We start from the raw sequence: 89,892 nt of genomic DNA, 5'->3' as shown, positions 1-89,892 counted from the left end.
ATCCACTCCGGCCGCGACGCTGTGATCACCTGCACCACACCAACATGATCAACTACCGGCCCGGCCGCTCCGACACCGGGTTACGAGACATCCCTTAGGATGGCTACGCTGACCTAGCCGGACCGTAACGTTGGGATGCCTGGCTCGACTGCATGGTCATGGCACCTGCTACAGACTCACCCGGTCCGCTGACAGGCTTGGAACGCAAACTTGTCGAGCTTGTTGAGCGTGGTGAGGTCCTTGATTTAGCCGACGTTGCGTCGGCAGACGCGGCCGCCGCGCGCAGAGAGGACCGCACGATCCGGGCGTGGGTAGTACGTGACATCCTGCGCGGCCGTCTGGCCTCTGATCCGGACCCGCGCGGGCTGCGCCTCCAAGGAGCTCACATCGCTGGCCGCGTGGATCTAGACGGCATTACCAGCACCGTCGCGCTTCGCTTGACCAAGTGCTCCCTAGACCGTGGCCTAAGTGCGAATGGCAGCCATCTCTCAACAGTAGCCTTCATAGGATGTCAACTTGAGCATCCCACAGAAGTCGGTCTCGCTGGCGATGAGCTTGTCGCCAGATCCCTCACGATCCGGGGAACCATTGTGCACAGCGAGAGCCTACTTGGAGCAGTAAGGCTACGAAACTCGCACATCGAAGGCCAGTTGGACTGCGTCGGAGCTACCCTGCTCAACGACGCCGGCCCCGCCCTCGACGCCCTGCAGTTGATCACTGGCCGCGACGTTCTATTGAGCTTCGGATTCTCCGCAACGGGCGCCGGCAAGCTTGGGGCAATCCAGCTTATGGGCGCCCACATCGGCGGCCAGCTAACCTGCGAGCAAGCCACGCTGCTCAACGACTCCGGCCCCGCCCTCAATGCCGAACGACTGAAGGTCGTCCACGACGTTCTTCTTAACGGCGGGATCTCCGCAACAGGCTCGGGCAGTCTAGGGGCAATCCGCTTGGCGAGTGCACACATCCACGGTCAACTGAATTTCGACGGAGCCACTCTCATCAACGACTCCGGCCCAGCACTCAACGCGTCGCAGGCCACGATCAATCAAGACGTCTTTCTAAGCGACGGGTTCTCCGCAACAGGCGTCGGCGAAAACGGAGCAATAAACTTGGTGGGCGCGCAGATTGGTAGCCAGTTGACCTGCGACGGAGCCACCCTCATCAACGACTCCGGCCCCGCCATGTACGCCGCAATGGCCACGATCGGCCAGGACGCCCTCCTAAATGACGGGTTTTCCGCGACGGGCGCCGGCGACGACGGGGCAGTATGTCTCATGAGCGCACGCATCGGCGGTCAACTGAACCTTGATAAAGCGACGCTAACCAATGCCTCAGGTCCTGCTCTTAACGCCGTATTGCTGAAGACTGAGCAAGATGTCTTTCTAAGCGAGGGGTTTTCCGCAACAGGCGCTGGCGACGACGGAGCAGTAATGCTGTCGGATGGTCACATAGGCGGCGAGTTGGACTTGAACGATGCGATCCTCGTCAACGACTCCGGCCCCGCCCTCGACGCCGAACGCCTACGGGTTGGCCAAGACATGCGCCTAAGTAAGGGATTCTCGGCGAACGGCGCCGGAACGGGTGTCGTACTCAAGCTCAACAATGCACAAGCTGGAGGCGAACTGATATACGATCCCTTGAACCTTGAACACGCCGACGACCCCAAATGTCGCTTAGACGTTGACGGTTTGCTATTTTCCGGACTTCCGCGGCCTGCACCCAATGAAACCTGGTCAACCGAGTACTGGCTCCGACTCCTACGCGATTCCACACCCGACTATGCCGCGCAGCCATACCAGCATCTTGCCGCATCACACCGGGCCAATGGGCACGACCGCGAGGCACGAAAGGTGCTAATCCAGCAACGACGTGACCAACTGCAGCGCCGCGCTATAACCGGAATAGCTGAACGCACATGGGTCCGCTTTACCGGCGGGATCCTCGGCTACGGACACCAACCATGGCGAGCATTACTTGGCCTACTCGCCACTCTCGTAGTAGCTGCCGTGACCACGGTAGCTTTGGGTGCACGCGGCGGCCTAGCCCAAATCCATACGCCACGTGATCCGATACCGGCCAGCTGCACGTTCATTGAACAACTAGGCGTTGGCCTCGATCTCGGCGCTCCGTTGATCTCAACGGGAGCTCGTGCCCGTTGCGACTACACAAGCACTTCAGTTGGTGACGTCTTAACAGTCAGCGGTTGGGTACTACGATTGCTGACGTGGGCCTTCGCGACCCTTTTCATCGCGGGCTTCACTGGTGCCGTCCGGAAGACATGAGCGTCCTTTACGTCATACGGCCATTCCTCACTCTCTGGCAGGCCGAGAAACCAGGCGATCTCTCTCCAGCGCGACGTCTTCCAGCCCTGCAAGCACCTTGCCGTACACCTCGTGCAGCACCGCCACCAAGTGACCAGCCCAAGCCGCGACCTGGGGTGACTGCACGCCAGCCGCGAGCCAGGTCGAGACACAGGCGTGCCGGAGGTCGTACGGTCGGCGGCCGAGCGGCGACCGGTACTCGTCCGCGGTGAACGCCGCCCTCCGAGCTTTATCCCACACTCGCGCCAGCGTCGATTCGGCGACGTCGCCTCCATCTAGGCTCCGAAACAGCCGCCCATCATCGGCGACGCCGTACTGCTCGATGTGGTGCCGCAGCATCGTCGTCAATGGCGGCGGGCACGGCACCGGCCGTATCTCGCCCTTGGCGCGCTGCTTGAGGTGCCGACGGTCCCGACGCTGACCGGAGTCGGTCCAGGCCGCGCCGGCGATCGGAGCTGTCTCCGACACCAGTAACTCGCCCCAGCCTTTCCGCGGCAGCTTGAGGTCGATGTCGCGGAGCATCGCCGCCTCCTCCGGCCGGAGAGCCGAGTAGTACATCGTGCCGAAGCACGCAACCAGCCGCGGGCCGGACGAGCGGCGCTCCACGATCACTGGCTCGGCGCAGCCAGGCGGTAGCCGCATGACCTTGTGGGCCGCCACCCCCGCGAGCAGCTGCGGCCCCTGCTTCGTGTTGACGACCACCCGCGTGTCGATCTCCCGAACCCTCTTGGGCGCCATCCACTTCACCTCGGGCAGCCGGTTCTTCAGCACGAGCTTGTCCTCCACCGCGTGTTCGAGCGCGTTGAACACGACCGCACGCTTGCTGTAGACGGTCTTCGCCGCGGCGGCCGTGCCATCCATCTTCAGCGCGAGTCGATCCAGCACGCCCCTAACCGCTGCCGATGACCGTCAGGTCGGTCACGTACTTGACCGCCCCGATGCGCGCCATCTTCAATTGCATCTCCAGCAACTGGAGGCGGAGCGTGTTCTGGTTGACGACGCCGTTTGCGATGTCCTCCGACACCTTCTCGTAGAGCTTGCGGCTGAGATTAGGCTGCACGACCACGACCTCGGTCGTGCCTTTGGAACGGCTCGCCTTCAGCTTCGCCAGGAAGCCTTCTCGATGGTCCGTGACGCGCTCTCCGTCGAACCAGCAGGCGGGCTCCTCGAGGGTGGTGCTCGCGAGCCGGTCGGCTAGCAGGTCTTTGTCCAGGTACAACATGTTCTTTTGGGCCTGGGCGAGGACGACGTCGTAGTCGCCGACCTTCACGCCGCGGTTGTCCGACTTGTTGCTCGACGCCTTCACGTGGAACACGCGCAACAGGTTTTCGTCGTCAATGTGGAAGAAGTCGGCCGCCTCGCCCGAACTGTCGTCGCAGATCAGCCAGCCTTCGCTGCAGTAATCGACCATCCACGCGAACAGCGAGTCGTCGCCCGTCTCGCCGATCGCCGCGTGGATCAGCGGCGGCGACGGCAGCTTTCCCGGTTTCTCCTTCGTGATATCGAACCCGGTGAAGTCCTCCCACGCCCAGCCGGTGAACGGCGTCGGCGTGAAGTCCTGCTTCCAGAGTCGCCCCGCCGAGTACTTGTGGCCGGATGCGAAGTAGACCTCGAGCAACTGCCCCGCGTTCACAGCCCGGAAGACTTCACGAGCCGACGGCAGCGGCTCGCGAGCACTTCGATCGAACCCGACGTCGAGTTCGAATCGATCATCGAGCTTCTTGAGGTTCGCGGCCAGCTGACCACCGATCGCGCCGCCGGTTCCGACATCGAGCTTGAACTTGGTCCCTCTCGCACCTTCTTGGACATTGAGGACAGCGTCCTGGAGCACCAACGCAGCCTCTTCCACATCCTCGCCGCCACGCAACGACTCCGGCAACGAGTCCACGTCGACCGGAAGCACCTCGTAGGCCTCTGACACCTCGGCGAGGTCGAACACCTCTCGTGCGGTGACTGGAAAAGCCGAGAAACCCGTCGGTGTCTCAATCACTTCGGCGGTGATGCCGAGGATCTCGCCCATCGTGAGCACGTACGTGTGGAAATCGGGCGAGTCCTTGAACCAGATCTGCGAGTTGCTGACCGTGACACCGACCTTGCCCTTGAGGAAGACAACCTCCGGATTGTCCGGCATCTCACACCGCGCCGCATCCCAGGCGAAGAAGCCGTCCTCCACCGGATCGAGCGCAACACCCAGGTCGTCGCCACCGATCGCCTTGCTGGTCGGCCTGAGGACGCTTCGCCGCTGGATCGACCTCATCCAGATGTTCTTCGCCGCACCCTGCATGAAGGCTTCCTCGAGGACACCCGACCCGAGCCGCCGGAGCGGGGGGAGCGGCGCGGTGTTCAGTTGCTTCTGCAGCCGATCCAGCACATTGCGCTCGGCGCGCACCGCGATCAGCTGTCCCCGGCGCAGCACGACGATCAGCTCGTGGGACACATTCATGTAGTCGGAGGACGCTAGCACCCACCCCGGCCGGCTCTGCTGCCGCCGGACGCAGCCAAACAGTTGATCGACCTGCAGCGACTCCAGCGAACCCACACCGGGGACGACTGCCCCCACCTCGGCGCTCAGTTCGGTTTCGGCAATGGTGCGCACGCTCGTCCCCTGACGGGCCCGTCCCGGCTTCTTGAGCAATCGCACCAGGGCACCGAACGCAAGCTCCGGGCGGCCGACGCACCGCAGCACGATCACCGACATGAACGGCTTGAGGTCGCCCCAAGGCACCTCCTCGAGCGCGACGTCAGATTGGCTCGTCATGTTCAGTCACCACCACAGCACGAAGATCAGCTACTCACTGCAACAAGCGTGACATGACAGATAGATCAACTTAATCCCGTCACGCTGAGCGGTCCCGATCACGCGCCGAGCGGCATACAGGCCTCAGAGCTGCGAAAATACGTCCAAGAATTGACCATCTTTTGTCAAGTGAACAATCAACTGCCACATCGTTCGAAGGTGCACCTCAGCCGTGGCTACTACTTTCCGTGACTGACGTGTCGTTACCGCGCCTATTCAATGAAGAGTCATCCGGCCACTCGGATGCAGCAACCCTGCACACCCACCGTGACATCCGATCGCGGAAGCTTCACCTTTACTGTCTACCTGACAGTAATTAGTCTGGGTCCATGCCCGCGGATCACTGGACACCCCCGCCCGTGCTGCTCGCCGTTGACCTGGTGATCTTCACCCTGCGCGAGTCGGTCTTGCACGTTCTTCTCGTAGAACGCGGCGTCGCCCCTTTCGAAGGCACGTCGGCGCTACCTGGCGGGTTCCTTGCCACCAGCACCGAGGACATCCTCGCGGCCGCCCACCGGGAGCTGCTCGAGGAAGCCGGCCTCGGCGCCGATCGGCTGCACCTCGAGCAGCTCGGCGCTTACGGCACTCCCGATCGCGACCCGAGGGGCCGAGTCGTTTCGGTCGCCTACCTCGCCATCGCGCCGGAACTCCCCCAGCCCCGCGCCGGCACCGACGCGGCCGACGCCACGTGGACCCCCGTTCCCGATGTGCTGAGCCACCGCGTGCGCCTGGCCTTCGACCACGAACGGATCCTCCAGGACGGCTTGGAGAGAGCCCGGGCGAAGCTCGAACACACCGCGCTCGCCACCGCCTTCTGCACCCCGCCCTTCACGATCACCGAGCTGCAGCAGGTCTATGAAGCGGTCTGGGGTGTCGAACTCGACCCGCGGAACTTCTACCGCAAAGTCCAAGCAGTCGAGGACTTCATCGTCCCGCTCGGCACCGAACGCCGCGTCGGCCGCGGCCGTCCAGCCCGCCTGTTCGCCCCCGGCACCCGGTCCGCACTCTTCCCACCCCTGGTACGTCCCACTCCGACCACGACCACCGAGGCGAGACGATGACCGACGACCTGGTAGTAATGCTCACGGCGTTCAACACCGAGTACAAAGCCGTGCACGAGCGGCTGATCGACGTCACCCTGCACCGGCACGACCGTGGCACCCGCTTCGAGATCGGCACCATCCGCGGCACCTCATGCCGCGTTGCACTCAGCCTCACCGGTAAAGGTCCCCAATCCGCCGCAGTGCTCGCCGAGCGCGCCATCCAAGAGTTTTCCCCCGCCGCACTCGTGTTCGTCGGCGTTGCCGGCGCTCTGTGGGACACCCCGCTCGGCGACGTCGTGGTCGCCACCCACGTATACGCCTACCACGGCGGCACCAGCGAGGACGACGGTCTCAAAGCCCGCCCGCGGGTCTGGGAAACCGACCACGGGGTCAGCCAGATCGCCCAGCACATCGCCCGAACCGGAATGTGGGAGTCCGACGTCGCGCCGGGGACCGCGGTGCACTTCGGCGCCATCGCGGCCGGCGAAGTCGTCCACAACTCCCGCTTGTCAGCAGAAGCGCGCTGGATCCGTCAGCACTACAACGACGCCATGGCGATCGAGATGGAAGCCGCCGGCGTCGCCCAGGCCGGACACCTCAACGGTTCTCCTGTCGCCGTCGTCCGCGGCATCAGCGATAAGGCGGACGGCACCAAAACGACCGCAGCGGACCGCAACTGGCAACCACAGGCCGCCGCCAACGCCGCAGCCTTCGCGATCCGCCTCGCCACCGAACTCGTCCGCGACCGAAAGCAGGCCACCATGAAGGACAACGCCACCCCCGGCACCGTCTACTCCACCTCCCACGGGCAAGTCGGCATCCAGGCCGTCAACGTCACCGGCAGCGCGGTCTACCAGAACAGCACACCTCCCTCGCCGAGCACAGCCGACCTCGCCGCCGAGCTCGCCTCGATCCGGGAACAGCTCTCACACGAACACGCTCGAGGCCGGCTCGACGGCGAGACCTACGACGCCGCGCGGGCCGAGCTCGACATCGCCGGCGGCGCCCTCGAGTCACCGAACCCAGAAGGCCGGAAGACCTTCGTCCTCGCACTCAAGCGCCTCGGCGGCCTCATCGCCGACCTCGCCGGACTGGCCGCCAAGATCACCGCACTCGTCAGCGTGGCCAAGGGCCTCGCATGAGCAACCCACATCCGACGACCCACGCCACCGTCGGCGCCGGTTCGCACGTCGGCATCGTCGCCACGGAGGTCCACGACTCGACCGTCTACCAGGTCCTCCCCGGAGCCTCACCAGCCGAGAAATACAGCGTCGGCCTGCGGTATCTGCACGACGGCATCCCCAACCGCGCCCGCGAACTCATCGAAGAAGCCCGCGGCGAAGGCTTCGCCAGCGGCGAAGTCCACTTCCACTGGGCTCTCGCGATGCTCTCCAAACGGTCCTACCGCGACCTCTCCACCGACGAACGCCACCAGCTGTCCGGCCTGCCCGCGATCTGCGAGACACTCCCGAACGACGCATGGACCCAAGCCCTCCGCGCCCTGTGCACCCTGCTGGACTGCCTCGCAACACACGACAGCAACCCGCAACCAGGGATTGACGCCCTCGCCGAGCTGGACCCACCGCAACGTGAACAGATCCTGCGTCACCTCGATCTCGTCCTGATCGGTGGGCTCCGCGACAGCTACTGGGCCGACATCCGCAAGAACGCGGACGCCATCCAGCTGAGCAACGACCGCACAGAACGCGTCTGGGCCTACTTCCATCCTGTCCCGGCCCGGCCCCGCGCCCGGTTACCCGAGCCGTCCACCACGACTCCACGCGACCGCGCCAAAGCCACGCTCGGCACGCTTGCCGTTCTCATTGCGGCCATCTACTTGGGACGCATAGTCGTGCTGGACGCGAACGTCCTACCGATACTCGCCTACCTCGCCGCCACAGTCACAGCCGTCTTCGCCGTCCGCGACGGATACGAATGGCGCTACCGCGCCGCTCGACTCGCCGCCAAAGACCGCCTCTACCGCCGCCGATCCGGCAGCGGCGCCCGCCTCGACGAGGGATTCGCCCGCAGTGTGGATCACGCGTTCACCCACTACGCCGACCGGTACGCGCCACGAGACGACACCCGACACGAATGCCTGCGGGCGACATCAGGCTTCCGGGCAGCCCTGCGCAACGAAATCACCGAGATCTACCGTGAGAGCCGCATCCCCGTCGGACGCATCAAGTGGCTGATCCGCTACGAAACCAGCAGTGTGCTACGCCGCTGGAAGGCAGGCGAACTGTTCCAGTATCGGACGCGATACCGCGTCGCGCCCACGACCAAGCTGCGCTTCGTCATCGCAACCATCCTCCTGTTCACAGCCACCGGCTACGTCATCGCGACCACAACCGCCATCAGCCCCATCCTCAGCTCGGCCGCGACCGTGGTCGCGGCGGCAGGGGCCCTCGCCGCCGGCGCGGGGTGGTCGCAAATCCTCGGCGAACGCCGCCGGCTCGTCGAGGACAGGGAGGACTACGAAGACGTGCTGGCTGCACGAGAGGCCGCTTACACCCGCTGGAAGCACCGGCTCGATTCGACGCGTCCCACCGAGACCGAAATGGAGGAATGGCTGAACGCCGACAAGGTCAAGTTCCTCGACAAGGCCCTGAAGCACTACAGAATCGCGTGGCGGGACATCCTCACCCACGCATTCCTACAGACACCCGCAACGTCCTGCAAGCGAGCACGGGTCAACGGTGCGCCGTGGCGCTACTCCAAGTACGACGTCCGGCTCTTCCTCATCACACGTGATGGCGTGCGCGAACTCAGCACCGAGCTCGACTTCGAAAACGCCCACTTCCGCGGAGAAGCGCGCAACAACTTCCGCTTCGACGCAGTCTCGTCGGTCCACGTCGCCACCACCTCGGAGCTCAGCTACAGCATGGAACTCGTGCTGATGAACGGCGAACCACAGAATATCGACATCACCGACCACCAATCCAGCGAAGCCACGTCCGGTGAAAGCCCGCTCGCGCTGGCGAAGATGTCGCTGGAAGCCGCCGGATTCACCAACACACTGCACATCCTCGAAGGCATCGCCGCCGAGGGAAAGAACTGGATCAGACGGGACCCCTACATCAACGCCACCGCTGTCGGCAGTCTCTCCGGAGAGATCTTCGCCAAACCCCCGTCGCCACCGGACGCTGCCCAGGAGAACATCAACATCACGACGACGGACCCGAGTGTATGACCGCCCTCGCGGACGTCGTTGCTGCACAATCGCCGCAGAACGTCCGGGACCATCGACCTGCCGATCTTGCTCGGTCCTCCACTCTCGGAGAATCCGCCGACTGTAGTTGTGCGTGCCAGCCACGCGATCCAACACGGCACCCGTCGGCGTGCGGCCGCGCGCCCGCTCGCCGACGTAGTGCTCCCACATCCGCTGCTCGGCTGTCCGCTCAGAGTCCTACAGGCTCGACGGCGGGCCCATGACCGGCTGAACCGGCGTCAAGGTCTCGTTGTCCGTCCCTGTCTCGAGAGCCTGACCGGACGTCTCGCTACCGGGGGCGGTGGTCTCGGAGCAAGTCTCGCGAGACCGCTGCTTCAACGCGCCGTTCAACAGCTCGACCGCCAGTAGCAACACCAGCGGCGGACACGCCGCCACCGTCACCTGCAACACGCTCAAGGCCGGCGCCGAACCGATGTTCGCCACCAGCGACAGGCAGATGCCGAACACGAACGCCAGCCCCGCTACCCATCGATCCGAGCGGCGACCGTTGCCGTGGGTCTTCCACAGCTCGGCCGTTGCGATCGTCAGCAACCCGTCGACCAGCAGCGGCCAGATCGATGCCGTCACTGTGCCCGCGCCGAGGCGAAGGGCGAACTCACGCCCGTGCCGGTACGAGGCGTACGCCGCGCCGAGTGCGACCAGACCGGTACAAGCACACTGGATAGACAGAGCGAGGTTTTGAGCAAGCTACACCTTGGGCCGCGTCACGATCGCACCGCCCTTCCAGCGGGCTCAGCGGCCTTCGCTACGCGTCCGGTCGACTGATCACGTGGCGTTGATGAGAGGTTCGGACCAGGCGACACGACCCGGCAGTCGCGAGCCCGAAAGGAGCCAGAAAGCGCACGCACGCGACGACAAACCGCGACGCAGGCCGACACCTCCACCACCCGGCGACCGAGGAAAACGACCTTGCGCAGCATCACTCGACACCATCCGAAACCTCAAGATCACCACTCCTAACCAGCGGGTCGTAGCACCTCTGCTCGTTCCTTCTCCACGGTCTCCTCTGTCAGAACAGATCGGCGCTGTCCAGCCGTGGGCCACGAGACTGCGTGTCCGTCGGGCCCGTGGCCACTGGCACGCCACCGCCGCAGGACCCGCCACCCGTAGTTGTTCGTGCCGGCGACTCGATCAAGATCCGCGCCGATCGGGGTTCGACCCGCCGCTTGCTCCTCGACGTAGTACGCCCACATCAGCTCCTCAGCAGACTTCTCGCACGGCCCGGTCAGCTCCGGACGCGGGTCGACGGAGCAAACTGCCAGCCGTGGGCGGTCGGCGAGCTCACGCTCGCCACGCTCCTGCAGGCCTTCACCTGGATGCTGGCTGCTACCGCGCTGCCGCTTCAGCAACTCCACCGCCAACAGCAGAGCAAGCGGCGGACACGCCGCCACCACAATCGAGAACACCGTTAGCCGCGGAGCAGAACCGATGTTCGCGCACAACGAGAGTGAAATGCCGAAGGCGAACGCCGTCCACGCAGCCCACCGCCGCCCATCACTCGACTTCCACAGCTCCACCGTCGCCGTCGTCAGCAAACCGTCCACGATCAACGGCCAAATCGCCGCTGTCACCGCATCAGCACCGAAGCGCAGAGCGAAGTCGCGACCGTGCCGATACGACGCGTACGCCGCGCCCACCGCCACCAGGGTCGTACACGCGCACTGAACCCAGAGTGACAGCCTCTCACTCTCTGCCTTCAGCCACGTCACGAGGAACCACCTCGCCGACGCCGCTCAACATCGACTACACCGGAAAACTGCAGCTCACAGACCTTTTCGAGCCGTTGGGTTCTGGACGGAACCGCGCCGGGGACACTGGCGATCACCCGCAGAAAACGGCCCCTGACCAGGCATTACCTGGACCGGGGCCACTGTCGGCTAGGCCGGTTCCAAGCGGATCCGGACGTCGAGGTTACGTTCGACCTCGCTACGGCTGTAAAGCAACGGGAACGACCCACCCGAAGCCCAAAGCGCGTTCAAATCGCTGTAGTGCGGACTACGCGGATCACCCGACTGCCCAGGCGCGTTGATCGCCGCCGAGCCGTTCCAGTTGCCCACGTCCAACGCCATCTTGAACGTTGCCCCGATGATCTGCTGGTACGTCAGCGGGTGGAAGAACGACGGGTGGATCGTGTGGTACGAGCCGCCGACCGGGGTGGGGCCTACGTCCGGGCCGCCCAGGGGGTGGACGAACTCCTGGTAGTGCAGCGAACCCCAGTGCCACGTCGAGGTGTCCGTTCCCAGCTTGGCCGCCACGTCGCGGAACGCCAGGGGCAGCGTGTCCAGGATCAGCTTGTCGCGCACCGTTGCGCCGTCCGGGCCCAGCCAGGCTGCCGGGTCCTTGAACGAGGCGATGACCAGGCTGAAGTCGGGGTTGATGGTCTGCACCAGCGCGTCCGCCGCGGCCTTCGGGAGCACCGCGTGCGCCCATGCCCAGTGCAGGTACTTCATGATCCACGTCTCGAACAGCGCCGCTCCCGGGGAATCCACCGATGCCACGCCGTCGTAGCCCCGGAGCAGCGCGAGCGCCTGCGCGGTGTCCGGGTCCGATGAGGACAGACCCCGTACGAAGTCGAGGATCTGCGTGGCCACCAGCGACTTCTCGTCCTTCTGCAGCGCGAGCGAATCGGCGACCGTCGCGCCCGGGCGGGTCTGGATCAGCTCGTCGATGCGTTGCTTGCGGTACGGCAGCTGCCACTCGTAGTTGGACACCACCGGCCAGCCCGGTGGGATGTTGTAGTCGTTGGCCGAGGCGAAGAAGCCGGACGGCGGGTTGTACTGCCCCGGCAGCTCGCTGTTGGCGTAGAAGCCGTTCCAGTCGTAGCGGCCGTCGCCGGGGACGGGCAGCAGGCCGTCGTAGCCGGCGCCGGTGCGGCGGGGCGTCAGGCCCGCCGGGACGTAACCGATGTTGCCGCGCACGTCGGCGTAAGCCAGGTTCGAGCCCGGCGTGCCCCAGTTCCGCATGCCCGCGGTGAACTCGCCGAAGTTCGTCGCGCGCTGGTAGTTCAGGCTGCCCAGGTAGGCCGAGCTGCCCGGCTGCGTCCACGCCGTGCGGACCGCGAACGCCCGGTGCGCCGCCGCGTCGACCTTGACGACCGGTCCGTGCCGGGTGAAGGACAGCTCCCCCGTGACCGGCGCGCCGCCGCGCACCGGGATGGGCTCGGTCACCGTGGTCATCTTTTCCCAGCCGTTGCCGTAGCGGTAACGAGTGGGGTCGTTCGGGTCGAGCTCGTAGACGTAGAGGTCGGTCTGGTCGATCGGCAGGTTGGTCAGGCCGAACGCGATGTTCTCGTTGTGCCCGATGGCGATCCCCGGGTTCCACGGCTCGCCCGCGCCGGCCAGGTTCAGCCCCGGCGCCGACAGCTGCGCGACGTACCGCCCCGAGGGCAGGGCGTCCGCGCCGCGGTGCGGGTCGTTGGCCAGGATCGGCCGACCCGACGCCGTCCGGCCCGGCCCGATGGTCCAGGCGTTGCTGCCGGACGTCGCGTCGGCGATGTCCTTGGTCTGGAAACCGCTGCCGGTGAAGTTCACCGCGGCGGTCGCGAGGTTGTACACCTTGAGCACGTCGTCCGGCACCGAACACGGGTCGAGCCCGGCGGGCACCGCCGCCTCGTGCGCCGGGTAAAGAGCACGGAAGTAGCGGCTCGCGCCGGGGCCGGCCAGGCAGACCAGCTTCGCGCGGGCGACCTCCCACATCAGGTTCTCACCGATGGCGTGCGTGCGGATCCGCACGACGTCCTGCGGGCGCCAGCGGGCGGGCTGATAGCCGAGCTTGCCGAACTCCGGCGGGACTGCGGAAGGGTTGCGTCCCAGCCAATCGAGGTAGGAGTTGATGCCTTCGGCGAACCGCGTGGCGGCCAGCCGGCCTTCCGGACCGTAGGACGCCCACTCGGCGTCCATGTCGCCGCGGTAGAGGAACAGCCGGGCGGCCCGGTCCTGCTCCACATAGGACGGACCGAGCACCTCGCTGAGCGTGCCGAGCCCGCGGCGGCGCCAGGTGTCGATCTGGAACAGCCGGTCCTTGGCGATGTTGAAGCCCTGGGCGAAGAAGAGGTCACTGGTGTCGGCCGCATAGATGTGCGGTACGCCCCACTTGTCGACAAGCAGGTCGACCGGCCGGTGCAGGCCGGCGGCCGCGTACTTCGGGCCGGTCACCGCCACCGCAACCGGGACCGGTGCCAGGCAGAGCACGACCAACGCGAGGATCAGGCCGCGGACAACCGGCCGGCGTGGGGCCATCGTGGTCTCCTCGTTCGGGAGTCGGGACCGGATCGGTCCGGTATGTCTACCGGCCGCCGGCGCCGTGCCACGAGCCCCTTAAGGGTCTGCGCCCTGATCGCGAGCGCTACTGAGGGCCGTTTGTCAGGGCCAAGTTGAACGAGTACCGCGACGCGCGGTAGACGTGCCAGCCGTACTCGACCACGCGGCCCGAATCGTCGTACGTCGTGCGCTGCATCGTCAGCAGCGCCGCTCCCGGCTCCTCGCCCAGCAGCTCCGCGTCCTCCTCGGTCGCCAGCCGGGCGCCGATGTTCTGCTCCGCCGCGTGCAGGCGGACCCCCGCCGAACGCAGTAGCTGGTACAGGCCTTTTTCGCGCAGCTCGGCATCGGTCAGGTCGATGACGCCGTCGGGCAGGTAGTTGTTCATCAGCGCCAGCGGCTCGCCGTCCGAGGAGCGGATGCGGGTCAGCCGCCGCACGTGGGTCAGGCCCGGGGCCTCCAGCAGCTCGGCCACGTCGGGGCCGGCCTCCTCCACGCTGTTGGCCAGCACCACCGACTCCGGCTTGCCGCCGAGCCCGGCGAGGTCGTCGAACAGGCTGCTCAGCCGCAGCGGCCGCGCCACCTTGGTCCGGACGACCTGGGTGCCGACGCCGCGGCGGCGCACGAGCAGGCCCTGGTTGACCAGCGTCTGGATCGCCTGCCGGAGGGTCGGCCGCGACAGCCGCAGGTTCGCCGCCAGGTCGACCTCGTTGCCCAGCCGGGCGCCCGCCGGGAGCCTGCCGTCCTCGATCGCGCGCTGCAGCTGCTGGGAGACCTGGTGGTACAGCGGCTCGGGGCTGCTCGGGTCCACCACGATCTCCCGGCCGGGGTCCCAGGCGGCCGGGAAGTACCTCGCGTCGATGCGGGGCTCCGAGGGCGGCGGAGTGCTCATCGCCGGAATCCTAGCGCCAAACGAGCCGCGGTAGGGATGACCTGATGTCCATATGTCTTGACAAAGTCTCCGGCCGCTGGCACTGTTGATCTCGGACCAGCCGACGCTCTCCCGGGAGGACACCGATGACCACGCGGTTCGCGACCGACGTGCTGCGGCGCCTCGTCGCCAAACGGGTGCACGACCCGGAAGCGATCGCCGAGGCGGCCGCGAACCGGCCCCGGGCCAAGTCGCCCTTCAACGACAAGGGCCGGACGATGATCATCGCCGCGGACCACCCTGCCCGCGGCGCCAACGCGGTAGGCGGCAACCCCTCGGCGATGGCCGACCGGGGTGAGCTGCTGGAGCGGCTGTGCCTCGCGCTGGACCGCCCGGGTGTCACCGGCGTGCTGGCGACCGCGGACATCATCGACGACCTGCTGCTGCTCGGCGTGCTCGACGGCAAGACCGTGATCGGGTCGATGAACCGGACCGGCCTGGCCGGGTCGAGCTTCGAGATCGACGACCGGTTCGCCTGCTACGACGCCGAGGCGATCGAGCGGATGCGGTTCGACGGCGGCAAGACCCTCACCCGGATCTGCCTCGACGACCCGGCGACGCCGAGCGTCCTGGAGAACACCGCCAAGGCGATCAACGACCTCGCCGACCGCAAGCTGATCGCGCTGGTCGAGCCGTTCCTGTCGGTCCGGACCGACGGGCGGATCAAGAACGACCTCTCCCCCGACGCCGTCATCAAGTCGATCACGATCGCCGCCGGGCTCGGCCGGTCGTCGGCCTACACCTGGCTCAAGCTGCCCGTGGTGGACGACATGGAGCGCGTGCTCGCGTCCTCGACGCTGCCGGCGGTACTGCTCGGCGGCGAGGTCACGGACCCGGACGCGGCGTTCGCCGCCTGGCAGCGCACCCTGACCCAGCCGACCGTGCAGGGCCTGGTCGTCGGGCGGTCGCTGCTCTACCCGCACGACGGGGACGTCGCCAAGGCCGTCGACACCGCGGTGGGGCTGCTGTGAAATCGGCCGAGCAGGCTCAGCGCCACTACCTGTAGGAGCATCGTGAACACCATCGAACACTGGATCAACGGCACCGCCACGGCCGCGGGCTCCACCCGCACGGCGCCGGTCTTCGACCCGGCCACCGGGAAGCAGCAGGCGGAAGTCCTGCTGGCGGAGACGTCCGATGTGGACACCGCGGTCGCGGCCGCGAGCAAGGCTTTCGAGTCGTGGGGCGACTCCTCGCTGTCCCAGCGCACCAAGGTGATGTTCGCCTTCCGCGAGCTGCTGGTGCGACACGAGGACGAGCTCGCGCGGATCATCTCGAGCGAGCACGGCAAGGTCGTCGACGACGCCCGGGGCGAGATCGTGCGCGGCCGCGAGGTCGTCGAGTACGCCTGCGGTATCGCCGACGCGCTCAAGGGCAGCTTCTCCGACCAGGTCTCGCGTGACGTGGACGTGCACAACTTCCGGCAGCCCCTCGGCGTGGTCGCCGGGATCACGCCGTTCAACTTCCCGATCATGGTGCCGTTGTGGATGCACCCGATCGCCATCGCGACCGGCAACACGTTCGTCCTCAAGCCGAGCGAGCGCGACCCGTCCGCGTCGAACTTCGTCGCGCGGCTCTACGCCGAGGCCGGCCTACCGGAGGGTGTGTTCAACGTCGTGCACGGCGACAAGACCGCGGTCGACGCCCTCCTGGACCACCCGGACATCGCGGCGGTGTCGTTCGTGGGCTCGACCCCGATCGCCCGGTACGTGCACGAACGCGGGACGGCGGCCGGCAAGCGCGTCCAGGCCCTCGGCGGGGCGAAGAACCACGCGGTGGTCCTGCCCGACGCCGACCTGGAGTACGCGGCGAACCACCTCACGGCGGCCGCGTTCGGCTCGGCCGGCCAGCGGTGCATGGCGATCTCGGTCGGCGTGGCCGTCGGCGCGGCGGGCGACCGGCTCGTCGAGATCCTCGAGCGCAAGGCCCGCGAGGTGAAGGTCGGCCCCGGCTCGGACCCGGCCAGCGACATGGGCCCGGTCGTCACCGAGGCCGCCCGCGAGCGCGTGGTGAACGCCGTCGCCGACGGTGCCGAACAGGGCGCTTCGGTGGTGGTCGACGGCCGCGATCTGAAGGTCGACGGGCACGAGGAGGGCTTCTTCGTCGGGCCGTCCCTGCTGGACAACGTGACGACCGAGATGGCCGCGTACCGGGAGGAGATCTTCGGCCCGGTGCTGGCGGTCGTCCGCGCGCAGACGGTGGACGAGGCGATCGCGATCATCAACGCCAACCCGTACGGCAACGGAACGGCGATCTTCACCGGCTGCGGCGAGGCGGCGCGCAAGTTCCAGCGCGAGGTCAAGGTCGGCATGATCGGCGTCAACGTGCCGATCCCGGTCCCGATGTCGTACTACTCCTTCGGCGGCTGGAAGGACTCCCTCATCGGCGACAGCCCGATCCACGGTCCGGACGGGGTGCGGTTCTACACCCGCGCGAAGGTGGTCACGACGCGCTGGCCGCACACGAGCACCTCGGCGTTCACTTTCCCCACGTCGAACTGACCCCCGCCCGGAACCGGAACACCTCTCTCCGTTTTCCGGTACGGTGGCGGCAGCACCGGCGAAGGAGACCGCCATGGGGTATCGAGGCCCGCTCCCGAAGAACACCGTCGACCGCGTCAACGGCTGCGTCGGCTCGCTCCGGACGTCGCCGCGGTGGGGACGCCTGGTCCGCCGGCACCTCACCCAGGTCACCTACACCGGCCGGCGGTCAGGTCGCACCTTCAGCACCCCCGTCGGCTACCGGCGGGCCGGGAACGTCGTCACCATCGGCGTGCGGCTGCCCGACGCCAAGTCGTGGTGGCGCAACTTCACCGGCGACGGCGGCCCGCTCACCCTCGAACTCGACGACGCCGCACGCACCGGCCACGCCGTCGCCCGGCGCGACGAAAAGGGCCGCGTCAGGGTGACCGTCCGGCTGGACGAAACCGCCTAGCGGGCCATCCCGTGCCAGAGCAGATCGGCCAGGCTGGCCGCTTCGCCGCGCCAGTCGCCGCCCGGGTCGAGCAGCAGCAGGCCCGCCAGGCCGCGCAGCACCACCACCGGGTCGAGGTCCGGGCGCACCGTGCCGGCCGCCGCGTTCGCCTTCAGCAGCGCCGCCATTGCGCCGATCATGGCCTCGTACGCGCTCGCCGGCAGCTCGCCGCGGGACGCCGTCGCGCGGCGCAGGGCGTCGGCCAGCCCCTTCTTCGTCATCATGTAGTGCGCCAGGTGGTCGGTCACCCACACCCGGAACGCCTCGTCCGGCCCGTGCTTCTCCAGCAGCACCGGCACGATGTCGACGATCTGCCGCACCTCGCGCTGGTAGACCGCCAGGATCAGCGCCTCGGGCGTCGGGAAGTGCCGGTACACCGTGCCGACACCGACTTCGGCCTGCTTCGCGATCGCGTTGAACGAGACCTCGCCCGTCCGGGTCAGCGACTCCCCGGCCGCGACGAGGATGCGCTCGTGGTTGCGCCGGGTGTCCGCGCGCCGGGGGCTGACCGAACCCGTCGTCATCGTCCCTCCCGTCCACCGAAGTTGTCGTCCGCCGAATCTAACCCAGACCTGGAGCAACTCCAGCGTGACCGCTTCGTTGCGAAGCGGATTGTAATCCGCTAGCCTCGCGAACGGGTGAAGCGGATGACTATCCGCTCCCCTTGTTCGCCGCCACCACCACCGTCAGGCACCGAACCGGACGAGCTGCGGAAAGAGACCAGTGGAAATCTCACTCGAAGTGAACGGCAGTACCGAGCACCTGGACGTCGATCCCGGCGTCACGCTCCTCGACGCGCTGCGCGAACGCCTGAACGTCACCGGCCCGAAGAAGGGCTGCGACCGCGGCCAGTGCGGCGCCTGCACCGTGCACGTCGGCGGCCGGCCCGTGCTCTCGTGCCTCACGCTCGCCGCCACCGTGCGGCAGCCGGTGACCACCGTCGAAGGACTGTCCACAGAGGACAAGCTGCACCCGGTGCAGCAGGCTTTCGTGGACCAGGACGCCCTGCAGTGCGGGTTCTGCACCGCCGGGCAGATCATGTCGGCGGTCGCCGCCGTCGAGCAGGACGTCGAGGACGTGCGGGAGTTCATGTCCGGCAACCTCTGCCGGTGCGCGGCCTACCCGAACATCGTCAAGGCCGTCGACCAGGCGAGGCGGGCCGATGCGTCCGTTTGAGCTGACCGCCCCCACCACCGTCGAAGCCGCCCTCGCGACGCCCGGCACCTTCCTGGCCGGCGGCACGACCCTCGTCGACCTGATGAAGCTCGACGTCCTCACGCCGCGGCACGTCCTGGACATCAACCAGGTCCCGCTGCGCGGCATCGACACGAGCGACGGCCTGCGCTTCGGCGCGCTGGAGCGGATGAGCGCCATCGCCGCGCACCCGCAGGTGTACCCGGCGATCTCGCGCGCACTGCTGCTGAGCGCGTCCCAGCAGATCCGGAACATGGCCAGCATCGGCGGGAACCTGCTGCAGCGCACCCGCTGCTCGTACTTCCGCGACGTCGCGACGCCGTGCAACAAACGCGAGCCCGGCAGCGGCTGCTCCGCGATCGAGGGCGCCAACCGGATGCACGCCATCCTCGGCACCAGCGACTCCTGCGTGGCGACGCACGCCAGTGACGTCGCCGTCGCCCTGGTCGCGCTCGACGCCCGCCTGAAGCTGGCCGACGCCGAAGGCACCCGCGAAATCGCCCTGCGCGACTTCTACCAGCTGCCCGGCGAAACCCCCGCGCTGGAGAACGACCTGCGCCCCGGCGAGCTGATCACCGAGGTGGTCGTCCCGCGGCTGGACTGGGCGACGAACTCGACCTACGTCAAGGTGCGCGACCGGCAGTCGTACGAGTTCGCGCTGTGCTCCGCGGCCGTCGCGCTGGATGTCCACGACGGCGTCATCGCCGACGCGCGGGTCGCGGCCGGCGGCGTCGGCACCGTGCCGTGGCACCTGCCCGCCGTCGAGGACGCCCTGCGCGGCGCGCCGGCGACGCAGGCGTCGTTCGAAGCCGCCGCGGCCGTCGCCGCCGACGGGGCCCGGCCGTTGCGGGACAACGGTTTCAAGGTGTCGCTGCTCAAGCGGACGATCGTCCGCGCGCTGCTCGAACTGACCGAGGGGAGCTCCCGATGATCACCCGGCTGGACGCGCCGCTGAAGGTCACCGGCGAGGCCAAGTACGGCGCCGACCACACCTTCCCCGGCCTGGTCTACGGCTACGTCGTGCTCAGCACGATCGCCCACGGCGAGATCGAGGCCGTGGACACCACCGCGGCGAAGAGCGCACCCGGCGTGCTCGAGGTCTACACGCCGTTCGACCCGCTGACGCTGCGGACCCCGAGCATGCCGCCGTTCGGCGAGACGTGGGTTCCGTTGCAGGACAAGGAAGTCACCTACTACGGCCAGCCGATCGGCTTCGTCGTCGCGGAGACGTTCGAGCAGGCCCGCGACGCCGCGAGCCTCGTCGCGGTCACCTACCGCGAGCGGCCCGCCCGGACCTCGCTCGCCGAACACCTCGACTCGGCCGAACCCGCGCCCCCGGCCATGGACGGCGCACCGCCGGAAATCGAGGTGCTCGAAGACGGCGTCGAATCCTTCGATGCCGCCCTGGCCGCGAGCCCGGTGGTCGTCGAGGCGACCTACACGACCGCGACGCAGAACCACGCCGCGATGGAGCCGCACTCCGCGGTCGCGGTGTGGGACGACGGCGAGCTGACCGTCTACAGCGGGAACCAGGCGTCGAACATGCAGGCGGCGGAAGTCTCCATGGCCCTCGAGCTGGCGCCGGAGGCCGTCCACGCGATCAACCCGTTCGTCGGCGGCGCCTTCGGCGGCAAGGGGCGGACGTCCACGCCGGCGTTCCTGGCCGCTGCGGCGGCCCGGGCCCTCGGCCGGCCGGTGAAGGCCGCGCTCACCCGCGAACAGGTCTTCACCGCCACCGCCGGCCGGGCCGCGACGGTGCAGAAGCTCACGCTCGGCGCCGAGCCGGACGGCACCCTGGTGGCCCTGCGCCACGACTCATGGTGCCACACCGACACCGCCCGGTCGTTCGTCGAACCGACGTCGCACGGCACCTCGCGCGAGTGGTACGCCACGAAGAACCTCTCGATCAGCCAGAAGATCGTGCCGCTGAACGTCCCGCCGACGACGTTCATGCGGGCTCCCGGCGAGGCACCCGGGTCGTTCGCGCTGGAGAGCGCGATCGACGAGCTCGCCGAGAAGCTGGGCATGGACCCGATCGAGCTGCGCGTCCGCAACAACTCGACCGCCCCGCCCGGCCACGACCTGCAGTGGTCGAGCAAGCACCTCGACGAGTGCTTCCGCGTCGGCGCGGACCGTTTCGGCTGGGCGCACCGCCCGGCGGGCTCGCGCACCGACGGCGACTGGCTCGTCGGCATGGGCGTGGCCACCGCGGTGTTCCCCGCCCTGCGGTTCCCGGCCACCGTCGGCATCACGCTGCGGGCGGACGACACCGCCGTCGTCGCGACGAGCGGCGCGGACCCCGGCACCGGCCTGCTGACCGTGCTTTCCCTGGTGGGCGCCGAATCGCTGGACATCTCCGCGGACCGGATCACCCCGCGCCTCGGCGACTCGGCCCTCCCGCCGGGCGGCATGTCCGGCGGCTCGACGGCGACGGCGAGCGCCGGCACGGCGATCATGCTCGCCGCCACCAAGGCGATCGACGAGCTGACCGCGCTCGCCTCCGACCCCGGCGCGCCGTTCGCCGGGCGGGAGGTCACCTACGCCGACGGCCGCGTCTTCGCCGACGGCGAGTCGATGACCTTCGGCGAGCTGCTGCGGACCGTGGGGCGCGAATCGCTCGAGGTGACCGGCACGTCGGCGCCCGGAGAGGAGCTGACCAAGCACTCCTTCGCGTCGTGGGGCGCCCAGTTCGTCGAGGTCCGGGTGCACAAGTGGACGCGCGAGGCCCGCGTGTCGCGGATGCTCGGCGTCTTCGACGCGGGCCGGATCATCAACGACAAGGCGGCCCGCAGCCAGATCATGGGCGGCATGATCTGGGGTGTCTCGGCCGCGCTGCACGAGGGCCTGGAGATCGAGGCGAACGGCCGGCTCGCCAACGGCGACTTCGCGAGCTACCTGCTCCCGGTCAACGCCGACATCCCGGAGGTCGGTGTCCACTTCGTCGAGTACCCGGACACGCTGCACAACGCGGTCGGCGCGCGCGGGCTCGGCGAGATCGGCACGGTCGGCATGGCCGCGGCGGTCGCCAACGCCGTGCACAACGCGACCGAAGTCTGGGTCCACCACATCCCGGCCACAATCAAAGATCGGCGGGAGGGGGGAGGCGGGGGGCGGGACACACCCATCTACCCCGCCCCCGGCGTTCGGCCACCTGGCGCAACGGACCCGGCGCCGTTACCCATCCGCGACAACTCCCGCGACGGTCGCCCATGACGGCGGCCCGTCCCCGGTCCTAGGCTGTCGGGCACTCTCCCCGATCTTCCTCGAAGGGACCACCCGGCATGACCGACCCCGTCGTCCCCACCACGTCCGGCGCGGTCCGCGGTCAGGTCACCGCCGCCGGCTTCGCGCTGTTCCGCGGCATCCCCTACGCCGCCGCGCCCGAGGGCGACCTGCGCTTCGCCGAACCCGTCCCGGCCCCGCCGTGGGAGGACGTGCGCGACGCGCTGAGACCGGGGCCGACCGCGCCGCAGCGCCGGCACGACGTCCCCGGGCTCGACCTGACGCCCCTCACCGGCGCCGGCTGGCGGCCGGGCCCCGAATACCTGACGGTCGACGTCTGGACGCCGCGGCTCGGCGCGGCCGGCCTGCCCGTGCTGGTGTTCGTGCACGGCGGCGCGTTCCTCGGCGGCACCGGGTCGGCGCCGGTCTACGACGGCACGTCGTTCAACCACGCCGGCGCGGTGCTCGTGACCGTCCAGTACCGGCTCGGCGTCGACGGCTTCCTGCCGCTGGAGGGCGGCACGACGAACCTCGGGCTGCGCGACCAGCTCGCGGCCCTGCGGTGGGTCCGGGAGAACATCACCGGGTTCGGCGGCGACCCCGGGAACGTCACCTTCTTCGGCGCGGCCTCCGGCGCGGTGAGCGTCGCCTGCCTGCTCGCTTCCCCGCTCTCGCAAGGACTCTTCCGCCGCGCCATCGTCCAGAGTGGACACCCGGACATGGTGCGCGACGGCGTCCAGGCGCGCCGGCTGGCCCGGGTGATCGCCGACGAGCTGAAGGTCGAACCGACGGCCGAGGCGTTCCGGAAGGTGTCGACCGAGCAGCTGCTCGACGCCCAGGACGCCGTGCTGCGCCCGGGTGGCGCGCCCGACCTGCGCGACGCGCTCGGCTACGACCGCGGGTACGGGCTCAGCCCGTTCCTGCCGGTGATCGGCGACGACGTCCTGCCGCAGCACCCGGCCAAGGCGATCAAGGCGGGCGCGGGCCGCGACGTCGACCTGGTCGTCGGCAGCTGCAGCGAAGAAATGCGGCTCTACCTGGTGCCGACCGGCGCGCTCGACGCGGTCACCGACGACCAGGCCGTCGCGTCGCTGGCGGTGTCGCACCCCGACCCGGCCGGCGTGCTCGAGCGGTACGGCCTCGGCTCGGACAGCCCCGCGGGTGAGGTCCTCGTGGCGGCCTTGACCGACCTGGTCTTCCGCGACGGCGTGCGCGACCTCGCGGAGAACCACGCCGGCCGGACCTTCCGGTACGAGTTCGAATGGGGCTCGCCGCTGCACGACGGCGCGCTGGGCGCGTGCCACGGGCTCGAACTGCCCTTCGTGTTCGACGCGCTCGGGCCGCTGTCCGGGCCGCGCGGTCTGCTCGGCGAGCACGCGCCGCGGGAACTGGCCCACGACCTCAACGGCGCGTGGTACCGCTTCGCCGCCACCGGTTCGCCCGGCTGGCCGGAGTACACGGGCGAAGACACGCTGTTCCACACCTACTGACCCCTACCCCGCAAGCGGTTGACGACGCCCCCGCCGCGCTGCCAGGCTCAGACCGCCCGGACGGCCGGACGAAATGGGGACCACCGATGCCCGAGGCGGGCTCCGCCGCACCGCCGCGCGCGCTCGTTCGCACGCTGTTGCGCAGCGGCACACCCCCCGAGCCCGCCGAGCCCCCGGACGAGAACAGCGACCTCGCCGCCGTCGGCGACGCGACGCTCGCCCGTGCCGCGCGTTACTGGGTCGTCGTGCCGCTGGCCTACCGGATCGCGGCGTTCGTCAAGGTGTTCATCGGGTTCGCCGCGGCCAACGGCAAGCTCGGGCTCGGGCCGGTGCTGGCCGCCACCGTCTTCGCCATCGCGGCCAACACCGCCGCGGTGTCCTGGGTGCTGCGCTCGGGCGGGTTGCGGGCCCGCGTCACCGGCCGCGCCTTGGGCTTGGATCTGGCCGTGGGAGTGGCGCTCAACTTCGCCGTCGCGGCGACGGCCCCGGCGTCGGTGCAGCCGTTCGCGGTCGACGTGTCGTGGACGTGGCTGGTCAGCGCGGTCGCGATGTGGGCGGGCACGTCCGGGCTGCCCTCGGCGTTGTGGCTGCTGGTGGCGGCCGCCCCGCTCCGGGCGCTCCTCACGCTGGCCGGCGGCCTGCCGCTGGGCAACCAGCTCGCGGTGACGCGCTCGATCGGCTGCATGGTCGCGCTGGCGGTGGCGATCGTCATCGCCGCGGGCATTCTCATCCTGCTCGGCGCCGGCACCCGGTTCGCGGTCGACATCGGGATCCGGCGCGGGCGCGAGGCCGAGCGCCGCCGGACCCGGCGGCTCATGCACGACAGCGTGCTGCAGACGCTGGAAGCGCTCGCCATCTCGGCGCCGGGCGACGACGCGCACGCCGTGAGCCGGCTGTCGGAGGTGCGGTCGGTGGCCAAGGCGGAGGCCGCCGAGATCCGCCGCCAGATCACCGAGCCGATCCCGACCGGGACCACGCGCGGGTTCGCCGTCGAGCTCGCCGACGTCGCGACCGAGATGGCGCGCGACGGCCTGCGCACCCAGCTCGTGGCCGCGGACTTCGCCGACGACCACAAGCTGTCCCAGGACCGCCGCACCGCGATGTGCGAAGCGGTCCGGGAAGCGTTGCGCAACACCGTCAAGCACTCCGGGTCGAAACAGGTCGTGCTGCGCGTGGAGGAACGCGACGGCGGGATCGCGGTGGTGGCCCGCGACCAGGGCCGCGGGTTCGACGTCCGCGAACGGCCGCCGGGCTTCGGCATCACCCAGTCGATCGTGGCGCGCCTGGCCGAGGTCGGCGGCCACGGCACGGTGGACTCCCAGCCGGGCCGCGGCACCCGCGTGACGATGTGGGTGCCGGGCTAGGCAACGGCCGTGCGCTCGAGTCCAAGACCGCGGCCTCCCCGGCGGCGCACCATGCCCGGACAACCACGCGGGAGGAGAACCCCATGTCCGACGCACTGCGCCGGGACGCGCTGGGCACGCCGGGTGTCGTCTTCCTCGTGCTGGCCGCCGTCGCGCCCCTGACCGGCATCGTCGTCATCGCCGCGCTGGGCATCGCGCTCGGCAACGGCGGGGGCATGCCCGGCGCGTTCCTGCTCGCCGCCGTGATCCTGGTGCTCTTCGGTGTCGGCTACGCGCAGATGAGCAAGGTCGTCACCGGCGCGGGCGGGTTCTACGTCTACGTCACCAAGGGCCTGGGCCGCCCGATGGGCCTGGTCGCCGCGCTGATCGCCCTGCTCGGCTACAACTGCTTCGTCGCGGGCGCGGTCGGGACGAGCGGGTTCTTCACCGCGAACGTCGTCGAGCAGGTCTTCGGGTGGCACACGCCGTGGCAGCTGTGGAGCCTGCTGTCCGCGGCGGCGGTGTTCGCGCTCGGGCGGCGCGGGGTCGACGTCAGCGCGAAGGTGCTCGGCGTTTCGTTGGTCCTGGAGGTGTCGATCCTGCTCGTGCTCGACGTCGCGGTCGCCGTCCGGACCGGGCTGGACGTCCACGCGTTCGCTCCCGGCGTCGTGTTCACCGGCTCGGTCGGGATCGCGTTCTTGTTCGCCTTCAACGCTTTCGTCGGCTTCGAGGCCACCGGGTTGTTCAGCGAGGAGGCGCGCGACCCGCACCGGACGATCTCCCGCGCGACCTACACCGCGATCGTCCTCATCGGCGCCTTCGCCGCGTTCACGACGTGGGCGGTCGTCAGCGCGACGAGCGTCGCCGAGGCCGGGAAGACCGCGCAGGACCACCTGGCCACCGGGGATCTCGTCTTCTCGATCAGCCGGACCTACCTCGGCTCGTTCCTCACCGACGTGATGATGCTGCTGCTGGTCGTCAGCCTCTTCGCGGCGCTGCTGGCGCTGCACAACTCCGCGACGCGCTACCTGTTCGCGCTCGGCCGGGCCCGGGTGCTGCCCGCGGCCCTCGGCCGGACGAACGCGGGCAACGGCGCGCCGTACGTCGCCAGCGGGACGCAGATCGGGGTGGCGACGCTGATCGCGGCGGGGTACGCGCTGGCCGGGCTGGACCCGCTCGCCGACCTGACCGCCAGCATGACCGGCATCGGGACGCTCGGCGTGATCGCCCTGCAGGCACTGGCCGGCGTCGCCGTGGTCGCGTTCTTCCGCAAGCGACGCGACCCCCGGCTCTGGCGCACCGCGGTCGCCCCCGGCCTCGGCGGGCTCGGCCTGATCGCCGTGACGACGCTGGCCTTCCTCAACTTCCCCACCCTCGCCGGGTCCGACGCGCCGGCGATCGCGCTGCTGCCGTGGCTGCTGGCCGTCGCGGTGGCGGGTGGGCTCGGGCTCGCGGGCTGGCTGCGAAGCCGCCGTCCGGACGTCTACGCGGGACTGGACGACCTCGGGCTCGAAACGGTGTCTTCCTAAGCCGCGCGGCGGGCGTCGCGCTCGGCGGCCAGGCTGGCGCGGCAGGCCGCGGTCAGCCGGGTGGTGGCGGCGCTGCCCCCGTGTCCGCACCTCGGGCAGGTCATCGCGACCCGCTGCGACAGCTCGTCGACGGCGACGCACAGTTCGGTGCGGCAGCCGCGGCACCAGCGGTGCCGGGTGACCGGGCTGACGTGCGTGGGCGAGGCGACGCACTGGTGGATCCACCGGCCGTGCACGTGGCAGGTCAGGCGGTCGTCCGGCGCCAGCAGGCCCATGTCCTCGGCGTCGTCTTCGGTGGCGAGCAGGACCGGCAGGCTGCGGACCCGGGTGGTGGTGCACGTCGTGGCGGTCATCGCGATCCCCTTTCTCCACCTGTTCGTCGAACCGGAGCGCGCGGATTCGACATCCGGACACGGTTGGCTGGATCCCGGCGGTTTGTGGCATTCCAGCCACTCCTCGGCTCGCCCGCGAACCCACTAGTTTCGGCGCGTGTCGAAAATCCTGCTCTCGGTCCACGTCCTGGCGGCGGTGCTCGCCGTCGGCCCGGTCGCCGTCGCGGCCAGCATGTTCCCCGCCGCCGTCCGGAAGGGCGACGTCAAGGTCGCGACGATGCTGCACCGGATCTGCCGCGTGTACGCCTACGCCGCCATCGCCGTGCCCGTCTTCGGGTTCGGCGTCGCGGGCACGATGCACGTCATGGGCGACCCGTGGCTGCTCACGTCGATCGGGCTGACAGCCGTCGCCGCCGCGGTGCTCGCGCTCCTGGTGCTGCCGCGGCAGAAGCGGTTCCTGGCGGCGGAGTCCAGTTCGGAGTCCACTTCGGACAAGCTCGGCCGGCTCGCGATGGTCACCGGCGTGTTCAACCTGCTGTGGGCGGCGGTGACGGTCCTGATGATCGTGCGGCCGGGCTCCTCGACCGGCGCCTAGCCCGGGACGCGCACCGCGACGAAGTCCGGCCGGTTCCGCAGGGCGAACCCGAGCGAGAGGTAGAGCCGGATCGCCGAGGTGTTGCTCGCGGCGGCGTGCATCATCGGCGTCTCGCCGCGCTCGCGGATGCCCGCCGCCACGGCGAGCACGAGCCGCGTCGCGAGGCCCTGGCCGCGGTAAGCCGGGTCGGTGCAGACCGCGCTGATCTCGGTGTAGCCGGGCGGGTGCAGCCGCTCCCCCGCCATCGCGACCAGCGCGCCCTCGCGCCGGATGCCCAGGTACGTGCCGAGCTCGACGGTCCGCTTGCGGAACGGCCCGGGCTTCGTCCGCTCGACGAGGTCGAGCATCTCCGGCACGTCCGCGAGCCCCAGGCGGACGGCTTTCGGCTCCGGCGCGGCCGCGACGCCCTCGTCGACCAGCTGGACCCCGGGCAGCGCGTCGAGCACCTCCCAGCCTTCCGGCGGCCGGGCGGCGGTGGCGGCGAGCACGACGACCGCGCCCGGCCCGCCGAGCTCGGCGACGTCCCGCCAGTCCTGCTCGGCCGGGTCGTCGGGCAGGCCGAGGAAGGGAGCGACGTCCTCGGGGTAGCGCAGCACGCGCCCGCGCCGTTCGGCGAAGCGGGCGTGCGGGCCGTTCAGCGACGTCCACGTCGGGTTGTCCAGCGGAGAAGCCATGCGTCCAGCATGCGCAAAACCACCGGTCGTCCGGCGGTGCTCCCACATCCTGAGCAAGCGCTCAGCCGACCGTCGTCAGCTCCTCGTCCGAGAGCACGCCGGACCCGGCCGACACGACCAGCCTGCCGCCGCCGACCTGGTAGGTGTAGTCGCCGTTCTTCGCGACGAAACCGTCGCCCGAAGCCTGCGCCGGCAACATGATGTGCGTGTCACCCGAAGCCGCCTGCCCGCGGGCCTGGCCGTCGTAGAAGATGCGGCCGTCGGGCACCTGGCAGATCGTGACCAGCGACTTCGGCGTCTGCGCGACCAGCAGCGCGGTGCCCTGGCCGCCCGGGAGGTAGCGGGCCGCGTCGCCCGGGCACGGCTTCCCGGCCGGGGTCGCGGAGGTCGTCGGCGGCGGCGGCGGTGGGGTCAGGGCGTTCGCGGTCGTGACCACGGTCTTGGTGGTGGGCAGGGCGGGGGTGGTGTACGAGGGGAACGGCCCGGCCGCGTCCGGCGCCGGCTTCGAGCGCCCGGTGAACAGCAGGACCCCGCCCACCGCGACGCCGGCGACGAGCATGAGGGTCAGCAGCACCCACAGCGCCCGCGCGCGAGCCCGGCCCGGTGCCAGGCTCGCGCAGGTGCCGCACCGGCCGGCGGCGGGGTCGTTGACCGCGCCGCACTGCGCGCACGTCCAGGGGGAACCCGCCATCGGGCCTCCTTCACCCCGGCGCGGGAGCACGCCGGCACCTCATCGTCACCGACGAGGGCGCGGGCTGCAACGCCCCGTCACGCCGGCTGGACGACGTTCACCATCCACGGGATGCCGAACTTGTCGACGCAGGCACCGAATTCGTCGCCCCACATCTGCTTTTCGAACGGAACCGTCACGGTGCCGCCCTCGCTCAGCTTGCCCCAGTAGCCGCGCAAGGTGTCGGCGTCGTCTCCGCTGAGGCTGACCGTGATGTTGGTGCCGGGGTTGTACTCCATCCCGGTGGGGGTGTCGGACGCCATGAGCGTGTAGCCGTTCTCGGTCTCCAGCTGGGCGTGCATGATCTTGTCCGCGTCCGCCCCTTCGGGTGACCCGAATTCCCCGAACGTGTTCACCTTCAGGGTGCCGCCGAAGACGCCTTTGTAGAACTCCATGGCCTGCCGCGCCTCGGCGCGGAAGCTCAGGTACGGGTTGAGCACGGAAGCCACTGCGATCTCCTTCTCCTAGAACGAGAGCAGCATCCTCGCAGAACCCCGTGACCTCGACAAACGCGAGAATTTCAGACGACGAACCGGCGGTCGGCGTGCGGTTCCAACGGCAGCGCGCCGTGCAGCGCGGCGCGTGCGCGCAGCTCCAGCGCGCGGTCGAGCGGCGCGGCGCCGCACGCCGCCGCGGTGTGGAACGTGCCGCGGTCGAACAGGTACACCAGCGCGAGCTTGCGGTCGCGGCGCCCGGTCGGCTCGGCGAACTCGACCGTCGCCGACCGCAGGCAGCCGCCGTAGCCCGCCCGGGCCAGCCGGTCGGCGACGTCGACCAGGTCGGCGGTCAGCACGCGCAGGTCGCGGTTGCGTCGCCAGCACCGGACCGTCGAGCGGCCGTGCAGGTCCTGCGTCACCAGCGGGTGCACCGGCAGGCGGGCCGACGTCGCGGCGATCAGCTCCGCCTCGGTGCGGGCCAGTGCGTCCCCGTCCACCTTGAAGCCGACCGTGCCGCCGCCGGTGGGCGCGAGGCCGAGCGCGGCGCGCATCCGCGGGGCGGCCGCGGCGAGGGTGTAGAGGGACTGCAGGTGCGGGCGGGACGTCCAGCACCGGACGAGCTTGCTGTCCAGCAGAGTCATGTGTCCTGTCTCCGGTAGCGAAAAAACCGCCGGACCGGGCGCGCTGGCAATGTCCACAGTGGACGTCAGGCGCGGGGACGCGGGGTCGGAAAGGACAGCATGCGCCCGTCGCCGGCGGTTCCGGACCGGAACCCCGCGGCTACGCGGCGAACGGCAGCACTTCGCCGCCGAACGGTCACTCCGGGTCAGGTTCAGCCGATCAGCGGTATCCCTTTCGCCTCACGCGGAGGTGATCACGACCTTCCCGAAGTTCTCGCGGCTCCGGAACCGCTCGACCGCCGCCGGGGCGTCGTCGAACGCGAAGACGCTGTCGACCACCGGTTCGACCGGCCGCACCGCGAGCTGCCGGACGAGGTCCTCGGTGTCCTCCCGGCTGCCGACCCAGATCTTCCGCACGGTCGCGCCGCTGCGGAACAGGTCCATGAACTCGACCGGCGGCCCTTCGGCGCCGACGAACCCGACGAGCGCGATGTCGGCGTGGTGCGTCCCGGCCGCGACGAGCGACTGCGCGAACGTGCCCGGGCCGCCGACCTCGACGATCCGGTCCGCGCCCCGGCCGCCGGTGGCGTCGAGGACCGCCTTGCCCCACTCGGGGGTCGCCCGGTAGTCGATCACGGTGTCCGCGCCGAGCGCCGTCAGCTTCGCCGCTTTCTCCGGGCTGGACGTCGTCGCGACCACCCGCGCGCCGAAGGACTTGGCCAGCTGCAGGGCGAACAGCGACACCCCGCCGGTGCCGAGGGTGAGCACGACGTCGCCCGGCCGCGCCCCGGCGAGCGACGTCCACGCGGTGACGGCGGCGCACGGCAGCGTCGCGCCTTGTTCGAAGGTGAGCGAATCCGGCAGCGCGACGAGCGCGTGCTCGGAGACGGCCCGGTACTCGGTGAGCCAGCCGTCCTGGCCGTTGCCGTAGCCGACCAGCGCGTCCGGCAGCCGGCCGGCGATCCAGTTCGAATGGAAGGCGTTGAGCACCCGGTCTCCGGTCGCGAACCGCGTGACACCCTCGCCGACCGCGGCGACTTCACCCGCGGCGTCGGAGAGCGGGATGAGGGCGTCAGGCGCGTTGGTGAAGTGGACGCCGTCGAGGATGAGCAGGTCCCGGTAGTTCAGCGACGTCGCCCGGACCCGGACGAGCACCTCCCCGCGTTGCGGCTCGGGCACGGGCTCTTCCCGCCGGACCAGGCGGCCGGACTCGGGACGGTGGACGCGCACCAGGACCTCCTCATGTTAACCAAATGGCTAACATCGACCATGGCACACCCGCCCGCCCTTCGGCAACCAGGGATACTCGGACCATGGCCAGCCGCACCGCGACCCCCCTGGAGCACCCGGCCCTCGAGGACGTCACGTTCGCCGAGGCCCTGGAAGCCCTGCGCGACCCGCACCGGCTGGCCATGGTCGCCGCTCTCGCGCGCGAACCCGGCCAGTCGTGCGGCGCGATCATGCCGCCGGTCAGCAAGCCGGCCGCGTCGCGGCACTTCAAGATCCTGCGCGGGGCCGGCCTGCTGAAGCAGTGGGACAGCGGCACGCAGCGGCTCAACGCGTTGCGCCGCGAGGAGTTCGACGCCCGCTTCCCCGGCCTACTCGACCTGGCCCTCGCCGAAGCCGGCCGCTGATCCGGGATCTTCCGCGCCAACCAGACATTTAGCGTTGCTAATAGTTCTGAGTCAGAGCTACTTTGGCGGCATGACCGAACTCGCCGACCGGCTCCTGGGTGCCGTCCAGGGGATCCGCCGCGTGGTGCGCCGCCGGGTGCGCGCCGACGTGCCCGGCTCGCCCCTGCCCGGCGCGCAGGTCGAAGTCCTGCGCGTGGTGGCCGACCAGCCCGGTATCGGCGTCGCCGCGGCCGCGCGCGAGCTGCACCTGGCGCCCAACTCCGTCAGCACGCTGGTCAACCAGCTCGTCGACGCCGGCCTGCTGCGCCGCGAACCCGACCCGGCCGACCGGCGCGCCACCCGGCTGGAGATCACCGGCGCGACGCGCGAGCGGATGGCCACCTGGCGGCGCGCCCGCTCCGGGCTGGTCGCCGAGGCCCTCGCCGGACTGTCCGAAGAGGACACCGCCGCGATCGAGCAGGCGTTGCCGGCCCTGGAAAAGCTCATGGGCATCCTGAAGGAGCAGCCATGACCGAACCCGCGGTGCGGTGCACCGGGCTCAGCCATTCGTTCGGGGCGACCCGCGCGGTGGACGGCGTCGACCTGGAGATCGCGCCCGGCGAGGTGTTCGGCCTGCTCGGCCCGAACGGCGCCGGCAAGACCACGACGCTGCGGATGATCACCACGCTCCTGCCCACCGCGCCGGAGCACATCACCGTCTTCGGCATCGACGTCGCGCGACGCCGGATGGCCGTGCGGCGGCTGATCGGCTACGTCCCGCAGCAGCTGTCCGCGGACGGCGCGTTGACCGGCCGCGAGAACGTCGCGTTGTTCGCGCGGCTCTTCGACGTGCCGCGGGCCCGGCGCGACGGCGAGGTGCGCCGCGCCTTGGACCTCGTCGGGTTGGCCGGTGACGCCGACCGCGTCGCGAAGGGCTATTCGGGCGGCATGATCCGCCGGCTGGAGCTCGCCCAGGCCCTGGTCAGCTCGCCGCGGCTGCTGATCCTCGACGAGCCGACGATCGGGCTCGACCCCGTCGCCCGGTCCGCCGTGTGGGAGCGGATCACGCAGATCCGCACCGACACCGGCATGACCGTGCTCGTCACGACGCATTACATGGACGAGGCCGAGCAGTACTGCGACCGCGTCGCGCTCATGCACACCGGCCGGATCCGGGCGCTGGGCACGCCCGCCGAGCTGGAGACCGACCTCGGCCCGGGGTCCACATTGGACGACGTGTTCCGCGCGGTCACCGGCGACCGCCTCGAAACCGACGAAGGAGGGATCCGCAGTGTCCGTGCCGCTCGCCGCACCGCCCGCCGTCTCGGCTGACCCCGGCCCGCTGCGCCAGGCGCGCATCCTCGCCGCGCGCGTCGGCGCGATGTGCCTGGTGGAGCTGCAGAAGCTGCGCCGGGACCAGACCGAGCTGCTGACGCGGGCGATCCAGCCCGCGCTGTGGCTGCTGATCTTCGGGGAGACGTTCACGCGGCTGAAGGCGATCCCGACCGGCTCGACACCGTACCTCGACTACCTCGCGCCCGGCATCCTCGCGCAGTCCGCGCTGTTCATCTCGATCTTCTACGGCATCCAGATCATCTGGGAACGCGACGCGGGCGTGCTCGCCAAGCTCCTGGTGACGCCGACCCCGCGCGCCGCGCTCGTCGCCGGGAAAGCGTTCGCCGCCGGCGTCCGCGCGCTCGTGCAGGCCCTGATGGTGCTGATCCTGGCCGCGATCCTGGGTGTCGGGCTGACCGTGAACCCGCTGAAACTGCTCGCGATGGCGATCGTGCTCGTGCTCGGGTCGGCGTTCTTCTGCTGCCTGTCCATCGTGATCGCCGGGATCGTGCTGTCGCGCGAACGGCTGATGGGCATCGGGCAGGCGATCACGATGCCGTTGTTCTTCGGGTCGAACGCGCTGTACCCGGTGGACCTGATGCCGTCGTGGCTGAAGGTGCTCAGCCACGTCAACCCGCTGAGCTACCAGGTCGACGCGCTGCGCGGGCTGCTGATCGGCACGCCCGCCCACCTCGGGCTCGACTTCGGCGTGCTGGCCGCGGCGACGGCCGCCGGAGTGGCGGTCGCTTCGGCCCTGCTCGGCCGGCTGGCCCGGTGAGGCACATGTCTCACCGAACGGAGGCTTCATTCCCGGATGGCTAATCTCGGTTCCGTGAATGGTCGTCCTGGCGTGTTCTCTTTGGTCGGATTGTGCGTTCTCGCCGGAATTCTCGTGGCGGGCACGATGGCGCCCATCGCGCTCGGCGCCGGCTTGCTGTCGAATCAGGTGAGCGATTCCGTGGACGCCATTTCCGCGCAGCTCGCCGCGGCCGACCCGCCGCTGACCACGACGGTGACCGACCGCGACGGCACCCCGATCGCGACGCTCTACGCGCAGTACCGGCTCCCGGTCACCGCGGCCGGGATCGCGACGACGATGAAGGCCGCGATCGTCGCGGTCGAGGACCGCCGGTTCTACACCGAAGGCGGCGTCGACCTGCAGGGGATGCTCCGCGCGGCGGTGAACGACAGCACCGGCGGCGCGCTGCAGGGCGCGTCGACGATCCCGCAGCAGTACGTCAAGAACTACCTCATCAACGTCGTCGACCGCACCGATCCCCTGGCCCAGCAGGTCGACCGCGAGGACTCGATCGCCCGCAAGCTGCGCGAAGCGAAAATGGCCGTTCAGCTCAACGACACGATGAGCAAGGACGATCTGCTCGCCGCTTACCTGAACGTCGTGGAATTCAGCGGCACGGTGTACGGCGTCGGCGCCGCGGCGAAAGCCTACTTCGGGACGACAGCGGACAAACTGACCGTTCCACAAGGCGCGCTGCTCGCCGGAATGGTGAACAACCCGAGCATTTACAACCCGTACACGCATCCGGACAAAGCGCTGCAGCGGCGCAACCTCGTCATCGACGACATGGTCACCAACGGCTCCATCCCCGCGTCCTACGCCGCGACCGCGAAGGCGGCGCCGCTCGGAGTGCTGCCGGCCGGGCCGGTGACCCCGTCCTCGACCTGCATGGGCGCGGCGCCGGACGCCGGGTTCTTCTGCGCCTACGCGGAAAGCTACCTCGTGCACGCCGGGTTCACCGCGGACCAGCTGGCGACCGGCGGCTACACGATCAAGACGACGCTCGACCCCCGCGTCTCGCAGGCGACGAAGGACGCCGTCGACGCGAACGTGCCGACCACCCAGGACGGCGTGGCGAACACCTTCGCCGTCGTGCAGCCGGGTTCGGCGGGCCACCAAGTGCTCGCCATGGTCGCCAACCGGAACTACGGCACCGATCCCGCGCAGGGCGAGACGTCCACGGACATCGTCGCCGACGCCAGCAACGAGTTCGGCGCCGGCTCGTCGTTCAAGATCTTCACCTCGGCCGCGGCGCTCGTCACCGGCAAGGCGGGCCTGGAGACGCCGCTGCCCAACCCGGACAGCCAGTGCTTCCCGGTGCCGGACTCGCGTTCGGCGTGCTACACCGTCCACAACGACGGTCACTACGCGGACCCGATCAGCCTCGCCGACGGCCTGGCGACGTCGCCGAACGTCGCGTTCGTCGGGCTGGAGAGCCAGGTCGGGATGCCCGCGGTGCTCGACATGGCCTACAAGCTGGGGCTGCGCAACACCCTCGCGACCAACGACGCCGGAGCCGCGCCGAACCCGGCGTCGAGCAACCCGCAGTACAGCGAGCCGCAGTCGAAGTACTTCCAGAACCTGCTGTCGTTCACCCTCGGCAACAGCCCGGTGAGCCCGCTGGAGATGGCGAACGTGTCGGCGACGCTGATGAGCGGCGGCGTCTGGTGCCCGCCGAACCCGATCCTGTCGGTGACCGACCGGAACGGCAACGCCGTCGCGGTCCAGCAGCAGGCGTGCGAGCAGGTCATCCCGGCCGGCGTGGCGAACACCTTGGAAGCGGGTCTGAGCAAGGACACGACGAGCGGCACGTCGGCGCAGGCCGCCCACGCGGCCGGCTGGACGCGTCCCGACATCGGCAAGACGGGCACGACGCAGCAGAGCGAGTCCGTGGCGTTCGTCGGCGGCGTCGACGGCTACGCCGTGTCGTCCATGGTCTTCGCGGACGGGCCGCACCCGCGTGAGATCTGCCCGGGTACACCGGTGCACCTGGGCAACTGCGGCCACGGCGCGTTCGGCGGCACGGTCGCCGCGCCGCCGTACTTCCACGCGATGAGCCAGTTGCTCGCGGGCGTGCCGGACCAGCCCATCCCCGGGCCGGACCCGGCGTACCTGACCGCGCGGAGCTAGCGCGGTTCGAGGAAGACGAGCGGGATCTCGCGCTCGGTCTTGGTCTGGTACTGCGCGTAGTTCTTGAACTGGCCGGAGATCTTCGGCCACAGCTGCGCGCGCTCGCCGGCGTCGGCGACCCGGGCGCGCATCGGCCGCTTCGGCGCGCCCTTGAGCGACACCTCGACGTCGGGGTTGTCGCGCAGGTTGAGGAACCACGCGGGGTGCGTGTCGTCCCCGCCGCGCGAAGCCACGACGACCAGCGTGTCGCCGTCCTGGTGCGGCGAGGTCAGCAGCACCGACCGCGGCTGGCCGCTCTTGCGGCCGGTGGTGGTGAGCTCGAGGACCGGCATGGCGGCGTGCCAGCCGACGCGCCCCCCGGTGAGCTTGATCAGGCCGCGGTGCACGGCGTTCATGGTCTTCAAGGCGAAGTCGCTCGGCATGATCACAATCTAGTCCCCGAGTTCCCCGAAACCGCCACGCGGCGGCGTACCGGTGTGCGACGCTGCCCGGCGAACCGAAGACTTTGGGAGAAAGAAGTACCGATGCTGATCTGGGGCTGGCGGACGCGGATCTACGTGCTGGCGATGACGACCTTCCTGTGCGGCCGGTGCGGCAACCCCGCTTCGCACGCGGTGCGCAAGGCGGTCACGAAGTTCACCCTGTTCTTCATCCCGCTGTTCCCGATGAGCGTGAAGTACTCGGCGCAGTGCACGTTCTGCGGGCTCGAGAACCGGATCCCCAAGGAGGACGCCGTCCGACTGCAGGCTCAGGAGGAGCAGGGGCAGCAGGGTGGTCAGCCGGGTTACCCGCAGCAGCCGCCGTCGCCGGGGGTTCCGCAGCAGGGGTTGCCGCAGGGTTTCCAGCAGTCGCCGCACCCTTCGCAGCCGCAGGGGTTCCCGCAGCCGCAGCACCCGTCGCAGCAGCAGTACCCGCAGCAGGGTCAGTTCCCCCAGCAGGGCCAGTGACCCTGGAGTCCTCGTAGCGGTTTCCCTTGGCGGGCAACTGGTCCCGTCGAGGGTCGGGCGCCTCGCCGACCGACGCCCCCAGCGCTGGGCGCTTCGCCGACCGGCGCCCATCCCACGTCCCTTCGTGCATTCAGGTAGCCACCGGCGCAAATCTCGCAACCCGGCGCGCGACCGAGCCCGCCGTCCCGGCGAACCGCCCGCAGGCCGCGGCGAACAACACCACATCAGCCGCGGCGCCCGCCCCATGCGGCCAGCCGATCCCGCCCACCCCTTCGCGCAGCTCCTGCGCCAAAGCATCGACGAGCGCGACCGCATCAGCCACCCCCGCGCCGTCCTCGCCGGCGAGTTGTCCCCGAAGCGCCCGCGCGGCGGCCACAGCGTGCCCGCCGAGCCGTCCGAGCGCCGGCCGCACCTCCACCGGCACCCGCCACCGCGGCTCCGCGACCTCCCGCGCAAGACCACCCATCCGAGTGAGATCCGCGGCGCTGTGGACGGCGGCGACGACCGCCTGCACGTCCTCCTCCCGCGGCGCGTGCAGGGCCAGCAGCGCACACGCCTGGTCCTCGCACGCGGCCCCCAGCGCAGCGACCGCGGCGGCGTCTTCCCGCACCCGTCCGCCCAGCGTGCGGTCACTTTCCAGGACCGAACGCGTGGCCTCTTCGAACGCGATCGCGACCAGCTCGCACAGGTCGGCCAGCCGCTGGGCGAGCGTGCCCAGCTCCTTCTGAAACGCCGTCGGCATGGCGGCAGGAAACCAGCCCGGACGAGTACCGGCATCTCGTCGCCCGGCCCGGAACTGTCGGACCCCCGTGCTCTCCTCATCGGCGAGAGCGGTGCACCCCGCACCCGGAGGAGAAGGAGAAGCCCGATGGCAGGCGAAACGCTGGTGACCGTGGTCGGCAACCTGACGACCGACCCCGAGCTGCGGTTCACCCCGTCCGGCGCCGCGGTCGCGAACTTCACGGTCGCGTCGACCCCGCGCACGTACGACCGCGAATCCGGCACCTGGCGCGACGGCGACGCGATGTTCCTGCGCTGCAACGTGTGGCGGCAGTACGCGGAGAACGTCGCGGAGTCGCTGGGGCGCGGCGCCCGGGTGATCGTCCACGGCCGGCTGAGACAGCGGTCCTTCGACACGAAGGAGGGCGAGAAGCGCACGGTGACGGAGCTGGACGTCGACGAGGTCGGCCCGGCCCTGCGCTACGCGACGGCGAAGGTGACGAGGATGAGCCGGGCCACGAGCGGCGAGGCGACGAGTTCGTGGACCCCGGAGCCGGTTCCGGCGGCCGTGGGGGTGGACCCTCCGTTCTGAGTCGACCCGGGCTCGACCGCCGGCGGTGACGATGGAGCGAAACTTCTGTCGAAATCCCGGCAGCTGGTTCGACGCATGAGCAGGACGAGGTCGAACCACGAGCGGGAGGGACCGAGATGAACGAGCAAACCGGAACACCGGCCGTGCACCCCCTGGTGAACCACCGGATGCTGGCGATGCTGCGAGCGGTGGCCGCAGGCCGCGGCCGGGTGTCGTGCAGCAGCGAGCCGGACTTGTTCATCGACGGCGTCTCGTGCGGCGACCAGTTCGCGGCCCATGCGCTGGCCCACCAGGGCCTGGTCCGCGCGGCCCGGCCGGGCCTGCCGGGCGAGCTGGTCCCGGCCATCTTGACCCCCGCGGGCCACGAGGTGGTGGCGGCCCGCCAGCAGCACCACGCCGCCTGAAGGGGCGACGCGAAGCTTGACAACTCCACAAAGCAACGGGCGAGCCGGTGTCGGCGGCCTGAGCCCCGGCGAGCGACGCGACTACCGTGACGGGCATGAGCAACACCGAGGCCGCCCCCGCCGAGCTCGCCTGTGGTGACCGGCCCACGGCCGCCGATCCCGAGCACCCCGCCGTCGAGATCCTCACCCCGCGCGAGGTGCCCCTGGGCGGCCCGCGCGCGATGCGGGTCCGGCGGACGCTCCCCCAGCGGTCCCGGTCGCTGATCGGCGCCTGGTGCTTCGCCGACCACTACGGCCCGACCGAGGTCACCGGCGCGATGGACGTCGCCCCGCACCCGCACACCGGCCTGCAGACGGTGAGCTGGCTGTTCGCCGGCGAGATCGAGCACCGCGACAGCCTGGGCACGCACGAACTGGTCCGCCCCGGCGAGCTGAACCTGATGACCGGCGGGCACGGCATCTGCCACTCGGAGGTCTCGACCCCGGCGGCGAAGACGCTGCACGGCGTCCAGCTCTGGGTGGCGCTGCCCGAGCGGCACCGGCACACGGCCCGCGCGTTCGACCACTACGTGCCCTCGGTGAACCGGATCGAGGGCGCGGAAATCCGGGTGTTCCTCGGGTCGCTGGCCGGGCGCACGTCGCCGATCCCGACGTACACCCCGCTGCTGGGCGCGGAGATCGTCCTGGGCCCGGACGCCCACATGTCGCTCGGCGTCGACCCCCGCTTCGAACACGGCGTCCTGGTCGACACCGGCGACGTCGTCGTCGCGGGCACCCGCGTCCGCGCGGCGGAGCTGGGGTACATCGGCATCGGCGTGCGCTCACTGACGTTGAGCAACCGCGGCCCGGCGCCGGCCCGGTTCCTCCTGCTCGGCGGCACCCCGTTCGACGAAGAGATCCTGATGTGGTGGAACTTCGTCGGCCGCACGCACGAGGAGATCGCGGCCTTCCGCGAGGCCTGGGAGGCGGAGTCCGACCAGTTCGGCAGCGTCACCGGCTACACGGGCACGCCCCAGCGGCTGCCGGCGCCCCAGCTGCCGGCGGTCCGCATTAAGCCGCGCCGGAACCCGGCGTCACCGCAGGAAACCCGCGACAGCTGAGCCGAACCCGGCGGCGTCGTCCAGCCAGGGGTAGTGCGCGGCCCCGGGCAGGACGACGACCCGGGCGTCCGGGAAGAGCCCGGCGAACTCACCGGCGACGGCCGGGCTCGCGATCCAGTCCAGCTCGCCGGCGAGCACCAGCACGGGAGCATCGACGGCCCCGAGCGCGGCCCGCGTGACTTCGGGTTCGAAGGCGCCCTCGGCGTTGTAGACGCGCGCGGCGGCGCCGTTGCGCTGCGCCGGCTCGGTCGCTTGGTGACGCCGGGCGGCGGCGTCCCACCGGCCGTAGTACATCGGCGCGACGGCGGCCCAGTCACCACTGGTCGCCCGCCGCGCGGCGATGGCGTCGTAGGCCGCGGCGGCGTCGTCGAACCACGGGGCCCCGGCCCGCCGGGCCATGATCCGCCGCCGGTCGTCGACGGAGAGCTGCAACCCGACGGCGCGCGGACTCGGCGCGACGAGCACGAGCCGCCGCAGCCGGCCGGGATACCGGGCGGCGTAGAGGACGGCGAGGCTGGCCCCGGCCGAGTGCCCGAGCAGGTCGAGCCGGTCGAGGCCGAGGCGCTTGCGCAGCGCCTCGACGTCTTCGACCTGCCGATCGCACCGGTAGGTGCCGGGATCGGCGGGCGTTCCGGAGTCCCCGGTCCCCCGCAAGTCGAGCACGGCGAGCCGGACGCCGAGCCCACCGAGGTCCCCGAGGTAGGCCCCGGCGCGCATCGGGCCGCCGGGCAGGCAGACCACGGGCTCGCCGCCGGACCCGACAAGACGGAAGGAGAGCGCGGTCCCGTCCGGCGCGGAGAAGATCGGCATCCCCGACCCTGACACTCCGAAGGCGGCTTGAGCAACCCTCCGGCGACGGTCACCGTTCCCGGGCGAGATAAGCCTCCAGCGTCGCCAGCCGATGCTCCCGCGCGCACTGCTCGACCTCCGCCGGCCCACCGCCGCTCTCGATCAGGGCCAGCAACCGCTCGTGCTCCTCGACCGACGCCGGCGCCCGGCCCGGGACCGACGCGAACGTGCTGTCCCGGACCGCCGCCAGCCGGGTCCAGCACCGCTGCACCAGATCCACCAGGTTCGGGTTGGGGCAAGCGCTGAACAGCACCTCGTGGAACTCGGCGTTCAGCGCGGTGAACGTCAGGGGATCGAACTCGGCCAGGCTCCGGCGCATCCGCTCGTTCAGCGCCCGGGCGCGCGCCAGGTCGTCCGGCGTGAGCAGCGGCGCGGCTAGGCCGGTCGCCGCGCCCTCGACGATCGCCACCGTCTGCATCGCGTGCCGGTACTCCGTCGGGTCGATGGCGACCACCCGGGCCCCGACGTTCCGCTCGAACTCGATCAGCTCCTCGGCCTCCAGCCGACGCAGGGCCTCGCGGACCGGCACCGCGCTGACCGCCAGCTCGCGGCCGATCTGGTCGAGCACCAGCCGGTACCCGGGCCCGTAGCGGCCGTCGAGGATCCTGGCCTTGATCGTCTCGTAGGCCAGTTGGGACTTCGTGACCGGTCTTCCCGAGGACGCGCTGATCATGTAGGAAACCATATATGGTCCCGTCGACGGATGACGCCCAGGAGGCCGCGCCGATGCCGAGTTCCCCGCCCGCCCCCACCGCGGCCGACCTGATCGTCGACGGCCTGCGCGCCCACGGCGTCGACACCGTCTTCGGGCTGCCCGGCGTGCAGACCTACGACCTGTTCGACAGCCTGGCCCGCGCCGGCGACGACATCCGGGTGATCGGCGCCCGGCACGAGCAGACCGTCGCCTACATGGCGTTCGGCTACGCGCAGGCGACCGGGCGCACCGGCGTCTACACCGTCGTGCCCGGCCCGGGGGTCTTGAACTCGTCGGCCGCGCTGCTCTCGGCGCACGGCGCCAGCGCCCCGGTCGTGTGCCTGACCAGCGAAATCCCCCGCGCGTACCTCGGCCGAGGGCTCGGGCACCTGCACGAAATGCCCGACCAGCTCGCCACCCTGCGAACGATGACCAAGTGGTCGGAACTGGTCGAGCACCCGGCCGGGATCCCGGACGCGCTGGCGACCGCGTTCCGCGAAGCCGCGGGCGGGCGGCCCAGACCGGTCTCGCTGGCGGTGCCCTGGGACGTGCTGGGCCTGCGCGCCCCGGCCGAACCAGTAGGCCCGCTGCCGCTACCGCGCCCGGCCGTCGACCCGGTAGCCGTGGAGCGAGCCGCGGAACTCCTCGCCGGGGCGAAGCACCCGATGATCATGGTGGGCGGCGGCGCCCGGCACGCGGCCGCCGAGGTCCGGGCGCTGGCCGAACGGCTGCAGGCGCCGGTGGTGCCGTTCCGCGGCGGGCGGGGCATCGTCGGCGACGACCACCCGCTCGGCTTCACCTGCGTCTCCGGCTTCGAGCGGTGGGCGGAGACCGACGTCGTGGTCGGCATCGGCTCGCGGATGGAGCTGTCGTGGTTCCGCTGGCCCGACAAGCCGGCCGGCCTGAAGACGATCCTGCTCGACATCGACCCGCGGCAGGCGACTCGGCTCGACGCGGACGTCGCGATCGTCGCCGACGCCGCCGACGCCACGGCCGCGCTCACCGCGGCCGCCGGTCTGCAAAGGACGGACCGGACCGCGGAGTTCACCGCGCTGAAGGCGGCGGTGGCCGAGCGGTTCGCCGACGTGGGGCCGGAACTGGAGTACCTGCGGGCGATCCGGGACGTGCTGCCGCGCGACGGCTTCTTCGTCGAGGAGATCTGCCAGGTCGGCTTCGCGTCCTACTTCGGGTTCGAGGTCTACTCGCCGCGCACCTTCGTCACCTGCGGCCACCAGGGCACGCTGGGCTTCGGCTACCCGACGGCGCTCGGCGTGCAGGCGGCCTTCCCGGACCGCCCGGTGGTGTCCGTGGCCGGGGATGGCGGGTTCATGTTCGCCGCGCAGGAGCTGGCCACCGCCGTCCAATATGGACTGAACGTGGTTGCGGTCGTGTTCGACAACGGCTACTACGGCAACGTCCACCTCGACCAGGAGCGGCTGTTCGAAGGCCGCGCCCTGGGCGGGCGGCTGCGGAACCCCGACTTCGCCCGGCTCGCCGAGACGTTCGGCGCGCTCGGCCTGACCGCGCGCACCCCGGACGACCTGCGCGGCGCGCTGGACAAGGCGTTCGCCGCGGGCCGGCCGGCGCTGGTGCACGTGCCGTGCGAGCTGGGCGCCGGCGCCTCGCCGTGGAAGTACCTGATGCCGAAGTCGGACCGGAGCTAACCGGCGGTCACGCGTTCGAGCGCGGCGAAGACGCGGTCGACGTCGGCCGCGGTCGTCCGCCAGTTGCTGAAGGCGGCGCGCAGGGCCGGCCGGCCGTCGAACACCGTCGGGGTCAGGAACGTGGTGCCGTCCTCGGCGATGGCGCGGACGAGGGCATCGATGTCACGCTCGGCGGCCGGGGCGAAGCAGACGACGTTGAGCCGCACGGGCGCGAGCAGCCGCCAGCGCGGCGAGCCGTCGAGGCGCGCGCCGAGGTCGCGGGCGAGCGTCACACAGCGCTCGACGATCTCGCGGTGCCCGTCCCGGCCGTAGGCCACGAGCGAGAACCAGGCCGGGAGGGCCCGCAGCCGGCGGGAGTTCTCCGGGGTGAGGTGCAGGAAGTCCGGGGTGTCGCCGATTTCGCCGAGGTAGGCCGCGTTGTTGCCGAACACGCGCAGCTGCAGGTCGCGGCGGCGGGTGAACTGGACGGCGGAGTCGTAGGGCACGTTGAGCCACTTGTGCAGGTCGACGACCACCGAGTCGGCCTGGTCGAGGCCCGCGGTCAGCGCCGCGTGCTCCGGGGCGAGGGCGGCGAACCCGCCGAACGCGGCGTCGACGTGCAGCCAGAAGTCGTACCGCCGCTTGAGGGCGGCGATCGCGCGCAGGTCGTCGAAGTCGACGGTGTTCACGGTGCCCGCGTTCGCGACGACGACGGCCGGCCCGTCGAGCGTTTCGAGCGCCTCGGCCAGCCGGTCGACGTCGACGGCTTCGCGGCCGGGCAGCAGCGGCACCTTCCGCAGTGCCGACCGGCCCATCCCGAGGAACGACAACGCCTTCAGGACGCTCGAGTGCGCCGAGCCGGACAGGACGGTGACCGGTCCGAGCGCGGCGGCGCCGTCGTCGGACACCGGAATCCCGGCGCGTTCCCCGAGCCATTCGCGGGCGATGGCGAGCCCGGTGACGGTGGACATGGTGGCGCCGGTGACGAACGCGCCGGAGAACTCCGCGCCGAGCCCGAACAGCTCGGCCAGCCAGCCGACCGTCTCGCGCTCCAGGTCCTGGGCCGAGGAGTCCAGGCCGCTGGCGGGGTTCTGGTCGTAGGTGGCGGTGAGCCAGTCCCCGGCGAGCGCCGCCAGGGTCGCCCCGCCGGTGACGAACCCGAGGTAGCGCGGTCCGGCGCTGCCCGCGAAGCCGGCTTCCCAGCGCCGCGAGAACTCCTCCAGCGCACCCCGGGCACCCGCGCCTTCGAGCGGCAACGGCGCCCGGGTGACGTCCCCGGGCGGGACGGCGGCGGGCCGCTCGGGCAGGCCGGCCAGCGCCTCGCCGGCGAGTTTCCGCGCGGCGTCGAGCAGGCCGGGCAGGGAGTTCAGGTCTTCGGCGAGCCTCGGATGCACGTCCCCGACGCTAAGCACCGCGAACGGCGTTGTCGCGGGCCAATCCGCCGAAACTGGCCCGCCGGGCTCAGCGGCGCCGGAGCCGCCGGACGCGGGCCTCGGCCGGGTCGAACGCCACCCGCCGCAGCGGGCCCACCAGCAGCACCACCACCGCCATCGCCGACAGCGCGGCGAGCACCATCGCGGCGACGAACTGGGCGGCCCCGGACGTCGCCGTCCCGAGCACCAGGTAGCCCGCCAGCACCACGGCCACCGGCGCGAGCAACCCGCACAGCACCGGCAGGGGCGGCACACGGTCACCGTCGGGGCGGCGGGCGGAGACCACCGCCGCCCCGGCGCAGGTGACCGCGGCGACCAGGAGGCAGCCGCCGACGGTGTCGCTCAACCGGTGCCAGCCCAGCGCCACCGCCGCGGCCGAGACCCAGGCGACGCCGACGCCGCCGATCACCAGGGCCTGCGGGCGGTAGCGGCGGGGCAGGACGATCGCGATGGCCACCAGCACGGCCATCGCCGCGCTGACGTGCCCGCTCGGGAAGCTGTTGTGGCTCGCGACGCCGAACCGGTCGCCCGTGCTCGGACGGTCCAGGACGTACAGCTTGAGCAGCTGCGCCACCACCAGTGGCGCGGTGAGCAGGAACAAGGCCGTCACGCCGAGCGCCAACCGGCGCCGCACCAGGGCGATCACCACCACCAGCACCGCCACCCCGCCGAGCAGGATCACCTGGTCGGCCTGCCGCAGCGGGCCCGCCCAGTCCACTGTGGTCCCCGCCGCCTGCGCGCTGCGGACGACGCCGTTCTCGACGCTGCGGCCGGCTTCGGTGCGGACGAACAGCACGTAGGCCGCGACGAAGGCGAAGGCGAACCCGGCCGCGCTCGCCGCGAGCACGGCGGTGCGGGACACGGCGCTGGTCACGAGCGCGGGGCGGGCGGGAGCGCGTCGCGTCTCGGAGATAGTCACTGCCATGTCCCCGAGTCTGGGGACCGCATTTCGGTATCCCGTCAGCGCGATGTCATGGTTTCGCTACAAGATCCGCCCGGGTCGCCACGACGTGCGCTTTTCCGAATAATGGCGCCGTGGCCGAGGTACTGGTGGTAGAAGACGACGCGGCGGTGCGGGAAGGACTGCAACTGGCCCTGCGCCGGCAGGGACACGTGGTGCACACCGCCGAATCGGGTGAGCTCGGCATCGAGGTGCTCGTGCGGCACCGGCCCGACATCGTCGTGCTCGACCTCATGCTGCCCGGCATGGACGGCTTCGAGACCTGCCGCCGGATGCGGGCGTCCGGGCCGATCCCGATCATCATGCTCACCGCGCGCAACGACGACTTCGACGTCGTGGCGGGTCTCGAAGCGGGCGCGGACGACTACGTCGCCAAACCGGTCGAGCCCCGGGTGCTGGACGCGCGGATCCGGGCGGTGCTGCGGCGGGCCGTCAGCGAGCGGCCGGGCGAGCCGCCGGAACCCGAGGAACGCCACGGCGACCTGGTGATCGACCGGGCCGGGCTCGAGGTGACCAAGCGCGGCGCCGCGGTGTCGCTGACCCCGACCGAGCTGAAGCTGCTGCTGGAGCTCTCGCGCACGCCCGGGCAGGTGTACAGCCGCCAGCAGATCCTCTCCGCGGTCTGGGACCACGACTACCTCGGCGACTCGCGGCTCGTCGACGCGTGCGTGCAGCGGCTGCGGGCGAAGATCGAGGACGTACCGGCAAAGCCGGAGTACGTGCAGACGGTCCGGGGGTTCGGCTACCGGTTCGGCCGGTCGTGATCCGGCGGATCCGCTCGTGGCTCGCCGGGCTGCGGCCCCGGCTGGTCGCCGCGTTCGCGGTCATCATGATCCTCGGCGCCACCGCCGCGGCCGGTGCGAGCTACGTCTCCGCGCGCAACACCATCCTCGAGGGCATCCAGGACCAGACGATGCTGAAGCTGCGCGACCAGATCGTCGCGTACCTGCCGACTGTGTCGCTGCCGCCGACCCAGGCCACGCTCGACGCCTTCGCGGCCGCGCTCAAGCCCAGCGGCGCGCTGGTCGTCTACCACGGCCTGTACTCGTCGTCGGGCATGGCGCCGCAGGACGTGCCGGGGGCGCTGCGGGAGGCCGTGGCGAACAGCACGAACATCCAGTTCCAGCGGGTCGACATCCAGGGGTTCCCGATGTTCTTCGTCGGGATCCCGGTGCAGACCGGGTCGGGCCGGGCGAGCGGCCTCGAGGTCTACGCGGGAACGCCGCTGGGCCAGCAGCAGACCGCGATCGAGGACCTGTCCCGGACGGCGTGGCAGACGGCCGCGCTGGCCCTCCCGCTCGCGGTGGCGGTGGCACTCTTGGCGGCGCGGCAGGTGCTGCGGCCGGTGCGCGCGCTGAACACCGCGGCGGACCAGCTCGGCCGCGGCCGGCTCGACGTGCGGCTGCGCGTCAAGGGCTCCGACGAGCTCGCGCAGCTGGTCACGACGTTCAACAACACCGCGGCGGAGCTGGAGCGCACGGTCGGCACGCTGCGCGCGATGGAGGCCGACGCGCGGCGGTTCGTCGCCGACGTCTCGCACGAGCTGCGGACGCCGCTGGCGGCGATGAACGCGGTCACCGACGTCCTCGACGAGGACGCCGGCCAGCTGCCGGCGGACACCGCGGTGGCCGCGCGGCTGGTCTCGGCGGAGACGAAACGGCTGACGCGGCTCGTGCAGGACCTGATCGAGATCTCCCGGTTCGACGCCGGCCGGGCCGAGCTGCGCCGGGAGGAGCTGGACGTCGCCGCCGCGGTCACCGACAGCCTCACCGCGCGCGGCTGGGAACCCGGGCCGGACGTCGTCGCCGACCTGCCGGCCGGGATCACGGCGGCGCTCGACCGGCGGCGGCTGGACATCGTCGTGGCGAACCTCGTCGGCAACGCGCTGCGGCACGGCGCCCCGCCGGTCGAGGTGGTGCTGCGGGCCGACCAGGGAACCGTCGTGCTGACCGTCACCGACCACGGGCCCGGCATCCCCGACGAGGTGCTCCCCCGGATCTTCGACCGCTTCGCCAAGGCGGACACGTCCCGGGCGCGGTCCGAAGGCAGCGGGCTCGGGCTGTCCATCGCCCGCGAGAACGCGCGGCTGCACGGCGGTGACATCGTCGCGGCCAACACCGGCAGCGGCGCCCGGTTCGAGCTGCGCCTGCCCGGCGAAGCCCGGTTCGAGGAGGCGCGGTGAAGAGGCTCCTCGTCCTCGTCGTGGTGCTGCTGGTCAGCGCGTGCGGCGTCAAGCCGACCGGCGTCGTCACCGCCGGGCCGGCGCCGACGCTGCGCAACCCGGGCAGCCCGGGGCGCGACGCCGAAGTGATCCTCTACTTCGTCACCGACGGGCGGGCGGTCCCGGTGACGCGCCCGATCGGCGGGGCGGTCGGTGTCGAAGCGGCGCTGTCGATGCTGCTGGACGGACCGACCGCAGCCGAGCGATCCGACGGGTACGTGACGGCCCTGCCGCGCCGGGCCGGATCGATCACGCTGGAGCCCGGGCCACCGGCGACGATCACCGTCTCGTTCCCGCTGAAGCCGATCGCCGGCGTCGGGGTCAACCAGCTGGTCTGCACGGCGTTCGCGGCGCTGGCGGCCGACGGCCGGGACTCGGTCGGCGGCACGATCGCCGTCTCCGGGCCCGACGTCCGGCTTCCGTACCAGGCGTGCCAGGCGTCCTGAGCACCGTCTACTGTGGACACCCGGTGGCGGAGGCGGCGATGGTGTCGGCGCGGACGTGGACGATCACGCGGGTCAGGGCCGGCCGGTCCGAGTCGAGGACGAGGGTGTCCCAGTCCTGCCCGCACAGCACGATCCGGCCCCCGTGAGCCAGCACCCGCCGGGCCTCGGCGACGGCCGCCGCCGGGTCGGCGAGTGCGTGCAGCACCTTGTCGGCGCGGTAGCCCGGAACTCGCCGTCGGCGAACGGCAACCCGAGCACGTCGGCCTCGACAAACTCCGCCTGCGGAGACGACCCGCGCGCCCGGGCCGCGGAAGCAGGCGCCGGGAAGCCCGGCGAAGCCGCACCTCGCGCCGGCATCCGCGGGTCGCGATCCGCGCCCAACGCGCGTACCCCGCGGGCGCACAGCTCCGCGACCGCCCGTCCCCCGCCGCAGCCGACGTCCAGCACCCGGTCGCCCGGGCCGCAGCGCAACAGCTCGTACGTCGCTTCGCGCAGCTCGGCCGCGCCTGGGAGGGCGTCCGCCAGGTCGAGGCGCGCCAGCAGCTCCGACGTCATGCCCGCCATCGTCGGCCTTCAAGTGCCCGTGAAGTCAAGCTCCGGGGTACGGCCGGACCGCGCGGGCCTCCGTCAGCGACCGGGCCCACCAGCCCAGCTGGTCGAGCATCGTCTTCGCCGCGACCGCCGCGCCGTCGTCGGTCGGGGTGCCGTCCGGTCCGAAGCGCGCGTGGGCGCCGTGGAAGCTGACCGTCTCGCGGATCGTGACCGCGTGCAGCTCGGCGAAGACCGGGCGCAGGTGCTCGACCGCGCGCAGGCCGCCCGACATGCCGCCGTACGAGACGAAGGCGACCGGCTTGGCCGCCCATTCCGTGCGGTGCCAGTCGATCGCGTTCTTCAGCGAAGCCGGGTAGCTGTGGTTGTACTCCGGGGTGACGACGACGAACGCGTCGGCCGCTTCGAGCCGTGGCGTCACCTTTGCCACCTCGGCGACGACCGCCGGTGGTGGCGTCGCCCCGAAGGCCGGCAGCACCATCGGCAGATCGGGCTCGGCCAGGTCGACCACGTCCACCGCGAACCCGCCGTGCTCGCCCGCCACGCCGGCCAGCCAGTCCGCGACCACCGGGCCGAACCGTCCTTCCCGGACACTTCCCACGATCACCGCGACCCGCACAGGAGCTTCGGACACATTTCCTCCTTGGCACAGCGGCGTTGTTGCCGTCCGGGCCAGGATCAGACTTCAAGCTCGCTTGAAGTCAAGCACGCGCGTGTGGTTGGCTGGGAAGCATGGTGAACGCCACAGCCCGGCCGTTGCCCGACCTGAGCGTGGGTGAACTCGCGCGGCGCAGCGGGGTGCCCGCGTCGGCCCTGCGGTTCTACGAAGACGAAGGCCTCATCCGCAGCCGCCGCACCGCCGGCAACCAGCGCCGCTACTGCCGCGACGCGCTGCGGCGGGTGACCTTCATCCGGATGTCCCAGCGGGTCGGCATGCCGCTGTCGGCGATCCGGGAGGTGCTCGCGCTCCTGCCCGACGACCGCACGCCGACCCGGGCCGACTGGGCGCGGATCTCGAAGTGCTGGCAGGAAGACCTGACCGCGCGGATCCGTCAGATGGAACAGCTGCGCGACCAGCTCACCGACTGCATCGGCTGCGGCTGCATGTCGCTGGCGAAGTGCCGGCTCGCCAACCCCGGCGACCGGCTCGGCGCCGACGGGCCCGGCCCGCAGCGCCTGGCCGACCACCGCGGCGACGGTTACGAGGGCTAGCGGCGGTCCAGCATGCCACGGACGAACATCGCCTGCCCGGCGTGCTGGATGTCGTCGTCGAGGACACTCACCAGCCGCACGCCGAGGGACACCGGCGGGTCCCAGGCCTCGTCGACGATCCGGTCGAGGGCCTTGTCGTCGAGGTTCTCCACGAACCGGAGGGTCTGCTCGTGCACGGCGTCGTAGTAGCCGGTGAGCAGGGCGGGATCGTCGACCCGGACCGCCTCGACGTCGGCCGGGCGGTGGCCGTAGCCGGTGTCGCCCGCTGGGAACGGGAGGCCGAAGCGCGAAAGCCAGCCCTCGCCGGTCCACACCTGCTCGGTCCCGGCCACGTCCGCGACGTGGTCGTCCTGGACCCGGGTCAGGTGCCACACCAACCAGGCGATCGAGTTGGCCTCGGGGGCCGGCCGGGTCCGGAGCTGCTCGGCGGTGAGCCCTTCCACCGCTGCGTGCACGTTCTCCCGGACCCGGCCGAACCCGTCGATGAGCAGATCGGCCACGTTCATCGGCTGCCTCCCGTTGCGGAACCCGTTCACCGGCGTGCTACCCGATCATGCCCGCCGGCAAACGGATCTCGCTACCGCGGGAGCAGCTGGTCGAAGAACGAGCGGTAGCGCCGCAGCGCGATCCGCAGCTCCTCGGTGGCCGGTTCCCCTTGCTGCCACTGGGCTTCCAGGTCACCCTTGTGCTCGGCGAACGTCGTGGCCAGCGCGCTGATCACGGCGGCGACGAGCTCGTCGGCCTGCTGCACGGCCTGCTTCGGGTCGTCGACGAAGCCGGTCTGCACGTTCTGCCAGCGGTCGCGGAACCCGGTGACCTTGTCCTCGTCGATCAGCGGCGGCGTCTCGACGTCGCCGCCCGACCGCGCGGGCGCGGCGGTGTCCGTGGCAGACCCGGTGGTGTCCGGGCCCGCCGACGCCGAAGCCAGGTCGGCGGTGCTCAGGTTCTGGTCCTGGCCGGTGCCGCGGTCCTCGTCGGTACCCGGCTCGCGGAAGTCGGTCCGCTCCTGGTCGGGGGCCTCGGCGGTGCCGTCGCGCACGTCGTCGTGGCGGGACACGTCGTCACGGGCGCCGTCCTCGTGGGACAGGTCATCGTGGGCGAAGTCGTCGTCGCGGTCGGTGCTGTGCCGCGTCAGGTGCTCGGTCATGGTCAGCGTCCTCCGTTCCACTCGGTCCGCGGCTGCGCGGACGCCTGGTGCTCTTGCTTGGCGGTGTCATCACCACGGTCGGCGCGGTCGTGGTCGTGGCCGTTCCGGCGGTCGTGGTGGTCGTGCTCGTGGTCCCGATCGTGGTGCTCGTCGTCGGCGCCGTCGGTCAGCAGGTCCTCGAAGACGGTCCGGTAGCGCACCATCGCGTCGCGCAGGTCCTCAGTGGACGCTCCGTCACGCTTCTGCTGCGTGGTGTGCGCGGCGCGGTAGTGCTCCAGCGTCTTGGCGTGGCGCACGGAAAGGTCCGTCACCTGCTGCTCGTAGCCTTCGGTCGGGTAACCGCGTTCGCCCATCAGCGCCACGAGGAGCTGGTCCGCCTCGCTGACCACTTCGGCCGGCTGGTCGACGAACTTTTCCTGCACCTGCGCCCATTCCCGGGCGTAGCGCTCACGCGCCGACGCCGACAGCGGGCGGATGTCGAGCTCCTTGTGCCGGCGCTCGCGCTCGGCGAGTTCCCGTTGCGCCGCACGGGGATTGTCGCTCTCCTTGACGACCCGCTCGTACTCCGGCCCGAACCGCTCTTGCAGCCGTTTTCGCTGCATCTCCTGTGTCACAAGCCAAATCACAGCGCCGAGCACCGCGACGGCCACGACGACGATCACGACGATCAGCCATGTGGGCATTGCGCAATCTCCTTCACGGATCTCGCCCCCGATGCGCTCGGTGTGCCCGCTACCCGGGAGCCGAAAACCGTGTTCATCCGCGATTCGGCCGACCGGCCGCGCGGATACCGCCGGATGCCGAGGTCCCCCAGCGGTGTAACGACGATAACAATCAAAGGCTAGCGTTGTTACCATTCGACTGCTATCGTCGATAACAGCAAGCCGGAAGCAGTGTTACCCGAGCAGGAAGAAGGCACCGATGAGCACCACCGAGACCCGCGTCGCGATCGTCACCGGCGGCTCCCGCGGCATCGGCCGCCAGGTCGCCGAGCGCCTGGCCGCCGACGGCATGGCCGTCGTCGTCAACTACGCCGGCAACGAGAAGGAAGCCCAGGCCGCGGTCGACGCCATCACCGAGCGCGGTGGCCGGGCGATCGCCGTCCGCGCCGACGTGGCCGACCCGGCCGCGGTCGCGGAGCTGTTCGACACCGCGGAAGCCACTTTCGGCGGCGTGGACGTCGTCGCCCACCTGGCCGGCGTGATGAACGCGCCGGCACCGATCGCCGACACCGACTTCGAGGTCCTCGACCGGGTGCACCGCACCAACATCCGCGGCACGTTCGCGGTGGCCCAGCAGGCCGCGCGGCGCGTGCGCGAGGGCGGCGCGGTCATCACGACGTCGACCTCGGTGCTCGGCCTGAACCTGCCCGGCTACGGCATCTACAACGCGACCAAGGGCGCGGTCGAGGCGATCACCATGATCCTGGCGCGCGAGCTGCGCGGCCGCGACATCACCGCGAACACGGTCGCGCCCGGCCCGACGGCCACCGCGCTGTTCCTCGACGGCAAGGACGAGGAAACCATCGACCGGATGGCCAAGCAGCCGCCGCTCGAGCGGCTCGGCCGGCCCGAGGACATCGCCGAGGTCGTCGCGTTCCTCGCCGGTCCGGCCCGCTGGGTCAACGGCCAGGTGCTGCGCGCCAACGGCGGCATCGTCTGAGCATCCCCCGAGCGCGAAGGAAGAGACCATGATCATCGTCGTCACCGGCGCCTCCAGCGGGATCGGCGCCCTCTCCGCCCGGGCGCTGGCCCGCGCCGGGCACACCGTCTACGCGGGCATGCGCGACCCCGGCGGCCGCAACGCGCCCCAGGTCGAAGCCGCCACCGCGTACGCCCGCGAACACGGCGCCGACCTGCGGACGGTCGACCTCGACGTCACCAGCCAGGACTCGGCCGACGCCGCCATCGCCCGGATCGTGGCCGAGCGGGGCCGGCTGGACGTCGTCGTGCACAACGCCGGGCACATGGTGCTCGGCCCGGCCGAAGCCTTCACGCCGGAGCAGCTCGCGCAGCTCTACGACACCAACGCGATCGGCACCCAACGCGTCAACCGCGCCGCCCTCCCCCACCTGCGCGCCCAGGGAGACGGGCTGCTGGTGTGGGTGTCGAGCAGCAGCGTCCGCGGCGGCACCCCGCCCTACCTGGCGCCGTACTTCGCGGCGAAGGCGGCGATGGACAGCCTCGCGGTCAGCTACGCCGCCGAGGTCGCGCGCTTCGGGATCGACACCACGATCGTCGTGCCGGGCGCGTTCACCGCGGGCACCAACCACTTCCCGAACTCCGGGCACCCGGCCGATGAGGCCGTCGCGAAGGCCTACGAAGAGCGGTACGCGGGCCTGACCGACCACGTCGCGGCGAAACTGGCCGAGATCACCCCAGCGGACGCGGACGTCGCCGTCGTCGCCGAGGAGCTGGCGCGCGTGGTCGACCTGCCGAAGGGGAAACGGCCGTTCCGGGTGCACATCGACCCGGCCGACGACGGCGGGTGGCTGGTGGCCGAGGTCGGCGACCGCGTCCGGAGCGAGTTCCTGCGCCGGATCGACCTGGCCGACCTGCTCAGCCCGGCGGCCGGCTGAACCGGGTGACGATCACGTGGTCCTTCGCCGGGCCGCGGACCGCCCACTCCTGCCGCCAGCGGCGCGCGTCGAGCACGCGGTAGCTCCCGCGGTAGAAGTCGTCGCGGCAGGGGTGGTCCGCTTCCCAGTGCCCGGCACGCAGGTCGACGGCGTGGAAGAACCCGCCGTGGTCGAAGTGCACGTCGGCGCGGCCGGGCGCGGTGGGCCGGTAGTGCAGCTCGCGCGTCACCGGCCCGGTGTACCCGCCGAGCCGCAGTTCGCCGGCTTCGCGGTAGACGAGGATGCCGTCTTCCTCGGTGAAGACGGCGGTGCCGGTGACGTCCCCGGCCGGATCGCCTTCGGCGGTGCGGATTTCCCGGTCGAACCGCCATTGGCCGGCGAAATGCGCGGCGAGATCGGGAACCGGGAAGTACGCGTCCATCCGGTCCAGTGTGTCATCCGCCCGTGACCGCCCGGGGCTAGGTTCTGATCATGCGCTTCGCGAAGGGGATGGCCGCCGTGGGCGTGCTCGCCTGCGTCACCGCCTGTTCCGGCCCACCGGCCCCGGCCCCGCCGCCGGCCACGACCACCCACGCACCGACGCCGCACCCCACCACCAGCCCGCCGGCGACGCCCGCGTTCGTCTCGCCGGCGAAGGTCACCGCGGCCTGCCCGTTCGTCACGGTCGACGACATCACGCAGGCGATCGGCGGCAGCTGGTCGGCGACCGCCGTCGAGCAGCCGGCGGAGAAGGACTCGTTCCGGTGCACCTACCAGAGCAAGTTCCACGACGCCGCCGCGTTCCAGCTGCGGATCCTCGTGCCCGCGGGCCGGTCACCGCGGACGCTCTCGGCCGACATCGCCAAGACGTGCGCGAAACCGTCGGTGGCCGTTCCGGGCGTCGGCGACGCCGCGTTCCACTGTCCGGGACCCGACCAGGAGATCGACGGGATCGCGGAACAGCAGACGCGGATCGTCGTCACCAAGACGAGCCACGGCCAGACCCGGGCCGGGGTGCTGGACCTGCACACGATCCGCGAAGAGGTCTACGTCGCCCTCGCCCGGCTGCTCGGCGATCGGCTCTGATCCCGCTGCGCCGGCGAGGGCGGCCGGAAGTTGTCGGACCGCGGCTCTAGACTCGGCCGCGTGGCAGCCCCCGAGACGGCAACCGTGTCCGACGCGCTGGAGACCCTCCGGCGCGTGTTCGGTTATGACAGCTTCCGCGGCGACCAGGCGGCGATCGTCGAGCACGTGGTCGCCGGCGGCGACGCGCTCGTGCTGATGCCCACCGGTGGCGGGAAGTCGTTGTGCTACCAGATCCCCGCGCTGGTGCGGCCGGGCGTGGGCGTGGTGGTCTCGCCACTGATCGCGCTGATGCAGGACCAGGTCGACGCGCTACGCAACGCCGGTGTCCGCGCGGGGTTCCTGAACTCCACGCAGGACTACGCGGCTCGCCAGGAGGTCGAGTCGGCGTTCCTGGCCGGCGAGCTCGACCTGCTCTACCTGGCGCCGGAACGGCTGTCGATGGAGTCCACCGCGCGGCTGTTCGACCGCGGCAAGATCGCGTTGTTCGCGATCGACGAGGCGCACTGCGTCTCCCAGTGGGGCCACGACTTCCGGCCGGAGTACCTGGCGCTGTCGTCGCTGCACGAACGCTGGCCGGACGTGCCGCGGATCGCGCTGACCGCGACGGCGACCGAGGCCACGCACCAGGAGATCTCGGCCCGGCTGAAGCTCGACGAAGCCCGCCACTTCGTCGCCAGCTTCGACCGGCCGAACATCCAGTACCGGATCGTCGGCAAGAACTCGCCGCAGCGGCAGCTGCTCGAGCTGCTGCAGACCGAGCACAAGGGGGACGCGGGGATCGTCTACTGCCTGTCCCGGAACTCGGTCGAGAAGACCGCGGAGTTCCTGATGCAGAACGGGATCCCGGCCGTGCCCTACCACGCGGGCCTCGACGCGCGCACCCGCGCGAAGCACCAGTCGAGGTTCCTGCGGGAGGACGGCCTGATCGTGGTCGCCACGATCGCGTTCGGGATGGGCATCGACAAACCGGACGTCCGGTTCGTCGCGCACCTCGACCTGCCGAAGTCCGTCGAGGGCTACTACCAGGAGACCGGACGCGCGGGACGGGACGGGCTGCCGTCCACCGCGTGGCTCGCGTACGGGCTGCAGGACGTCGTGCAGCAGCGCAAGATGATCGACACGTCCGAGGGCGACGAGGCACACCGGCGGCGCCAGGCCGCGCACCTGAACGCGATGCTCGCGCTGTGCGAGACGGTGGAATGCCGGCGCGTGCAGATCCTCAACTACTTCGGGCAAAAGGCCGAGCCCTGCGGCAACTGCGACACGTGCCTGAACCCGCCGGAGAAGTGGGACGGCACGATCCCGGCGCAGAAGCTGCTCTCGACGATCGTGCGGCTGCGCAACGAGCGGCGCCAGAAGTTCGGTGCGGGGCAGGTGATCGACATCCTGCTCGGCAAGTCGACGCCGAAGGTCACGCAGTTCCAGCACGACACGCTCAAGACGTTCGGCATCGGCACCGAGCTGCGCGAGCCGGAGTGGCGCGCGGTGGTCCGGCAGCTGCTGGCCCAGGGCCTGCTGGCCGTCGAAGGCGACTACGGCTCGCTGGTGCTCACCGAGGCCAGTGCCGAGGTGCTGGGCGGCGGACGCGAGGTGCTGCTGCGCCGCGAGCCCGAGCGCGCCGCGGCCGCCCGGGTCCGCAGCGCGCGGAAGGCCGCCCCCGCGGCGGACATGCCCGCGGAAGCGGCCCCGCTGTTCGAGCGCCTGCGGGCCTGGCGCGCCGGCGTCGCGAAGGAGCAGGGCGTCCCCGCCTACGTCATCTTCCACGACGCGACCCTGCGCCAGATCGCCACGCAGCGGCCGTCGTCCCTGCCCGAGCTGGGCACGGTCAGCGGCGTCGGCGAGAACAAGCTCGCCAAGTACGGCGAGGGCGTCCTCGAGGTCCTGACGGCGGAGTGACCTACCGGGCGGCCGGACCCGGGCGGCCGTCCGGGCCGGTCACCGAGTTGACCTTGCGGACCGCGCCGGCGATCTGCTCGTGGTACTTGCCCTTGGTCTTGTCGTCGACGAACTTGGCCGCCTTGCCGACGGCCCCGTTCACCTTTTCGGGGTTCTTCTTGGCGTACGCGCGGGCGGCGCCGGCCGCGCCGGCCAGCACGGTGAGCTTGCGCAGGAAAGCCATGGTCGTCTCCCTCGTCGGTGTGCGGTCATCCTGACAACGCGGACGAACCACCCCGAGGTTCCCCGTGTGACGGGGGCCAAACAAAAATGCCGCGCGAGCGGCGCCCGGCGGCCTCTAGGGTCGGGTTCATGCGCGACCTGGCGGCCCTGCCGAAGGCCCACCTGCACGTCCACCTGGAGAGCACGATCCGGCCGGGCACGCTCCGTGAACTCGGCGAGGCGAACGGCGTCGCCGTCCCCGCCGAACCGCCGGAGTTCGCCGGTTTTCGCGCGTTCGCCGACTACAACGCGCTCATCCGGGCCTGTCTCCAGCAGCCCGAGGACTTCGAGCGCATCGCCCGCGAATACTGCGAAGACGAGCTCGCCCAAGGTACGCGCTACGCCGAAGTCACGTTCACCGCCGCCTCGCACGGGGAGCGGTTGGGCGACCTCGAAATGCCGCTGGCATCCGTCCTCAAGGGACTGTCCGGGCTCGAAACCCGGCTCGTGCTGGACCATTCGCGACGCCGTCCCGTCGACCGCGCCGAGCGCACCCTCGACCTCGCGCTGAAGTACGACGAAGTCTTCGCGATCGGCATGGCGGGCGAGGAGAACCACTCCCTCCGTCCTTTCGCGACGGTCTTCGAGAAGGCGCGCGAAGCGGGCATCCACCTGCTGCACCACACCGGCGAGGACGCCGGCCCGGACAGCATCCGCGAGGCCCTCGACATCGGCCGCACCGAACGGCTCGGCCACGGCATCCGCGTCCTCGAGGACCCGTCGCTCGTCGCCGAGGTGCGCGAACGAGGGCTCGCGCTGGAGGTCTGCCCGTCGTCGAACGTGACGCTCGGGCTGGTCCCGTCGCTACCCGGGCACCCCCTCCCCCGGCTGGTCGAGGCCGGGCTGACGGTCACGCTCAACACCGACGTCCCGTCGGTCACCGGCGCGAACCTGGCCGCGGAGTACGCACGCGTCCGCGACGCCTTCGGTTACGACGACACCGCGATGGCCGGCTTCGCGCGGGCGAGCGTCACGGCGTCCTTCGCCCCCGAAGCGACGAAGCGGAAGGCCCTCGAAGACATCGACGCCTGGCTCACACCGGCAGCAGGCGGGTGACCAGCGTGCCGAGCTGGTGCACCGTGCGGCACTCGTGCATCTCGACGACCTCGGCGTACTCCAGCGCCGCCGAGTCGCCGGTCGACCACAGGGACCGCCGCTCGGGGTTCAGCCAGTAGACGTGCCGGGCGCGGGCCTTGATCTGGCGGACCGCGTCGAGGTTGGGGTCGCCGCCGTTGGTGCGGGCGTCGCCGAGGATCAGCACCGACGTCCGCGGGCCCACAGCGTCCAGCCAGTTCGTGGTGAACTGGCGCAGCGAGCCGCCGTAGTCGCTGTGGCCGTCCCAGCGCACCAGCGCCGCTTCGGACAGCATGCGCGCGCCCAGGTGCTCGGGGTCCGCGACGCCGGTGGTGACCAGGTGGGTGACCTCGTCGGCGCTGTCGACGAACGCGAACACGCGGATCTTGCTGAACTGGTCGCGCAGCGCCTGCACCAGCAGCATCGTGAAGTTCGCGAAGCCCGCCACCGACCCGGACAGGTCGCACAGCAGCACGATCTCCGGCCGGCCGGGCCGCCGGTGGCGGTAGGCCGGGCGCAGCGGGACCCCGCCGGTCGACAGCGACCGCCGCAGCGTGCGGCGCAGGTCGATCTGCCCGCGCGTGGTGCGCTTGCGGCGGGCGGCGAGGCGCGTCGCGAGCTTGCGGGACAGCGGCTGGATCGTGCGCCGCAGCTCGGCGAGCTGGTTGCGGCTGGCGATGAGGAAGTCGACGCGGTCGGGCGCGGGCGCGATCGCGTGCTTGGCGACGCGCTCGCGGCCGCGGACCTCGGCGGCACGCCGGCGCGCCTCGGTGCGGACCTGCCCGCGGAACCCCTCGACGCGGCGGCGGATCTCGTCGCGGTCGAGCCGGTCGGTGAACTCGCCGCGCGCGCCACCACCGCGCACCGCGGCCAGCACTCGCGCGATGAGCGTCTGCGGCTGGAGCCGCTCCAGCGTCTGGTGGGCCGAGAAGCCGCCACCGGGTCCGGACGCCGAGCCGTACTGGCCCAGCATGTCGACCGCGAGCCCGGCGAGCTGGGCCAGCGCCTGCTGGTCGCCGTCGGCCAGCGCGGTGGCGAGCTCTTCGCGCAGCTCCTCCAGCGTCGACGGCTGGTCCTCGCAGGCCCGCTCGGGCGTGCCGATCCCGGCCGGGAAGTACAGGTCGAAGGCGGCGTCGAACACCGCGCGCTGCCCGCCGCGGCGGACCAGCGCCGCGGCCAGGCCTTCCCGGACGAGCGAGCGGTCGTCCATGCCGAGGACTTCCAGCGCGGCGGCGGCGTCGACGGTCTCGGCGGGCCCGGCCGGGATGCCCTGGGCCCGCAGTGCCTTGACGAACGACGCGAGCCGCTCCGGCACGCCGCCGGTCACGACGCGTCCAGGACCTGTTCGAGCTTCAGGCCGGCGCCGGCCTTGGCGATGTCGTCCTGGTGCTTGAGGACGACGCCGAGGCTCTCGCGGACGACCTGCTCGTCCAGGGTCGAGGCGCCGAGCGCGAGCAGCGTGCGCGCCCAGTCGATCGTTTCGGCGACCGAGGGGAGCTTGCGCAGGTCCATCGCGCGCAGCGCGGCGATCACCCGGACGACGGAATCGGCGAGCGCCGCGTCGATGCCCGGGACCTTCAGCCGGACGATGTCGCGCTCGAGGTCCTCGTCCGGGAAGTCGATGTGCAGGAACAGGCACCGGCGGCGCAGCGCCTCGGACAGCTCGCGCGTCGCGTTGGACGTCAGCACGGCGAACGGCGCGCGCGTGGCGGTGATCGTGCCCAGCTCCGGCACGGTGACCTGGAAGTCGCCGAGCACCTCCAGCAGCAGGCCCTCGACCTCCATGTCCGCCTTGTCGGTCTCGTCGATCAGCAGCACGGTCGGCTCGTCGGACGAGATCGCCGTCAGCAGCGGGCGGCGCAGCAGGAACTCCTCGCCGAAGATGTCGGTGCGGGCCTGCTCCCAGGTCTCGTCGCGGCCGGCGGTGATCCGCAGCAGCTGCTTCGCGTGGTTCCACTCGTACAGCGCGCGGGCCTCGTCGATGCCCTCGTAGCACTGCAGGCGCACCAGCCGCGAGCCGCTGACCTGCGCGACGGCCTTGGCGAGCTCGGTCTTGCCGACGCCGGCGGGGCCCTCGACCAGCAGCGGCTTGCCGAGCCGGTCGGCGAGGAACACCGTGGTCGCCACGGCCGTCGACGCCAGGTAACCGGCCTCGGCCAGTTTGGCCGACACGTCGTCGACGGAGGTGAAGAATCCGGTGCCCACCACGTGCCTCCTAAGCGGTCGCTCACCAGGAGCGTACCCGACCTTCGGGCTAGCATCGGCCGCGTGACCTACGTTGCCGCTTCCGGCCGATACGAAACGATCCCCTACCGCCGCTGCGGGCGTTCCGGGCTCAAGCTGCCCGCGATCTCGCTCGGGCTGTGGCACAACTTCGGCCACGACAAGCCCCTGCAGACCCAGCGCGACATCACGCGCCGCGCGTTCGACCTCGGCATCACGCACTTCGACCTGGCCAACAACTACGGCCCGCCGTACGGCTCGGCCGAGGAGAACTTCGGGCGGCTGCTGGCCACCGACTTCAAGCCCTACCGCGACGAGCTGGTGATCTCCACCAAGGCGGGCTACGACATGTGGCCCGGCCCGTACGGCGAGTGGGGCTCCCGCAAGTACCTGCTGTCCTCACTGGACCAGTCGCTCGGCCGCATGGGCCTGGACTACGTCGACATCTTCTACTCGCACCGGTTCGACCCCGAGACGCCCCTGGAGGAGACGGTCGGGGCGCTCGACTCCGCCGTCCGCGGCGGGAAAGCGCTTTACGTCGGGATTTCGTCGTACAGCTCGGAGCGGACCGCCGAGGCCGCGCGGCTCCTGCGCGAGCTCGGCACGCCGCTGCTGATCCACCAGCCGTCGTACTCGATGCTGAACCGCTGGATCGAAGAGGACGGCCTCCTGGACACCCTCGAAGAGGTGGGCGCCGGCTGCATCGCGTTCTCGCCGCTCGCGCAGGGGCTGCTGACCGACAAGTACCTGAAGGGCGTCCCGACGGATTCGCGGGCGGCGCAGGGGAAGTCGCTCGACCCGGACACGCTGGACGAGAACCGGCTGAACCGCGTCCGCGCGCTCAACGACATCGCGGCCCGGCGCGGCCAGTCACTGGCGCAGCTGGCGCTCGCCTGGGTGCTGCGCGACAGCCGCGTGACGTCGGCGCTGATCGGCGCCAGCAGCGTCAAGCAGCTCGAAGACAACGTCGGCGCGCTCGACAACCTCGACTTCTCCTCCGAGGAGCTGACCGAGATCGACGGGCACGCGACCGACGCGGACATCAACCTCTGGAAGCGGTCCTCGGACGCCTGAGGCCCGGCGGCGGGGCGCTGCGCGCGTCCCGCCGTTTTCCGGGTTAACCTTTGACCAGATTTCGAATCTGGTCATATGATGGCCGAGTGCCTCCTGCCGAAGACCGCGCCGAGCGAGCCGAACGGATCCTCGACGCGGCCGCCGAACTGCTGCTGCGAGCCGGCTACCGGCGCACGACGATCGAGGACGTCGCCGAGCGCGCCGGCGTCGGCAAGGGGACCGTCTACCTGCACTGGAAGAACCGCGAGGAGCTGTTCCTCGCCGTGCTGCTCCGGGAGTCCGTGCGCAGCATCGAAGACCTCGTCCGGGCGGTGGACGCCGACCCGCTCGCCGCGCGGCTGTCGACGCTGACCGAGGTCCAGTACGCGAACGTGCTGGGGCGGCCGCTGCTGCACGCCGGGCACGCCGACGACGCCGGCACGCTCGGGAAGCTCCTGCCGAAGCTGCACGCCAAGCTCGACCCGCGCCACGACGAAGCCTTCGTCGAGTACCTCGAACTGCTGGCGGCGAACGACCTGCTGCGCACCGACCGGCCGCCCCGGGAGCTCGCCGTCGCCTACCGGGCCGTGCTGCACGGCTTCCTCGTCGAGACTCCCCCGCCGCCACCGGCGTTGCTCGCCGACACGGTCGCGCACGCCTTCGAGCCGGTCGCGGTTTCGACGATGCGGCTGCGGGCCGTCGCGCCGCGGGTGGTCGCGCTGTTCACCGAATCCGCCGCGCTCGACCGGAAGCAGCTCGAGCGCGCGTACTGAAACCTGGGAGGACACCATGCGCACCGGCATCCTGATCGACGAACTGGGAGTCGGCTTCGACGGCATGCGCGCGCAGGCACGCGAAGCCGCGAAGCTGGGCTACGGCACGCTATGGCTGGCGCAACGCGGCGGCTGGGACGCGCTCACGGCGTTGCCCGCACTCGGGGTGACCGGCGTCGAACTGGGGACGTGCGTCGTGCCGACGTACCCGCGCCACCCGATCACGATGGCCGCCCAGGCTTTGACCGTCCAGGCCGCGACCGGTGCGCCGGTCCACCTCGGCGTCGGGCTGAGCCACCGGCACATCGTCGAGCGGGAGTTCGGGTACTCCTACGATCGCCCGCTGCGGCACCTGCGCGAGTACCTCGAAGCGCTGAACCCGTTGCTGCGCGGGGAAAAAGCGGACGTCCACGGCGAATCGCTGACGGCGGCGGGCGGCCTGACCACGCCGGGCGCGTCCCGCCCGGCCGTCCTGGTCGGCTCGGTGAGCCCGGGTTCGACGCGGCTGGCGGGCGAGCTGGCCGACGGCGTGATCACGACGTGGGCCGGACCGCGGGCGACCGGCGAATTCGTGGCGCCGACGCTCGGCGCCGGCCGCCGGGTGGTCTCCGGTCAGCTGATCTGCGTGACGTCCGAAGTGGACGAACGCCGGTCGTGGGTGGAGGAGACCTATGGCGCGGCGGCTCAGGTTCCCGCCTATCGGTCCATTTTGGACCGCGATGGTTACGCGCGCGTGTCGGACAGCGTCATCGTCGGGGACGAGGAAACCGTGCGCCGCCAGGTGAAATCGCTCGAAGACGCCGGCGCGACCGAGCTGCTGGTGATGCCGTTCGGGTCGCCCGCGGAGCAGGCCCGCACCCGCGAACTGCTCGCGGCATGACCGGCCTCTGGGTGGACGACCTGCGCCCCGCCCCGCCGGGCTGGACGTGGGCGAAGTCGAGCGCCGCGGCGATCGAGCTGCTCGCCGCCGGCGAGTTCACGGCGATCTCCCTGGACCACGACCTCGGCGGCGACGACACGACCCGCCCGGTCGTGCTGTGGCTGTGCGAAAACGACCGGTGGCCGCCGGAAGTGCGCGTCCACACGGCCAACCCGGTGGGCCGGGAGTGGCTCGTCGGGATGGCGCGGCGGTACGGGCCGGGCGTCCGCTAGCCGGCGCCGCGGGCGCGGCGGGCCTGGACCAGGTCGTCGCGGGCGCGGGCGACGCGGGAGCGGACCGTGCCGACCGGGCAGCCGCAGACGTCGGCGGCCTCGGCGTAGGACAGGCCGAGGACCTGGGTCAGCACGAGGACTTCGCGCCGCTCCGGTTCGAGGCCGTCGAGCAGCAGGCCCAGCTCGACGAGCTCCTCGAAGCCGGCCGCGGGGTCGCGGGTGCGTTCGGCGGCGGTTTCCCAGTCGGTGTCGGCGATCTTGGGGCGGGCGCCGGCGGCCCGGATCTGGTCGACGACCACCCGGCGCGCGATGGACAGCAGCCACGTCCGCGACGACGAGCGTCCGGCGAAGCGGCGAAGGCTGCCGAAAGCGCGAAGGTAGGTCTCTTGGGTCAGGTCATCGGCCGCGGCCGCGTCGGTGAGGTGGGCGAGGAAGCGCCAGACGTCGGCCTGCGTCGCGCGGACCCACTCGTCGAGGGCACGCCGGTCGCCGCGGCCGGCGGCCATGGCCAGTCCCGTGACGCGTTCGTCGTCTTCACCGCGGGTCATGATCCGGAACGTAGCAGTAACCGGGAACCTCCGGGACCCGCCGTCCGACTACTGGGAGGTGAAGTGCGAGGAGTGCCGCGAAGGGCTTTCGGCCCGGCTGGACGGCGAAGACGAGCCGGTCGGCGTCGACCGGCACCTGGACGGCTGCGCGGCGTGCCGGGAGTGGTTCGCGGCCGCGTCCGACCTGCGCCGCGCGATGGTGCTGCGCCCGGCGCCGCCCGTCCCGGACCTCACGGCGGCGATCCTCGAGCGGACGCCGGCGCCGTCCGGTGAGGGCTGGGGGCCGCGGATCGCGCTGGCCCTGGTGGCGATCGGGCAGCTCGGCCTGGCCTTCGCGCAGCTGCTCGGCACCGACGGCGAGCACGGCCTCGCCCACCTCGGCCACGAGAGCGGCGCGTGGAACCTGGCGATCGGGATCGGCCTGCTGACGGCGGTGGCGCGGCCCCGGACGGCGGGCGGCCAGCTGCCGGTACTGGCCGGGTTCGTCGGGGTCCTGCTGGCGCTGTCGGCGGGTGACCTGGCGGCGGGCCAGGTGACGCTCGCGCGGCTCGCGACGCACGTCCTGGTCGTGCTGGGCCTGGCGCTGCTGTGGACGGTGCACCGCGGTCACCGCGACCACGGCGGCGCACCGCTACCGGCAGCCACGGCCGACGACGGCGGCCCGACGGTGTCCGGGTCCACTGTGGACGCCCCGGCGGGACGGCCGCGGCCGCGCCTCTTCCGCCGCCAGGCCCACGGCCGGCACGCGGCCTGAAAGAACCGCCGAATAGGGCGTTATACGCCGGTCATTCGATCTGCTTGACCGCCCACTCCGCCCACTCCCTCTGCATGACCGAGAAGCGCTTCCCCCACTCCAGGACGAGCCGGCCGTAGACCGACTGGTTGTCGTCCCCCCAGTCGATCGAGCCCTCCAGCTCCTCCAGCCGCTTCTCGCGCTCCCTCCCCGCCTCGCCCATCGTCGCCACGTAGCCGCGTGCCTGCTCCGGGGAGACCGAGCCGAGGAAGTACACGCGCAGCAGGCCCGCGCTGCGCGGAGGGCCGCCCGGGTCGACCTCGATCAGCCAGTGCCGCAGCTCGGCGAGCCCGGCGTCGGTGATCTCGTACTCCTTGCGCCCGCGTGGGCCCTCGGCCTGGACGTGGATCATGCCCGCGCTCTCCAGCTTGCCGAGCTCGCCGTAGAGCTGGCTCTGCGTCGCCGGCCAGACGCTCGCCATCGCCCGCTCGAAGCGTTTCAGCAGGTCGTAGCCGCTTCCCGGCTCGTCGGCCAGCATCCCGAGCACCGCGTGTCGAAGGCTCATACCGCCATCATGACATTCCACTCTTGACATGTCGACTCAGCAGCTTCTAGTTTCGACATGTCAAAGTTGGAATGTCGGGAAGGACCCGCCGTGAACTACCTGAAGAGCCTGCTGCCGTGGATAGCGTTCGCCGTGGTCGCGACGCAGTTCGACTGGCGCTGGTCCGGGCTCACCGGCCTGGCGATCTCCGCCGCCCTCTTGCTGCTGGCCCGCCGCGACGGCCGCAAAGCCGACACGCTGATCCTCGAGTGGAGCGGCTTCACCTTCTTCGCGCTGCTCACCGCCGTCGCCTTCATCTTCCCGGCGTCGCCGCTGAAGACCTACACCGGCGCGCTCACCGACGCGTGGCTGGCACTCACCGCCTGGGGCTCGCTCGCCATCGGACAGCCGTTCACCCTCGGCATCGCCCGCACGACGACGCCGGAGAAGTTCTGGGACAACCCGATCTTCAAGCGGGTCAACGTGATCATCACGCTCGTCTGGGCGATCAGCTTCACCGTCGGCGGCCTCGCCGGCATCGCGCTGCTGAACTACGCGCCGCACGCGACGGCGGCGTTGATCGCGCTCAAGGTCGCCTGCTTCGCGGCCCCCGTCGCCTTCACCATCCGCTACCCGCGCAGCGTGCGCGCCCGCGCCCAGGAAGCCGCATGACGACCTCCGCGTTCCACCTCACCGGCGCCTACGCGCCCGTCCACGACGAGCTGACCGCGTTCGACCTCCCGGTGACCGGCGCGCTGCCGCCCGAGCTGACCGGCTGGTACCTGCGCAACGGCCCCAACCCGCGCGGGGACAGCAAGCACTGGTTCACCGGCGACGGCATGGTCCACGGCGTCCGCCTCGAAGCCGGCCGGGCCGCCTGGTACCGCAACCGGTGGGTGCGCACCGACAGCTTCGCGGACCCGGATCTCGAGCTGTACAACGAAAACGGCACGCGGAACCTGCACGCGAGCGCCGCGAACACCCACGTCGTCAACCACGCCGGCCGCACGCTCGCGCTCGTCGAGTCGTCGCTGCCGTACGAGATCACGACGGACCTCGAGACCGTCGGCGCCTACGACTTCGGCGGCGAGCTGGCCGACTCGATGACCGCCCACCCGAAGATCTGCCCGGTGACCGGGGAGCTGCACTTCTTCGGCTACGGCAGCATCACCGCGCCGCACGTGAGCTACTACCGCGCCGACGCGGCCGGGAAGCTCGTCGTGAAGCAGCCGATCGACGTGCCGGGGCTGACGATGATGCACGACTTCGCGCTGACGAACGAGCACGCGGTGTTCTACGACCTGCCCGTCGTTTTCGACCGGGCGTCGGTCGGCCGGGGCATGCCCTACCGGTGGGACGCGGGCTACGGCGCCCGGCTCGGCGTGCTGCGCCGCGACCGGCCCGAAGCCGGGGTGCGCTGGCTGGAGATCGAGCCGTGCTACGTCTTCCACACGCTCAACGCGTTCGACACCCCGGACGGGCGGATCGTCGTGCACGTCCTGCGCTACGACCACCAGTGGTGGGCCGGCCACGAGGACCCGCCGGCGTCGCTGTGGCGCTGGACGATCGACCTCGCCGCCGGCACGGTGACCGAAGACCGGCTCGACGACCGGCCGGCCGAGTTCCCCCGCATCGACGACCGGCTCGCCGGGTCCGACGCGCGCTTCGGCCACGTCACCGGCCGCGGCGTCCTGCGCCGCCACGACCTGCACGCGGGCACCTCGGCCGAGCACGTCTTCGGGGCCGGGCGCGTTCCCGGCGAAGCGGTGTTCGTCCCGGCGGAGCACGGCGAAGGCTGGCTGCTCACCTACGTCTACGACGCGGCGGAAGACCGCAGCGACCTCGTCGTGCTCGACGCCGGCGCCGTCGCCGCGGAGCCCGTGGCGGCCGTCCACCTCCCGCGGCGCGTTCCCGCGGGCTTCCACGGGAACTGGCTGCCGGACGCGTGAGCGCTCAGGCGAACTTCGTCTTCGGCCGCTCCTGCCGGACGCCGTCGACGAAGACGTCGACCTTCTCGTCGAGGAACGCCACCAGGCCGGCGGCGCGCTCGCTCTCCGGCAGCGGCGTCGGGTAGCTCCAGGCGAGGTCGGCGTGCCCGGCCACGTCGAAGTGCTCCGCGGCGCCCTTGTACGGGCAGTGCGTCACCGTGTCGATCTTCTCGAGGAGGTCCATCCGGACGTCCACGCGGGGCAGGTAGTAGCGGGTCGGCAGCCCGGTCTCGAAGAGCAGGTGCGGCCGCACGGTGTCGGCGACGGTGACGCCGTCGACCTCGATCCGCACGTGGCGCGAGCTCGGCAGGATGTCGACGCGCACGCCGGGGTCACGCGGGTGCGTGAAGATCTGCTCGTCCTCTTCGAACCAGTCGAAGGCGCCGAACTCGAAGCGGACGTGGTCCCGCAGCTCCTCGATCGGCGAATCCGGGTATTCCAGCGCGCCGTCCACCGCCTCGGCTCGGCCAACCTTTATCGTCGACCGAACACCTTCTCCGCGGCTGGGCGAGTGCGACGTCCGGCCGGAGGGGGCGAGAACGCCGCTCACGACGTCCGCGCGCGGGAAGTAGTACGTGGGGTAGTACGGGACTTCCCACACCAGAAGGGGGTGCACCGTGTCCGCGACGACCTGCCCGCCGAGGAACACCCGCACCCGCTTCGCGCCTTGTGCCACGCGGACCCGGCCGCGTACCGGAGTGCTCATGCCCCGGTCAACGGGTCCCGAAGCGGGCGTATTCCGGCGAAACCGGGGTTCGGGCGGCTAGCGTGGCAGGAAGTACGAGGACGAGTGGAGGCGGGCACGGGTGGCCGGCGTAGATGCTCCAACGGTCGGGACCCCCGCCGGGATGCGCAAGATCAACCAGCGGGCGGTGCTCGACCTGCTGCGCCGCAGCGGCGCGGCGACGCGCCCGCAGGTGGCGAAGGAAACCGGGCTGTCGAAGCCGACGGTGAGCCAGGCCCTGCTGGCGCTCGAAGCCGCCGGGCTGGCGCGCCCGACCGGGCAGACGTCGACCGGCACCGGCCGCTCGGCGGTGCTGTACGAGGCCGACCCGACTGCGGGGTACGTGCTGGGCGTCGACATCGGGCGCGAGCACATCCGCGTCGCGGTGTCGGACCTCGGCCGCAGGATCGTGGCCCGCCGGGACGAGCGCAACAGCGCCCGCTCCGGGGCGGCGCTGGTGACGGCGGTCGGCAAGATCGCGGCTTCGGCGGTCGCGGAGGCACGGCTGTCGGCCGCCGACATCGTTGTCCGCGTGGTCGGCTCCCCCGGCGTCGCCGACCCGGAGAAGCGCTGCTTCCGGCACGCGCCGAACCTGCCGGGCTGGGGCCGGGCCGGGCTGATCGACGACCTCGAAGCCGCGCTGGGCCCGGACCTGATGGTGGAGAACGACGCCAACCTGACGGCGGTCGGCGAGGGCGAGAGCGGCGCCGCGCGCGGGGCGTCGGTGTTCGGCTGCATCACGATCGGCACGGGCGTCGGCATGGGCATGATGGTCGACGGCCGGGTGTTCCGCGGCGCGACGGGCGCGGCCGGCGAGATCGGCTACCTCCCGTACGGCCGCACGCGCTCGTCGTCGGAGGACGGCACGCCCCCGGCCCGCGGTCACCTGGAGGAGGCGACGGCGGCCCAGTCGGTGGTCCGCGGCGCCCGCGAACTCGGCTTGGGGACGGCGAAATCGGCCCGCGAGGTGTTCCGCCTGGCCCGCGAAGGCGACGAACTGGCGAAGCAGGCCCTGGAGGCGGAGGCCGACCGGCTGGCGTACACGGTGGCTTCGGTGGCGGCGGTGATCGACCCGGAGCTGATCGTGCTGGGCGGCGGGATGGGGACGGCGGCGGACCTGCTGCTGGAGCCGCTGGACCGGGCGCTGCGGGCGTTCACGCCGTTGGTGCCGAAGGTGGTCCAGGGCGAGCTGGGCGAGGACGCGGTGCTGACGGGCGCGATCAGCGTGGGACTGCGGGCGGCCGAGGGCCTGGTCTTCGACCGCCGCGTCGGGGCGGCTTAGGCCGCGCGGGGCTCCGGAGTCGAGGCGAAGAGCTCCCACAGGTACTTCCGCGACGGCTCGTCGTCGGCGAACTCCGCCACCTCCACTTCGTGCCGCGGGTCCCAATACGAGCACGACACGTACGGTGTCGCCGCCAGGTGCGCCACCTTCAGCGGCGTCTGGCGGGTGAAGAGCCATCCCGTCAGCCCGAGGGCGCCCCGCTCCCGGATCGGGTGGACCACCCGCGACCGCGGCCGGCCCGGGCCGTCGAAGGTCACCAGCGTGCACCAGACGGCGGCGGCTCGCCGGCCGGGGTCTCGGCGACCTCCGGTTCAACGACGGCGTCGTCATCCAGCACGTCCTGGCCGCGTCGAAGGCCGTCGCCGATCTCGAACGCCGGGGACTGCTCAGCCGCGAACCCGACCCCGCCGACGCGCGCACCAAGCTCCTGCACCTGACCGAGCACGCGCGGACCGCCGTCGAGGCCACTCGCGCGCTCAGGGAGGAACTTCAGGAAGAACTGGAGACGGAGTCCGGCGCCGAGCGGATCGCCGACGCCCGCGCCCTCCTGGCGGCGGTCATCGGCCGCTTCGGCGGCGACGACGCGATTCGCGCCCGGCGCGTCAGCCCGCCCCGGTGATTACCCCCGACGTAATCGACGCCCGCGCGAGAATCGGGACATGAGCGAAACGAACCGCATGATCGTCGTCGACTGCCTCGAGAACCTGTTCGTGCGCAAGGACTTCGACGCGGCCAAAGCCGCGCTCCACCCCGATTTCGTCACCCATAGCCCCGGCCTGCCCGACGGCCGCGATGCGTTCGCCGACGCCGTCAGGAACTCGCCGCTGGCCGGCGCGACCGCGGAGATCAAGCACGTCGTCGCGGAGAACGACCTCGTCATGGTGCACCTGCACGTCGCGGGCACCGCCGTCGTCGACGTCCTGCGTGTCGAGGACGGTCTCCTTGTCGAGCACTGGGACGTCAAGCAGCCGCTCAGCGCGTGATGACGCAGGTTCCCGACGCCGTGGCCAGCAGCTTGCCCTCGGCGTCGCGGATCTCCCCCTCGGCGAACGCGATCCGCGACCCCTCCTTAACGACGCGGCCGGTCGCGCGGATTTCGCCGCGGCCCGCGTGGATCGCCCGCAGGTAGCTCACCTTCAGCTCCACCGACGAGTAGCCGACGCCGGCCGGCAGCGTCGTGTGCACCGCGCAGCCGACCACCGAGTCCAGCATCGTGGCCGCGACGCCGCCGTGGACCATCCCGATCGGGTTGTACAGCGACTCGTCCGGCTCGGCGACCGCGACGACCTCGCCGTGGCCGATGTGCTCCCAGCGCAGCCCGAAGTGCGCGGCGATCGGCGGGCCGGGGACGCGCCCCTCGGCGACGGCGGTCAGGTAGTCGAACCCGGACATGGTGGCCCCGAGCCGGGCCGTCGCCAGCGGGTCCTGCCACGTGATGGTCTTCGAACGGACCTGCGCTTCGACGTCGGTCATCCCGGCTCCTCGACTATGACAACTGTCTTAATCGCAGCTTCGCCCGCCCACCCCGCCGTCGTCAAGCGCGCGTGACCCAGGCCACCGGTGGTCCGCCCGCGGGCCGGGTGGAATCATCCGGGGGTGAGCACCGACCGCAAGCTGATCGACCCGGAACGCGTCGCGGCGGCGGTCGACGGCCTGGGCGACCGCGCCGTCATCGACGAATGGGCCCAGCGGTTCTCCGTCGTCGCCGACCCCTCCCGGCTGGCGCTGCTGGTGTCGATCCACTACGCGCGCGAAATCAGCGTCACCGACCTCGCCGCGGTCACCGGGATGACCGACACCGCGGTGTCGCAGGCCTTGCGGCTGCTGCGGGCGCACGGGCTGGTCACCACGCAGCGCACCGGACGCGTCGTGCGCTACCGGCTCGCGGACGCGACGGTGCACGAACTCATCCATCGGGTGCGGCCGCACCCCCAGGAGCCCACACCCGATCGGGGTGACCGGTAGCGTGCGGGCATGACGGGATTGCCCGAGACCATCACCGCCTGCCTGTTCGACCTCGACGGAGTGCTCACCGGTACGGCCGTACTCCACAGCGAAGCCTGGAAACGGACTTTCGACGAGTTTCTGCGCGCCCGCGACGGCGAAAACTTCCGCGAGTTCACCGCGCAGGACTACGCGACCTATGTGGACGGCCGCCCGCGCGCCGACGGCGTCCGCGAATTCCTGCGTTCGCGCGGGATCGAGCTGCCGGAAGGCACGCCCGACGACCCGGTGGACGCCCCGACCGTGAACGGCCTGGGCAACCGCAAGAACGAGCTCGTCCTGAAGATCATCGACGAGCGCGGCGTGAACCCCTACCCCGGTTCGATCCGCTACCTCGAGGCCGTCAAGTCCGCGGGCCTGCACATCGCCGTCGTGACGTCGTCCGCGAACGGCGCGAAGGTGCTCGACGCCGCCGGCCTGAGCAAGTACGTCGAGGCTCGCATCGACGGCCTCGTCATCCGCGAACGGAACCTCAAGGGCAAGCCCGCGCCGGACTCGTTCCTGGCCGGCGCCGCGGCGCTCGGCGTCGAACCCGCGCACGCGGCCGTGTTCGAGGACGCCCAGTCCGGCGTCCAGGCCGGGAAGGCCGGCGGCTTCGGCTACGTCGTGGGCGTGAACCGGGCCGACCAGGCCGCCGAGCTGAAGGCGCACGGGGCCGACATCGTCGTCGACGACCTCGCCGACCTGCTGGAGGATTGATGACCGAAGAAGAACCCCGCGGCTACGAGTGCTCGCCGTGGGAGCTGCGCTGGCGCGGCATGGACGTCGACGCGCTGCAGCGCACCGAGTCCGCGTTCGCGGTGTCGAACGGGCACATCGGGCTGCGCGGCACGCTCGAGGAAGCCGAGCCGCGCGGGCTGCCCGGCACCTACCTCAACGGTTTCTACGAGCAGCACGAACTCCCCTACGCCGAGGCGGGCTACGGCTACCCCGAAGAGGGCCAGACCGTCGTCAACGTGACCGACGGCAAGATCATCCGGCTGCTCGTCGAGGACGAGCCGCTGGACATGCGTTACGGCGCGGCCACCGCGCACGACCGCGTGCTCGACTTCCGCAAGGGCACGCTGAGCCGGACCACCGAGTGGTCGTCGCCGACCGGGCGGCGGGTCCGCGTGCGCACCGAGCGGCTGGTGTCGTTCACCCAGCGCGCGATCGCCGCGATCCGGTACGAGGTCGAGCCGCTCGACGAGGACCTGCAGCTTGTCGTCCAGTCCGACCTGCTGGCCAACGAGCCGATCGAGTCCGACACCAGCGACCCGCGGGTGGCCGCCGCGCTGAACTCGCCGCTGGTCGGCGAGTTCCACCGCGCGTCGGACTACAACGCCGTGCTGGTGCACCAGACCCGCCGTTCGGGGCTGCGGATGGCCGCGGCGATGGACCACAAGATCGAGGTGGACGACGGGATCCGCGCCCGCATCCACTCCGAGGAGGACCTCGCGCGGCTCACCGTCGCGGTCGACGTGCCGAAGGGCGGCCGGCTGCGCATCACGAAGTTCCTCGCCTACGGCTGGTCCGCGCAGCGCTCGGTCCCCGCGCTGCGGTCGCAGGTCGAGGCCGCGCTCGCGGGCGCGCGCCAGACCGGCTGGAAGGGCCTGATCACCGAGCAGCGGCAGTTCCTCGACGACTTCTGGGCCACCTCGGACATCGAGGTCGAGGGCGATCCCGAGCTGCAGCAAGCCGTGCGCTTCGCGCTGTTCCACCTCCTGCAGGCCGGGGCCCGCGGCGAAAGCCGCGCGATCGCGGGCAAGGGCCTGACCGGCCCGGGCTACGACGGCCACGCCTTCTGGGACACCGAGTCGTTCGTCCTGCCGGTGCTGACCTACACGATGCCGGACGCGGCGCGCGACGCCCTCCGCTGGCGTCACTCCACAATGGACAAAGCGCGGGAACGCGCGCACCAGCTGGGGTTGCGCGGCGCGGCGTTCCCGTGGCGGTCGATCAACGGCGCCGAGTGCTCGGCGTACTGGCCGGCGGGCACGGCCGCGTTCCACGTCAGCGCGGACATCGCCGACGCCGTCCTGCGGTACCTCAACGCGACCGGCGACGAGGAGTTCGAGCGCGACTACGGCACCGAGCTGCTGCTGGAAACGGCGCGGCTGTGGGCGTCGCTGGGGCACCACGACCGGCACGGCGACTTCCGCATCGACGGCGTCACCGGGCCCGACGAGTACTCGGCCGTGGCGGACAACAACGTCTACACGAACCTGATGGCGCGCCGGAACCTGCTGGCCGCCGCGGACTCGTGCGAGCGGCACCCGGACGTGGCGGCGCACTTCGGCGTCGACACCGTCGAGCTGGACTCCTGGCGCGCGGCCGCCGCGGCGATGTACCTGCCCTACGACGAAGAGCTCGGCGTACACCCGCAGTCGGAGGGGTTCCTCGACCACGACGAGTGGGACTACGAGCACACCGACATCGCGCACTACCCGCTGCTGCTGCACTACCCGTACTTCGACCTCTACCGCAAGCAGGTCGTGAAGCAGGCGGACCTGGTGCTGGCGCTGCACCTGTGCGGCGACTCGTTCAGCCCGGCGGAGAAGGCCCGCGACTTCGCCTACTACGAGGCGCGGACCGTGCGGGACTCCTCGCTGTCGGCGGGGACGCAGGCGGTGGTCGCGGCCGAGGTCGGGCACCTCGACCTGGCCTACGACTACCTGGCCGAAGCGGCGCTGACCGACCTGCACGACGTGCACAACAACGTGCGCAACGGCCTGCACATGGCGTCGCTGGCCGGGGCGTGGCAGGGCGCGGTGGCCGGCTTCGGCGGCCTGCGCGACCACGGCGGGACGCTGGCGTTCGCGCCGCGGCTGCCGCCGCAGCTGGACCGGATCACCTTCCGGCTGATGTTCCGCGGCACGCGGTTCCAGGTCGAGATCGACCGCGACCAGGCGACCTACCACGTGCTCGACGGCGACCCGCTGGAAGTGCTGCACCACGGCGAGCGCATCACGCTCACCCCGGAGCCGCAGCGGTTCGCGATCCCGAAGATCGACGCGGGCGATCCACCGAAGCAGCCGCCCGGCCGCGCGCCCATGCGGCGCGACTCGGAAAAGCTGCGTCAGTACGCCGAACCGGCGAACCCGATCAGCGAGGTCTACTCCGACTGAGGCGTCACTGCGGGAGGTCGCTGGCGGCCTCCCGCCCGGGTGGGGCCGGGATCTCGTCGGTCCCGCCCGGGCTGACGTCCGGGTCGGGCGCGGTCGGCACGTCGTGCGTCAGCTGGCCCGGTTTCGGCAGCTTCGGGAGTTCGTCGTCTTCGTCGTCCAGGGTGTGGATGCGCTGCTGCTCGCTCATGCTCTCCGGATACCCGGTTTTCCCGGCCACGGCCAGCGGTCAGGCGGCGACGCCTTTGGCCGCCTTCTCCCGCGCGCGGTCCTGCAGGCTGAGCAGCAGACCGTCGCGGGTCGACCAGGGGCAGATCGCGACCTTGCCGCCGGCGACCGTCAGCAGCGCCTCGGCCACGATCGCGCCCGCCAGCGCCTGGTGCGCGCGGCTGCGGGAGATGCCCGGCAGCTTCGCTCGCTTCGACGGCGGCAGCGCGGCGAGCCGCGGGATCCAGTCGCGCAGGTCTTCCAGCCGCAGTTCCTTGCACTTGTTCGGCCGCGCCCCGGCCAGCCGCGCGAGCTGCTGCAGCACCTTCGAGCAGCCGACGACCGTCGGGTCGTCGACGTCCGCGGCAGCGAGCGCGGTGGTCACGACGTCGAGCGCGTGCGCGCGCAGCGCCTTGACCTGCTTGGTCGAAACGCGCTCGCCCGGCAGCCAGTCGCGGGTCATCGACCGCGCGCCCAGCGGCAGCGAACGCGCGAAGGTGGCCTTGTCGCCGCGGCCGGCGGCGAGCTCGACCGTCCCGCCGCCGATGTCGAGGACCAGCAGCGGGCCGGCCTCGACGCCGTACCAGCGGCGGGCGGCCAGGTAGGTCAGCTCGGCTTCCCGGCGGCCGGAGAGGAACCGCAGCTCGACGCCGGTTTCGCCGGCGACGTGCCGGACGACGTCGGCCGCGTTGGCGGCGTCGCGGATCGAGGACGTCGCGAACGGGTAGACGTCGGTGACGCCGTGGCGGTAGGCAGCCGTCATGCCGGCGGCGACGGCGGCCGTGATGTCGGCGATGCCGCGTTCGGTGAGCCGGCCGCGGTCGTCGAGCGCGCGGTCGAGGCGCAGCCGCGTCTGGTGGTTCAGCACCGGCTCGCGCGGCGAGCCGTCGACCGGCACCACGACGAGGCGGGCACTGAACGATCCGACGTCCAGCACGCCCACCGCGGGCTCTTCGATTTTCCGCACGACTCGGCGCACCTCGCTTCCGCCCCGATGGATATCCCCGGTTCGACAGGTCGAAACCAGGAATTCTGCCGGAATTCGTGGCAGTTCGCCGGGAATTGTCGGATTTACCTCCTCCGGATGTGCTCTGTTGACGTGAAGGTCACAGCCGCATAACCCGATCGAGTGAACCAGGACACCCCTGGACACGATTCGGTAACGCCCGTTCCCGCTCTCCCGACTTACCGGCGTGCGGCAGGGGAAGTTCGTCGGGCCGGCCGCCGCCGTGCTCGCGGTGGTGGCCGGGCTCGGTTGTGTCCTGCTCGGCGTCACGACCGTGCTGGCGCCGAGCGTGCCGCTCACCCCGGGCGCGGCGGCCGAGGACCGGCCGGCCACGGGTGTCCTGCCCACCGCGCTGGTGATCCCCGACCTCGGACTCGCCGTGAGCCACCTCGTCGACCTCGGCCACATCGCCGGCCGCCGCGAGCAGCCCGGCACGGCCCAGGGTGTCGGCTGGTTCGCCGACGGACCTGCTCCGGGCGCCCCGGGCGTGGCCGTGCTGTCCGGGCACGCGGGCTTCGGGTTCTCGCGAGGCGCGTTCGCCCACCTCGGAACCCTCCAGCCGGGCGCGGCGGTCCTGGTCCGCGACGACGACGGCCGCGAAGCGCGTTTCACGGTCCGGCGGACGGAGACGTTCCCGCCGGACGAGCCGGACAGCACGCTCGTCGCCCCGGACGGGTCGGGCGCCGAGCTGCGACTGATCACCAGCGACGGGACCCACGACTTCGCCGGCGTGGACACGCCGCGGGTGGCCGTGTACGCGACGCCGGTCTAGCGGCTCAGCCGAGCAGCTCGCGCAGCTGGGCCACCGCCGCCACGCGTGCCTCGCGGCCCGGGAGCAGCGGGTTGACCACCAGCGTCGTCGCGCCCGCTTCCTTGAACGCCGCCAAGCGCTCCTTCACGTACCCCGCCGGGCCGACCAGCGAAATCGAGCGCAGCAGCTCGACCGGCACGGCCGCCGCGGCCTCTTCCTTCTTGCCGTCCAGGTACAGGTCCTGGATCAGCTTCGCCTCGGCCTCGTAGCCGTAGCGGCAGGCGAGGTCGTTGTAGAAGTTCTTGCCCCGCGCGCCCATGCCGCCGACGTAGAGCGCCACGATCGGGCGCAGGTGGTCGAGCAGCGGCTCGACGTCGTCGCCGATCGCCAGGGCGGCGCTGACGAACGTGTCGAGCTCGCCCAGCGCCGGGTCGCGCTTGGCCTTGCCCGCCGCCAGGGACTCGCCCCAGACGTCGGCCGCCTTCTCCGGGTGGAAGAAGATCGGCTGCCAGCCCTCGGCGATTTCCGCGGTGAGCGCGACGTTCTTCGGCCCGAGCGAGGCCAGCAGCACCGGGATGCGCTCGCGCACCGGGTGGTTGATCAGCTTGAGCGGCTTGCCGAGGCCGGTGCCCTGCTCCGGCGGCAACGGGATCGTGTAGTGCTTGCCGTCGTGGACCACGCGTTCGCGGCGCCACACCTGGCGGCAGATCTCGACGATCTCGCGGGTGCGGGCCAGCGGCGCGTCGTACTTCACGCCGTGGAAGCCCTCGATGACCTGCGGCCCGGAGGCGCCGAGCCCGAGGATGAACCGCCCGTCGGAGACGAAGTCGAGGCCGGCCGCGGTCATCGCGGTCAGCGTCGGCGTGCGCGTGTAGATCTGGAAGATGCCCGACGCGAGCTGGACGCGCTCGGTCTTCGCCGCCAGGTAACCGAGCTGGCTCACGGCGTCGAAGGAGTAGGCCTCGGGAACGAACGCGACGTCGAGCCCCACCTTCTCCAGCTCGACGATGTCCGCGACGCTGTCGGCGAAGCCTCCGGCGTAGTTGATCGCGGTCCCGATCCGCATGGCCACCTCCGTTGCTGAGCAAGCGCTTAGCCGGAGCTTACTGGGGCCGGGCGCCGCGCGCCGGGACGATGTGCGCGCCGCCACTCAGGCGGGCTCCCCTTCCGCGGCGGCCAGGAGGCTGCGGGCGGTGTCGGCCACCGTTTCCCCGACCGGGCGGGGCCGCCAGCCGAGCACGGTCCTCGCCTTGGTGGTGCGGATGACGGGCACGCGGCCGAGGCGAGCGGCCGCTTCCCGCAGGGCCGGATCGGTTTCGGCCGCGGTGCGCACCTGCTCGGCGGTCAGCTCGGTCGTGGTCACGGCGTGCCCGCTTCCGGCGAGGATCCGGGCCGGCCCGAGGAAACCGATCGGCTCCCAGGCCGCGGCGAGGAACCGCTCCCCCGCGGCCCGGGGATGGGTCATCGCCCGTACGTGCAGGTCGGCCACGTCGCGGACGTCGGCCACGTCGCGGACGTCGGCCACGCCGAAGTACAGCGGCGGCACCACCGGCACCGCGCCGTCGAGCATCGCCCGCACCAGCGAGACCGACGACGACAGGCGCCCGCCGAGGACCGGTCCGAAGATGCCGGCCGGGTTGATCACCGCCAGCTCCGGGCCGCCCGCCACCCGCACCTGCTCCCACGCGGCGCGTTCGGCGATCACCTTCGACCGGACGTAGGCACTGTTGGGATCGGCGAGGTCCGTCCAGTCGGCTTCGGTGTACTTCTCCCGCGGCGCGGCGCTGTACCCGATCGCGGCGAACGACGACGTCAGCACGATCCGCCGGACCCCGGCCTCCCGCGCCGCGGCCAGGACCCGCACGGCGCCGTCGCGCGCCGGGCGGATCACCTCGTCGTCGTTTTCGGGCGCGGCGGGCGGGAACGGAGACGCGAGGTGGAGGACGTAGTCCACGCCTCGGTCGCCGCGGCCCAGCCGGCGTCGGCGTCGAGATCCGCGGCCACCACCTCCAGGTCACCGGGCCCGGCGGCGGCCCGGACCTCGGCCGCGCGGTCGAGGTCGCGCACGGTGGTGCGGACCCGGTGGCCGTCGGCCGGCAGCCGCGCGAGGGTGTGGCCGCCGAGGTACCCGGTAACCAGGACGAGCGCTCGGTCGTCGTTCATGTCAGTCCTTTGTGGATGGTCAGAATCGGTCGATCAGCGACCGGAGCGGCGGGAGGAGCCGGTGCGCCGAGCCGGTGTCGCCGCGGTCGCGGGCGTCCCAGAGCCGCGCCTTGAGCCGGAGGTACTCCAGCCGCAGGCGCAACCGCTCGATCTCGGCTTCCAGCCGGTCGGCGTGGTGGTCGAACAGGTCACGCTGCTCGTAGTAGCGCAACGTCGGCTCGCTGAGCCCGCTGCGCCGGGACGCCTCGAGGATCGTCAACCACAGCTGCTCGACTCCGGCCGCCATGGGAGCCAGCGTGCGGGACTTCAAGCACTTGAAGTCAACGCGCCCGGCCGGTGGGCCGGATCACACCCGATCGAGGCCGCCGCTCAGCGGCCGGTCAGGGTGCGGACCACCAGCTCCGCCGAGGCGCCGGCCCCGAGCGTCGTCCCGGCGTAGCGGACGTCGGCGGCGAGCGTGCCGGGCGGCGGGTCGTCCCGGACCGTGAGCCACACCGTGACCATCAGCAGCCAGCGGACCACCAGGTAGACGAACAGCAGCACGCCGACGAGCGTGCCGAACGCCGCGACCGCGGGCGACCGGCCGAGCAGGTGCAGGTACAGGCCGCCGGCCTGCTGGAGCGCGGCGAGCCCGACGGCGGCGGCCCCGGCCGGGCGCAACGTCGACCGCAGCGGCAGCGGCCGGCGCGGCAGGCGGGCCAGGCACCACGCGATGACCAGCCAGTTCGCCGCGAGGCCGAGCAGCAGCGAACCCGCGACGAGGACGAACTGCGCGAACCCGCCGGCCAGCCCGGTCAAGCCGAGCAGCCACGTCCCGGCCGCGCCGGTGAGCGCGGCCAGCCCGAACGACACGGCCATCGCGAGCCCGACCCCGACCAGCGCCAGGACGTCCGCGGCGATCCCGCGCAGCAGCGGCCGGGTGGTGCGCTCCTGCCCGAGCATCGCGGTGACGGCGTCGCGGACGTTGCTGATCCAGCTCCAGCCCGAGTACGCGGCGACGGTCAGCGCGAGCAGCCCGATCCGCCCGCGTTCCCCGACGACGGTGTGCACGACGTCGTTGACCCGCCCGGCAATCTCGGGTGGCAGGGCGCCGTCGATGACCCGGTCGAGCTCGGTGGCGAGCAGCCGGTCGCCGGCCAGCACGAACCCGGCCACCGAGACGGCGACCATGACCAGCGGCACCAGCGCGAGCAGGCTGAAGAAGGTGACCGCGGCGGCGTAGTGGTCGCCGTCGCGTTCGCGGTACCGGGCGAGCGTCGCCCCGACCCGCCGGAGCGGTTTCCTCACGACGGCTTTGTCCACCGGCCGACCCTCTCATCCGCACGTGTCCCCCGCAGTCCGGACCCGGTGGCCGGGGGAACGTCACGCGTCAGCCGGGGACGACCGTGCCGCGCACCTCCCCGAAGCCGATCCGCGTGCCGCCCGGCCCCGGGGCCGTCGCGCTGATCGCGACCTCGTCGCCGTCCTCCAGGAACGTGCGGGTCTGACCGTCCGGGAGGTCGAGTGGTTCCCGGCCGCCCCAGGACAGTTCGAGGAACGAGCCGCGCTGGTCGCGCTCCGGGCCGGTGACGGTGCCCGAGGCGAACAGGTCGCCGGTGCGCAGGCTCGCGCCGTTGGCCGTCAGGTGCGCCAGCTGCTGCGGCGCCGTCCAGTACTGCGTCGCGAACGGCGGGCTGGACACGAGATGGCCGTTGAGCCGGACTTCGATCGCCAGGTCGAGGCCCCACTTCTCGGTGGTGCGCAGGTAGTCGAGCGGCTGCGGGTCCTGCGGCGGGCCGTCGACCCGCGCGTGCTCGAGCGCGGCGAGGGGGACGATCCACGGCGACACCGACGTCGCGAACGACTTGCCGAGGAACGGGCCCAGCGGCTGGGACTCCCAGGCCTGGAGGTCGCGGGCCGACCAGTCGTTGACCAGGCAGACGCCGAAGACGTGGTCCGCGAAGCCCGCGGTGGACACCCGGGTGCCCGGAACGCCGACCACGAACCCGACTTCGGCTTCGATGTCCAGCCGCTGCGACGGGCCGAAGGAGGGCGCATCGGCGGTGCGCGGCTTGCGTTGCCCGTGCGGGCGGACGACGGGCGTGCCGGACGCGACGACCGTGCCCGCCCGGCCGTGGTAGGCGATGGGCAGGTGCTTCCAGTTCGGCGGCAGCTCGGCGGCATCGGGCCGGAAGATCCGGCCGGCGTTGAGGGCGTGCTGCTCGCTGGAGTAGAAGTCGACGTAGTCGGCGACTTCGAAGGCGAGGTGCGTGGTGACCTCGGCCAGCGGGTGGAGGTGCGGGCGGAGCTGGTCGGCGTAGCGGGGTTCGGTGAGCCAAATCCGGAGGTTTTCGCGTACCTCCCGCCAGGTGTCGGGCCCGGCGGCGAGCAGGGGGTTGAGGACGCCACCGGCGACCAGCGGCGCGAATGGGGCGGCGGTCTCCTCGGCGGCGGCAGTCAGGTCGAGGACGTGCTCACCGACGGGCACGCCGATGCGCCGCTCGGGCGCGCCGCCGACGGAAAAGACGCCGTAGGGCAGGTTGTCCAGGCCGAACGGGGTGTCGTCGGCGAGGTCGAGCCAGGTCACGTGTGCTCCTCAGGTCGAATGTCCGCAATGGACGGTGGCCGGCCGGGGTTGCGAGGCCGGCCGGGGGTGGCGAGGCCGCCCGCGGGTGGCGCCGACCGGCCAGGTCGCTGCCCGGGTGATGCCACCTCCGACCGGCCAGGTCGCCGGCCGGCGGCCGGGTCAAGCCAGCTCCCGCCCGCCAGGGGCGCCCCGGCCGGCCTGGCCCCGCGCCCTGGCGGCCGGGTGAAACCGGCCGCCACCTCCCTAGTGGATCCCCTTCGCGCGGGCCGCCACCCACTCGGACACCACGTCGGCCAGGACCGGGAGCGGGACCGTTCCGCTGCCCAGCACCGTGTCGTGGAACTCGCGGATGTCGAACCGGTCGCCCAGCGCCTGCTCCGCCTCCGTCCGCAGTCGCTCGATCTCCAGGCGGCCCACCATGTACCCCAGCGCCTGGCCCGGGTGGCCCGCGTAGCGGTCGATCTCCGCCTCGATCTCGATCCGGGCCATCGGCGTGTTCTCGACCAGGTAGTCCACCGCCCGCTGCCGGCTCCAGCCCAGCGCGTGCAGGCCCGTGTCGACCACCAGCCGCGCCGCGCGCATCGAATCCTGCGTCAGCAAGCCGATCCGGGCCACGTCGTCGGAGTACAGCCCCATCTCGTCGGCCAGCCGCTCCGCGTACAGCCCCCAGCCCTCGGCGTACGCGTTGAACATGCCGATCCGGCGCAGCAGCGGGACTCCCGTCAGCTGCTGCGCGAGCGTCAGCTGGAAGTGGTGCCCCGGCACGGCTTCGTGGAAGGCCACCGCCTCCCCGAGCGTCCGCTGCCGCTGGTCGGCCTCGTGCGTGTTCGCGTAGTACGTGCCCGGGCGCGAACCGTCCAGCGACGCGTCGATGTAGTACGCGATCGAGCCGCTTTCCGCCTCGGCGGCCGGCACCGGCGCGACCTCGCACTTCTGCTCCGGGACCCGCAGGAACCATTGCGGTGCCACGGCTTCCGCCCGCGCGATCGTCGTCCGCGCCGCGTCCAGCAGTTCGTCGCCGTCGCGCCAACGCAACGCCGGGTCCGTGCGGATCCGGTCGAAGATCTCCGCGAGGTCCGTGGTGCCGAACACCTTCGACCCGAGCTCGCGGTACTCCCCCACCAGCCGCTCGATGATCGCCAGCCCGGTGTCGTGCAGGTCCTGGGCCGTGCGCTCGGTCGTCGTCTCCGCGCGGATCAGCGCCGCGTACCGCTCCGCGCCGCCCGGCAGATCGCCGATGCCCGGGGACGACTCCGGCCGCGAGACCGGCACGACCTCGTCGGCCAGGAAGTCGCGGTACCGCGCGTACGCGGGCCGCACGACCTCGGCCAGCAACCGGTCGCGCTCGGCCTCGAGCCCGTGGACCGGCACCTTCAGCGGGTCGCCGTCCGGCGCCGCGAGGTACCGCTCGACGTAGCCGACGCCGATGCGCGCCAGGAACTCCGGCGGCGTCAGGCCCGCGGCGAGCGCGGCCCGCTGCCGCTCGATCAGCTGGTCCAGGTACGTCCCGATCGCGCCGAGGCGGCTCAGGTAGCCGCGGGCCTTGGCCTCGTCGTCGAGCACCGTCTGCGGCAGCATCATCAGCAGTTCCAGCGCCGGCGCGGCCAGCCCGTCGCTCACCGCGATGTCCGCGCGGCCCGAGTCCAGCACGTCGATCAGCGTGCGGGCCTGCCAGATCACGACGTCCCGCGTGACGCGCTCGGCGGGCGGCAGCGCCTCGAGCGCCTCGGCCCGCGCGATGAGCGCGGCGAACCCGGCGCGCTGCCGGGCGATCGCCTCGGCGGACTGGTCGGCGAGCTTGTCGTGCGCACCGGGCAGGCCGTAGAGCGACGGCAGCAGCGGCTGCGCCTCGAACATCAGCTCCAGGCACTCGTCGGCCAGCCGGTCGGCGGTGTCGCCCTGGGCCGCGACCCAGTCCGTGACCACCTTGGCCAGCGCCGACAGCGGCAGCATGCCGTGGCCCAGCACGACTTCGTGGAACGCGCGGATGTCGAAGCGGTCGCCGAGCGCCTCCTCGCACTCGGCGCGCAGCCGCTGGATCTCCAGCCGCCCGACCATGTACCCGAGGGCCTGGGCCGGCCAGCCGGCGTACCGGTCGATCTCCGCCTCGATCTCCATCCGCGCCATCGGCGTGTGGTCGACGAGGTAGTCGATCGCCTGCTGCCGGCTCCAGCCCAGCGCGTGCATCCCGGTGTCGACGACGAGCCGGCCCGCCCGCATCGAATCCTGCGTGAGCATGCCCAGCCGGGCCACGTCGTCGGAGTACAGGCCCATCTCGTCGGCGAGCCGCTCCGCGTAGAGGCCCCAGCCTTCGGCGTAGGCGTTGAACATGCCGATCCGGCGCAGCAGCGGCAGGTCCGTCAGCTCCTGGGCCAGGTTGAGCTGGAAGTGGTGGCCCGGCACGGCTTCGTGGAACGCGATCGCCTCGCTGGTGAAGCGCGGGCGCTTGTCGGCCTCGTACGTGTTGGCGTAGTAGGTTCCCGGCCGCGTGCCGTCGAGCGACGGCTGGAGGTAGTACGCGATCGTGCCGCTCGCCGCGTCGGCCTCGGGCACCGGCGCGACCTCGCACTTCTCCGCCGGGATGCTCGAGAACCACCGCGGTGCCACGGCTTCCGCGCGCGCGATGGCGTCGCGGGCCGCGGCCAGCAGCTCCTCGCCGTCACGCCAGCGCAGCTCGGGGTCGGTGCGCAGCCGCTCGAAGATTTCGGTGAGTTCGGTGGTACCGAAGACTTTTTGCCCCAGTTCGCGGTACTCGTCCGCGAGCTTCGCGATTAGCGCCAGCCCGGTGTCGTGCAGGTCCTGGGCCGTGCGCTCGGTCGTCGTCTCCGCGCGGATCAGCGCGGCGTACCGCTCCGCGCCGCCCGGCACGTGCCCGATGCCGGGCGCGGTGTCGGGCCGGCCGACCGGCTCGACCTCGGTGCGCAGGAAGTCGCGGTAGCGCACGTAAGCGGGGTGGACGACCTCGGCGAGCAGCCGGTCGCGCTCGGCTTCGAAGCCCTCGACCGCCGCGGTGGTGCCCACCTTCAGCGGGTCGGACTCCGGCGCGGCGAGGTAGCGCTCGATGTACTCGATGCCGACGCGGGCGAGGTAGGCCGCCGGAACGAGCCCGTCGGCCAGGCTCTCGCGCTGCCGCTCGGTCAGCTGCTCGAGGTACGTGCCGATCGCCGCGAGCCGGGCCAGGTAGCCGCGTGCCTTCTTCTCGTCGTCGAGCTTGTAGTGGGGCAGGTACAGCAGCAGCGCCAGTGCGGGCGCGGTCAGCCCGTCGCTGACCGCGATGTCGGCGCTGCGGGCGCCGAGTCGGTCGGCCTCGACCTCGGCGGCCGCGACCACGACCTCGCGCGTCACGGCCTCTTCCGCCGTCAGCGCCTCGGCGGGCAGCGCGCGGGCCCGGGCGGCGAGCTCCCGGTAGGCGGCGCGGTACTTCTCCTGCGCCGCCCGGCTCTGGTCGGCGAGCCGGTCGTGGTCGCCGGGCAGCCCGTAGACCGACGGGAACAGCGGCTCGTGCTCGAAGGTCAGCTCGACCAGCTCGGCGGCCAGGCCGTTCGCCGTGTCGCCGTGGCCGGCCACCCATTCGTCGACGGCGGAGGCCAGCGCCGACAGCGGCAGCGCGCCCCCGGCGAGCACCAGGTCGTGGAACGCGCGGATGTCGAACCGGGAGCCGAGCCGCTCCTCGGCGCGGGCGCGGATCCGCTGGATCTCCAGCCGCCCCACCATGTACGCCAGCGCCTGGCCGGGCCACGCGATGTAGCGGTCGACCTCCGCCTCGATCTCCACCCGGGCCATCGGCGTGTGCTCGGCGAGGTAGTCGACGGCCTGCTGCCGGCTCCAGCCCAGGGCGTGCAGGCCGGTGTCGACGACCAGCCGGCCGGCCCGCATCGAGTCGGCGGTCAGCATGCCCAGCCGCGCGACGTCGCCGGAGTACAGCCCCATCTCCTCGGCGAGGCGCTCGCTGTAGAGGCCCCAGCCCTCGGTGTAGGCGGTGAAGCTGCCGATGCGGCGCAGCAGCGGCAGGTCGGTCAGGCCGGTCGCGACGCTCAGCTGGAAGTGGTGCCCCGGCACGGCTTCGTGGAACGCGACCGACTCGGCCGTGTGCCGGAACCGTTCGGTGGCCTCGTAGGTGTTCGCGAAGTAGATGCCCGGGCGGGAGCCGTCGGCGGCCGGGCGCAGGTAGTACGCCGGGGGCGCGCCGGGCGCGGCTTCCTCCGGCACCGCTTCGACCAGGCACGGCTGCGACGGCACGGTCCCGAACCACTTCGGGGCCTCCGCGGTCGCGCGGGCGACGGCGGTGCGGGCGGTGTCCAGCAGCTCTTCGGCGCCGGTCCAGCGCAGGGCGGGGTCGGTGCGCAAGCGCCGGAAGATCTCCGCCAGGTCGTCGGTGCCGAACACCCGCTGCCCCAGCTCGCGGTACTCGGCGGCCAGCGAGTCGATGATGTCGAGCCCGGTCCGGTGCAGCTCCTCCGGCGTCCGGTCGGTGGTCGTGTGCACCTTCGCCAGGCGCGCGTACGTCTCGTCGCCACCCGGCAGCCACTTCAGACCGGGCTGCTCGGCGGGCCGGCCGTGCGGCTTGACGTCGGTGACGAGGAACTCGCGGTACTCGGCGAAGGCCGGGCGGACGACGTCGGCGAGCAGCTCGTCGCGGCGGCGCTCGAACTCCTCGTCCGGCGCCGGCTGGCGGCGCAGTGGATCGGTGGCCGGGTCGGCGAGGTAGCGGTCGAGGTGCGCGACCGCGGCCTCGACCAGGTGCGCCACCGGGGTGCGCCCGGCGGCGATGCCGTCGGCGTGCCGCCGGGCGGCCTGGCGCAGGTACGCCGGGATGGCGGCGAGCCGGCCGAGCTGGGCCTCGGCGGTGTCGCCCGCCGAGACCGTCGCCATCGGCAGCACCATCAGCAGCGACGCCGCGGGCGCCACCATGACGTCGGTGACCGTGAACTCGGTCATCCGGCTGTCGATCGCGGCGACGCGGTCTTCCGCCGTGGCGATGAGGACTTCGCGGGTGACGCGGTCTTCGGCCGACAGCTCCCCGGCGTCCAGCGCGCGGGCCCGCTCGGCGAACGCCGCGAGCGTGGCCCGGTGCGCTTGTTCGGCCTCGGCGGACAGGTCCGGCAAGCCGGGCTCGGCCGGCCGGATACCCAGCAGGGCGGGCGTCAGCGGATCGGCGGCGAACAGCGCTTCGACGAACTCCTCGGCGAGTTCGGTGACCGCGGTCATGGGCAGGACCCCCAGCTTTCGGTGTTGTGCTCGGAACCGACCCTAACGGAGATCACCGACAAGAACGGTGAGCCGCCGGGCGGGGCCGGGCGCGGGTGGATCTGCGAGGTGGCCCTGCCGGGCGCGGGCGGCGCAGGCACCCGCCACGGACGGCGGGCGCAGGCCGCGCACACAAATCTGCGAGGCGGTCCCGCTGGGCACGGACGGCGCAGGCGGGCACGGGTGGCGCAGGTGGGCACGAGCGGCGCAGGCAGGCGGGCGCATCGCCAAGGCGGCACCGCTGGGCGGGGCCGGCGCACGCGGGCGTGGGTGGCGCAGACGGGCGCGGGTTGCGCACGTGGGCGCGGGTTGCGCACGTGGGCGCGGGTTGCGCAGGCGGGCACGGGTTGCGCAGGTGGATCGGCAAGGCGCCGCCGGGCGGGCCCGGCACACGCGGGCGCGGGCTGCGCAGGCGGGCGCGGGTGGCGCAGGTGGATCGGCAAGACGGCGCCGGGCGGACCCGGCACACGCGGGCGCGGGTGGCGCACGCGGGCACGGATGGCGCAGGCGGGTGCCGGCGGCGCAGTCGGAACGGCAAGGCGCCGCCAGGCGGGGCCGGCGCGGGCGGATCGGTGAGGCGGTAGCGTTCAGCGGGTGGCCGTGACCGATCCCGTGGACATCCGCTTGCTCGCCGCGCTTGCCGAGCTCGGCAAGACCGCGGTGCACGAGCTGGCGGCCAAGGTCGGCATGGATCCCCGCGAGGTCGCCTACCGGCTGGTCGCCCTGTCCGGCAGCGGGCTGCCGCTGCTCGTCGGCGTCGAGAGCGATCCGCAGGGCTTGCGGGCGGCCATCGCGGGCGCGCCGCCGTCGTGGGCGAACCGGCCGCCGCAGCAGCAGTTCGCGCCGCCGTCGCACCCGGTGCCCCAGCAGCCCGCGCCGCCGATGCCGCCCGGCCCGGGGCCGCAGGGCGTGCCTTCGGGTCCGTACAACGTGCAAGGCGCGCCTTCGGGTCCGTACGCCGTCCAAGGCGCTCCTTCGGGTCCGTACAACGTCCAGGGCACGCCGTCTGGGCGCCACCCGGGCCCGCCGCCGCGCCCGCAGTTCAGCCCGCCGCCGGTACCGGTCGATCCCGTGGTGAGCACGTGGGGCCTGCCGCAGACGGCGTCGTGGGCGCGCGGTGACGAGCCCGCCCGGCCGGCCGGCACCGGCAAGAAGGGCAAGCTCGGCGAGGTCATGGCGACCCAGGGCCTGGAGGGCGAACAGCTGACGGTGCAGCTGCTGGAGGTCCAGGACCCGGCGGACTACCTGTTCGGTGCGGCGGGCTACCGCCTGGAGGCGGGCGAACGCGCGGTCGTCGTGCACACCGAGATCACCAACCGCGGCTCGATCCCCTTCGCGTCGCTGCCGGACAACTACCTCGAGCTGCTCGCCGCCGACGGCACCGCGATCGGCAAGGCGCCGGTGTCGCTGACGTCCCGGCCGCCGCACAAGATCGGCGTCAAACCGGGCGAAACCCTGGGCGGCCACACCGTGTACGTCCTGCCGGACGCGACGCGCGTGGTTTCGGTGCGCTGGAGCCCCCGGCCGGAGCCGGACGAGCGCACGCTCACCTGGTCGATCGAAGACTAGTAGCTCTCGTCGCGCAGGATTTCCAGGGCCTTCGCCAGGTCGTCCGGGTACTCGGACTCGAACTCGACCCAGCGGCCGTCCGCCGGGTGCGCGAACGCCAGCGTCTTCGCGTGCAGCCACTGGCGGCTCAGGCCGAGGTGCCGGGCCAGGACGGGGTCCGCGCCGTACGTCAGGTCGCCGACGCAGGGGTGGCGCAGCGCCGAGAAGTGGACGCGGATCTGGTGCGTCCGCCCGGTTTCCAGCTTGATGTGCGCCAGCGACGCCGCCCGGAACGCCTCGACGACCTCGTAGTGCGTGACGCTCGGGCGGCCGCCCTGGACGACCGCGAACTTGTAGTCGTGCCGCGGGTGGCGGTCGATCGGGGCGTCGATCGTGCCGCGCATCGGGTCGGGGTGGCCCTGGACGATCGCGTGGTAGCCCTTGTCGACCGTGCGTTCCTTGAACGCGCGCTTCAGCACGGTGTACGCGTGCTCGCTCTTGGCCACCACCATCACGCCGGTGGTGCCGGCGTCGAGCCGGTGCACGACGCCCTGGCGCTCGGCCGCGCCCGACGTCGCGATGCGCAGGCCGGCCGCGGCGAGGCCGCCGACGACGGTCGGGCCGGTCCAGCCCGGGCTCGGGTGCACGGCGACGCCGACCGGCTTGGAGATCACGACGATGTCGTCGTCGTCGTGCAGGATCTGCATGCCTTCGACCGGCTGCGCGACGACCTCGACGGGGTTCGCGGGCTCCGGCAGGGTGATCTCCAGGAGGCCGCCCCCGGAGAGCCGGTCGGACTTGCCCGCGGGACGGCCGTCGAGCAGCACGTCGCCGGATTCGGCGAGTTCGGCGACGACGGTCCGCGACAGGCCGAGCAGCTTGGCGAGGCCGGCGTCGACCCGCATCCCGTCGAGCCCGTCGGGCACCGGGAGCATCCGCGAGCTCACGCCTGCTCCTCCTGCTGCTCCGGCGCTTCGGCCTTCTTCTTGTCCTTGGTCGACGTGCCGTCGTAGTCCTTGCCCAGCAGCGAAAGCAGCACGATCAGCGCGCCGCCGACGCAGATCGCCGAGTCGGCGATGTTGAAGATCGCGAAGCCCTTGCCGTTCGGGGCGAACGCCGAGATGAAGTCGACGACGTGGCCCTGCAGCCCGCCGGGCGCGCGGAAGATGCGGTCGGTGAGGTTGCCGGTCGCGCCGGCGAGCACCAGGCCGAGGCCGATGGCCCAGCCGATCGAGCGCAGCCGCCGCGACAGCCAGATGATCGCGATGACGACGGCGAGGGCGACCAGCGCGAGCACCCACGTCATGCCGGTGGCCATCGAGAAGGCGGCACCCGGGTTGCGGATCACCTGCAGGTAGATCAGCCCGCCGAGGATCCGGACCGGCTCCTTGCCCTCGAGGTTGGCGGCGACCAGGTTCTTCGTCACCAGGTCGATCGCCCAGAACACGACGGCGACCGCGAACACCCAGCCCACGCGGCGCTTCGGCAGCGGCGTCGCCGGCTCTTCCGGCGTCTCCTGCACGGTCTCGGGCGCCACCTCGGCGGCTGCGTCGGTGTCGGGCTCGGAGTGGCTGGGCTCGGTGCTCACCGCTCCATTCTCCACGGTGCTGGTCAGGCCGTGTCGGCGGCGGTGACCGGCCCGCGCAGGAGCACGGCGAACAGCAGGCCCGCCGCCATCAGCGCACCCGCCGGCGGGGTCGGGAAAACCACCGTGACCAGGACGGACACCGCATCGACAGCCCCCAGGAACCGGGCGGCACCAGCAGGCCGAGCGCGGCGCGCCCGTCCCCGGGCAGCCGCGGCTCCAGCGCGCCGACCAGGTCGAGCAGCGGGACGGCCGCCGGCGCGCCCAGGGTGCCGAGCCCGAACCGGACGGGCCGCGGCGGCGTGCCCGCCGGGACTACCGGTACCCGCCCGCCACGGCGAGCACCACGCAGGCCAGCCGGCCGAGCGACCACGTCGGTGGCGGTGGCGATACCCGAGAGCGGGTTGCCGGGGAGGCCGGTGCCGCCGATCTCACCGGTGCCCCGGGTCAGCTGGTGGCCCCGTGCGCGCGGTGTCCTTCGGCAACAACTCGACCGCCACCCTCACCAGCAGGGCGAACCCCGGCGCCGCCAACGGGAACCAGGACCGCCGCGAACTCCCCGTCACGGCAGGGCCTCGCGCGCCGGGCGCAGGAGGGCAGCGAACGCCGCGGTCAGCAGGACGGCCGCCGAGAGGAGGACGCCCACCAGGTCCGCCGAGAGCACCACCGCGATCACCGCGAACGCCGCCGCGGCGAGCAGGACGAGCTTGCTGCGCTCGTACGCGGCGAGCACCAGCAGGCCGAGGGTGGCCAGCAGCGGGCCGCGCAGCTCGTCGCCGAGCCGGAACTGCCACGACCCGACCAGGTCGAGCAGCGGCACGGCGAGGAGCGCGCCGATCGTGCCGAGGACGAACCACCCGGTGCGGACGGGCCGCAGGGCGAGCGCGTACCAGACCGCCGTGCCGATCAGCACCACACCGAGCGCGACCAGCCAGGCCGCGCCCGTGGGAAGGCCTCGTCCCAGGGAATAGAAGGCGTCCTGGGTCAGCCATTGGGCGCGGCCGTACTGCGCCACCCCGGGTGGGGCCGCCGGCCGGAGGAGGAGGTTCGCGGCTTGGTCCTGGGCCGGGCTGCGGCGCGACAGCAGCTGCAGCGCCACCATGCCGATCTGCGTCAGCCCGAGCAGTGCCAACGGAAACCAGAACCGCCGCTCTCTCCCCATCGGGCCAGGCTAGCGCTCAGCAGAACGGCGGCAGCTCACGCGGGTCGCCGACCGGGGCCCAGCGGCCGTCCACCCTCGCGTACTCCCAGCGGGCCCCGCGCGCGACGATCTGGCGCAGCGCCCGCACCACGCGGTCGACGT

At 71.7% G+C, this 89,892-nt stretch carries 94 protein-coding genes and 1 pseudogene (1 of these 95 cut by a window edge); 47 read left to right on the top strand and 48 right to left on the bottom strand.

Going from position 1 to position 89,892, the window contains the following annotated elements; genetic code table 11:
* Nucleotides 1-197: 197 nt before the first annotated feature.
* Nucleotides 198-2,282, top strand: a complete 2,085-nt coding sequence (locus ACZ7OH_RS22810) for a hypothetical protein (protein ID WP_470282593.1) — start codon at nt 198-200, stop codon at nt 2,280-2,282.
* Nucleotides 2,283-2,309: 27 nt separating this feature from the next.
* Here the strand turns inward: ACZ7OH_RS22810 and ACZ7OH_RS22805 are convergent, their stop codons facing one another.
* A complete protein-coding gene (locus ACZ7OH_RS22805; RefSeq protein WP_470282592.1) occupies nt 2,310-3,206 on the bottom strand; it encodes a hypothetical protein in 897 nt (298 codons plus the stop codon).
* Between the two features lie 4 nt (nt 3,207-3,210).
* Nucleotides 3,211-5,079, bottom strand: a complete 1,869-nt coding sequence (locus ACZ7OH_RS22800) for a hypothetical protein (RefSeq protein WP_470282591.1) — start codon at nt 5,077-5,079, stop codon at nt 3,211-3,213.
* Between the two features lie 368 nt (nt 5,080-5,447).
* Here ACZ7OH_RS22800 and ACZ7OH_RS22795 point away from each other — a divergent pair, with 368 nt between their 5' ends.
* Genes ACZ7OH_RS22795 through ACZ7OH_RS22785 form a run of 3 tightly spaced genes read left to right on the top strand, consistent with a single transcriptional unit; the run spans nt 5,448 to nt 9,354 of the window.
* Entirely contained in the window at nt 5,448-6,179 is a 732-nt protein-coding gene (locus ACZ7OH_RS22795; protein ID WP_470282590.1) for an NUDIX hydrolase, read from the top strand.
* Nucleotides 6,176-7,303 (top strand): 5'-methylthioadenosine/S-adenosylhomocysteine nucleosidase family protein, encoded by a 1,128-nt coding sequence (locus ACZ7OH_RS22790; protein ID WP_470282589.1) that lies wholly within the window; start codon nt 6,176-6,178, stop codon nt 7,301-7,303. The genes ACZ7OH_RS22795 and ACZ7OH_RS22790 overlap by 4 nt, the downstream gene beginning before the upstream one ends.
* Nucleotides 7,300-9,354, top strand: a complete 2,055-nt coding sequence (locus ACZ7OH_RS22785) for a hypothetical protein (RefSeq protein ID WP_470282588.1) — start codon at nt 7,300-7,302, stop codon at nt 9,352-9,354. The genes ACZ7OH_RS22790 and ACZ7OH_RS22785 overlap by 4 nt, the downstream gene beginning before the upstream one ends.
* Nucleotides 9,355-9,570: 216 nt before the next feature.
* On the opposite strand, the gene ACZ7OH_RS22780 is transcribed toward ACZ7OH_RS22785, so the two are convergent.
* From ACZ7OH_RS22780 to ACZ7OH_RS22765, 4 genes are all read right to left on the bottom strand, one after another.
* Entirely contained in the window at nt 9,571-10,035 is a 465-nt protein-coding gene (locus tag ACZ7OH_RS22780; RefSeq protein ID WP_470282609.1) for a DUF2637 domain-containing protein, read from the bottom strand.
* 314 nt (nt 10,036-10,349) lie between these two features.
* Nucleotides 10,350-11,102: a DUF2637 domain-containing protein gene (locus ACZ7OH_RS22775; protein ID WP_470282587.1), complete on the bottom strand. Its 753-nt coding sequence runs from the start codon at nt 11,100-11,102 to the stop codon at nt 10,350-10,352.
* 168 nt (nt 11,103-11,270) lie between these two features.
* The gene (locus tag ACZ7OH_RS22770) at nt 11,271-13,631 is read right to left on the bottom strand and encodes a penicillin acylase family protein (protein WP_470282586.1); all 2,361 of its coding nucleotides are present in this window, start codon (nt 13,629-13,631) and stop codon (nt 11,271-11,273) included.
* 106 nt (nt 13,632-13,737) lie between these two features.
* Nucleotides 13,738-14,541 carry a GntR family transcriptional regulator gene (locus ACZ7OH_RS22765; RefSeq protein ID WP_470282585.1) on the bottom strand — a complete coding sequence of 268 codons (804 nt, stop codon included), beginning with the start codon at nt 14,539-14,541 and terminating at the stop codon, nt 13,738-13,740.
* A gap of 125 nt (nt 14,542-14,666) precedes the next feature.
* On the opposite strand from ACZ7OH_RS22765, the gene ACZ7OH_RS22760 reads away from it, so the two are divergent.
* The 3 genes from ACZ7OH_RS22760 (at nt 14,667) to ACZ7OH_RS22750 (ending at nt 17,514) form a co-directional block, all read left to right on the top strand.
* Nucleotides 14,667-15,551, top strand: a complete 885-nt coding sequence (locus ACZ7OH_RS22760) for a Cgl0159 family (beta/alpha)8-fold protein (RefSeq protein WP_470282584.1) — start codon at nt 14,667-14,669, stop codon at nt 15,549-15,551.
* A 42-nt stretch (nt 15,552-15,593) separates the two neighbouring features.
* Entirely contained in the window at nt 15,594-17,081 is a 1,488-nt protein-coding gene (locus tag ACZ7OH_RS22755) for a CoA-acylating methylmalonate-semialdehyde dehydrogenase (RefSeq protein WP_470282583.1), read from the top strand.
* Between the two features lie 73 nt (nt 17,082-17,154).
* A complete protein-coding gene (locus ACZ7OH_RS22750; RefSeq protein ID WP_470282582.1) occupies nt 17,155-17,514 on the top strand; it encodes a hypothetical protein in 360 nt (119 codons plus the stop codon).
* Here ACZ7OH_RS22750 and ACZ7OH_RS22745 read toward each other — a convergent pair.
* Nucleotides 17,511-18,077: a TetR/AcrR family transcriptional regulator gene (locus ACZ7OH_RS22745; RefSeq protein ID WP_470282581.1), complete on the bottom strand. Its 567-nt coding sequence runs from the start codon at nt 18,075-18,077 to the stop codon at nt 17,511-17,513. The genes ACZ7OH_RS22750 and ACZ7OH_RS22745 overlap by 4 nt on opposite strands.
* A gap of 199 nt (nt 18,078-18,276) precedes the next feature.
* On the opposite strand from ACZ7OH_RS22745, the gene ACZ7OH_RS22740 reads away from it, so the two are divergent.
* The 6 genes from ACZ7OH_RS22740 (at nt 18,277) to ACZ7OH_RS22715 (ending at nt 26,331) form a co-directional block, all read left to right on the top strand.
* On the top strand, nt 18,277-18,729 hold the full coding sequence (locus tag ACZ7OH_RS22740) for a (2Fe-2S)-binding protein (RefSeq protein WP_470282580.1): 453 nt from the start codon (nt 18,277-18,279) through the stop codon (nt 18,727-18,729).
* Entirely contained in the window at nt 18,716-19,678 is a 963-nt protein-coding gene (locus ACZ7OH_RS22735; protein WP_470282579.1) for an FAD binding domain-containing protein, read from the top strand. Before ACZ7OH_RS22740 ends, ACZ7OH_RS22735 begins: the two co-directional genes overlap by 14 nt.
* Nucleotides 19,675-21,960 (top strand): xanthine dehydrogenase family protein molybdopterin-binding subunit, encoded by a 2,286-nt coding sequence (locus tag ACZ7OH_RS22730; protein WP_470282578.1) that lies wholly within the window; start codon nt 19,675-19,677, stop codon nt 21,958-21,960. The genes ACZ7OH_RS22735 and ACZ7OH_RS22730 overlap by 4 nt, the downstream gene beginning before the upstream one ends.
* 68 nt (nt 21,961-22,028) lie before the next feature.
* Complete coding sequence (locus ACZ7OH_RS22725) at nt 22,029-23,459, top strand: carboxylesterase/lipase family protein (RefSeq protein WP_400905527.1); 1,431 nt, start codon at nt 22,029-22,031, stop codon at nt 23,457-23,459.
* Nucleotides 23,460-23,545: 86 nt separating this feature from the next.
* Nucleotides 23,546-24,823, top strand: a complete 1,278-nt coding sequence (locus ACZ7OH_RS22720; RefSeq protein WP_470282577.1) for a sensor histidine kinase — start codon at nt 23,546-23,548, stop codon at nt 24,821-24,823.
* Between the two features lie 83 nt (nt 24,824-24,906).
* On the top strand, nt 24,907-26,331 hold the full coding sequence (locus ACZ7OH_RS22715) for an APC family permease (RefSeq protein ID WP_470282576.1): 1,425 nt from the start codon (nt 24,907-24,909) through the stop codon (nt 26,329-26,331).
* On the opposite strand, the gene ACZ7OH_RS22710 is transcribed toward ACZ7OH_RS22715, so the two are convergent.
* Nucleotides 26,328-26,684, bottom strand: coding sequence for a hypothetical protein (locus ACZ7OH_RS22710; protein WP_470282575.1), 357 nt, complete (start codon nt 26,682-26,684; stop codon nt 26,328-26,330). The genes ACZ7OH_RS22715 and ACZ7OH_RS22710 overlap by 4 nt on opposite strands.
* 136 nt (nt 26,685-26,820) lie before the next feature.
* Between ACZ7OH_RS22710 and ACZ7OH_RS22705 the strand changes: the two genes are divergently transcribed.
* The gene (locus ACZ7OH_RS22705; protein ID WP_470282574.1) at nt 26,821-27,258 is read left to right on the top strand and encodes a DUF2269 family protein; all 438 of its coding nucleotides are present in this window, start codon (nt 26,821-26,823) and stop codon (nt 27,256-27,258) included.
* On the opposite strand, the gene ACZ7OH_RS22700 is transcribed toward ACZ7OH_RS22705, so the two are convergent.
* From ACZ7OH_RS22700 to ACZ7OH_RS22680, 5 genes are all read right to left on the bottom strand, one after another.
* Nucleotides 27,255-27,932, bottom strand: a complete 678-nt coding sequence (locus tag ACZ7OH_RS22700) for a GNAT family N-acetyltransferase (protein ID WP_470282573.1) — start codon at nt 27,930-27,932, stop codon at nt 27,255-27,257. The genes ACZ7OH_RS22705 and ACZ7OH_RS22700 overlap by 4 nt on opposite strands.
* A gap of 61 nt (nt 27,933-27,993) precedes the next feature.
* Nucleotides 27,994-28,623 carry a hypothetical protein gene (locus ACZ7OH_RS22695; protein ID WP_470282572.1) on the bottom strand — a complete coding sequence of 210 codons (630 nt, stop codon included), beginning with the start codon at nt 28,621-28,623 and terminating at the stop codon, nt 27,994-27,996.
* A gap of 77 nt (nt 28,624-28,700) precedes the next feature.
* Nucleotides 28,701-29,111: a VOC family protein gene (locus tag ACZ7OH_RS22690; protein WP_470282571.1), complete on the bottom strand. Its 411-nt coding sequence runs from the start codon at nt 29,109-29,111 to the stop codon at nt 28,701-28,703.
* Nucleotides 29,112-29,182: 71 nt separating this feature from the next.
* Nucleotides 29,183-29,740 carry a PspA-associated protein PspAB gene (pspAB, locus tag ACZ7OH_RS22685; RefSeq protein ID WP_470282570.1) on the bottom strand — a complete coding sequence of 186 codons (558 nt, stop codon included), beginning with the start codon at nt 29,738-29,740 and terminating at the stop codon, nt 29,183-29,185.
* A 219-nt stretch (nt 29,741-29,959) separates the two neighbouring features.
* The gene (locus ACZ7OH_RS22680; protein WP_470282569.1) at nt 29,960-30,949 is read right to left on the bottom strand and encodes a zinc-dependent alcohol dehydrogenase family protein; all 990 of its coding nucleotides are present in this window, start codon (nt 30,947-30,949) and stop codon (nt 29,960-29,962) included.
* Nucleotides 30,950-31,032: 83 nt separating this feature from the next.
* Here ACZ7OH_RS22680 and ACZ7OH_RS22675 point away from each other — a divergent pair, with 83 nt between their 5' ends.
* The 5 genes from ACZ7OH_RS22675 to ACZ7OH_RS22655 all read left to right on the top strand — a co-directional run bounded on the left by ACZ7OH_RS22675 (nt 31,033) and on the right by ACZ7OH_RS22655 (nt 35,596).
* Nucleotides 31,033-31,353, top strand: coding sequence for an ArsR/SmtB family transcription factor (locus ACZ7OH_RS22675; RefSeq protein ID WP_470282568.1), 321 nt, complete (start codon nt 31,033-31,035; stop codon nt 31,351-31,353).
* A gap of 70 nt (nt 31,354-31,423) precedes the next feature.
* Entirely contained in the window at nt 31,424-31,864 is a 441-nt protein-coding gene (locus ACZ7OH_RS22670; RefSeq protein ID WP_470282567.1) for a MarR family winged helix-turn-helix transcriptional regulator, read from the top strand.
* Nucleotides 31,861-32,664: an ABC transporter ATP-binding protein gene (locus tag ACZ7OH_RS22665; RefSeq protein ID WP_470282566.1), complete on the top strand. Its 804-nt coding sequence runs from the start codon at nt 31,861-31,863 to the stop codon at nt 32,662-32,664. Before ACZ7OH_RS22670 ends, ACZ7OH_RS22665 begins: the two co-directional genes overlap by 4 nt.
* Nucleotides 32,624-33,445: an ABC transporter permease gene (locus ACZ7OH_RS22660; protein WP_470282565.1), complete on the top strand. Its 822-nt coding sequence runs from the start codon at nt 32,624-32,626 to the stop codon at nt 33,443-33,445. Before ACZ7OH_RS22665 ends, ACZ7OH_RS22660 begins: the two co-directional genes overlap by 41 nt.
* Before the next feature lie 36 nt (nt 33,446-33,481).
* Nucleotides 33,482-35,596: a transglycosylase domain-containing protein gene (locus ACZ7OH_RS22655; protein WP_470282564.1), complete on the top strand. Its 2,115-nt coding sequence runs from the start codon at nt 33,482-33,484 to the stop codon at nt 35,594-35,596.
* Here the strand turns inward: ACZ7OH_RS22655 and ACZ7OH_RS22650 are convergent.
* Nucleotides 35,593-36,018 carry a nitroreductase/quinone reductase family protein gene (locus ACZ7OH_RS22650; RefSeq protein WP_400905489.1) on the bottom strand — a complete coding sequence of 142 codons (426 nt, stop codon included), beginning with the start codon at nt 36,016-36,018 and terminating at the stop codon, nt 35,593-35,595. The two genes, ACZ7OH_RS22655 and ACZ7OH_RS22650, sit on opposite strands and share 4 nt — an antisense overlap.
* A 102-nt stretch (nt 36,019-36,120) precedes the next feature.
* On the opposite strand from ACZ7OH_RS22650, the gene ACZ7OH_RS22645 reads away from it, so the two are divergent.
* Nucleotides 36,121-36,543 (top strand): zinc ribbon domain-containing protein, encoded by a 423-nt coding sequence (locus tag ACZ7OH_RS22645; RefSeq protein ID WP_470282563.1) that lies wholly within the window; start codon nt 36,121-36,123, stop codon nt 36,541-36,543.
* A 130-nt stretch (nt 36,544-36,673) separates the two neighbouring features.
* Here ACZ7OH_RS22645 and ACZ7OH_RS22640 read toward each other — a convergent pair whose 3' ends face one another.
* Nucleotides 36,674-37,285 carry a PhoU domain-containing protein gene (locus tag ACZ7OH_RS22640; protein WP_470282562.1) on the bottom strand — a complete coding sequence of 204 codons (612 nt, stop codon included), beginning with the start codon at nt 37,283-37,285 and terminating at the stop codon, nt 36,674-36,676.
* Nucleotides 37,286-37,411: 126 nt separating this feature from the next.
* Between ACZ7OH_RS22640 and ACZ7OH_RS22635 the strand changes: the two genes are divergently transcribed.
* From ACZ7OH_RS22635 to ACZ7OH_RS22625, 3 genes are all read left to right on the top strand, one after another.
* Nucleotides 37,412-37,855 carry a single-stranded DNA-binding protein gene (locus ACZ7OH_RS22635; RefSeq protein WP_470282561.1) on the top strand — a complete coding sequence of 148 codons (444 nt, stop codon included), beginning with the start codon at nt 37,412-37,414 and terminating at the stop codon, nt 37,853-37,855.
* Nucleotides 37,856-37,971: 116 nt separating this feature from the next.
* Nucleotides 37,972-38,259: a hypothetical protein gene (locus tag ACZ7OH_RS22630; protein WP_470282560.1), complete on the top strand. Its 288-nt coding sequence runs from the start codon at nt 37,972-37,974 to the stop codon at nt 38,257-38,259.
* 95 nt (nt 38,260-38,354) lie between these two features.
* Complete coding sequence (locus ACZ7OH_RS22625) at nt 38,355-39,359, top strand: pirin family protein (RefSeq protein ID WP_470282559.1); 1,005 nt, start codon at nt 38,355-38,357, stop codon at nt 39,357-39,359.
* Here the strand turns inward: ACZ7OH_RS22625 and ACZ7OH_RS22620 are convergent.
* Nucleotides 39,333-40,169: an alpha/beta fold hydrolase gene (locus ACZ7OH_RS22620; RefSeq protein WP_470282558.1), complete on the bottom strand. Its 837-nt coding sequence runs from the start codon at nt 40,167-40,169 to the stop codon at nt 39,333-39,335. The genes ACZ7OH_RS22625 and ACZ7OH_RS22620 overlap by 27 nt on opposite strands.
* Nucleotides 40,170-40,218: 49 nt before the next feature.
* Nucleotides 40,219-40,893, bottom strand: coding sequence for a GntR family transcriptional regulator (locus tag ACZ7OH_RS22615; RefSeq protein WP_470282557.1), 675 nt, complete (start codon nt 40,891-40,893; stop codon nt 40,219-40,221).
* 41 nt (nt 40,894-40,934) lie between these two features.
* On the opposite strand from ACZ7OH_RS22615, the gene ACZ7OH_RS22610 reads away from it, so the two are divergent.
* The gene (locus ACZ7OH_RS22610; RefSeq protein WP_470282556.1) at nt 40,935-42,566 is read left to right on the top strand and encodes a thiamine pyrophosphate-dependent enzyme; all 1,632 of its coding nucleotides are present in this window, start codon (nt 40,935-40,937) and stop codon (nt 42,564-42,566) included.
* On the opposite strand, the gene ACZ7OH_RS22605 is transcribed toward ACZ7OH_RS22610, so the two are convergent.
* Nucleotides 42,563-43,939, bottom strand: coding sequence for a pyridoxal phosphate-dependent decarboxylase family protein (locus ACZ7OH_RS22605; RefSeq protein ID WP_470282555.1), 1,377 nt, complete (start codon nt 43,937-43,939; stop codon nt 42,563-42,565). The two genes, ACZ7OH_RS22610 and ACZ7OH_RS22605, sit on opposite strands and share 4 nt — an antisense overlap.
* A 67-nt stretch (nt 43,940-44,006) precedes the next feature.
* Nucleotides 44,007-44,903: a phosphatase PAP2 family protein gene (locus tag ACZ7OH_RS22600; protein WP_470282554.1), complete on the bottom strand. Its 897-nt coding sequence runs from the start codon at nt 44,901-44,903 to the stop codon at nt 44,007-44,009.
* A gap of 110 nt (nt 44,904-45,013) precedes the next feature.
* On the opposite strand from ACZ7OH_RS22600, the gene ACZ7OH_RS22595 reads away from it, so the two are divergent.
* From ACZ7OH_RS22595 to ACZ7OH_RS22585, 3 genes are all read left to right on the top strand, one after another.
* The gene (locus tag ACZ7OH_RS22595) at nt 45,014-45,703 is read left to right on the top strand and encodes a response regulator (RefSeq protein WP_470282553.1); all 690 of its coding nucleotides are present in this window, start codon (nt 45,014-45,016) and stop codon (nt 45,701-45,703) included.
* Nucleotides 45,704-45,768: 65 nt separating this feature from the next.
* Nucleotides 45,769-47,121: an ATP-binding protein gene (locus ACZ7OH_RS22590; protein WP_470282608.1), complete on the top strand. Its 1,353-nt coding sequence runs from the start codon at nt 45,769-45,771 to the stop codon at nt 47,119-47,121.
* Complete coding sequence (locus ACZ7OH_RS22585; protein WP_470282552.1) at nt 47,118-47,606, top strand: hypothetical protein; 489 nt, start codon at nt 47,118-47,120, stop codon at nt 47,604-47,606. The genes ACZ7OH_RS22590 and ACZ7OH_RS22585 overlap by 4 nt, the downstream gene beginning before the upstream one ends.
* Before the next feature lie 7 nt (nt 47,607-47,613).
* Here ACZ7OH_RS22585 and ACZ7OH_RS22580 read toward each other — a convergent pair whose 3' ends face one another.
* The 3 genes and pseudogenes from ACZ7OH_RS22580 to ACZ7OH_RS22570 form a co-directional block, all read right to left on the bottom strand.
* Nucleotides 47,614-47,811: a hypothetical protein gene (locus ACZ7OH_RS22580; protein WP_470282610.1), complete on the bottom strand. Its 198-nt coding sequence runs from the start codon at nt 47,809-47,811 to the stop codon at nt 47,614-47,616.
* Between the two features lie 47 nt (nt 47,812-47,858).
* Nucleotides 47,859-48,161, bottom strand: a pseudogene (locus ACZ7OH_RS22575) (class I SAM-dependent methyltransferase); the annotation flags it as partial.
* Between the two features lie 34 nt (nt 48,162-48,195).
* Nucleotides 48,196-48,789, bottom strand: coding sequence for an NADPH-dependent FMN reductase (locus ACZ7OH_RS22570; protein ID WP_470282551.1), 594 nt, complete (start codon nt 48,787-48,789; stop codon nt 48,196-48,198).
* A 98-nt stretch (nt 48,790-48,887) separates the two neighbouring features.
* On the opposite strand from ACZ7OH_RS22570, the gene soxR reads away from it, so the two are divergent.
* Nucleotides 48,888-49,367, top strand: coding sequence for a redox-sensitive transcriptional activator SoxR (gene soxR, locus ACZ7OH_RS22565; protein WP_470282550.1), 480 nt, complete (start codon nt 48,888-48,890; stop codon nt 49,365-49,367).
* Here soxR and ACZ7OH_RS22560 read toward each other — a convergent pair.
* The 3 genes from ACZ7OH_RS22560 to ACZ7OH_RS22550 all read right to left on the bottom strand — a co-directional run bounded on the left by ACZ7OH_RS22560 (nt 49,364) and on the right by ACZ7OH_RS22550 (nt 51,197).
* Nucleotides 49,364-49,873, bottom strand: coding sequence for a mycothiol transferase (locus ACZ7OH_RS22560; RefSeq protein WP_470282549.1), 510 nt, complete (start codon nt 49,871-49,873; stop codon nt 49,364-49,366). The two genes, soxR and ACZ7OH_RS22560, sit on opposite strands and share 4 nt — an antisense overlap.
* Before the next feature lie 71 nt (nt 49,874-49,944).
* Nucleotides 49,945-50,514, bottom strand: coding sequence for a hypothetical protein (locus tag ACZ7OH_RS22555; protein ID WP_470282548.1), 570 nt, complete (start codon nt 50,512-50,514; stop codon nt 49,945-49,947).
* A 2-nt stretch (nt 50,515-50,516) separates the two neighbouring features.
* Nucleotides 50,517-51,197 carry a hypothetical protein gene (locus ACZ7OH_RS22550; RefSeq protein WP_470282547.1) on the bottom strand — a complete coding sequence of 227 codons (681 nt, stop codon included), beginning with the start codon at nt 51,195-51,197 and terminating at the stop codon, nt 50,517-50,519.
* Nucleotides 51,198-51,435: 238 nt separating this feature from the next.
* On the opposite strand from ACZ7OH_RS22550, the gene ACZ7OH_RS22545 reads away from it, so the two are divergent.
* Nucleotides 51,436-52,176, top strand: coding sequence for an SDR family oxidoreductase (locus tag ACZ7OH_RS22545; RefSeq protein WP_470282546.1), 741 nt, complete (start codon nt 51,436-51,438; stop codon nt 52,174-52,176).
* Between the two features lie 28 nt (nt 52,177-52,204).
* A complete protein-coding gene (locus ACZ7OH_RS22540) occupies nt 52,205-53,092 on the top strand; it encodes an SDR family oxidoreductase (protein WP_470282545.1) in 888 nt (295 codons plus the stop codon).
* Here ACZ7OH_RS22540 and ACZ7OH_RS22535 read toward each other — a convergent pair.
* Nucleotides 53,073-53,513, bottom strand: a complete 441-nt coding sequence (locus tag ACZ7OH_RS22535; RefSeq protein ID WP_470282544.1) for a DUF6314 family protein — start codon at nt 53,511-53,513, stop codon at nt 53,073-53,075. The two genes, ACZ7OH_RS22540 and ACZ7OH_RS22535, sit on opposite strands and share 20 nt — an antisense overlap.
* 50 nt (nt 53,514-53,563) lie before the next feature.
* Between ACZ7OH_RS22535 and ACZ7OH_RS22530 the strand changes: the two genes are divergently transcribed.
* Nucleotides 53,564-54,157, top strand: a complete 594-nt coding sequence (locus ACZ7OH_RS22530; RefSeq protein WP_470282543.1) for a hypothetical protein — start codon at nt 53,564-53,566, stop codon at nt 54,155-54,157.
* A 60-nt stretch (nt 54,158-54,217) separates the two neighbouring features.
* A complete protein-coding gene (recQ, locus tag ACZ7OH_RS22525) occupies nt 54,218-56,053 on the top strand; it encodes a DNA helicase RecQ (RefSeq protein ID WP_470282542.1) in 1,836 nt (611 codons plus the stop codon).
* 1 nt (nt 56,054) lies between these two features.
* On the opposite strand, the gene ACZ7OH_RS22520 is transcribed toward recQ, so the two are convergent.
* The gene (locus ACZ7OH_RS22520) at nt 56,055-56,276 is read right to left on the bottom strand and encodes an antitoxin (RefSeq protein ID WP_086672874.1); all 222 of its coding nucleotides are present in this window, start codon (nt 56,274-56,276) and stop codon (nt 56,055-56,057) included.
* 128 nt (nt 56,277-56,404) lie between these two features.
* Here ACZ7OH_RS22520 and add point away from each other — a divergent pair, with 128 nt between their 5' ends.
* Complete coding sequence (add, locus tag ACZ7OH_RS22515) at nt 56,405-57,370, top strand: adenosine deaminase (RefSeq protein WP_470282541.1); 966 nt, start codon at nt 56,405-56,407, stop codon at nt 57,368-57,370.
* On the opposite strand, the gene ACZ7OH_RS22510 is transcribed toward add, so the two are convergent.
* Both ACZ7OH_RS22510 and ACZ7OH_RS22505 read right to left on the bottom strand, forming a co-directional pair.
* The gene (locus ACZ7OH_RS22510; RefSeq protein ID WP_470282540.1) at nt 57,348-58,715 is read right to left on the bottom strand and encodes a vWA domain-containing protein; all 1,368 of its coding nucleotides are present in this window, start codon (nt 58,713-58,715) and stop codon (nt 57,348-57,350) included. The genes add and ACZ7OH_RS22510 overlap by 23 nt on opposite strands.
* Nucleotides 58,712-59,593 (bottom strand): AAA family ATPase, encoded by an 882-nt coding sequence (locus ACZ7OH_RS22505; protein ID WP_470282539.1) that lies wholly within the window; start codon nt 59,591-59,593, stop codon nt 58,712-58,714. The genes ACZ7OH_RS22510 and ACZ7OH_RS22505 overlap by 4 nt, the downstream gene beginning before the upstream one ends.
* A gap of 63 nt (nt 59,594-59,656) precedes the next feature.
* On the opposite strand from ACZ7OH_RS22505, the gene mgrA reads away from it, so the two are divergent.
* The 4 genes from mgrA (at nt 59,657) to ACZ7OH_RS22485 (ending at nt 62,589) form a co-directional block, all read left to right on the top strand.
* Nucleotides 59,657-60,685: an L-glyceraldehyde 3-phosphate reductase gene (gene mgrA, locus ACZ7OH_RS22500; protein WP_470282538.1), complete on the top strand. Its 1,029-nt coding sequence runs from the start codon at nt 59,657-59,659 to the stop codon at nt 60,683-60,685.
* An 86-nt stretch (nt 60,686-60,771) separates the two neighbouring features.
* A complete protein-coding gene (locus ACZ7OH_RS22495) occupies nt 60,772-61,437 on the top strand; it encodes a TetR/AcrR family transcriptional regulator (protein WP_470282537.1) in 666 nt (221 codons plus the stop codon).
* 16 nt (nt 61,438-61,453) lie between these two features.
* A complete protein-coding gene (locus tag ACZ7OH_RS22490) occupies nt 61,454-62,317 on the top strand; it encodes a TIGR03564 family F420-dependent LLM class oxidoreductase (RefSeq protein ID WP_470282536.1) in 864 nt (287 codons plus the stop codon).
* Nucleotides 62,314-62,589: a cyclic-phosphate processing receiver domain-containing protein gene (locus ACZ7OH_RS22485; protein ID WP_470282535.1), complete on the top strand. Its 276-nt coding sequence runs from the start codon at nt 62,314-62,316 to the stop codon at nt 62,587-62,589. Before ACZ7OH_RS22490 ends, ACZ7OH_RS22485 begins: the two co-directional genes overlap by 4 nt.
* Here the strand turns inward: ACZ7OH_RS22485 and ACZ7OH_RS22480 are convergent.
* Nucleotides 62,586-63,137 (bottom strand): sigma-70 family RNA polymerase sigma factor, encoded by a 552-nt coding sequence (locus tag ACZ7OH_RS22480; RefSeq protein WP_470282534.1) that lies wholly within the window; start codon nt 63,135-63,137, stop codon nt 62,586-62,588. The two genes, ACZ7OH_RS22485 and ACZ7OH_RS22480, sit on opposite strands and share 4 nt — an antisense overlap.
* On the opposite strand from ACZ7OH_RS22480, the gene ACZ7OH_RS22475 reads away from it, so the two are divergent.
* Complete coding sequence (locus ACZ7OH_RS22475) at nt 63,136-63,891, top strand: zf-HC2 domain-containing protein (RefSeq protein WP_470282533.1); 756 nt, start codon at nt 63,136-63,138, stop codon at nt 63,889-63,891. The genes ACZ7OH_RS22480 and ACZ7OH_RS22475 overlap by 2 nt on opposite strands.
* Nucleotides 63,892-63,922: 31 nt before the next feature.
* Here ACZ7OH_RS22475 and ACZ7OH_RS22470 read toward each other — a convergent pair whose 3' ends face one another.
* Nucleotides 63,923-64,435 (bottom strand): PadR family transcriptional regulator, encoded by a 513-nt coding sequence (locus ACZ7OH_RS22470; RefSeq protein ID WP_470282532.1) that lies wholly within the window; start codon nt 64,433-64,435, stop codon nt 63,923-63,925.
* A 90-nt stretch (nt 64,436-64,525) separates the two neighbouring features.
* On the opposite strand from ACZ7OH_RS22470, the gene ACZ7OH_RS22465 reads away from it, so the two are divergent.
* Nucleotides 64,526-65,086: a hypothetical protein gene (locus tag ACZ7OH_RS22465; protein WP_470282531.1), complete on the top strand. Its 561-nt coding sequence runs from the start codon at nt 64,526-64,528 to the stop codon at nt 65,084-65,086.
* Nucleotides 65,083-66,363, top strand: a complete 1,281-nt coding sequence (locus ACZ7OH_RS22460) for a carotenoid oxygenase family protein (RefSeq protein WP_470282530.1) — start codon at nt 65,083-65,085, stop codon at nt 66,361-66,363. Before ACZ7OH_RS22465 ends, ACZ7OH_RS22460 begins: the two co-directional genes overlap by 4 nt.
* A gap of 4 nt (nt 66,364-66,367) precedes the next feature.
* On the opposite strand, the gene ACZ7OH_RS22455 is transcribed toward ACZ7OH_RS22460, so the two are convergent.
* The gene (locus ACZ7OH_RS22455; RefSeq protein WP_470282529.1) at nt 66,368-67,108 is read right to left on the bottom strand and encodes a DUF427 domain-containing protein; all 741 of its coding nucleotides are present in this window, start codon (nt 67,106-67,108) and stop codon (nt 66,368-66,370) included.
* 142 nt (nt 67,109-67,250) lie between these two features.
* On the opposite strand from ACZ7OH_RS22455, the gene ACZ7OH_RS22450 reads away from it, so the two are divergent.
* Entirely contained in the window at nt 67,251-68,408 is a 1,158-nt protein-coding gene (locus ACZ7OH_RS22450) for an ROK family transcriptional regulator (protein WP_470282528.1), read from the top strand.
* Here the strand turns inward: ACZ7OH_RS22450 and ACZ7OH_RS22445 are convergent.
* Together ACZ7OH_RS22445 and ACZ7OH_RS22440 are read right to left on the bottom strand one after the other, a co-directional pair.
* The gene (locus ACZ7OH_RS22445) at nt 68,405-68,665 is read right to left on the bottom strand and encodes a pyridoxamine 5'-phosphate oxidase family protein (RefSeq protein WP_470282527.1); all 261 of its coding nucleotides are present in this window, start codon (nt 68,663-68,665) and stop codon (nt 68,405-68,407) included. The two genes, ACZ7OH_RS22450 and ACZ7OH_RS22445, sit on opposite strands and share 4 nt — an antisense overlap.
* Nucleotides 68,662-68,853 (bottom strand): hypothetical protein, encoded by a 192-nt coding sequence (locus tag ACZ7OH_RS22440; RefSeq protein ID WP_470282526.1) that lies wholly within the window; start codon nt 68,851-68,853, stop codon nt 68,662-68,664. The genes ACZ7OH_RS22445 and ACZ7OH_RS22440 overlap by 4 nt, the downstream gene beginning before the upstream one ends.
* Before the next feature lie 214 nt (nt 68,854-69,067).
* Here ACZ7OH_RS22440 and ACZ7OH_RS22435 point away from each other — a divergent pair, with 214 nt between their 5' ends.
* Nucleotides 69,068-69,391, top strand: a complete 324-nt coding sequence (locus ACZ7OH_RS22435) for a nuclear transport factor 2 family protein (protein ID WP_470282525.1) — start codon at nt 69,068-69,070, stop codon at nt 69,389-69,391.
* Here ACZ7OH_RS22435 and ACZ7OH_RS22430 read toward each other — a convergent pair.
* Nucleotides 69,381-69,881, bottom strand: a complete 501-nt coding sequence (locus ACZ7OH_RS22430) for a PaaI family thioesterase (RefSeq protein WP_400877236.1) — start codon at nt 69,879-69,881, stop codon at nt 69,381-69,383. The two genes, ACZ7OH_RS22435 and ACZ7OH_RS22430, sit on opposite strands and share 11 nt — an antisense overlap.
* Before the next feature lie 123 nt (nt 69,882-70,004).
* On the opposite strand from ACZ7OH_RS22430, the gene ACZ7OH_RS22425 reads away from it, so the two are divergent.
* Genes ACZ7OH_RS22425 through ACZ7OH_RS22415 form a run of 3 tightly spaced genes read left to right on the top strand, consistent with a single transcriptional unit; the run spans nt 70,005 to nt 73,519 of the window.
* Entirely contained in the window at nt 70,005-70,373 is a 369-nt protein-coding gene (locus ACZ7OH_RS22425) for an ArsR/SmtB family transcription factor (RefSeq protein WP_086672905.1), read from the top strand.
* Nucleotides 70,374-70,382: 9 nt separating this feature from the next.
* Entirely contained in the window at nt 70,383-71,111 is a 729-nt protein-coding gene (locus ACZ7OH_RS22420) for an HAD family hydrolase (RefSeq protein ID WP_470282524.1), read from the top strand.
* On the top strand, nt 71,111-73,519 hold the full coding sequence (locus ACZ7OH_RS22415) for a glycoside hydrolase family 65 protein (RefSeq protein ID WP_470282523.1): 2,409 nt from the start codon (nt 71,111-71,113) through the stop codon (nt 73,517-73,519). Before ACZ7OH_RS22420 ends, ACZ7OH_RS22415 begins: the two co-directional genes overlap by 1 nt.
* A gap of 4 nt (nt 73,520-73,523) precedes the next feature.
* Here the strand turns inward: ACZ7OH_RS22415 and ACZ7OH_RS22410 are convergent, their stop codons facing one another.
* Nucleotides 73,524-73,706, bottom strand: a complete 183-nt coding sequence (locus ACZ7OH_RS22410) for a hypothetical protein (RefSeq protein WP_470282522.1) — start codon at nt 73,704-73,706, stop codon at nt 73,524-73,526.
* Nucleotides 73,707-73,745: 39 nt separating this feature from the next.
* On the bottom strand, nt 73,746-74,690 hold the full coding sequence (locus ACZ7OH_RS22405; protein WP_470282521.1) for a Ppx/GppA phosphatase family protein: 945 nt from the start codon (nt 74,688-74,690) through the stop codon (nt 73,746-73,748).
* Nucleotides 74,691-74,916: 226 nt separating this feature from the next.
* On the opposite strand from ACZ7OH_RS22405, the gene ACZ7OH_RS22400 reads away from it, so the two are divergent.
* Nucleotides 74,917-75,501 (top strand): class F sortase, encoded by a 585-nt coding sequence (locus tag ACZ7OH_RS22400; RefSeq protein WP_470282520.1) that lies wholly within the window; start codon nt 74,917-74,919, stop codon nt 75,499-75,501.
* A 4-nt stretch (nt 75,502-75,505) separates the two neighbouring features.
* Here the strand turns inward: ACZ7OH_RS22400 and ACZ7OH_RS22395 are convergent, their stop codons facing one another.
* The 7 genes from ACZ7OH_RS22395 to ACZ7OH_RS22365 form a co-directional block, all read right to left on the bottom strand.
* Nucleotides 75,506-76,546, bottom strand: coding sequence for an LLM class F420-dependent oxidoreductase (locus ACZ7OH_RS22395; protein ID WP_470282519.1), 1,041 nt, complete (start codon nt 76,544-76,546; stop codon nt 75,506-75,508).
* An 84-nt stretch (nt 76,547-76,630) separates the two neighbouring features.
* Nucleotides 76,631-77,434 carry an NAD-dependent epimerase/dehydratase family protein gene (locus tag ACZ7OH_RS22390; protein WP_470282518.1) on the bottom strand — a complete coding sequence of 268 codons (804 nt, stop codon included), beginning with the start codon at nt 77,432-77,434 and terminating at the stop codon, nt 76,631-76,633.
* Nucleotides 77,368-77,643, bottom strand: coding sequence for a hypothetical protein (locus ACZ7OH_RS22385; RefSeq protein ID WP_470282517.1), 276 nt, complete (start codon nt 77,641-77,643; stop codon nt 77,368-77,370). The genes ACZ7OH_RS22390 and ACZ7OH_RS22385 overlap by 67 nt, the downstream gene beginning before the upstream one ends.
* A gap of 19 nt (nt 77,644-77,662) precedes the next feature.
* A complete protein-coding gene (locus ACZ7OH_RS22380) occupies nt 77,663-77,929 on the bottom strand; it encodes a hypothetical protein (RefSeq protein WP_470282516.1) in 267 nt (88 codons plus the stop codon).
* Between the two features lie 83 nt (nt 77,930-78,012).
* Nucleotides 78,013-78,930: a YhjD/YihY/BrkB family envelope integrity protein gene (locus ACZ7OH_RS22375; RefSeq protein WP_470282515.1), complete on the bottom strand. Its 918-nt coding sequence runs from the start codon at nt 78,928-78,930 to the stop codon at nt 78,013-78,015.
* Nucleotides 78,931-79,012: 82 nt separating this feature from the next.
* A complete protein-coding gene (gene fahA / locus ACZ7OH_RS22370) occupies nt 79,013-80,209 on the bottom strand; it encodes a fumarylacetoacetase (protein WP_470282514.1) in 1,197 nt (398 codons plus the stop codon).
* A 243-nt stretch (nt 80,210-80,452) separates the two neighbouring features.
* Nucleotides 80,453-85,417 (bottom strand): DUF885 domain-containing protein, encoded by a 4,965-nt coding sequence (locus tag ACZ7OH_RS22365; RefSeq protein ID WP_470282513.1) that lies wholly within the window; start codon nt 85,415-85,417, stop codon nt 80,453-80,455.
* A gap of 633 nt (nt 85,418-86,050) precedes the next feature.
* Here ACZ7OH_RS22365 and ACZ7OH_RS22360 point away from each other — a divergent pair.
* Nucleotides 86,051-87,025: an AsnC family protein gene (locus tag ACZ7OH_RS22360; protein ID WP_470282512.1), complete on the top strand. Its 975-nt coding sequence runs from the start codon at nt 86,051-86,053 to the stop codon at nt 87,023-87,025.
* Here the strand turns inward: ACZ7OH_RS22360 and ACZ7OH_RS22355 are convergent.
* From ACZ7OH_RS22355 to ACZ7OH_RS22340, 4 genes are all read right to left on the bottom strand, one after another.
* Nucleotides 87,022-87,951, bottom strand: a complete 930-nt coding sequence (locus ACZ7OH_RS22355) for an RluA family pseudouridine synthase (protein WP_400905333.1) — start codon at nt 87,949-87,951, stop codon at nt 87,022-87,024. The genes ACZ7OH_RS22360 and ACZ7OH_RS22355 overlap by 4 nt on opposite strands.
* Nucleotides 87,948-88,526, bottom strand: coding sequence for a signal peptidase II (gene lspA / locus ACZ7OH_RS22350; protein WP_470282607.1), 579 nt, complete (start codon nt 88,524-88,526; stop codon nt 87,948-87,950). The genes ACZ7OH_RS22355 and lspA overlap by 4 nt, the downstream gene beginning before the upstream one ends.
* A gap of 625 nt (nt 88,527-89,151) precedes the next feature.
* The gene (locus ACZ7OH_RS22345; RefSeq protein WP_470282511.1) at nt 89,152-89,751 is read right to left on the bottom strand and encodes a hypothetical protein; all 600 of its coding nucleotides are present in this window, start codon (nt 89,749-89,751) and stop codon (nt 89,152-89,154) included.
* 16 nt (nt 89,752-89,767) lie between these two features.
* Nucleotides 89,768-89,892, bottom strand: partial view of an aminotransferase class V-fold PLP-dependent enzyme gene (locus ACZ7OH_RS22340; protein WP_470282510.1) — the final stretch only. Its footprint extends 1,234 nt past the window's final position; 125 of the gene's 1,359 nt are visible here — the last part of the coding sequence; its start codon lies off the right edge, out of view; its stop codon occupies nt 89,768-89,770.

Source organism: Amycolatopsis sp. NPDC114478, assembly GCF_055633805.1.
The sequence above is the reverse complement of the archived record's forward strand: the minus strand, read 5'-3'. Positions and strand labels throughout refer to the sequence as shown.

Bases quoted from the DNA above. Each gene is read 5' to 3' on its own strand.
- ACZ7OH_RS22720 (WP_470282577.1), top strand. From the start codon at position 23,546: ATGCCCGAGGCGGGCTCCGCCGCACCGCCGCGCGCGCTCGTTCGCACG.
- ACZ7OH_RS22455 (WP_470282529.1), bottom strand. From the start codon at position 67,108: ATGAGCACTCCGGTACGCGGCCGGGTCCGCGTGGCACAAGGCGCGAAG.
- ACZ7OH_RS22665 (WP_470282566.1), top strand. From the start codon at position 31,861: ATGACCGAACCCGCGGTGCGGTGCACCGGGCTCAGCCATTCGTTCGGG.
- ACZ7OH_RS22645 (WP_470282563.1), top strand. From the start codon at position 36,121: ATGCTGATCTGGGGCTGGCGGACGCGGATCTACGTGCTGGCGATGACG.
- ACZ7OH_RS22590 (WP_470282608.1), top strand. From the start codon at position 45,769: ATGATCCTCGGCGCCACCGCCGCGGCCGGTGCGAGCTACGTCTCCGCG.
- ACZ7OH_RS22460 (WP_470282530.1), top strand. From the start codon at position 65,083: ATGACGACCTCCGCGTTCCACCTCACCGGCGCCTACGCGCCCGTCCAC.
- ACZ7OH_RS22695 (WP_470282572.1), bottom strand. From the start codon at position 28,623: ATGGCGGGTTCCCCCTGGACGTGCGCGCAGTGCGGCGCGGTCAACGAC.
- ACZ7OH_RS22630 (WP_470282560.1), top strand. From the start codon at position 37,972: ATGAACGAGCAAACCGGAACACCGGCCGTGCACCCCCTGGTGAACCAC.
- ACZ7OH_RS22395 (WP_470282519.1), bottom strand. From the start codon at position 76,546: ATGCGGATCGGGACCGCGATCAACTACGCCGGAGGCTTCGCCGACAGC.
- ACZ7OH_RS22640 (WP_470282562.1), bottom strand. From the start codon at position 37,285: ATGCCGACGGCGTTTCAGAAGGAGCTGGGCACGCTCGCCCAGCGGCTG.
- pspAB (WP_470282570.1), bottom strand. From the start codon at position 29,740: ATGACTCTGCTGGACAGCAAGCTCGTCCGGTGCTGGACGTCCCGCCCG.
- ACZ7OH_RS22675 (WP_470282568.1), top strand. From the start codon at position 31,033: ATGGCCAGCCGCACCGCGACCCCCCTGGAGCACCCGGCCCTCGAGGAC.
- ACZ7OH_RS22555 (WP_470282548.1), bottom strand. From the start codon at position 50,514: ATGACCGAGCACCTGACGCGGCACAGCACCGACCGCGACGACGACTTC.
- ACZ7OH_RS22550 (WP_470282547.1), bottom strand. From the start codon at position 51,197: ATGCCCACATGGCTGATCGTCGTGATCGTCGTCGTGGCCGTCGCGGTG.
- ACZ7OH_RS22760 (WP_470282584.1), top strand. From the start codon at position 14,667: ATGACCACGCGGTTCGCGACCGACGTGCTGCGGCGCCTCGTCGCCAAA.
- ACZ7OH_RS22795 (WP_470282590.1), top strand. From the start codon at position 5,448: ATGCCCGCGGATCACTGGACACCCCCGCCCGTGCTGCTCGCCGTTGAC.
- ACZ7OH_RS22770 (WP_470282586.1), bottom strand. From the start codon at position 13,631: ATGGCCCCACGCCGGCCGGTTGTCCGCGGCCTGATCCTCGCGTTGGTC.
- ACZ7OH_RS22735 (WP_470282579.1), top strand. From the start codon at position 18,716: ATGCGTCCGTTTGAGCTGACCGCCCCCACCACCGTCGAAGCCGCCCTC.
- ACZ7OH_RS22420 (WP_470282524.1), top strand. From the start codon at position 70,383: ATGACGGGATTGCCCGAGACCATCACCGCCTGCCTGTTCGACCTCGAC.
- ACZ7OH_RS22610 (WP_470282556.1), top strand. From the start codon at position 40,935: ATGCCGAGTTCCCCGCCCGCCCCCACCGCGGCCGACCTGATCGTCGAC.
- ACZ7OH_RS22520 (WP_086672874.1), bottom strand. From the start codon at position 56,276: ATGGCTTTCCTGCGCAAGCTCACCGTGCTGGCCGGCGCGGCCGGCGCC.
- soxR (WP_470282550.1), top strand. From the start codon at position 48,888: ATGGTGAACGCCACAGCCCGGCCGTTGCCCGACCTGAGCGTGGGTGAA.
- ACZ7OH_RS22655 (WP_470282564.1), top strand. From the start codon at position 33,482: ATGGCTAATCTCGGTTCCGTGAATGGTCGTCCTGGCGTGTTCTCTTTG.
- ACZ7OH_RS22730 (WP_470282578.1), top strand. From the start codon at position 19,675: ATGATCACCCGGCTGGACGCGCCGCTGAAGGTCACCGGCGAGGCCAAG.
- ACZ7OH_RS22475 (WP_470282533.1), top strand. From the start codon at position 63,136: ATGATCCGGAACGTAGCAGTAACCGGGAACCTCCGGGACCCGCCGTCC.
- ACZ7OH_RS22410 (WP_470282522.1), bottom strand. From the start codon at position 73,706: ATGAGCGAGCAGCAGCGCATCCACACCCTGGACGACGAAGACGACGAA.
- ACZ7OH_RS22545 (WP_470282546.1), top strand. From the start codon at position 51,436: ATGAGCACCACCGAGACCCGCGTCGCGATCGTCACCGGCGGCTCCCGC.
- ACZ7OH_RS22625 (WP_470282559.1), top strand. From the start codon at position 38,355: ATGAGCAACACCGAGGCCGCCCCCGCCGAGCTCGCCTGTGGTGACCGG.
- ACZ7OH_RS22620 (WP_470282558.1), bottom strand. From the start codon at position 40,169: ATGCCGATCTTCTCCGCGCCGGACGGGACCGCGCTCTCCTTCCGTCTT.
- ACZ7OH_RS22715 (WP_470282576.1), top strand. From the start codon at position 24,907: ATGTCCGACGCACTGCGCCGGGACGCGCTGGGCACGCCGGGTGTCGTC.
- ACZ7OH_RS22650 (WP_400905489.1), bottom strand. From the start codon at position 36,018: ATGCCGAGCGACTTCGCCTTGAAGACCATGAACGCCGTGCACCGCGGC.
- ACZ7OH_RS22535 (WP_470282544.1), bottom strand. From the start codon at position 53,513: ATGGACGCGTACTTCCCGGTTCCCGATCTCGCCGCGCATTTCGCCGGC.
- ACZ7OH_RS22365 (WP_470282513.1), bottom strand. From the start codon at position 85,417: ATGACCGCGGTCACCGAACTCGCCGAGGAGTTCGTCGAAGCGCTGTTC.
- ACZ7OH_RS22345 (WP_470282511.1), bottom strand. From the start codon at position 89,751: ATGGGGAGAGAGCGGCGGTTCTGGTTTCCGTTGGCACTGCTCGGGCTG.
- ACZ7OH_RS22670 (WP_470282567.1), top strand. From the start codon at position 31,424: ATGACCGAACTCGCCGACCGGCTCCTGGGTGCCGTCCAGGGGATCCGC.
- ACZ7OH_RS22700 (WP_470282573.1), bottom strand. From the start codon at position 27,932: ATGGCTTCTCCGCTGGACAACCCGACGTGGACGTCGCTGAACGGCCCG.
- ACZ7OH_RS22540 (WP_470282545.1), top strand. From the start codon at position 52,205: ATGATCATCGTCGTCACCGGCGCCTCCAGCGGGATCGGCGCCCTCTCC.
- ACZ7OH_RS22615 (WP_470282557.1), bottom strand. From the start codon at position 40,893: ATGGTTTCCTACATGATCAGCGCGTCCTCGGGAAGACCGGTCACGAAG.
- ACZ7OH_RS22790 (WP_470282589.1), top strand. From the start codon at position 6,176: ATGACCGACGACCTGGTAGTAATGCTCACGGCGTTCAACACCGAGTAC.
- add (WP_470282541.1), top strand. From the start codon at position 56,405: ATGCGCGACCTGGCGGCCCTGCCGAAGGCCCACCTGCACGTCCACCTG.
- ACZ7OH_RS22710 (WP_470282575.1), bottom strand. From the start codon at position 26,684: ATGACCGCCACGACGTGCACCACCACCCGGGTCCGCAGCCTGCCGGTC.
- ACZ7OH_RS22485 (WP_470282535.1), top strand. From the start codon at position 62,314: ATGACCGGCCTCTGGGTGGACGACCTGCGCCCCGCCCCGCCGGGCTGG.
- ACZ7OH_RS22380 (WP_470282516.1), bottom strand. From the start codon at position 77,929: ATGGCGGCCGGAGTCGAGCAGCTGTGGTTGACGATCCTCGAGGCGTCC.
- ACZ7OH_RS22470 (WP_470282532.1), bottom strand. From the start codon at position 64,435: ATGAGCCTTCGACACGCGGTGCTCGGGATGCTGGCCGACGAGCCGGGA.
- ACZ7OH_RS22745 (WP_470282581.1), bottom strand. From the start codon at position 18,077: ATGACGACGGGTTCGGTCAGCCCCCGGCGCGCGGACACCCGGCGCAAC.
- ACZ7OH_RS22725 (WP_400905527.1), top strand. From the start codon at position 22,029: ATGACCGACCCCGTCGTCCCCACCACGTCCGGCGCGGTCCGCGGTCAG.
- ACZ7OH_RS22750 (WP_470282582.1), top strand. From the start codon at position 17,155: ATGGGGTATCGAGGCCCGCTCCCGAAGAACACCGTCGACCGCGTCAAC.
- ACZ7OH_RS22785 (WP_470282588.1), top strand. From the start codon at position 7,300: ATGAGCAACCCACATCCGACGACCCACGCCACCGTCGGCGCCGGTTCG.
- ACZ7OH_RS22560 (WP_470282549.1), bottom strand. From the start codon at position 49,873: ATGAACGTGGCCGATCTGCTCATCGACGGGTTCGGCCGGGTCCGGGAG.
- ACZ7OH_RS22430 (WP_400877236.1), bottom strand. From the start codon at position 69,881: ATGACCGACGTCGAAGCGCAGGTCCGTTCGAAGACCATCACGTGGCAG.
- ACZ7OH_RS22435 (WP_470282525.1), top strand. From the start codon at position 69,068: ATGAGCGAAACGAACCGCATGATCGTCGTCGACTGCCTCGAGAACCTG.
- ACZ7OH_RS22480 (WP_470282534.1), bottom strand. From the start codon at position 63,137: ATGACCCGCGGTGAAGACGACGAACGCGTCACGGGACTGGCCATGGCC.
- ACZ7OH_RS22450 (WP_470282528.1), top strand. From the start codon at position 67,251: ATGCGCAAGATCAACCAGCGGGCGGTGCTCGACCTGCTGCGCCGCAGC.
- ACZ7OH_RS22600 (WP_470282554.1), bottom strand. From the start codon at position 44,903: ATGGCAGTGACTATCTCCGAGACGCGACGCGCTCCCGCCCGCCCCGCG.
- ACZ7OH_RS22415 (WP_470282523.1), top strand. From the start codon at position 71,111: ATGACCGAAGAAGAACCCCGCGGCTACGAGTGCTCGCCGTGGGAGCTG.
- ACZ7OH_RS22385 (WP_470282517.1), bottom strand. From the start codon at position 77,643: ATGAACGACGACCGAGCGCTCGTCCTGGTTACCGGGTACCTCGGCGGC.
- ACZ7OH_RS22530 (WP_470282543.1), top strand. From the start codon at position 53,564: ATGCGCTTCGCGAAGGGGATGGCCGCCGTGGGCGTGCTCGCCTGCGTC.
- ACZ7OH_RS22490 (WP_470282536.1), top strand. From the start codon at position 61,454: ATGCGCACCGGCATCCTGATCGACGAACTGGGAGTCGGCTTCGACGGC.
- ACZ7OH_RS22800 (WP_470282591.1), bottom strand. From the start codon at position 5,079: ATGACGAGCCAATCTGACGTCGCGCTCGAGGAGGTGCCTTGGGGCGAC.
- ACZ7OH_RS22635 (WP_470282561.1), top strand. From the start codon at position 37,412: ATGGCAGGCGAAACGCTGGTGACCGTGGTCGGCAACCTGACGACCGAC.
- ACZ7OH_RS22765 (WP_470282585.1), bottom strand. From the start codon at position 14,541: ATGAGCACTCCGCCGCCCTCGGAGCCCCGCATCGACGCGAGGTACTTC.